Raw genomic sequence first — 112,337 nt, 5'->3', positions numbered from 1 at the left:
CTGTTCAACGCCACGCTCTCCTCGCTCGGTTTCGGCCTTGCCGCCGCGTTGCTGACCACGCTGCTCGTCGTGCCGCTCGCGTTCCTGCTGGTGCGCTATCCGACCCGTTTCGCGACGCTGTTCGAACGCACGGTGTTTCTCGCGCAAGGCGTGCCGGGTCTGGTGATCGCGCTGGCGATCGTGTCGCTCGCGGTACACGTGCTGCAACCGCTCTATCAGAGCGCAACGCTGCTGGTGATCGCCTACGCGATGCTGTTCATGCCGGTGGCGCTGGTCAGTGTGCGCGCCGCCTTCATGCAGGCGCAGCCGCGCCTCGAAGAGACCGCGCGCGCACTCGGCCTGAACTGGTCGCAAACGCTGTTTCGCGTGGTGTTGCCGCTGGCGGCGCCCGGACTCGGCGCGGCCGCGGCGATGGTGTTCATCTCGGTCGTCACCGAACTGAACGCGACGCTGCTGCTCTCTCCGCTCGACACGCAAACACTCGCCACCCAGGTCTGGGCCGACACCTCGACGATGGCGTTCGCCGCGGCCGCGCCGTATGCGGCGCTACTCACCGGCATTTCGCTGTTCGCCTCGGGGCTGCTGTTCGCGCTGCTCGGCAAATCGGCGCTACTCGGCGAACGCGGCTGACGCGCCGCGCTTTTACCATCGGATTTTCATGAGCGAACTTCGTATCCGCGGGCTGCAAAAATCATTCGACGGCCTGCCGGTGCTGCACGGCATCGACCTGTCCGTCGAGCGCGGCATGCTGCTCGCGCTGCTCGGTCCGTCGGGCAGCGGCAAGACCACCCTGCTGCGCCTCTTGTGCGGTTTCGAACGCGCGGATAACGGCAGTGTCGAGATCGACGGCCGCCGCGTGGCCGGCGACGGTCTGCATGTGCCGTCGGAACAGCGCCATATCGGCTACGTGCCGCAGGAAGGCGCGCTGTTTCCACATCTGTCCGTGGCGGACAACATCGTGTTCGGCCTGCCGCGCGCGCAACGCCGCGCACGGCATCGCGTGGCCGAGTTGCTGGAGCTGGTCGGCTTGCCGGCGAACTTCGGCGAACGCGCGCCGCAACAGCTATCGGGCGGCCAGCAGCAACGCGTCGCGCTGGCGCGCGCGCTCGCGCCGTCGCCTACGCTGGTGATGCTCGACGAGCCCTTCTCGTCGCTCGACGCCGCGTTGCGGCTCGAAACCCGGCAAGCCGTGGCCAGCGCGCTGGCCGCGACCGGTGCGACAGCCGTGCTGGTGACGCACGATCAATCCGAGGCGTTGTCGCTCGGGCATGAAGTGGCGGTCCTATGGAACGGCCGGCTGATCCAGACGGCGACGCCGGAAACGCTCTATCGCCGGCCGGTGACGCGCGAGCTGGCGTCGTTCGTCGGCGAAGCGGTGTTGTTGCCGGGCGTGGTGAGGCAGGACCGCGTGAGCTGTGAACTGGGCGAGTTGCCGTTATCCGGGCCGGTCGGCCAGGGCGCGGTCGATGTGATGGTGCGGCCCGAGCAGATCCGCCTGCTGCGCGCCGAAGAAACGATGCCCGACGGCGCGGGGATTCACGACGCCGTGGTCACCGAAGTGACCTTCCAGGGGCAGGACGCGGGCGTCGCGCTGCAGTTGCGTTCCGACACGCGGACGATGGTCCGCGCGCGCGTGCCCGGTTATCTTTGTCCGCGGCCGGGCGAGCAGGTGCGGCTCGCGGTGGACGGCGAGGTGACGGCTTACGCGCGAGCCTGAGGCCGCTGCGACAGATCCTGCATCATCTGCGCGGCCAGATAATCGCAGGTCGGCCGATCCGACTTGGCGCTGCGCGCCACCACGATTTCCAGCGGCGCGATCTTCGGCAGGCCTTGCGCCTCACCGAGAATCGTTAGCCGCGGCGGCACGCTGCAACGCGTGAGCGCAATCACCGACAAACCCGCATCCACGGTTGCCACCAGTCCCATCAGGCTTGCGCTGCTGAATGCCGCGCGATAGCGGATCCGCGCGCCGTCCAGCGCGGCCAGCGTATGCTGGCGCGCCACGCAGCCCGGCTCATAGAGTCCCACCGGCAGCGGCGACGCCGCCAGCACCGGCGTGTCCAGCGACGCGCCCACCCACACCATCGGCTCGCTGCGCACGAATTCGCCGCGCAACTTGCGGTCGCGCGTGACGAAAGCGAGATCGATCTTGTTATCGGCCAGCATCGGCGCGAGCGACGTGCTCTGCGCGCAGACGATCTCGATCTCCACGTGCGGATACAGATTCGAAAAACGCCGCAACACGGGCGACAGCAGCGAGGAGACGTAATCATCCGGTGCGCCGAGCACCACGCGGCCGGTGACTTCGGGCCGCACGATCGCCGACCACGCCTCCTCATGCAACGCCAGCACGCGCCGCGCGTATTCGAGCAACGTATTGCCCGGCCGCGTGAGCGACAGATTGCGCGTGTTGCGGGCGAACAGCGTTGTGCCGAGCATGGTTTCGAGCCGCTTGATCTGCATGCTGACGGCCGCCTGCGAGCGATGCACGGTCGCCGACGCCTTCGTGAAGCTGCCCGTTTCCACTACCGCGACGAAGGTGCGCAGCAGATCGACGTCGAATTCGGGGTGCATGATTCATCAATTCCGCTTATGGAATTGCTCAATTTAATTCGTTTGTCGGAGCCGTGCAAGCCGCGCAATACTCGCGACATCAGATCAAGGAGACCACGGCGCATGTCCCTCACCGAACGTCAACAAGGCGCCATCACGCTGGCCTGCGGCGGGCTTCTGATGGGCACGCTCGGCATCTTCGTCGAGGAAGCACAGCTCGGTGCGCTAGTGCTGGTGTTCTTTCGCTGCCTGTTCGGCTTTCTCTCGCTGGCCGCGTATTGCGCGTGGAAAGGCTTCTTCACGCACGCGCATTTCACGCGACGCACCGTCACGCTGGCACTGATCACGGGCGTGCTGATGGTCACGCAGTGGGTCGGTTTCTTCGACGCGATTCATCGCACCAGCATCGCGGTCGCCACCGTGGTGTTTCATGTGCAGCCGTTCTGGGTCGTGCTGATCGGCGCTGCGTTGTTCAACGAGCGGCTCGGCATGGACCGGCTCGGCTGGATCGCGGCCGCTTTCGCGGGACTCGTACTCGCGTCGGGCGTCGCGGCCACGCAGAATTTGCAGGACCATACGAGCTATCTGATCGGCGTCGGCGAAGCGCTGGTCGGTTCGGTGCTGTACGCGAGCGTCACGTTGATCGCCAAAGGGCTCGGCGGTTTGCGCCCGCATCTGCTGACGCTCACGCAGTGCGCGGTCGGTGTCGTGTGCCTGCCGTTCATCGCGCCGCTCACCGCCGCGCATATTAGCCCGATGCAGTGGTTCTGGCTGGTCGGCATGGGCGTGCTGCACACGGGGCTGTCGTATGTGCTGATTTACGGCGCGTTGCCCAAGCTGAGCACGCCGGTCATCGCCGTATTGCTGTTCGTGTATCCGCTGACCGCGATCGTGGTCGATGCCGTTGTGTACGGACGGGCGTTGTCCATCCCGCAACTTACGGGCATGGTGTTGATCGTGGTGGCGAGTCTGGGCGTGAATCTCGGATGGCCGCTGCTTTCGATGCTGCGGCCTGGCTGGCGGGCGCGGCGGCAGGTGGATTGAGATGCCGGTGCGCCCGGCCGGGTCGAAGCGCTGCATAAAAACCCGGGTGTTTTCACCCGGTTTCGCTCAGCTGTCGTAGTGGAAGCGACAGGCGATCACGTAGATCTTTCCGTCTCGCGGCAAGTAGACAAGGCGGTCGGCCAGCGTGATACGGCGCGACCACAATCCGTTCATACTGCCCATCAACGCCTCTGGCTTCCCCGTGCCGCAATAAGGATCGCGCCTGCACTCCTCCAGCAGCGTATTGATCTTGCGCACGACCTTCCGGTCGGTCTCTTGCCAATACAGGTAATCGTCCCACGCGTCGTCGGTGAACATAAAAATGCTGTCAGCCCTTGCGGCCTCCTCGTTGCGGCTTTTGTGTCTGTTCATCGGTCAGCAGTTCGCGCGCAGTCGCACCGCCGGCGTTCAGTTGAGCGATAGATCGGGCGAGCCGCTGGGCGTTCTTCGACGAACTCAGCAGATACAGGGTCTCCTGCATCGCATTGAAATCCTCGAGCGAAACCATGACCACGTTTTCGCCCGTCTGCCTCGTGATCAGCATGGGCATGTGATCGCGGCAGACGTCGTCCATCGCCTGCTTAAAGCCGGCACGCGCCTCGCTATAAGTAAGGACGTTCATTCGTTTTCCTGACTGGGAGGTTGCCCTCCAGTCGCTCCTGTCAAAAGTTAGGGACGATTCCACTGTCGACGGATGCCCGTACGAAGCGCGACCATATGCAAAGCCGGTGGCTCGAGGCAAAAAGGCACCTCGAGCCACCGGCAATCATTGTACCGGATCCTGTACAGATTGGGCCATTCGAAACTGTAGAAAAAACTACGTCTCTAACGGATGGAAAGGATGCCCGCTTGCAGTTCTGCCCGCCACTCGGCCAAACGGCCAACTTCACTGCGGCAACACCTCGCCCTTCGTCTCCGGCGCGAACGGAATCACGAACAGGCCGACGATAAACACGAGCGCCGTCAGCGCCACCGGCACGCCGAGCGTATGCATATGCAGCACCGCCGCGCCGAGCAGAAAGTTGACGCCCGCGCCGACGAACCGCCCGAACGAGGTGCAGAACGCAAACGCCGTCGCCCGCACGCGGGTTTCGAACTGCTCCGGCAACCACAGGCTGAACAGCGCGAAATTGCCGCCGAAGAACCCCAGCACGAAGAGCCACGCGATGAACGGCGCGAGTCCATTGGGCAAGTAGAACGCCCAGCCGAAACTGCCGACGATGGCTATCGCCATACCCAGAAAGTAAATCGCCAGCGTCTTCTTGCGGCCGATGCGCTCGGCGAGCGGCGGCAACGCAAGACAGCCGAGAATCGTCGCGATGGACAGGAGCCCCGTGGCCAGCGACGCCGTTCTGATCGCGTCGTTTTTGGCCATGCCGGCCTTGGTCGCCAGTTGGATCACGGCGGACGGTTCGTACACCGCGCCGGCCCACAGCCCGATGATGGCGATCGTCAGCAGGATGCATGCGACCCAGGTGCGGCGTCGATACACCGGCCCCATGATTTCGCGCAGCGGCTTGGTGCGTACGGGGCGCGCCTCGGCCTTCTGCCACTTCTCCGACTCCTTCACGCGCAGCAGGATCAGAATCGCGACCACCACCGGCACCGCGCCGGTCAGGAACATCGCGCGCCAGCCGTAATGCACGCCGACCGTGTAGTTCAGCGCCGCGGCGAGGAAGAAGCCGGCGTAGTAGCCCGTTTGCAGATAACCGGCACCCATCTTGCGGCGATCTTCCGGCCACGCTTCCGCTACATACGTGCCGGCCAGCGCCCACTCGCCGCCGATGCCGACACCCGCAATGAAGCGATAGATGCCGAGCTCCCATACGTTGTGCGAGGTCGCCGCGAGCCCCGTGAAAATCGCGAACGTGAAGATGGTGCCGGCCAGCACCTTGGTGCGGCCGAAGCGATCGGCGAGCGGCCCCCAGATGAACGACAGCCCCCACCCGACCAGAAACAGTGCGAACAGGATCGAGCCGGCGAGACCGACATTCGCCGGCGTGGCCGCATAACCCGAGCGCGGCAGCAGCTCGGTCAAAGCCGGCGTCAACACCAGCGCGTAGATGAACGAGTCCATCCCGTCGAGCGTCCAGCCTGCCCACGCGCCCCAGAAACCTGCGATCTGCGAACGATTCAGCGGCGTGCGGCGCCGCGTGACCGACGTGCGGTCGGTTAGTGAATTCATCATGCTCCTCCGGTCCAATGGTTGGCGTACGTAACGAAAAACAACGGATTAGCGCGTTTGTCGATGAACCGGGCGTCCTCGCAAGACCGTCGGTCAGAGGACGTCGCGGACAGAGCGGCGAAAAAAATTTCGGGTTTGCCCGCCTGTAAATCGCGTCTTTTCATATATAATATTTGATATCATGAACGATGTAATAGATGGTTTTCCCCTGGACGCCCCGGCGCGCAGCCCGCTCTTACCCGCGGCGCCGCCGCGTGAGAGCGCGTCCCGCGTCATCGCGGAGGCGCTGCGTGAGGCGATTGTCAACGGCACGCTGGCGCCTGGCGCGCCGCTGCGGCAGGACGCGATCGCGCGGCACTTTTCTGTCAGCGCAATTCCCGTGCGCGAGGCCTTGCGTCAGCTGGAGAGCGAGGGTTGGGCCAAAGCCGCGGTTCATAAGGGCGCCACGGTCGCGCCTTTGTCAGCGGAAGAAGCGCGCGAAATCTACGAGATCCGCTCGGCGCTGGAGAGCCTCGCCATCGGGCTCGCCATTCCCCGTCACACCGCCGCCACGCTGCGCGAAAGTGCCAGGCTGTGCCGAGCCGCCGAACGCGAGGCCGACCCATCGCTCTACGTCGAGCGCAATGTCGCGTTTCACATGAGCCTGTATGGGCCCGCCGCCCGTCCGCAACTCGAGGACATGATCGGCACGCTGCACCGGCGCGGTGAAAGATATCTGCGCCTGAAGTTCGGCTTGCCGTCCTACAAGGGCGAGTCCGACAATGAACATGCCGCCCTGCTCGATGCCGTGCAGCGCCGCGACATTCCCGCCGCGCAGCAGTTGGTCGTTGCGCATCTGCTGGGCACGGGCGACCTGCTTTACCGTTTCCTGACCGAGCGCGCACAGGCCGAAGCCGCGCACGCGAATCAACCCAGGCCGCGCGGCAGACCCCCGCGCGCCATCACCGGGAACTGAGAGAAGCCGATGAACCGACCCGCTGAAACCGCCCCCCCCGCGCGTTCGTGGACCACGCGCCGCGACGAAAAGAACCGTCGCCTCGCGGCCATCGCCCCCTGGCTCGAAGACGGCGTGCTGCCGCCGGGCCGCATCGTCGATGCGCTCGAAACGCTGATTCGACCGGGCGATCGCGTCGCGCTCGAAGGCGACAACCAGAAGCAGGCCGACTTCCTGTCCCGCTCGTTCGCCAGGGTCGATCCGCAAAAGATTCACGACGTGCATCTGCTGATTTCGAGCATTGGCCGTCCCGAGCACCTGACGCTATTCGAGCGCGGCATCGCGCACAAGGTCGATTTCTCGTTTGCCGGCCCGCAGAGTCTGCGGGTCGCGCAACTGCTCGAAGATGGCCAGCTGGAAATCGGCGCGATCTATACCTACGTCGAGTTGTACGCGCGCATGTTCGTGGATCTCACGCCGCACGTCGCGCTGCTGTGCGCGGAAAAGGCCGACCGTCACGGCAATCTGTACACCGGCGCGAATACCGAAGACACGCCCACCATCGCCGAGGCTGCCGCGTTCCGTCATGGCATCGTGATCGTGCAGGTCAACGAGATCGTCGACGAACTGCCGCGCGTCGACATTCCGGGTTCATGGGTCGACGTGGTCGTGCAGGCGGACCGGCCGTTCGCCGTCGAGCCGCTGTTCACGCGCGATCCGCGCCATATCGGCGACCTGCAGGTGCTCACGGCGATGATGGTGATTCGCGGCATCTACGAACCGTACGGCGTAACGTCGCTGAATCACGGCATCGGTTTCGATACGGCCGCGATCGAACTGCTGCTGCCCACCTACGGCGAATCGCTCGGCCTGAAGGGCAAGATCTGCCGCAACTGGACGCTCAATCCGCACCCCACCATGATTCCCGCGATCGAATCGGGCTGGGTCGACAGCATTCATTGCTTCGGCAGCGAGGTCGGCATGGAGGCGTATATCGAGGCGCGTCCCGACGTGTTCTTCACCGGCAACGACGGCAGCCTGCGCTCGAACCGCGTGCTGTGCCAGCTGGCCGGGCAATACGGCGTCGATCTGTTCATCGGCTCTACCCTGCAGATCGATGCGGACGCGAATTCGTCGACCGTCACGCGCGGGCGTCTGGCCGGGTTCGGCGGCGCGCCGAACATGGGCCACGATCCGCGCGGCCGGCGTCATTCGAGCGAAGCGTGGCTCAAGCTGCTGCGCGACGAGGGCCCGGTGTCGCGCGGCCACAAACTCGTCGTGCAGATGGCCGAGACCTACAAGAAAGGCGGCGAGCCGACCTTTGTCGATGAACTCGACGCCGTCGCGGTCGGCGCGAAAAGCGGCATGCCGATCGCACCCGTGATGATCTATGGCGACGACGTCAGCCACGTCGTCACCGAGGAAGGCATCGCGCATCTGCACAAGGCCGAAGGCATCGACGAGCGGCGCGCGGCGATCGCCGCCGTGGCCGGCGTAACGCCGATCGGACTGCGCGCCAAACCGGAGAAGACCTCGGAGTTGCGCCGGCGCGGCATCGTCGCGTATCCGGAGGATCTGGGCATTCGTCGCGGCGAGGCCAAGCGCTCGCTGCTGGCGGCGCGCAGCATCGACGATCTGGTGACGTGGTCGGGTGGCCTGTATGAGCCGCCGGCGCGCTTCAGGAGCTGGTGAGCATGGCGCCCGCTGTTTTGAGTGCGCGATTGTGCGCGCGAGACGAAGCGCCGGCGCCGCGCGCTAACGCTGCACGCGCGCCGGCAGTTGATTCGCCCTTCGAGTTTGGCGGAACCGTCGGGCTGGCCGGCGTCGCCGAGGTTGGCGAAGCTGCCGGGGTCGCGGAATGCGCCAATGGCGCCGACATTTCGCACGAGGCCGCTCGCGCCGCCCGCCTCGCGCCCACCCTTTCCGACACACAGTTGGCCCGCTACGCCATCACCGCGCTGATCGACGAGGCCCAACTGACCCCCAAACCTGCGCTGGTCGACCGGCGCGGCAGCGGCGCCCATCGCGACCTCGATCTCGACACCATGCTGCGCTCCGCGCACGCGCTCGAACCGACCTTCGCGACACTCGCGCGCGCGGCGCGCCGCCGCGGCGAACCGTCCGCGTTGTTGCGCACCGAGCTCGCACAGATCGGCCGCGCGGGGGAACTCGACATGCTGCATGCCACGGGTGGCACCAACGCGCATCGCGGCGCGATCTGGATCGTCGGGCTGCTGGTCGCGGGCGCGTCGTTGCCCGCCGGGGCCGTGCGTCCGAATGCGTCGCGGATCTGCACGGGTGCCGCGCAGATCGCCTGCTTTCCGGACCGCTTCGCCGCGCCCTCCGACAGTCACGGCGAACGCGCGCGTCAGCGCTATCACGTCGGCGGCGCGCGCCGCGAAGCGCAAGACGGCTTTCCGCACGTCATCGAGGTCGGCCTGCCTGCGTTGCTCGCGGCGCGCGAGCGAGGCATCGGCGAAAACGCCGCGCGCCTCGACACGCTGCTCTCGATCATGGCAAAGCTGGACGACACCTGCCTGCTGCATCGCGCGGGACTGCCCGGCTTGCACGCCGGACAACACGGCGCGCAGCGTGTGCTGGACGCGGGCGGCAGTTCGACGCCGGCGGGCCTCGAAGCGCTCGCCGCACTCGAACGCAACCTGCTGACGCTCAACGCATCGCCCGGCGGCGCAGCCGATCTGCTCGCCGCCACCCTCTTTCTCGACATGCTGGCCCATCACGACGCCAACGGGAGCCCGGACACATGGAACATCTGACCTTCGACTATCCGGCGCAACGCGCCGTCACGACCCGCGCGCATGTCGGCGTGGTGGGCTCGGGCGATCTGGAAGTGCTGCTCTCGCCCGCCGGCCAGGCTGGCGCGCTGGCGGCGCATGTGGTCGTACGCACCAGCGTCGACGGCTACAGCCACATCTGGAAAAGCGTGCTCGACCGCTTTTTCACCCGCTACGACGGCGCCGCGCAAATCGAAATCAACGACTTCGGCGCAACGCCCGGTGTGGTCGCGTTGCGGCTCGCGGAAGCCGTCGAAGCCGCCGAACAGGGAGACGACGCATGAATACGGTTGCGAGCACCCATCCCGCGCCGCTGCTGCGCGAAAGTTTCATCGAACTGCCGGCGCGCGAACGCGCCCGCTCGCTGCTGGATGCGGGCACCTTCCGCGAACTGCTCGGCCCGTTCGACCGGATCGAATCGCCGTGGCTGCCGTTGCAAGGCGTCGTCTGCCAGGCGGATGACGGCTGCGTGATCGCGCGCGGCACCATCGGCGGCGAGCCCGCCGTGGTCGCCGCGATCGAATCCGCGTTCCAGGGCGGCAGCATCGGCGAAGTGTCGGGCAGCAAGATCGCCGCCGCGCTCGAACTGGCGTTGCGCGACTGCGAACGCGGCAAGATCGTGCGGCCGGTCGTGCTGTTCGAAACGGGCGGCGTGCGGTTGCAGGAAGCCAACCTCGGCCTCGCGGTGATCGCGGAGATTCAGGCGGCCATCGTCGCGTTGCGCCGGCATGTGCTGGTGGTCGGCGTGATCGCGGGCATGGTCGGGTGCTTCGGCGGCATGTCGCTGGCCGCGGCGTTGTGCTCGTACCTGGTCGTCACGAAGCAGGGGCGGCTCGGCATGAACGGCCCCGAGGTGATCGAACAGGAGGCCGGCATCGAGGAACTCGACGCCAGCGATCGCCGCCGCGTGTGGCAACTGATCGGCGGCGAACAGCGCACGGCGACCGCGCTCGCCGATCAACTGGTCGACGACGACGCCGACGCGGTGCGCGCCGCCGTGCATGCCGCGTTCGCGCAGGGTGTGCCGGCCGCGCATCGCAGCGAACAGGTCGACATTTTCCTGAACCGGCTCGCGCAGATCGATCCCGCCACCGTCACGCCGGAAACCATGCGTGACGTATTCAACCGTCACGTGCAGAACGCGCGGAACACATTGCGCAAGGAGCAGGTATGAGCGACGTACAACCCAGCCGCGGTGCGCGCTGGTTCCGGGCGCTTGCCGGCGAATCGGTCAGCCACGCTCCCGTGTGGAGCGCCGACGCGCCACTCGGCGGCGAAACGGCCCACTTCTTCGCGGTCGTGCCCGATCCTTCCAACCGCTTTCCGCGCGCGACCGATAACGTCGTCGGCCTCGAACAGGGTTGGCGGCTCGCGCGCGCCGTGCGCGACGCGATGGCACGAGACGAAGCGAGTGGCACGCGCCGCCCGATCGTGGCGATCGTCGATGTGAAAAGCCAGGCGTACGGCTATCGCGAGGAGATGCTCGGCATTCACCTCGCGTGCGCGGCCGCCGTCGACGCCTACGCGAGCGCGCGCGACGCGGGTCATCCGGTGATCGCGCTGATCGTCGGGCCGGCGATGTCGGGCGCTTTCCTCGCGCACGGCTATCAGGCCAACCGCATCGTCGCGCTCGACGCGCCCGGTACGATGGTTCACGCAATGGGCAAGGAAGCCGCCGCGCGCGTCACGCGCCGCACGGTCGAAGCACTCGACGCGCTCGGCGAAACCATCGTGCCGATGTCGTACTCAATGGCGTCGTTCGCCAGGCTTGGACTGCTCGACCAGTTGATCGACGGCGTCGATGCCGACGCGCCGGACGCCGCGCAGATCGAGCGCGTGCGCCAGGTGTTGACCGCACAGATTCGCAGCGTGCGCGACGACGGCCGCCGCAACCTCGCGCATCGGCTGGAATCGGCTGAGGCGCAGAAGAATCGCGCGGCGTCGATCGAAGTGCACCGGCGTCTCGCCGAACAATGGGATGCCGTGTAATGCAGGCGTGCGCCGCGCCGCCGTTTGCCATCGACCACGCGTTGTCGTGCGACGCGCGATGGCGGCCGCACGACTTGCTGCGCCTGCAACGTCTGCAGCCATTCGATGCTGAACCGGCATGGGTGCGCGACGCTTTCGGGCGCGCACCGTATGCGGTGGTCAGACGCGCGCTGGCGGCAGACGGGTTCGTTGCGATCGGTGTGCGCGGTGCCGGGCGGTCGCAACGCTACGCTACGTGGGCGTTGTCGGCGGATGTGGTGACTGCGGTGTCGCCGGAAACGCTCGCGTCACGCGCTCCACTCGCCGCGCGCACCGCATTGCCCGCTTTCGCCGCACTCGCCGCGTTGCAGGACGATGTGGCCGGCCCGTTGGGCGCATTCGTCTGGGGACCGACCGGCAGCGCCGGTTTTGAACTGGCGACACAGACACCGACGGTGACGGCATCGAGCGATCTCGACCTGCTCATTCGAGCCTATGAAAAACCGCTCGCGCGAAACCTCGCGATTCAATTGCAGGACTATCTGCAAGCGCTGGCGCAACGCGCCGGCGTTCGCGTGGACGCGCAACTCGACACACCTGCGGGCGGCGTGGCCCTGGCCGAATGGGCAGCGGGCAAACCACGCGTGATGGCGCGCCACGCAAGCGGTCCGTGCCTGATTCCCGATCCGTGGGCCACCGCGGCGCACGGCGACAACGCCTGATGCTCGCCCTGCTTTTCCCCGGACAAGGCGCGCAGACCGATGGGTTCCTGCATCGTCTGCCGCAGCACGATGCAGTGCGCGACACGCTCGAGGAAGCTTCGCAGGTACTCGGCGTCGATGTGCGCACGCTGGACACGCCGGACGCTTTGCGCTCGACCGTCTCCGTGCAGATCGGCCTGACGGTCGCGGGCGTGGCGATCACGCGCGCACTGGCTGGCGAACAGCTCGTGCCGCAGATCAGCGCGGGTTTATCGGTCGGCGCATACGCGGCGGCAGTCAGTTGCGGCGCGATTCATTTCGCAGACGCGTTGAAGATGGTTCGCCGCCGCGCCGAACTGATGGAGACCGCGTACCCATCCGGCTACGGTCTCGCGGCAATCTCGGGATTGACCGAGTATCAGGTGGAAACGCTCGCCGCGCGGCATGCGGATGAAGACCGGCAGCAAGTCTATATCGGCAACGTGAACGCACCGCGCCAGATTGTCGTGGCGGGCGCAAACGACGCGCTCGACGCCTTCATCGCACGCGCGCTGGCCGCAGGCGCACGCAAGGCCACGCGCCTCGCGGTGAGCGTACCGTCGCATTGCGAATTGCTCGCGCAGGCCGCGGACGGCTTGCTGGCCTACGCACAGGAAATACCGTTTCACGCGCCGCACAGCACGTATGTCGGCAACCGCGGCGGCCGCCCTTTGTACACGGCGGACGCGATCCGCGACGATCTCGCAACCAATATGCGCTACACCGTGCGCTGGTTCGACGCGCTCACGGTCATGCAGGAAATGGGCGCGCGCGTGCTGATCGAAGCGCCGCCGGGCCAGATCTTGACCGACATTGCGCGCGAATATTTTCCGAATACCACGGCGCTCGCCGCCAGCACCTTCCCGTTCGGTCGACTCGCCGCCACTGCAAGACGACGTCTGGACGCCGACTAAGCGAAGCTGCCCGATTCAAGGCCAGGACAACACGGGCAAGCACCTGCAGCGACCTGTCGGAGATACGAACCGCGCCAGCCGCGAGCGGCCCCCGGCATCAGCGAGCACCCGCGCGCGGCGTCACCCAGCGAAACGTCAGATTGATCCGCTCCCCCGCTACGCGCGGCTCCTTCTGCACCCTATGCCGCCAGTCCGCCTGCGTGTTGCCTTTCATTACCAGCAAGCTGCCGCCCTTGAGCGAAAAAGACTGCACGACACCGCTCCTGTTGTGCCGCAAATCGAACGTGCGCGCGACGCCCAGGCTCACCGACGCGATCACAGGCTGAGCGCCGAGTTCGGGCTCGCGGTCCGCGTGCCAGCCCATGCTGTCGGCGCCGCTGCGATAGCGGTTGATCAGCACGCTATTGAAATGCGCGTCGCAAACCGACTCTGCGGCCGACTTCAGTTCGGCAACCGTCGGCGTCCACGGTTGCGGCACGTTGCGAATGCCCGAGTAGACATAAACCGCGTCGGGCTCGCCTTGCCAGGCGGTCAGCCGCGGCAACGGCACGCGGCCTGCGGGCGTGCCCATCATGTCCTGACGCCATTCGACTTCGTCGATGAGTTGCGTCAACGCCCGCACCGCCGTTGCGGGCGGCAGCCAATCGGGATACCAGTCGACGTCGGGCGCCGGCGGAGCATCGGAAAAATCCGCGAAGAAATCCGTCATGAGATTGCCTGAGTATGAGCGCGCGTTCAAAGCGTAACGGGATGAGGATGAGAACCCTGGTTATTATGGCGGCAACGACGACAGCGTTCACGCAGGCACGTTGCGGTTTCATCCGCAGCAGTCATATTCATTCCTCGCACGCCACCTTCAAGGGACACTCAACATGATTCTCTCCGACCAGGCGCTCGATCAGCTTTTTCGCGAAGCGCGCACGCATAACGGCTGGCAGCCGGAACCCGTCGACGACGCCGTGCTGCGGCAACTCGTCGAACTCGTCCTGCTCGGCCCGACCTCGGCCAATTCGAGCCCGGGCCGCTTCGTCTTCGTCAAAACGCAGGAAGGCAAGGAGAAGCTGCGCCCGGCATTGTCGGCAGGCAATCTCGAGAAGACGATGGCAGCGCCGGTCACGGCGATCGTCGGGATGGACATGGCGTTTTACGAGCATCTGCCTAAGCTGTTTCCGCACGCGGACGCGCGCAGTTGGTTTGCCGGCAACGACAAGACGATTGCCGACACGGCATTTCGCAATTCGACGCTGCAAGGCGGCTATTTGATTCTCGCCGCCCGCGCGCTAGGCCTGGATACGGGTGCGATGTCAGGTTTCGACGCCGCCAAAGTGGACGAAGCTTTCTTCGCCGGCACGACCGTGAAGTCGAACTTTCTGATCAATCTGGGCTACGGCGACCCGTCGAAGCTGTTTCCACGCAGCCCGCGCTTTGCTTTCGACGAAGCCGCGCGGATCGTCTGATCCGTAGCCTCCGACCCGCTGCCGAGTCCGGTCAACTGAAGAGCGCCACGTAAAACACCACCGCGCCGATCAGCGCACCAACGAAGCAGAAGCCCTCCTCGGCCTCGTCGCCGCCCGACCGAACCCACGCTCCGACGACGCCGAACAATCCCGCGATACCCAAGGCGACGCATAGCATCACCACGTAGAACAGCGCGGTCTTGCCCAATTCGGAAAAATCGATGTTGCGCACGCCGAAGTACAGGCCGATCGCCATCACCGATATGACCACGAGCGGCAGCATGACATGACTGCCTTCGTATCCGACATGATGCGTATGGTGCGCGTGACGGAACGGGTTGCCTGATCTGAGCAGTTTCATCTGTGCCTCCTGCCTTCGCCTCTGCAGGCGATAAACGAACCGCTAGCAGACCGCCAGGGCCTTCTCTGAGACCCTTGCCTTAGCTTTGCTGCAAGCCGGTTCTATTTCAGAATAGTCCACGCCCGAACACAATTCAAAGCCCATTTAATTCGAGCGCAACAGACGGCCGGATGAGCCAGATACGGCGGCCTGGATGCTGCAATGCAGTACCATGCAGGCGCCTTCCCACGGGCAGCGGCTCGCCACGTCAGCGGCAAATTTGACGCCGCCGGCAGGCGATTGCACATCTCGGTAGAATGGGTCGGCTCGTTCGCCCCGGCATTGCCGCAACGCACGAGTAGCGCCGCCCTTCCGCTCGTGCCGGCCCCTTCCCGCCCTGATCCTCTCTATGCGCCGCTCATCGTTTCTTGTTCGCATCATCCTGATTGGCATCCTGCTGCACATTTACGTCGGCTTTCGTCTGATTCCGGACATGCCGATCGATACCGCCGGCCGCTGGCTGTGCGGGTTGTGGCTCGTGCTGTCGATCTTTCTCATTCCACTCGGCATGCTGGCGCGCACGATCAAACAGCAGCCGCTCAGCGACCGGCTCGCGTGGGTCGGTCTGCTGGTGATGGGTTTCTTCTCCTCACTGCTGGTCCTGACTTTCGTGCGCGACCTCGTGCTCGCCTCGCTTCTGACCGTCGATGCGATCTGGCCGAACACCGTTGCCATCGCGCACTGGCGGACCGGCTCCGCAGCGGCGGTGCCGTTGCTCGCGCTGCTCTCTACGCTTGTCGGCCTGTTCAACGCTCGCCGTCGCGCGAAGGTGGTGACGATCGAAGTGCCGATCGACGATTTGCCGGCCGCGCTCGACGGCTTCACGATCGTGCAGATCAGCGACATTCACGTTGGACCGACCATCAAACGCCGCTATGTCGATGCGATCGTCGACGCGGTGAATCGCCTCAAGCCGGATCTGATCGCTGTCACCGGCGATATCGTGGACGGCAGCGTGCCGCAATTGACCAGACATACGCAGCCGCTGTCACGGTTGAGCGCGCGCCACGGCGCCTTTCTCGTGACGGGCAATCACGAGTATTACGCGGGCGCCGACGCCTGGATCGACGAATTCCGGCGCCTGGGACTGAACGTTCTGCTGAACGAGCACGTGGTCGTGGACCACGACGGCGCGCGTGCCGTGATCGCCGGCGTGACCGATTATTCAGCGGGCCATCACGACCCGGCGCACCGCAGCGATCCAGTCGCGGCGCTAGCGGGCGCGCCTGGCGACGTGCTGATCAAGGTACTGCTCGCCCATCAGCCGCGTTCAGCCGAAGCCGCCGCAGCAGCAGGCTTCACATTGCAGCTCTCTGGGCACACGCACGGCGGCCAGTTCTTTCCGTGGAATTTCTTCGTGCGGTTTCAGCAGCCGTTCACCGCGGGTCTTGCGCGGCTGAACGGACTCTGGGTGTACACGAGCCGAGGCACCGGTTACTGGGGACCGCCGAAGCGTCTGGGCGCGCCGTCCGAAATCACGCGCTTGCGCCTCGTGCCCGGCGAGCCCGACTAGCGAACCCGACGAAGGGGGACGTTACTGCGTGGGCGCCACGGCCACGCTGACTTGCGGCGCGAACGCCACCGCCACTTGCATACCCGGCGTCACGCCGGCGGTCCTGGCCGGATCGCGGCCCTGGATATGGAACACCGAACCGTCCGCGCCTTTGAGCGCCATGATTCCGGAAGCATGGTCAATGGCCTCGACGCGGGCGGTCACTGTCTGAACCGTGTTCGACTGCCCGGTTTGAGCCGCCGTGACTTGCCCGTCCGCACTGCGCGTGACGCTGATCACGGCGTTGCGCATCATGCGGATGTGAACCTTGCCGCCCTGCTTGATCTGCGCAAGATTTCGCGTGTCGGTAACGTTGAACGACGCTTCGCCGCCCTGCGCGTCGAGCACCGTAACCGAATGGTTGGCCTGATCGACCGCCTTCACGAGGCCGTCTGCCTGCAGCGTGCTGCTGCCTTCAAACGGCGCGGGCAAGCCGGACGCGAACGACACAAAGGGAGCGGCAGCGATCAATGCACCGGCGATGACTCCAAGAACTTTAACTTTCATACATTCCTCAATTCGAATGAGCGGCGGAAGCGGTGACGTTGCGCGGAACGCGACGCACGAGCGAAACCGCGTGTCCCGGGTTATACAGACAGTGTGTTTTCCGGGATGGCCGTCGTCAACCTTCGGAGTCCGTATTTGTGTGGGAATAGTTCCTCAATCAGCACGGAAACTTCCTCAAAGATGACGTGCAAATCATTCGTCGCCGCACCCAATGGCGGCTTGACTTATCTTTGCAGAGGCGCCTAAAATCCGCCCAATTCATTTACCCGGAATCACGATCTTGGACAGTAGCAGTAGTACCCGTCGAGCTTCGATTCGCCCGATCGCCTGATCGGCAAGATTTCCGCGCCAACCTTTTTCTGTCGCCGTCTTGCCTTCAGGCGGCGGTGCACGTCGTAGTACCCATACCCACTTGTTGCAGTAAAGTCGCAGTGAGTTCCGCATGGCTGAATGCCATGCCGACAGTCCTTGCCTTTCAGCGCCGCGAGGTTTTGCTCGCGCGCCCGGTTCACGCCTGTTCGCGCCCGTGCCCATCGGGACGGACGCGCCGGTGTCACGCGCAAGGTTCACACTGCGCGAACTCTCGCCTCACCCTTGTTGACCGATGACAGTTGAATTCCTCTTGCGGCTTCTCGCCGCCTTCGCCTGCGGCGTCGCGATCGGCCTTGAACGGCAGATGCGTCAGCGCAATGCAGGCCTGCGCACCATCACGCTGGTCGCGAGCGGCGCGTGCCTGTTCGTTACGCTCGGCGTGCTGACCGGCAACGGTACGAGCGGCATCACGCAGATCGCCGCGTACGTGGTCTCCGGCGTCGGCTTTCTCGGCGGCGGCGTGATCATGCGCGACAAGGGTTCCATTCAGGGAATCAACACCGCGGCGACCTTGTGGTGCTCCGCCGCGGTGGGCGTGCTGTGCGGCGCGGGTCATTACGGACCGGCGCTCGCGGGCACCGTGGTCGTGCTGCTGACCAATACCGTGCTGCGTGAAGTCAGCCGTATGATCAACGCGACGCCGGTCTCGAACGCCGACCTGGTCCGCGAATACGTGTTGACGATCGTCTGCCGGGAGGCCGACGAGATTCATATCCGTACCGCCGTCTCCAATTCGATGTATTCGACACCGCTGTCGTTTCAAAGCCTGACGAGCGAGGACGTCGAAGGTGAGCCAGGCCGCATTCGTGTAACGGCAACCCTGAAGATGCATCCCAAAGATCAGTCGAAGCTCGAACAGATGGCCAGCCGCATCAGCATGGAAAAGAGCGTCTCCAGCGTCAGCTGGACGGCCAGAGAAGCGGAGCCCACGCCCGAATAAGCGCAGCGCGTAAGTCCCCTATATTGGCGCCTATCGTCTACACTTAGTTTGCAATAGATTCAGACAATGTTAATTCCGCGTCCTGAATATGGACTGTCCCATAACCTTCGACTAAGCTCTGTCACCGTGAATTTTTCACACTTAACTAGGGAGTCTCGATTATGGAACACGGCATCATTGCATGGCTCATCATCGGCGCGATCGCTGGCTGGCTGGCAGGCGTGCTCGTCAAGGGCGGCGGCTTCGGCCTGATCGTCGACATCATCGTCGGGATTGTCGGCGCGTTCATCGGCGGCTGGCTCGCCGGCGTGCTGCATATTTCGCTGGGCGGCGGCTGGATCGGCTCGATCATCACCGCGGTCATCGGCGCGGTTATTCTATTGTTTCTTATCCGGCTCATCCGGCGAGGTACTTGAACGCCGCATCTGACGTTTTATGGCGTCAGGGGCGAAGGCCACCTGACGCCGGCTCGACTCAAAACCCTTCCGAACTTAAAGCCCCGCTTCCTGCGCCGGCAACATCGAGCCTGTGTCACGCAACCGCGTGTGCCACGCGAATGCCTGATCCAACTGGTGCGGCGTTTGCCCACCGTTCTTCAAAGCATCCCGGTAGTAGTCGCGCAGCAGATCGCGATACAGCGGATGCACGCAATTTTCGATGATCAACGTGGCGCGTTCGCGCGGCGCGAGGCCGCGCAAGTCGGCAAGCCCCTGCTCCGTCACTACCACGTCCACGTCGTGTTCGTTGTGATCGCAATGCGGCACCATCGGCACGATGCTCGAAATGCGGCCACCCTTTGCCATCGACTTGGTCGCGAAGATCGCACACGACGCGTTACGCGCGAAGTCGCCCGAACCGCCAATGCCGTTCATCATGTGCGTACCGCCCACGTGGGTCGAATTCACGTTGCCGTAAATGTCGAATTCCAGCGCGGTGTTCAACGCAATCAGACCAAGCCGGCGGATTACTTCCGGATGGTTGCTGACCTCTTGCGGACGCAAGACGAGACGATCGCGGTAGCGTTCGAGCTCGCTGAACACCTGCGCCTGGCGCGCGGCCGACAACGTGATCGACGCACCGGAGGCGAACGTCACCTTGCCGGCATCCATCAGGTCGAAGGTCGAGTCTTGCAGCACTTCTGAATAAATTTCGAAGGCCTCGAAAGGCGAATCGACGAAGCCGGCCAGCACCGCATTGGCGATCGTGCCGATGCCCGCCTGCAATGGCGGCAAGTTTCGCGGCATGCGCCCGTGCGACACTTCGTGCTGAAAGAACTCGATCAGATGACCGGCGATCAATTCGGTTTCGGCATCCGCCGGCAGCACCGTGGACGAACTGTCCGGCATATCGGTGATGACGATCGCCGCGATTTTCTCGGGCGGGATCTCGATCGCCTTCGTGCCGACGCGATCCTGCGGCCGCACGATCGGCAGCGGCTCGCGGTGCGGCCTGCGGCCCGGAATCCAGATGTCGTGCAGCCCTTCGAGCGCGAGCGACTGTGCAAGATTGATCTCGACAATGACCTTGTCGGCAAGAATCGCAAAGCTGGCCGAATTGCCGACCGAGGTGGTCGGCACAATGCCGCCGGTCTCCGTGATCGCGGCGGCTTCGATAATGGCGATGTCGAGTTTGCCAAGCTGGTTCGCACGCAGCATCTCGACGGTTTCAGACAGATGCTGATCGACGAACATCACTTCGCCGCGATTGATGGCATCGCGAAGCGTCTTGTCCACCTGGAACGGCAGGCGCCGAGCCAGCACGTGCGCCTCGGTCAGCATGCGGTCCACGTCGTGACCGAGCGAGGCGCCGGTCATCAGCGTAATGCGCAGCGGCTTGCCTTCCCGACGCGCGCGCTCGGCGAGCGCAACGGGGACGGCCTTGGCGTCGCCCGCGCGGGTAAAACCGCTGGCGCCGACGCGCATGCCATCCTGAATCAGTAGTGCCGCCTCGGCAGCCGAAGTGATTTTTCCGCGCAGCGCGGCGCAGCGAATCCGGTCTTGGTACATGAAACTCAGTCTCTCCATAATCACCAGTCCGGCCCGTTGATGCGCACGTCTGCGGTGTGCTTCACTCAGTGGCCGGATTGTCGCCCCCGCCGCGGCGTCACGACATGACGGCGTCGCGGCCGGGTGCTTCGTCGCGCGTCAATTGTCGCGACAGGTCTTGCACGTACTTCAGGGTGATGCGTGACGCGGCTTAACTGCCGAAGTAGATGTTGCAGAAGCTCACCGGTCCGACGCACTCTTCAGCTTTGGCGGCCGGTGCAGCGGCGCGGCCGCGCGTGTCCGCGTTGGCGTCGCGTTGCGCAGCCGCTTGGGCGGACTGCTGTTGCGGGGCGGCGGGAGCCGTTTGTGCCTGAGCGCCGATAGCAGACAAACAGCAGGCGATCAAGGCGATTTTCAACACATTCATTTCGTTCTCCAGGACTTACGATTACTGCGATGCAGTAATGAAACTATATGGTTACCACTCACGCAGATAAACGGGGCCGCCCGGAAGTGATCTTTCCATCCTGAAGAAGGATCGGCGCACGGGACAGATCGTGGCGCGCAGGGGGCAACGCCGATAAGTCAATCGCTCATGAGTCAATCGCTCATGAGTCAATCGAAAATGAGTCAGCGCACATTGAAAGGCGCGTCCTTGTCGAGCAACGCAGTGCGGATGAAGTGCAGGCAACTCAGAATGCGCTGCAGGTCGTGATGCTTGTCGCGATCGGCATGAACCGTTTGCAGCACGTCTTGCGCGATCCAGGTGGCCGAGCGCACGGATACCAGCGCGTGTTCGAGACTACGCGCGCCGGGGCACTCGAAAAGCCGCGCGAGGTCGTCGCGGGTTCGCTCGACGGTACTGTCCCATCGCGAATGGAGTGCGTGCGCGTAATCGGCGCGCACCGCCTCGTTGCGCAGATCGACTACGGCGTGTCCCACTTCAAGTGTCGCGCGCATCCAGCGCGAGGCATCACGGCGACGCCGGGAGCGTCGCGCCCACAGCACACGCAGTTGCGAAGTGAGATCGTGCGTGCTCGACTGAAAGCGTTGATTGAGTCCCGGCAACTCGTCCTTGCATGCGGATACCGCTTGCGCGCGCAGATCGCCGAGGATTTTCCCGATGAGCCAGGGCATATCGGCCGGGAAAACAATCGCGAAGACGAGCGCCGCCAACAGCAGCGACGCGGTGAGCGCGATGCCATTGTTGATCAGCAGATCCGGCACGTAAGTTACGACGTTGTCGGGTCCGGCGAGCAGGCAGAAGAACACCGAGAAGCCGATCCCATATCCCGCCGCAAGCTTGGGGGTGGCGACGAATGCACCGAGCGCAAGCACCGGCGCAGCGTCATGCGCAGCAGCGGAAAGCCGTCGATGTTGGGATACACGTAGCAGGTGAAGAGGTAACCGGTCATGGTCGCCAGCACCGCGCAGACGCCCATCTGTACGGCCATCTTCCAAGGGTTCGGCGCGGTCGACGTCAGCGCGCATACCAGCGCCGCGCCGATCACCGCAAGGCCGCCGCTGGGCCAATCTGTCGTGATCCAGAACCAGCCGGCGATCGCCATGACCACAGCCGCACGGATAAAAGTCGACGCGACGACAAAGCTGTTGGTTTTGCTCACGTAGCGACTGGTGGTCCGCGGCTGGCTCCCCGGCTTGCGCAGCGTCAGAGATGAGTAAGTCCTCGAGTAGCGGATCCATTCGTCGACGAACCGGTACAGCAGTTCCGCCGCCGTATCGAAGTCCGCAGCGATTCAGCGGGCGAGGCTTCCAGCGGCCGTCTCGTTTCGCGCACGAGCCGGGGCAAACTCGCCTGAAAGTGCTGCAAGCGGGCCGCCATTCGCGATGCATCGACTGCAGCATCGGGCTGTTGGACCATGAGCGCGGCGAGTTCGCTGAAATATGGTTTGATCGCCGTGGCGATCGGCGCCGAACCGTTGACGCGCAGACGCTTGAGCAGTTGATGCAGCGCGTGCAGCCGCGCGCAGGCATCCATGAACTCGCTGTTCAGACGGCCGAGATGCTCGCTGCGTGAATGCATGGCCGGATCTTCGAAGGCGGCAAAAGTGCGCGTCGCCTCGAAACCGACGATCTCATCGACGAGATCCGCAAAACGCCGCTCAAATTGGCCACGCTCGATGCCGCTATCCAACACATCGGCGGCGAACGCTGTAAAATTTGCGTATCGAATCTGCAGCGCGTGCCGCAGTGCGAGGCTGGATCGCTGTGGCACGATCAGCGCGCTCACCGCGCTCGAGGACACGATGCCGACCGCTACTTCCGCCGCGCGCGTAAGCGCCGCCAGAAACAGGTCGTGAGGCGCCGTGATATTCGGGATGCCGATCAGCGCAGCGGCATAACCCGCGAGCACGAAGCCATACCACCTGAAATGCCGAAACCGGACCGCTGCCGCAATACAGGCGCTGACCCAGCCGATCATGCCGAGCATGTACAACTCGGGCTGCTGGACGAACAATGCGCCCAGCACCAGTGCAGCGACTGTGCCCGCCGCAGTCCCGAGAATCCGGTAGAGACTCTTGGCGAGCACCATTCCGCTGAACGGCTGCATCAGCACGAACACAGTAGTCATCGCAATGCCCAGCGCCAGCAGACCGGCGGTCACCGTTTTCAACAGATGCAGCCAGATCAGGTCATCGCTATCTGCCCAGTCGAGAACAGCCCGACTGAGTGGCCGCAACATGAAGCTCCACTGCCGGACGGAATCGGCCGTCGGTTCGATCGCATGTTCGCGCTTTATCTGAAAGCAATGCAGCCGGGTTGGCCGCCGAAAGAAACACCGGCGAAGACTGCTCACTCCGGCAGACAAGGCGCCGATTGTAGGAGCATGCTATGCGTGCATTAAGAGGACAGGCGCGGAACGTTCCTTCCAAAACGAACAACAATGCGCATCCGAGACAGGCGGACAATACGGCCTCTGCCGTGAAATAGAAGGATTGATGGATACGTTACAAAATATGCGAGTGTTCGTGCGCGTGGTCGAAGCCGGGAGTTTCACCGGTGCCGCGCAGTCGCTCAATTCAACGACCGGCGCGATGTCCCGCGCGGTTTCGGAACTCGAAGCTCATCTGCGGACCCGGTTGCTGAACCGCTCCACGCGACGGCTTGCGCTGACCACTGCGGGCGAGCGCTACCTGAAGCGATGTCAGCAGATACTTGCAGATGTCAGCACGGCGGAAGAAGAAGCCAGTTGTGCGCACGAGCGCCCGAGCGGCGCTTTGCGAATGCATAGCTTTGCCAGCATCGGCCAGCACTACGTGTTGCCGGCCATCTCGCGCTATCGCGCGCTGTATCCGGAGGTGACAGTCGAGCTGACGTTGTCGCAGCGCATGCCTGATCTCTTTGAAGGCAGCGCGGACGTCGCGGTGATCGGCGCTTCCACTTTGCCTAATTCGGATCTCGTGTCGCTTCCGCTCGGAACGACCTTCAGCATCTTGTGCGCTTCGCCCGCGTATGTGCGCGCCCACGGCGCGCCGCAGAAACCGGCCGATCTGGCACACCACGAGTGTCTGATCCTGCACACCCCGGCGTTTCCGCCGCACGATTGGGTGCTCGAAGGGCCGAATGGCTGCGAAACGATGGAGGTGAATGGGCCTGTGCACGTGAACATCGCCGAGTCGCTGATCGTCGCGATTCGCGAAGGAATGGGCATTGGCATGCTGCCGCTATACGCGGCAATTTCCGGGTTGCGTGATGGAACGTTAGTGCGCGTATTGCCGCAATATACGGCGCAGAAGATGAATATTTACGCGCTGTATCCGTCGCGCAAGTTCATCGATGCGAAGACGCGGACCTGGGTCGAGTTCTTGCGTACACATCTGCCCAAAGTCATTGCACGCGACGAAGCATTGCTTGCAGAAGTCGACAAAGCGCAGATTAGCGATGGTGGGATACCCGCTGGTGCGAGCAGCGGCGCGGATATCTCGGCGCAGTAAGTCATGGGGCAGATCTGATGCTGGGCGCCGCTGGCTGTGCGTGAGTACGGCAGCGGCGCGGAGTGGGCGGAGAGCGGAATGCCGCGGGTGAATTGCGCCGTAGCGGTTGCTGGACGCGGGTAGCGGAGCAGGTCGGGTTGTTCGTGTCGGATTCGTGTCGGGTTTTCGCGCTGATCCGGTTCTGTAAGGGCGGTGTGGAGGGGTTGGTAAACGCAGAAACCCCACCTTTTTGGGGTGGGGTTTCTGTCTGCTGCGGGGGAGCCTGACGATGACCTACTTTCACACGGGTAATCCGCACTATCATCGGCGTGGCGTCGTTTCACGGTCCTGTTCGGGATGGGAAGGGGTGGGACCGACTCACTATGGTCATCAGGCATGACTTGTTGCCGTACTGCCCATGGGGCAATACCGCCAATCGGGAAGAAGTAGTTTCTGGTGATGCTCACCAGAGGGAGATTCGGGGGGTTGTGTTGTTTCTGGCACAACACTGATCTCAACCGTGCGTGGTGTCCTGCCCCCTTCGGGGGTGGGGTCCTGGTAAATGCTGAAGCATCCGCCATGACCGGCACAAAACACACCTGTTATAGGATCAAGCCTTACGGGCAATTAGTATCAGTTAGCTTAACGCATTACTGCGCTTCCACACCTGACCTATCAACGTCCTGGTCTTGAACGACCCTTCAAGGGGCTCGAAGCCCCGGGGATATCTCATCTTAAGGCGAGTTTCCCGCTTAGATGCTTTCAGCGGTTATCTCTTCCGAACATAGCTACCCGGCGATGCCACTGGCGTGACAACCGGTACACCAGAGGTTCGTCCACTCCGGTCCTCTCGTACTAGGAGCAGCCCCCTTCAAATATCCAGCGCCCACGGCAGATAGGGACCAAACTGTCTCACGACGTTTTAAACCCAGCTCACGTACCTCTTTAAATGGCGAACAGCCATACCCTTGGGACCGGCTACAGCCCCAGGATGAGATGAGCCGACATCGAGGTGCCAAACACCGCCGTCGATATGAACTCTTGGGCGGTATCAGCCTGTTATCCCCAGAGTACCTTTTATCCGTTGAGCGATGGCCCTTCCATACAGAACCACCGGATCACTATGACCTGCTTTCGCACCTGCTCGACTTGTCGGTCTCGCAGTTAAGCACGCTTATGCCATTGCACTATCAGCACGATTTCCGACCGTACCTAGCGTACCTTCGTACTCCTCCGTTACACTTTGGGAGGAGACCGCCCCAGTCAAACTGCCTACCATGCACTGTCCCCAGTCCGGATAACGGACCAAGGTTAGAACCTCAAACAAACCAGGGTGGTATTTCAAGGGCGGCTCCACGCAGACTGGCGTCCACGCTTCAAAGCCTCCCACCTATCCTACACAGACCGGTTCAAAGTCCAATGCAAAGCTACAGTAAAGGTTCATGGGGTCTTTCCGTCTAGCCGCGGGGAGATTGCATCATCACAAACACTTCAACTTCGCTGAGTCTCGGGAGGAGACAGTGTGGCCATCGTTACGCCATTCGTGCAGGTCGGAACTTACCCGACAAGGAATTTCGCTACCTTAGGACCGTTATAGTTACGGCCGCCGTTTACCGGGACTTCAATCAAGAGCTTGCACCCCATCATTTAATCTTCCGGCACCGGGCAGGCGTCACACCCTATACGTCCACTTTCGTGTTTGCAGAGTGCTGTGTTTTTATTAAACAGTCGCAGCCACCAGTTTATTGCAACCCCTTCACCCTTCTGGCGCAGGCCAGTCAGGCTACAGGGGCGTACCTTATCCCGAAGTTACGGTACCAATTTGCCGAGTTCCTTCTCCCGAGTTCTCTCAAGCGCCTTAGAATACTCATCTCGCCCACCTGTGTCGGTTTGCGGTACGGTCCTGTTAAACTGAAGCTTAGAGGCTTTTCTTGGAACCACTTCCGATTGCTTCTTCACCTAAGTGAATGGCCTCGCACCCTTGAATTCCGCGCCCGGATTTGCCAAAGCGCCTTCTCCAATGCAAGGACCGGGACTTCCAACACCCGGACAACCTTCCGCGATCCGTCCCCCCATCGCATTTAACAATGGTGCAGGAATATTAACCTGCTTCCCATCAGCTACGCATTTCTGCCTCGCCTTAGGGGCCGACTCACCCTACGCCGATGAACGTTGCGTAGGAAACCTTGGGCTTACGGCGAGGGGGCCTTTCACCCCCTTTATCGCTACTCATGTCAGCATTCGCACTTCCGATACCTCCAGCACACTTTTCAATGCACCTTCGCAGGCTTACGGAACGCTCTCCTACCATGCACATAAATGTGCATCCGCAGCTTCGGTATATTGCTTAGCCCCGTTACATCTTCCGCGCAGGACGACTCGATCAGTGAGCTATTACGCTTTCTTTAAAGGATGGCTGCTTCTAAGCCAACCTCCTGACTGTTTTAGCCTTCCCACTTCGTTTCCCACTTAGCAATATTTGGGGACCTTAGCTGGCGGTCTGGGTTGTTTCCCTCTTGACACCGGACGTTAGCACCCGATGTCTGTCTCCCGTGATTGCACTCTTCGGTATTCGGAGTTTGCTATGGCGTAGTAATCCGCAATGGACCCCACAACCATGACAGTGCTCTACCCCCGAAGGTGATACACGAGGCACTACCTAAATAGTTTTCGGAGAGAACCAGCTATTTCCAGGTTTGTTTAGCCTTTCACCCCTATCCACAGCTCATCCCCTAACTTTTCAACGTTAGTGGGTTCGGACCTCCAGTACGTGTTACCGCACCTTCATCCTGGCCATGGATAGATCACCTGGTTTCGGGTCTACACCCAGCGACTGAATCGCCCTGTTCGGACTCGCTTTCGCTACGCCTGCCCTAATCGGTTAAGCTTGCCACTGAATGTAAGTCGCTGACCCATTATACAAAAGGTACGCCGTCACCCCCTTGCGAAGGCTCCGACTGTTTGTATGCATGCGGTTTCAGGATCTGTTTCACTCCCCTCCCGGGGTTCTTTTCGCCTTTCCCTCACGGTACTGGTTCACTATCGGTCGATCACGAGTATTTAGCCTTGGAGGATGGTCCCCCCATCTTCAGACAGGATTTCACGTGTCCCGCCCTACTTCTCGTACACCCAGTTCTTCCTCGCTGTTTTCGTCTACAGGGCTATCACCTGCTATGGCGGCACTTTCCAGAGCCTTCGACTAACAATGAAGATAAAGAGTACAGGCTGGTCCCATTTCGCTCGCCACTACTCTGGGAATCTCGGTTGATTTCTTTTCCTGCGGTTACTTAGATGTTTCAGTTCACCGCGTTCGCTTCACGTAGCCTATGTATTCAGCTACGGATGACCCATACGGGCCGGGTTTCCCCATTCGGATATCGGTGGATCAAAGCTCGTTTGCCAGCTCCCCACCGCTTTTCGCAGGCTACCGCGTCCTTCATCGCCTGTGATCGCCAAGGCATCCACCACATGCACTTGTTCGCTTGACCCTATAACGGGTGTGTCTCTCTCGAGTCACATGCCGCTACAGGTTGAGTATTCGTGTTGCGCCGTATTCCAAAGCAATCTTTCGATCACCTTTAAAATACATTGATACAATCACAACCCTGATTCACCTACTCAATCACCCATCTCTAAGTGACCTTTCGTGAATCTCTTTACTACTTCTTCCTGATTGTTAAAGAACGACAGCCGATATCGCGATTGCCATAACCGCGTATCACTCTGACTGGCTCAATCGCCAATGCACAACGCTCTGCTTCTCTCGCAGAACGCTACGCATTGAGGATTGGTGGAGGATGACGGGATCGAACCGACGACCCCCTGCTTGCAAAGCAGGTGCTCTCCCAGCTGAGCTAATCCCCCAGTCATGCACAGATCAGATCTGCTTTCATCCCAAGGGGTTCACCGGTCAGCCACCGCAGAATCAGTGGTGGGTCTGGATGGATTCGAACCATCGACCCCCGCCTTATCAAGACGGTGCTCTAACCGACTGAGCTACAGACCCCTGAGTCCGTCTGCGTATCTGTCTTCAATTTCACAGCCGATAAGCGTGAGCGCTCAACGTTTGACACGTCAGCTCGGGAAAGGAGGTGATCCAGCCGCACCTTCCGATACGGCTACCTTGTTACGACTTCACCCCAGTCATGAATCCTACCGTGGTGACCGTCCTCCTTGCGGTTAGACTAGCCACTTCTGGTAAAACCCACTCCCATGGTGTGACGGGCGGTGTGTACAAGACCCGGGAACGTATTCACCGCGGCATGCTGATCCGCGATTACTAGCGATTCCAGCTTCACGCACTCGAGTTGCAGAGTGCGATCCGGACTACGATCGGTTTTCTGGGATTGGCTCCCCCTCGCGGGTTGGCGACCCTCTGTTCCGACCATTGTATGACGTGTGAAGCCCTACCCATAAGGGCCATGAGGACTTGACGTCATCCCCACCTTCCTCCGGTTTGTCACCGGCAGTCTCCCTGGAGTGCTCTTGCGTAGCAACTAGGGACAAGGGTTGCGCTCGTTGCGGGACTTAACCCAACATCTCACGACACGAGCTGACGACAGCCATGCAGCACCTGTGTTATGGCTCCCTTTCGGGCACATCCACCTCTCAGCGGACTTCCATACATGTCAAGGGTAGGTAAGGTTTTTCGCGTTGCATCGAATTAATCCACATCATCCACCGCTTGTGCGGGTCCCCGTCAATTCCTTTGAGTTTTAATCTTGCGACCGTACTCCCCAGGCGGTCAACTTCACGCGTTAGCTACGTTACCAAGTCAATGAAGACCCGACAACTAGTTGACATCGTTTAGGGCGTGGACTACCAGGGTATCTAATCCTGTTTGCTCCCCACGCTTTCGTGCATGAGCGTCAGTATTGGCCCAGGGGGCTGCCTTCGCCATCGGTATTCCTCCACATCTCTACGCATTTCACTGCTACACGTGGAATTCTACCCCCCTCTGCCATACTCTAGCCCGCCAGTCACAAATGCAGTTCCCAGGTTAAGCCCGGGGATTTCACATCTGTCTTAGCGAACCGCCTGCGCACGCTTTACGCCCAGTAATTCCGATTAACGCTTGCACCCTACGTATTACCGCGGCTGCTGGCACGTAGTTAGCCGGTGCTTATTCTTCCGGTACCGTCATCCCCCCGCCATATTAGGGCAGAGGATTTCTTTCCGGACAAAAGTGCTTTACAACCCGAAGGCCTTCTTCACACACGCGGCATTGCTGGATCAGGGTTGCCCCCATTGTCCAAAATTCCCCACTGCTGCCTCCCGTAGGAGTCTGGGCCGTGTCTCAGTCCCAGTGTGGCTGGTCGTCCTCTCAGACCAGCTACAGATCGTCGCCTTGGTAGGCCTTTACCCCACCAACTAGCTAATCTGCCATCGGCCGCCCCTGTAGCGCGAGGTCCTAAGATCCCCCGCTTTCCTCCGCAGAGCGTATGCGGTATTAATCCGGCTTTCGCCGGGCTATCCCCCACTACAGGACACGTTCCGATGTATTACTCACCCGTTCGCCACTCGCCACCAGGGTTGCCCCCGTGCTGCCGTTCGACTTGCATGTGTAAGGCATGCCGCCAGCGTTCAATCTGAGCCAGGATCAAACTCTTCAGTTCAAACCTGTTACTGTTTTTTCGGTCTCTTCCGAGACCGGTCGCTCACTCAACGTACTGACGAATGATCCAACCATCTTGCGACAGTCAAACCTTCCTTTCATTACTGTGTGAGACTTGATACTTTCGCTTCTCGGCAGACCCCGAAGGATCCGCCTCGCATCGCGCATCAAGCGCCCACACTTATCGGCTGTTAATTTTTAAAGATCGGTTACGCATTCACCACCGAACCGCCACCACCGCAATTGCCAACCTCGCAACCACCCGGCACCGCTTCGTTCTGCGTCGCTGCATCAGCAGCAGAGAAACGAGATTATGAAGAACTTTCGCTACGTCGTCAACAGGTTTTTCCAACTTGCCTAACCCGCCCACTTCGCTGAAAGCCTTGCCACTACTGGCTCTCCCGCCTCCCGCACTCCGTTGTCCGAAGCACGAAAGAGCGAGATTCTAGCGAGACAGACTCCGCCTTGCAAGCGTTATTTTGATCTGCATGGATTGCGCCAGAAACGGCAAGAGGATCGCGACAAAGTCAGAGAATCAGCAAGCGCGAAACAGACAGAAACAGCCTGATCCAAACATCTCTCCGAAGGCCAACCGACAGCCTATCAGGCAGCCGCGTGCTTAAGCATCACCCTCTCGACAACGCCCAGATAGTGCTCGATATCCGGCGTCGCGCGGTTCTCTTCTTTGGCGAGATCGTCCCACCTGCGCAGGCGCAATGCATCTTCCGCGTAGGGCTTCTGCAGAAACGCGTCCGCTTCCTCCTTGCGGAAAATGCCGCCCTGCAGTTCCAGACTCCTCACCGAATCGGCGGAAAGCCGGCCGAAATACGTGTCGTCGATCGCGCACAGGCAGCGCTTCGCGTCGACGTGCAGGCGTATCGGCTCCAGCACCGCGTCCGACAACACCGGCCGTAGAAACGGCAGCGCGAAATACTGATGCAGATCGTCGATACCCCGCTCCGTCGGCGTCTCACCCTGCAGATTGAGCAGGTGCCCGAGGTCGTGCAGAAACGCCGCGGCGACCAGGTCGTCGTCAGCGCCAGCCTCTTGCGCCAGTAAGCCGCTCTGCAGTGCATGTTCCAGTTGCGTGACCGGCTCGCCGCTATAAGCCATCTTGCCGTATTGCTCGAACAGGGAACGGATGTCCTTCACACTCAATGCCACGTTATCACTCCCACGGTAATGAAAAAGTCTTCAGATTGGTGAAGCTCTTCATGGCTTCCTGAACACCTTCCTTATAGCCAAGTCCGGAGTCCTTGATGCCGCCGAACGGCGTCAACTCGATCCGGTAGCCGGGCACTTCCCACACATTGACCGTCCCCACGCGCAATTCGTTGATGAAACGCGTGATCGCATCCTGCCGGTTCGTGCACACACCTGACGACAACCCGAACGCCGTGCCGTTGCTGATGCGGATGGCGTCGTCGAGCGTGTCGAAGGTGATGATCGGCGACACGGGGCCGAAGGTTTCCTCCCGCACCAGCGTCATCGACGGATCGACGCCGTCCAGCACCGTCGGCGCATACAACGCGCCGTTGCGCTGATTGCCGGTCAGGAGACGCGCCCCGCTCGCCACCGCCTCGTTCACGCGCGCTTCGAAAAGCTGCGCCGCGGCAACATCGATCACAGTGCCCATCTGACTGGATGCATCGAACGGGTCGCCGAAACTCCAGGCGCGCGTCTTCTCGACGACCAGATCGGTGAAATCCGCGGCCACGCTCTTTTGCACCAGCATCCGCTTGACCGCGGTGCAGCGCTGCCCGGAGTTCTTATAGGAGCCCTGCACGGCAAGCGTCGCCGCACGTTCGAGATCGGCGTCGTCGAGCACGATCAGCGGATCGTTGCCGCCCAACTCCAGCACCACACGCCGGTACGCCGCTCTCGCCGCAATGTATTTGCCGATCGCCACGCCGCCCGTGAACGTGACGAGTTCCGCCAACGGATGCGTGATCAGTTCATCGGCGATTTCTCGCGGATCGCCAGTCAGCACCTGCAGCATCGGCGCGGGCAAGCCGGCTTCGTACAGAATATCGGCGAGATAGAGCGCCGACAGCGGCACCTTTTCCGACGGCTTCAGCACCACCCGATTATTGGTCGCGATAGCCGGCGCGATCTTGTGCGCAACCTGGTTCATCGGATGGTTGAACGGCGTAATCGCCACGATCACACCCGCCAGCGGCTCGCGCTGCGAAAACACACGGCGTTTCTTGCCGTGCGGCGTCAGATCGCAGGAAAAGCTCTGCCCGTCGTCACGCACTGCCTCGATCGAAGCAAACTTCAACACGTCCGCCACGCGGCCGATCTCGTAACGTGAATCCTGCTTCGACAAGCCCGACTCGCGCGAAATCAGATCCGACGCCTCTTCAGTCCGCTCGCGTATCAGCGCCGCCGCCCGCTCCAGAATCTGCGAGCGTTCGTAACGCGTGAGCTGTGCCTGATAGGCTGCCGCGTACTCGAACGCAGCACGCACGTCGTCGACACTCGCCAACGGCACCGTGCCCACGCGCGTTCCCGTATACGGATCGAACACGTCGAGCGTGCGCGAGCGCGTCACGCGCTCGCCTTTGAGCCGCAGCGCTTCCGCCCGAAAAGCCGGATGGTCCCGCAGCGTGGCGTTCATGATGCCGACACGCGATTCAAGGCGATGTCGAAGATATCGAAGTTGCGCAGTCTCCTGCCGCCGCTGCCGCCGCTGGACGGCAACGCTTCGACACGCCGGTTGAACAGCAGCGGCACTTCCTGTTCGGAAACACCGCCATGCGAGCGCAACGGTACGGTCAACCCGGAAAGATCATGCTCATCGCGCCGTGTGCCGAGCACCACATGCTTCGTGCTGACCACGACGATATCGCCGACGCGATCGCTCGGCAGTTCGAAGCGTTCGCACGCCGCACTGTTATCGAGCACGGTTTCGATCCCCTGCAAGCCGCCGATCCGTTCGATCACCTGCGCGACGCTGACGTCGCGCGGCAGATAGATCGTCGCGAACGAGCCGAGCGCGCCGTGATGCACCACGTAAGGATCCGTGATCGGCAGAATGACGCGCGCACGGCCGGCACCGAGCCACTCGTCCAGCACGTCCTGCAGATAGATCACATTCGGCTCGCCGGTCTGCGGATCGTGCTTCGCGTTCATGCCGTGATCGGCGGTCAGGCCGATCACCCAGCCGAGCGCGTCGAGCTTCGCGAGGTAGCTGTCCACCATCGCGTAGAACGCGTTGGCGCCCTCGGTGCCCGGCGCGAATTTGTGCTGGATGTAATCGGTGGTCGACAGATACATCAGGTCGAGCTTGCGGGTTTGCGCGAGCCGCACGCCGGCGGCGAACACGAATTCGGACAACCCCGCGCTATACACATCGGGCACCGGCAAGCCGACCAGATCGAGTACTTCGCCAATGCCGTTTTCTTCGAGCTTCACCTTGTCGGCTTTTTCCGCCGAGAAGCAGATGCCCTTCAACTGCCAGCCGAGCAGCCGGCGCAGTTTGTCTTTCGCCGTGACCACGGCCACCGCGGCGCCCGCTTCGGCGGCGGCGGCCAGCAAGGTGCCCGCGCGCAAATAGGCGGGATCGTTCATCATCACTTCCGCGCCCTCGCCGCCGTTCGCGTGCGGATCCCAGAAGTAATTGCCGCAGATGCCGTGCACCGAAGGCGGCACGCCGCACACGATCGAGAGATTGTTCGGGTTGGTGAACGACGGAATCACGCAGTCGCCCTTGAAGGCGCTGCCGCCCTTGAGCATCTTGCCGATGAACGGCGCGACGCCCGCCGCGACCGCGGCTTCGAGATAGTCGAATTCGCAGCCGTCGACGCACACCACGACTGTCGGTTGCGAAGGTAGCCGGTAGCTGCGGCCGTTGACTTCGATCGTGCGTCCGCTCGTGCTCGTGCTCGTATTTGCCATCGTCGCCTTCCATGCGTGCCGGGCACGCGTGTTGTAGTCAGTCCGTTGCCACTACCTCAACCGTTCGATGCCGGCGGCATGCGCACCATGCCCAACGGCCCGGCCGGTTCGCACGCCGCATGAGCGCGCTGCAAGCCGCCGTTCACATGCGCATGCATCAGCGCCGCGGCACGCCCGGCGTCACGCGAAGCGAGCGCCGTGAGAATCGCGCGATGCTCGGCCAGCGAGCGCTCCATCGCATCGGCATGTACCACCAGCGCGGCACGTCGAAACAGGCTCAACTCGCACACCAGCCTGCGGTACGTCTCATACAGCTTCAGATTGCCCGACGCCGCCACGAGCGCGTCGTGAAACGCCACGTTGGCGCGCGCGTAGGCGTCGTGGTCCCGCGCGTCGCGCGCCGCGCGCATGGCGTCGAGCCAATCGCGCAATACCGCGAGCTTGCCGGCATCGATACTCGCCGCCAGCATCCTGCACGCCGCCTCTTCGAGCACCGCACGCACCGCGTAAATCTCGTCCGCTTCCGCCAGCGAGACCGTCCGCACGAATACGCCGCGATTCTTCTCGGTACGCACGAGGCCGGCCTGCTCCAGCGCGCGAAACGCCTCGCGCACCGGACCGCGCGACACTTGCAGACGCGTGGCCCAGTCGGCTTCGTTGAGCTTGTCGCCGGGCGCGAGCGCCCCCTCGATGATGTGCCGTTCGATTTCGTCGCGAACCAGCGTCGTCAGCGAATGCCTGCGCACAACCTCAATCGGATCGACAGAAGCAGTTTGCATATATTCGGTCATTTTGACAAATTTTGCCACATCGATATGTGTAGACGCGCCGTCATGGCACGCCTGCACATGCATCAGAAGTTGCTCGTCAGTCCGCCCGACGGCGCGGCACGCGCGCCGCGATCAGCAGCAGCGCAGCCAGCGAGACCAGCAGAAGAATCAGCGACAGCGCGGAAGCCGGCAGGTAATAGCCGCGTTCCACCTGACCGACGACCACGATCGGCACCGTCGCGAAGCCCGGCGGATACACGGTCAGCGTGGCGCCGAGTTCGCCGAGCGAGAGCGCGAACCCCAGCGCGAGACTCGCGCGGATCGCCGGCACCAGTTGCGGCAGCACGACGCGGCGCAACACCATCGAAGGCGGCGCGCCGAGACTCGCCGCCGCTTCGCGCAGAATCGTGAGCTCCGGGCGCAACGCGGCGGCGGCGCACCGGTAGCAGAACGGCAACACGAGCGCGAGCTGCACGAACACGACGATCGCCGCGGAGCTCGACAGATCGAGCGGACGCTTGTGATACGCGATCAGCACCGCGAGCCCGAGCACCACGCTCGGCACGCCGTTGGGCATCATCGCAATGGTGTCGACGAAGGCGCCGAGGCCGCGGCGGTCGCGCCCTTCGAGCGCCAGCGCGAGCCACAGGCCGAGAATCGTGCCGAGCACGGCGACGCCCATGCCGATTTCGAGGCTGGTGGTGAGCGCGTCGAAGTCGCTCGAGCCGAGGCGCTCGAACCAGCGCGTGCTGAAGCCGTCGGGCAGGATCGTGCCGGACCAGTGCGCGGCCACGCTCGAGAGCGCGACGACCAGCACCGGCAACACGAACAGCCAGAAGCACAACAGCGCGGCAAAACCGAGAAACAGGCCGCCGAGCATGCGTACCGGCAGACTGCGGCGCACCGGTCGCGCTTTCTTATGCATGACCGGCAAGACGGTCGGATCGAGTTCAACGGCCATGACCCGCTCCTTTTACCTTGCGACGGTTGACCTGGCGGTACAACGCATACAGCGACAAAGACATGATCAGCATCACGACCGCGCCGGCGGCGGCGGTCGGCAGATCGAGATCGACGGTGGCGGAGCTGTAGATCGCCACCGGCAGCGTGATCAGATGCGCGCTGCCGAGCACGAGCAGAATGCCGAACTCGTTGAGCGTCAGCAGAAAGCACAGGATGGTGCCGGCGGCGATGCCCGGCCACGCGAGCGGCAGGATCACCCTGGCCGCGACCATCCAGCCGCTCGCGCCGAGGCTGCGGGCGGCTTCGATCAGACGCATATCGAGCGTGGCGAACGAAGCCAGCGTGGGACGCACTACGAACGGCGCGTAGAACACCACCTCCGCGAGAATCACGCCGCCTACGCCGAACAGGAAATCGAGCGGCGGCGCCTGCAGATGAAAGAGCCGCTGCAAGCCGATGCTGACCGAACCCTGCGAGCCGTACAGAAAGATCAGCGTGAAGGCGACCAGAAACGACGGGAACGCGACGAACAGTTCGAGAAAGCGCGTGATCATGCGCGCGCCGGGGAACGGCTTGAAGAACAGCATCGACGCGAGCGCGACGCCGAGCAGCGACGCGAGCCCGGCACTGGCGAACAGGATCCACAGCGTGGTGCCGATCACGCCACTCGTTTCGGGATTGCTGAAGAACGCCGAATAAGCCTGCAGGCTCAAGCCATGCGGGCCGGTCAGACTGAGCAGCACCAGACGCACGAGCGGATAGATGACCAGCGGCCCGAGCACCACCACGGCGATGAACAGCAGGTGCCATTGCGCAGCGCGTTCGCGGCGCTTCACCGCGGCCGTATGTGAGGCGGCGCTGGCGCTGCGGCGCGCGTCGGCGGCGGCTGTGCCGAGCGGGTTCGGCGTATCAGGGGTTGATAAGGACGACATCGTCAGCCTCGTAACGCAGGGAAACACGCGCGCCCTTCTCCGGCATCATGCCGTGGCCGCGCTGCATGGTGACGAGCACCGGCTCGTTGGGCATCGCGTCCAGTACGACGGAAACCGACAACACCGCGCCATACCATTCGACCGAGGCGATCGCGCCGTGCAAGTGCCCTTCGCCGAGCGGCACGATACGCAGCGCCTCAGGACGCAGGCAGGCCACGCGTTCGCGCTCGTTGTGGCGTACGTCGCTCATGCTGAACGCCACCTGCGGCGGCAGCAGATTGGCCGCGCCCAGATAACGCGCGACAAAACCGTCGGCGGGCGTGTCGTACAACTGCTGCGGCGTGCCGAGTTGCGCGATGCGGCCTTCGCGCATCAGCAGCGTGCGGTCGGATAGCACCAGGGCGTCGTCCTGATCGTGCGTCACGCAGACAATCGTCAGATTCGGCAGACGCTCATGCAGCGCCTTCAGCTCGGAACGCACCGACGCGCGCAGATTGGCGTCGAGTGCGGAAAGCGGTTCGTCGAGCAGCAGTACGTCGGGCTCGATCACGAGCGCGCGAGCGAGCGCCACGCGCTGCTGCATGCCGCCCGACAGCTGCGCGGGCATCACGTGACCGGCCTCGCCCAGTTGCACCAGCTTCAATGCATCGGCCACACGCCGGGCGATATCTTTGGACGGCGTGCGGCGCGCGCGCAAGCCGAAGGCCACGTTCTCGAACACCGACAGATGCGGGAACAGCGCATAACTCTGGAACAGCAGGCCGAGATTGCGCTTGTGCGGCGGCACGTGGGTGAGATCGTGACCGGCCACGGTCAGCGTGCCGGACAGGCCGTCCGCCTCGATAAACCCGGCGATGAAGCGCAACAGGGTGGTCTTGCCGCAACCGCTGCGGCCGAGCACGGTAAGCAGTTCGCCGCGCTGGATGGTCAGCGACAGATCGTCGAGCACCGTGCGCGAACCGAAACGCACGGTCAGATGGTCGATCTGCACGCCGCCCGGCGTAGTCGAACTCGCGGCATCGAGCGCGTCCGGGGCGGCGCCGAGCGCGCCTGGTTGAGCAAGACTGGCGGTATTCACCGGGTTCATCCTCCAACTGGATTAATACAGATGCAGCGCCTCGGGATTCCCGCGAGCGCCGCCTGATTCTGTGACGTCACCCGGTTACGTGACCGGGTGACGCCGATGACGCTACGAACAACCGCTTACTTCGGCTTGACCACTTCGATCTGCTTGCCCGACGAACCGATCACGTCGTTCTTCCAGCGCGCGGTCCAGTCGGCCTTCTTCGCCATCACCTGATTCCAGTCCACCGGAATCAGCTTCACGCCGGCGATGGCCTGCTTGACGGCTTCACCGTTCTTGCCGGCGAGCGGCACGTCGGTACGGCCCGGAATACCGAAGATGTCCGGCACCTTGGCCTGCACTTCCGTCGACATCAGGTAGTCGATCAGCTTCTTGCCTTCCGCCTGGTTCGGACCGTTCTTGATCAGGCCGATCGCGTACGGCAACTGGAACGTGGTCGGCTGGCCGCCGGGCGCGGCCGCGAGGAACACCGGCTTGAGCGACAGGCCGCCGTTGGCGGCGTCGTCCAGATCCATTTGCAGATCGCCGTTGGCGACCGCGATTTCGTTACGCGAAAGCAGCACGTCGAGATAGCCCGTGCCCTTGGTGTGGAACTTGGCGCTGCTTTCGAGCTTCTTCAGATAGTCGAACGCCTTGTCTTCGCCCATCAGCGACGAGGTCAGGATGATCACCGCCATGCCGTCGCCCGCCGTGGCCGGGTTCGAGTAGGCGATCTTGCCGCTGAAGTCCGGATGCAGCAGATCCGCGAAGGTCTTCGGCTGGGTCTTGGTGACTTCCGGGTTGATCGCGAACGAGAAGTAGTTGTTCACGAAAGTCGCCCATGCCCCGTTCGACGCTTTGGCAATCGCCGGCACGTTCTTGTAGTTGGCGCTCTGATAAGCCTGCAGCAGGCCGCTCTGGTCGGCTTGCTGGATGAACGGCGGCAGCGTGACGAGCACGTCGGCCTTCGGCTGATCCTTTTCGATGGTGGCGCGGTTCACCACTTCGCCGCTACCCGCCGTGACGATGTTGACCTTCACGCCTTCCTTCTTTTCGAAGGCCGGCAGCACGTCCTTATAAAGGTTTTCGAGGCCGTCGGCGGTGTACAGCACCACGGCGTCGGCCGCGTGCGCCTGCATTGCCGTGGCGCCGAATGCCGCTGCGGCGACCAGCGCCGGCAGCAGCTTGCGTGCGAGACCCGCCTTGGCGTGAAGGGAATTCGTCTTTGTCATGTCGCTTTCTCCGAAAGGCAAAAAACCAGACGGTCGGGATATCCCGATACCTGTTGTGATTGAACGGCGGTAGCGCCGCGCCGCTTACGTGTTGCCCGCATCAAGCTGTGTGCAGATTCATGCGGATTGCAGATTGCCAACAACTTTGTTCCCACCTTTCCAGCCCGACTTACAGCCCATCTACGACACTCGCGCTGCCAGCCATGCCTGAAAGGGCACGGCAAGGATCACAGGTTTGCATGACAACGCCATGACGATTCTGCTGAATTCCAAAAAATGACACAATTCGCCAATAATATCCAAATGAATCTTTTCGTCGCCCGGTCCGGGCCGCGCCTGTTTCGGATGATGACGGAGGCTTGTGTGATCCTTGGAAACGACCCGATCCTGTTGACCCCAGGCCCGCTCACCACTTCCTCGCGGACGCGCGAAGCAATGCTGCGCGACTGGGGTTCGTGGGATGCCGCGTTCAACCGCATGACCCACAGCGTATGCGCCGACCTCCTGAAGATCGTACATGGGGAAAACGACTATGTATGCGTCCCGCTTCAAGGCAGCGGAACCTTCGCGGTCGAAGCGGCCCTCGGCACGCTGGTGCCGCGCCAGGGCTGCGTGCTGGTTCCGAACAACGGCGCGTATTGTGCCCGGCTGATCGGAATATTGCAGCGGATGGGCATCGCTTATATCGAATTGGCGCTGCGCGAGGACGAACCGGTCAGCGCCGCCGCCATTGAAGACGCCTTCAACCGCGACTCGCGCATCAGCCACGTCGCGCAAGTGCATCTGGAAACGAGCGCCGGCCTGCTCAATCCGCTCGACGATATCGCCGCGGTATGTCAGCGGCACGGCAAAAGCCTGATCGTGGATGCGATGAGTTCGTTCGGCGCGTTGCCTATCGACCTGCGGCGCGGCGGCATCGACGCGTTGATCTCGGCGAGCGGCAAGTGTCTCGAAGGCGTGCCGGGCATGGGATTCGTGATTGTGCGGCGCAGCGTGCTGGAGGACAGCGAAGGCCGTTCGCCTCCGCTCGTGCTGGATCTGCACGACCAATACGTCTACATGCAGAAGACGACGCAGTGGCGCTTCACGCCGCCAACTCACGTGGTGGCTGCGTTGCGCGAGGCGCTCAACCAGTTCGGCGCCGAGGGCGGCCAGCCGGCGCGCGGTGCGCGTTACGCGCGCAACTGCGCGGCGCTGGTCGGCGCCATGAAAGCGCTCGGTTTCGAGCCGTTTCTGAAGCCCGAAGTGCAGGCGCCCGTGATCGTCACCTTCCACGCGCCGCGCGACCCCGCGTGGCATTTCGCGGCCTTCTACGCGGCAGTCCGCGAGGCCGGTTACGTGCTGTATCCGGGCAAGCTCACTCAAGTGGAAACGTTCCGCGTGGGTTGCATCGGCGCGATCGACGCGAACGAACTGCTCAACGCGGTGGCCGCGATCGGCCGCGCGCTCGAACGGCTCGGCATCCGGGTGAAGTAGAGGGCACAGCCGCGGCGCTCAGGCGATCAGGATTTCCGGACCATGCGCCGTGATCGCCTTGCCGAGAGCGCGCTCCGGCGCCAGCTCGGTCACCAGATAACGCGCCGACTCGATACCGTTGATGCGCACCGGCGTCACGCGGCCGAACTTCGAATGATCGGCGACGACCACCACCATGTCGGCAGCGGCGATCATGCGGCTGCGCACCTCGGCGGCCATGCGGCTGTAGTCGGTCAGATAGCCGTCCGGCGAGATCCCGCCCGCGCCGATGAAGGCAAAATCCGCGTGGTACTGCGTCAGTTGATGGACGGTATCGAGCCCGAAGGTGGCGTCTTCGATATCCGACAGCTCGCCGCCCAGCAGCGTGACGCGGTTGTCGTTGCGGCGGCCTAGCAGCAGCGCGATCCGCCAGTCGTTCGTGTACACGGCCAAACGATGCCGGTCGAGCAACGCCCGCGCCACCGCTTGCGTGGTACTGCCCGAATCGATGATCAGCGACGCGCCGTCCGGCACGAACTCCGCCGCGCGCTCGCCGATGGCGCGCTTCGCACCGGCATTCGCGGCTTCACGGGTATCGAGGTCGGGCTCGCGCCGGTCGCTCGACAGCGCGCCGCCGTGAGTGGTGACCAGCAGGCCGCGCCCGGCCAGCGCGTTCAGGTCACGGCGAATGGTCTCGCGCGACACGTTCAGTTCGCGCACCAGCTCCGCGACCGAGAGCGCGCCGGTTTTGGCGACTTGCGCCAGGATGTATTGGTGACGTTGTTCTGCGAGCATCGATGAAAGGCCGGAAGCCGGCACGCTTGGGTTTCGCCACGGTTGGAGAAGGCCGGCGTATTGTATTACGCGTCGCGCGCCGATGCTCCTCCCGGCGCGCTTACCTGCTAACCTGAACGCCCAGGCCGCGCGCGAATGTCCCTCGATAGCTGTGGACGCCACGCGGCCGGCAAACCGAACTACCAATGCCGCCACTGTTTCGCCGTCTACTGCTGCTGTTCCACGCGCTGCGTTACGGGGCGCGCCTCATCTGGCTTGCCGCGCCGGCAGATCACAAACTGCACTGGATAATCGAGCTGGCCGGCCGCCTGCACGCGGCGGGGCGCAGCGGCCAGAGCCTGAGCCGCGTGCTGCCGGCACTCGGGCCGCTGGCGGGACGATTCGCGCAAACCCTGGCCGAACGGCCCGAACTCGCGAGCGGCACCCTGCACGACGCGATCGACGCAATCGATCACATGGAAGCGCCGCTGCCGCCGCACGAGTCCGAACAGGCGCTCGCGCGCGCGTTCGGCAGGCCGCTCGCCACGCTGTTCAGCGCCGTGGATCTGGTGCCGGTGCGTGGCGGCTTCGCCGAACAGACGCATCTTGCACGGCTGGTGGCGCCGGTGAACGGCCACTACGAAGTGGCGATCAAGCTGGTGCGCGCCGACCAGTTGCAGCAGATCGGCGACGAACTCGCGCTGCTGCGCTGGGTCGCGCGCTGGCTGGAGAACCTTTCCGGCACCGCGCGCCGCCTGCACCTGCGTGCGCAGGCGCAGAGCTTCACGGACGACATCCTGCGCCGCTTCGATCTGCGAGCCGAAGCGGCCAATCTGAGCCAGACCGGCCATCATTTCGACGGCGACGCGCGCATCGTCGTGCCGGACGTGATCTGGGATCTCTGCACCAGCCACACGCTGACGATGCAACGCGTCAGCACCTTGCCGGCGAGCGACCTGACCGGTCTGCATGCGCATCACATCAAACTCGCGCCGCTCGCCGCGCATATCGTCGAAGTGGTCGCCGAGCAGGCGTTCGAGCATGGCTTCTTTCACGCTACGCTCGACGCGCGCCGCGTGCGGGTGAGCGTCGAACCGGACACGCTGGGGCGGCTCGTCCTGGCGGAATTTTCGATCATGTCGAGCCTCTCGACGGACGAACGCGAGTTCTTCGTGCACGGCGCGAGCGCGCTGTTCGACCAGGACTACGCGCGGCTCGCCGACATGCATCGCGATGCCGGGCACGTGCCGCAGGATACGCGCGCCGAGATGCTCGAAGCCGAGTTGCGCACGCGCGCCGAAGCGCATTTCGCCACCGAGCCGGCAAACCGTTCGGCGGGTCCGCTGTTTCATCACCTGCTGCACGCGGTGCAGCCGTTCGAAGGCGCGGTGCCCGCGCGGCTCGCGACCGCGCAGCGCTCGTTTCAGCAAGCCGAAATGCTGGCGCGCGCGCTGCATCCCGGCGCCGATACGTGGAATATCACGCGCGGCGTGCTGGCGGATATCGCACGGCGCGACATCGATCACCGCGGCTGGATCAAGCGGATTACCCACGAGTTGCCGCACCTCGCGCATATGCTGCCGCGCATGCCGCAACTCGCGGTGCGCTATCTGCAGCATGAGCATGATCGCGCGCGCACGCCGCAGCAGAATGCGCGGCTCGTGGCGGAAATCGGCCGGGAGTACCGGCGCACGCGCGTGCTGCTGTGGGCGTGCGCGGTGTGCGGCGGCGCGCTCGGCGCAGGGACTGTGCTGCTGATATGGTGACGGCGGTATCGCGCCGTTCGAGCCACCCCGCACCGATCCGCCTCGCCGGTTGCAGCTTCGAACAAGACGCGCATGGCACCGTTCCGACAAGATGGCGGCTTTGCACACCGCTTTTCACACCTTTTCGCACCTTTTCGCACCAGCCATTTTTCCCGATGCTCGCTTCTTTCATCGCCGCCGTCTTCGTCGTGTCGTGGTCGACCGGTTTCGTGGTCGCCCGCGCGATCACGCCTTACGCTGATCCCAATCTCTTCCTGCTCGCGCGCTTCGGCGGCGCGGCGCTGATCTTCGCGCTGACCGCGCTGGCTGCACGCGCCGCCTGGCCGGGCGGCCGCGACATCGGCAAACATCTGCTGGCGGGCGCGCTGTTGCAAGGCGTGTATCTCGGCGCCGGCTACTGGGCCGTCGCCCAAGGCCAGAGCGCGGGCGTGATGGCGCTGCTCGGCGCGCTTCAACCGCTGGCGACGGCCGCCGTCGCGGCGCCGCTCTTCGGCGAAAGGCTGTCGCGGCGCGGCTGGACCGGCATGGCGCTCGGTCTCTCCGGCGTCGTGCTCGTGCTCGAACCGAAGCTGGCGTCGAGCGCGGCACCGACACCGCACGGCAACGCGCCCGGCTGGCTGGTCGTGCTGATCTCCATCGCCGCGGTCGGCGCGATTACAGCGGGCACGCTGTTTCAGAAAACTTCGCTTGCCAGGGCCGACATTCGCAGCGCGAGCGCGGTGCAGAACTTCGGCGCGGCGCTCGTCGCGGGCGTGTTCGTGCTGGCGCTCGGCGAGCACCGCTGGATTGCGTCGCCTACGTTGTGGGCGTCGCTCGCGTGGGGGATCGTGATGCTCTCCGGCATCAGCGTCACGTTGCTCGTGTGGATGGTCAGACGCGGCGACGCGGCGCGTGCGACCGCGTTGATGTTTCTCGCTCCGCCGCTCGCCGCGCTCGAAGGTTATGCGGGCTTCGGCGAGACGCTGCTGCCGGTGCAGATCGCCGGCTTTGCCGTAGCGCTGATCGGCGTATTGCTGACGCGCTCACGCTGAATCGCGCGGCCGCGAATCAGTCCGCCGGAATCAGTCCGCCGTGTCCGCGCCGGCCGGCACATTCGCGCGCGCCTTGCTGCCGGGCGCGGGCGCCCACGCGGGGCGGCTCTTGCGCTCCGAATCCACCACGACGATGTAACGCCCGGCCCACGGCGTCACCTGGCGATCGCTCTTCAACACCCACAGCGATTTACCGGATTCGACGAGCGCCGCATATTCGGCGTCGAGAATGCCGTAGTGATCGAGAAACGTATTGAGCGATGCGGGAATCCGCACGCAGCCCTTCGAATGACGGATGCCGAGCAGCGGTTCGAGCCGGTCGGGGTCGGTGGCATGCATCTGGAAGCGCATCTGCGACATACCGCCTTTGCCCCAGCCGCGCTCGCCCTGCGCCCAGCCGAGGTCGAAGATCCGCATGTCGCGCTTGCCGTAGCCGCGAATATGGTTTTCGTTCTGCGTGCCTTCCGAGCGGAAATCCATGTTGGCGGGGGTATGCTCGAACACACCGAGCGGCGTGACGAAGTGGTCGTACTCGCCCGGCCGTCCAGTCGAAACCGGCGACGCGCCGATCATCTGCCAGGTGTCGGCCGGCGTGGCGCGAAAGTAGATGAAGAGCGCCTGCACGTTGGCGTTGCGATCGACCAGCACCACATACTCGCCCGACAGGTCGCCCAGCATGTGCGCGCCGAGCGCAGCTTGCAACCGGTCGGCATAGGCTCGCTGATCCGCCGCCGGCACTTTCAGCTTGCGTGTGACGCTCTGCGCGAACACGTCCCGCAGCATGAACGCGCGACGCGGGTCGACCACGCCGGCGGCATCGGGCGCGGCGACAGCGGACGCATTAACGAGCGCCGACGGACGACTCGCCGCGCCCGGCGCCGAGGCTGCAACGGGTGCCGAGGCTGCGATCGCCACGCCGCAGGACAACGCACAAAAAACGGCGCCCAATGCAAACCGTAACGCCCCCGCCAGACGGCGGAAAGAAGGCAATGCGCGCGCGCTGCTCCGCACAGAAGGTCGATACGACATACACGAAACATCGCGCGCATGATCCACCGACGCGAAGCTCACACGGTCCAGTGCAGGCTGGCCAGGCCAGTTGGGGTAGTTCATCGCGTAGTTGAGCAAAACCTGATTATTATTGTCTGCTCGCCGGCTTATGCGGCGCTCTCGGAACGAGGATGTTACTAAGCACATTGCGATCTGTCGATAAAGATTCGACGACTCAGCCATATAGCCGTAATAATCGGGCATATTTGCCGGACAAAGCAGCGAATTAAAAGCGCCGCAAAGGCAAATTAAAGCCGATTAGCAGCGATAAACCGCGAAGAACGGATGTGTCACGGCGCATAAACAGGAACTGCCTCATCACAAGCAGCGCGCTGCTTCGCCTGATCCGGCTGTTGCGCGCGCAACGTTTAACCGTTCGACCTGTGCGCGAGCGCGCAAGGAGCAAAGAGAATCATGACGCCACACGATCCAGTCGCATGCCAGGCGCGCATCTCTGAAGAAATGCATATCGGCCCCACGTTCGACGCGGAATATGAAATCGAGCGCCGGCTTGCTTTTCTCGCGAATTACCTGCGCAGCAACGGCCTGAAAACGTATGTGCTCGGGATTAGCGGCGGCGTGGATTCGACCACTGCCGGCCGGCTTGCGCAACTCGCGGTCGAGCGGTTGCGTGCCGAACATTACGAAGCGCAATTCATCGCAATACGTCTGCCTTACGGTGAACAGAAAGACGAAGCCGACGCGCAACAGGCATTGCGCTTTATTCGCGCGGACCACAATCTCGCCATCGACATCAAACCCGCGGCCGATGCCATGCTCGCCGCGCTGGATAAGAGCGGCGTGCTATTCAACGACGAATCGCAACAGGATTTCGTGCACGGCAATATCAAGGCGCGCCAGCGCATGATCGCGCAATACGCGGTGGCCAGTGCGCGGGCCGGCGTGGTGATCGGCACGGATCACGCGGCCGAGTCGGTGATGGGCTTCTTCACGAAGTTCGGCGACGGCGGTGCCGATGTGCTGCCGCTCGCCGGACTCAACAAGCGTCGCGTGCGCGCGGTGGCCAAGGCGCTCGGCGCACCGGAAGAGCTGGCGCACAAGGTTCCGACAGCCGACCTCGAAATGTTGCGTCCGCAACGGCCCGACGAGGATGCTTACGGCATTCCGTACGATGCTATCGATGACTTTCTGGAGGGCAAACCCGTGAGCGATGCGGCGCGCGCGACTATCTTGCGCTATTACGACGTCACGCGTCACAAGCGGGCGTTGCCGTACACGCCGTTCGATTGGCCGGTGCAGGCAAGCGAAGATTGAAAAAAGCGATGGGGGTTGCAGGCGATACGCCAATATGCCGGCGACGTTGCCTTACGAGCGCGTTGGCGCGTCTGCAATGCGGCCGCCGAGGCGCGCTCGTCGCGCGCCACATTTGGGTACGCGCGACCGCGCCTCTTCAGTGAGACGCTGGCGGTTCGTCGGTGAACAGGTCGGCGCTGGCCTCCAGCGTCAGGCCGCCCAACTGCTTGCCGTGAATCTGCCGCGCGATCACTTCGCCCACGTAGGGCACTTCGGCGTCCAGTTCGACCGTGGCGTAGGCGCCCGGCTTGCCGGCGTCGACCACCTCGATGTTTTTCGCGTAATGCCCGAGTTCGTGCTTGAGGAACTCCCGCACTTCCTGCTCGCTGCACGACTCCGCGATGTTGCGAACGATCAGGTTCATGCAGCCTACCCTCGGCGCGCGCTGCGCCCTGTGCCGCGATCAGCGGCCTGCACCCGCACCGGGCGCAATGCGGCACGCTGTTTTGCCTGCGCGGCGGCGAGTTGGCGGATCAATGCGGTGCCGGCGGCACCCAAGGCGGCCAATGACAAATAGAAGGCAACCATTTAATTCTCCCCTGCGAATTTCGTCCTGTTTTCAGGATAGCCACAATCGGCAGCAAAAGCGATGTGAGACGGCGGCGTCAAACTCAGATCTAAAACCGCCATTAATGCACTGTACCTGAATAAGCGGCGTCAAAAATAGCAATACAGCTGTTCATTTTCCGGTACTGGCCCGGCAAACGCGCCGAACGTGGTAAACGCTGAGCGCAAAAACCGGGCCGCGCTCACGCTTTGCTGCGGCATCCTACGGGGAACGTGCGCAAAAGGCGGGCTGATCGTCGTGATCAGTCCGCCGCTTGCACATTGGCCGAACTCACCCACCACGCGTTCTTGCCCTGCGGCAACTGAACCAGCACCGCGGACGGATCGTCGACGCCGTCGTCGGCTACTTCGCATACTGCGAGACCGTCAGGCAGGCGTTTCACCTCGCCGGCCGACTGGAACAGCGCGATACGTTGCGCGCTCAACGGTCGCAGTTGACGATACACGTCAAAGCTGATTGCCGCCGGCACGTCGCCGCGAATGTGCAGCGTGTCGGCCTCGCCGCAGCGCACCGGCTCCGCGGCGAACACGGCGGTGCTGCCGAACAGACAGCCCAAAGAAAGCGCCATGACGGCAAGACGTGAATGGATCATGATGATTCTCCGAAAACGGAATGGGGCCACGGCTTGCAACCGCAAGCCGTGCGAATGAACGAAAGCGTGCGACCCGGGCGAACCGGCCGCCCTAACCGGCCGCGCCCATCCTCATGGCGGATTGTCGTGTCCGCCGCTGCGGCCATTGTCGCCGCCGGTGGCGACGTCGAGCCGGCTGATGTCGCAAGACGTCTGACTGAAACCCGAGTAAACCACCGACCAGTTGCCGACAATCGCGGCCTGCGCTTCGGCGAGGCTCAATTTGCCTTCGCAAACGCAGCGCTTGAGCATGACCGCCGCGCGCGCCTTGCGGCGCTCGCCCTGCTGGCCCGCCCACGGCAGGAGATCGAGATTCGAAGGTGCGTCCGGCGAGCCGCCGAGCACGATCGGCACACGCCGGTCGAGCGCAAAGGCCACGCCGTTGTCCGCGTCGATGCCGCGCGCGGCAAGCAGGCGGTCTTTGCGCGCCATCAGTTCGTCGAACGGCGGCGCAACCGTGTCGGCATAGCCGGGGCGGCAAATCGTCTCGCCCACCGATTGCTGTGTGACACGTTCGTCGAGCATCCCGGCATCTTGCGCGCGGGCTTCGCCCATGCACAGCGCAAGCAATGCCGCAGAGCCGAGTGCGAGTCCGAGCGCAATGCGCGCGCCGCGCAGAGGACGCGCCACGCCGCGCCGACGGATGGGCGCCGGCGGAGCCGTTTCATATGTACTGCCGGTCGGGTCGCGGAAGTGGTGAGTGCGACGCCTGTCTGCAATGCCTGCGTTCATTCGTCGGCGCACCGGGAGCGGCACGCAATAGTTCAATTCGCAGACCAATTAAAACACATTCAATATGAATAAGTAACAACAGCAGGCCATTTCCGCAACCTGCGGGCGAACATTGCGGATTTCAGAAGCGGTCGAAACCGGCGACGCCACCACCGTGCCAGCACGCCCGCACCCCCAATCCGGATGCGCCGCCGGGCCAGAGCCGCCTGCCAATACCGCTGCGTTCGTCGCCCCGGGCGTGATGCCCACGACACGTCGCGCCTACGTCAATATGCCGCTACCTCGGCACCCGCGCCTGCAGCGCGCGGATACGCGTCAGCGCCTGCGTGTCGGACACCGTCGTGTCGTACATCTTCGCGAGGTCTGCCTTGAGTGCGGTGCGCGACCCGCCGTCGAGATAAACCATATGCCCCGACGGATAAAAGCGCGCCGACAGATTCTGCCGGACCTGCTGGCTCAGCAGCGGCATTTGCTGCAGATCGAGCACGGTCTGATAAAACGGCGTGACGTAGTCGAAGAAGCCGTTTGCCGACAGCACCTTCAGATCGGGATTGAGCGCCATCACCGCCGCCAGGTCGCCTGCCGTGTACAGGATGATGTTGCCCTTCGCGTCGACGCCCTTCTGCGCGCCCGTCGGGTCGATGTGGCCAAAGTCCCAGTACTGGAAGGCCTGATCGTTCAGGTCGGTGAAAGACGAATTCGACGTGTACTTCAACTGCTCGTTCAGATACACGTTCCACATCGTCGTATAGACGCCGGTGACCGCCGTCATGGTCGGGTCGTTGCCGCCCGAATTCGGGTCGATCTTGCCGGCAATGCCCGTGCCGATCGCCGTCACCCGGCCGTCATACTCGCCGAGCGCGAGACCTTTGGACTTCAGCAGCGTAGTCAGGAAGAGCGAATTACCCCGGCTGTCATACGACGCGATATCCAGACTCCAGGCAAGCAGGGTCGTTTTATCGATGCCGGTGTATTCGCTGAGTTTTTCGACCGTTGCCGAGTCCGTGGCCGGAAATTTGCGCAGCGCGGCCAGATAGTCGGTGCGCGCGAACTGCGCCACTTCTTCGGCGAACGTGCCGAGATCGGTCGGCCGCGGCGCGATGCCGAGCTTCTTGTGATACCAGGCGTCCGCGGCCGCCGTGGGCAGTGCGCCGACCGGGTTGCCGGACTGCGTGTAATCGAGAATCGACGATTGCAGCGTAATGCCGTTCAGATCGACGCCGTCTTCGTGCAAGCGGTACGCCAGCACGCAACTGCGCGCCGTGCCGTACGACTCGCCGAACAGGTACTTGGGCGAATTCCAGCGGTTATTCTTTGTCAGAAAGCGCTTGATGAACTGCTTGATCGAGTCGGCGTCCTGATCGACGCCCCAGAAGTCGCGGTTCTTCTTCGGGGCGATCGCCGCCGAGTAGCCGGTGCCGACCGGGTTGATGAAGACGAGATCGCTCTTGTCCAGCAGGCTGTCCGGATTGTCTTCCATCGAATACGGTGCGGGCGGCGTGAAGCTCGGCATCGACGTCTTGATGCGGCGCGGCGCGAACGAGCCCAGCAGCACGAACACCGACGACGACCCCGGCCCGCCGTTGTAGAAGAACGTTACCGGGCGGGCCTCCTCCTTCTGGCTGTCCTGCGTGAACGCCACATAGAACATCCGGGCTTCCGGCTGCGAACTGCTCGGATCGACGATGACGAGATGACCCGCTGTCGCCGTGTAGTTGATCTTGTGGCCGCCGATGGTCACGGAATGATGCGTGATCGCGGCAGTTTCGGTTGTATCGGTGACGGAATCGTCCGGCCCATTGCCGTAGGCGACCGGATCGAAGAACGGCTGATCGCCGGCTTTGTGCGGCGTGCTGGCGGCAGCCGGTGCGGCCGAAGCATGAGAATTGTGCGACGACTGCGGACTAACGGAAGCTGACTCGGTATTCGTCATGATCGCTCCATGGGTTCGTTCACGTCTTGTACGTCGCCCCCAAAGCGGACCTGCAAGTGAACCCGCAGGCGGACCTGCTTCGGGGCGTGTGTTGCAGACTATAGTGCGGCCGCCACCTTCTGACCATTGGGACTGCCGAGGCCCGTGCAGGCATCCCAGCCCGCCGATGCCGCGAAGCTGCCGTTATTGCCTTGCGTGATGTCGTTGCATACGCCCGGCGTCTTGTACAGCTTGGGGTTGATAAAACCGGCCGGCTGCCCTTTCACCGCATTGATGCGCGCGATCAGCGCGGCCCACAGCGGCGCGACCGCACTGGTGCCGCCGACCACCGTCTGCGTACCGTCGATCAATACGCTGTAACCGGTCACCGGAGACGCGTCGCCCGCGACGTCCGGCACGCCGCGTCCGCTGAGCGCCTTCTTGCCGCCGCCAGACGCCGTGGCGGACAAGCCCTTCTGCCACGCCGGCACGGAGAAGGCATGGCTCACCCCGCCGCCGGTCGCCCCGCCATCCGCGCCGTCGTTCCACACTGCCTCATGCGAGATCGAGGTGCCCGACGCGGTGAGGTTCGTGCCGCCGCAGGCCAATACATACGGGCTCGACGCCGGGAAGTCCACCTGGTCGCCGCCGCTCGCGCCGTCGCTCGAACCGCTGTCGCCCGACGCCGCGCACACTGTGACGCCGAGCGCCGCCGCAGACTGCAGCACGCCGTTGAAGGCCTGCAACGACTGGCTGGTCCAGTTCGACTCCGGTGCGCCCCAACTGATGGATATCACCGACGGCTTGTTGGTCGCATCGTGTACCGCGCGGCTCACCGCGTCGATGAAACCGGCGTCGCTGTTCTGCGTGAAATACACCGCGATCTTCGCGCCGGGCGCGATCGCGCCGACGATCTCGATATCGAGCGTGACCTCGCCGTCCGGCCCGTTCGGATCGCCGCTCGGCTGATTGCTGCCCTGATCGACGCCGACCGACTTCACCGTGGGCGACGCAACGCCGAGACTCGCGAAGTAGGACTTGAGATCGGCGGTGTTATACCCGCCGCCCAGTTCGATGATGCCGACGCACTCGCCGCCGCCGTCGCCCTGCGGAAAATGGTAGAGCGACGCGAGTTGCGGCGGAGTGAAGGAAACCTGACGACCCCGCGCCGGCTGGAACGGCGGCCGGATGCGAAAGTGCGGGTGTGCCTGCGGGCGGTTGTCGAGGCCCATCACGGCTTCCACCACGCCGTGCAGATCGTCCGGCACGCTGATCGCTCCGGTGCGGCCACGGAACTGGCCGGCCGTGTGATGTTCGTAATGCTCCAGCTTGACGGCGAACGCGTTCTGGAACTGGGCGATCGTGCCGCCCAGCACGACCGAGCGCGCGGCCGGATCCTCGCGCACCACCGTCAAGCCGTGTTCGGTGGCAAAGGCCTTGACCTTGGCGATGTCGTCCGGCGCGGCGCCGTAGTCTTTTGCGAGTGCCTCGCGCGAGATCGGCTTGACGCCCGGATCGCCGGCTTCGATCCTGCTCATCAGCGCGTCGAACTGCGCCTGCTGCTGACGGCGCAACATGACGAACACCTCGATCCGCTCCGCCGGATCGCATTGCCCCACGACTTTCGAACCCTGTTCCACGGTTCGTTCACTGCCTGGCAGCGGGTGCTTGTTGACCATGATGTCGACTCTCCAGTTAGCGTGACGGTACGCTCCACACAGTGGACCCAGCACGCCACGCGCCTGCACAACCTCATTGCCTGAAGCCGGCGGCAAGTTACTGTTTCAGGGACTGCGTCAAACCGTCCGACCAATCCATTCGAACACAGTTCCGGCGTGCGCGGCAGTTGTCCGGATGGCTAACGGCGAGTCGCATCCATACGGGTACTTCGCCGCTCGCGCTATGATGCTGCAGCGGCAATCCAGCCGTTACATTGCCTCGCGCGCCAGCCGCGCGCACGATCAAAGAATCAGAGGAAGCCCCATGTCAATTTCGATGTATCAAGCATCATTGCCCGTGATGATCCGCGGCCTGACGAACCTGCAGGTCATTCTGGGCAAGGCCGAAGCGCACGCCGCCGCGAAACAGATCGAGCCCTCGGTGTTCACCACCGGCCGGCTCGCGCCGGATATGCTGCCGCTGACGCGCCAGGTCTATATCGCGAGCGACACCGCGAAGGGCTGCGCCGCGCGTCTGGCCGGCGTCGAAGCGCCGAAGTACGAAGACGTCGAACAGACTTTCGAAGAACTGCATGCCCGCCTTCAAAAGACGATCGATTATCTGAAGGAATTCAAGCCGGCACAGATCGACGGCTCGGAAGAGCGCGAGATCACGCTGAAAATGCGCACGGGCCCGATCGAGTTCACGGGCCTGTCGTATCTGCTCGGTTTCGTGCTGCCGAACTTCTTTTTTCACATCACGACGGCGTACGACATTCTGCGTCACAACGGTGTGGAACTCGGCAAGCTCGACTATCTCGGCGGTATCAAGTAGGTATCAAGTAAAGCACGCGTCTGCATGACCTCGCGGCTTGTGCATATGCGGTATGAGCGTTGACGAGCCGCGCTTGCGTGAGGCGGCAAAAAAGGCGTGGGCCACGCCCCGGCAATTTCACATACGCGGCTGGAACGCAATGATCGCCATGCCGGCCAGCGTAAAGACGACACCTGCCGCGTCCCACAGCGTGGGCCGCACTTTGTCGACGCACCATAGCCAGACAATCGCCACCGCCACATACACACCGCCGTAAGCCGCATACACGCGGCCTGCGGCGGTGCCATGCAAGGTCAGCAACCAGGCGAACAACGCGAGGCTGAGCGCGCCCGGTACAAGCAGCCAGATCGGACCGTCCTCTTTCAGCCACCGCCACGGCAAATAGCAGCCGACAATTTCAGCAACGGCGGTCACGGCATAAAGCAGAAAAGTCTTCATTGATGGGTGCAGTAAGTGATGGTGATGCCACAGAGAATGCGCGGCACTCTATCGGCTTTATTAACACAATCACTTTGCGCGCGGGCATGGCGCATGCGAGAGTCTGCGGGTTCTCTCTTTAATTGCCCTTCGCCATGAGTATTGCGTCACCCTGCATCGACATCTGCAAGTTCGACAGCAAAACCGGTTTCTGCGTCGGCTGCCTGCGCACCCGCGACGAATGCAAAAGCTGGAAGAAGATGAAAGACAAACATCGCAGGAAAATCATCGAGGACCGCTCGCGGCGCGAGCATAAGCTGAGCCGGTGAGCGGCCTCGGCCCTCCCCGTGCAGCGACGATCCGCGTCAGGCTCGTCGCGCCATATCGGTCCAGCGAAAGTCAGTCCAGCGAAAGCCGCACGGCAAACCCGATCAGCGCCGCCGAGAAGGTCCAGCGCTGCAGCGTTTGCGCCAGCGGATGAGCCCGCATCCAGGTGGCGATGCGGGCGGCGCCGATCGCATACATCGCGTCGAAACACGCGCCTATGGCGAGCAACACGAGGCCGAGTTCGACCATCTGCAAAGCCACCGGCCCCGCCTCCGGACGCACGAACTGCGGCAGCAGCACCGAACAGAACAACAGCGCTTTCGGATTCAGCAAATTGGTCAGCAGACCTTTGACAAAAGCAGCCCGCAGCGGGCGCGACTCGCCGCTTGCAGTGGCGGCATCAGGCAGCGCGAACACCGGCGAACGAAAAATCTGGATGCCCACCCACGCGAGATAAACCGCGCCGCCATAGCGCACCACGTCGTATAGCCACGGTGCGCTGCGCAACAGCGCGGCCACTCCGCATGCCGACAGCGTCACGTGGGTTGCGCGCGCGAGACCGAGTCCCCCGGCAGCCGCGAAACCGCTGCGCGCGCCGCGTCCGATGCCGGTTTGCAGCAGCAGCGCCATGTCCGGTCCAGGCACGGCGTAGACGACAAAAAGCGCTGCGATATAGACGGCGAGCAGGTGTGCGGAAATCATCGAAGCCTCCTGTTTTTCAGGCCTCTATCTTGCTATCGCCGACGGAGAGTTTGTTGGCGATTTACCGGCCGGTCCGCTTTGAGTTTGGGGGAATACGCTAACATTCTGACTTACGCCTATCTTTTCCTCCAATCCGCCATCAGCATTGCCAACGCCATGACAACCGACCTCGATAAAACCGACCGCGCAATCCTCGCCGCGTTGCAGACGGACGGCCGCATGTCGAATGCGCGGCTGGCCGAAACGGTCGGCCTGAGCGAAACGCCGTGCGCGCGCCGTCTCAAGCGCCTCGAAAACGACGGCTATATCGACCAGTACCGCGCGATGCTGTCGCGCTCCGCGCTCGGCTTCGGCGTGGTGGCCTTCGTTTATGTACGCTTTGCCGTGCACGACCGCGCGGTGGCGACGCGCTTCGAGCGCGAGGTGCAGGCCATCCCGCGGATTCTGGCGTGTCACAACGTGTCGGGCAGCGCCGACTACATCCTGCAGGTGGTGGCACGCGACCTCGACGACTACGGCACGTTCATGCGCGACGAGATGCGCAGTCTGCCCGGCGTGACATCGGTGGAATCGGCGCTGTCGTTGCGAGAGGTAAAGGCCAACGGCGGCCTGCCGCTATCCTGAGCGCGGACGTGGCATAGTCACGCCTTTGAAACGGCGCGAGCCGACCAGACGAATTCGGAGTTTTTCATGGATCACGAACAGGCGCGAGCCGAAGAAACCGCCGCGATGGCGCGTGTACTGACCGCGACGCAGCGGGTGCAGTCGGCCTTCGCGTCGCTGCAGTCGCAATTTCCGCCGGCCGGCAGCGGCAACCCTTCGCAGTTCGCGTTGCAAACGTTCGACGCCGCGCTGCAGGAACTCGAAGATGCGCAAGCCGCATTTGACGAACTGCTTGGCGATCTGCTCGACGGCAATCGTTGAAAAGCCATCCAAAACGACGCCGCCTATGTTTCACCGCTGCATAAGCGCGTGTTTCGAAAACACGCCGTGGCGTCGTGGCCGTTGAAACCGTTGCTCGTGCCCGCGCCAGTCTCGGCCTACCCGCCAATCAGCCGGACGCCGCGCGGTTTCATACTTCAGCGCATGCCCTATCCGGAAGATCAAAACGGACGCGCCCCGCTCAATGCCCGTCCGTTTCGATCACCGGTTCGCAGAGAATCGGAAAGTTGACCGAGTTCGCGATATAGCACTTCTCGTGCGCAACATGATGCAGGTGCGCGGCGAGTTCGACATCGCCGCCCGCGCGAATGACAACATGCGGGCGCAGAACGATCTGTGAAAAACGGCCCTGCTTCGGATCGTCGAGCAGGGTGCCTTCGGCGTTGTCGCGATATGCGGTCACGGCGATGCCGGCATCCGCGCACAGATGCAGATACCAGAGTTGATGGCAGGCGCTGGCCGAGGCGACCAGCAGATCCTCCGGATTCCAACGCTTCGCGTCGCCGAGAAAGACCGCGTCCGATGAACCGGCAAGCTCGGGTTTGCTGCCTGCGGCAATCACATGATCGCGCCCGTAGTCGCGGTATCCCGAAGTGCCGCTTCCGCGATTGCCGGTCCACTGCACCGATACCTTGTATTCGTGCTCGCCATACGCCATGCCAACCTCCCTGTTTCGAACCGGATCAGCTTGCCTGAGGCGTGCATTTTATACGCCGCCATCATGCGATGGACGCGCGCATTTTTGCTGACTAATTCTGCGGCAACGCCTTGCCGGCGAGATTCGGCGCACGCGGGTCCGGGTTCATGTTCAGGCTGGTGCCGTTTGCCCTCATGTTACTGAGTGCGGGGCCGGTTCCCGCGCCGCCTACTCTTCCCACGGCCGGTGCCGGACTCGTGCCGAGGCCCGTTGCCGGCGCCCCGCTCATGTTGCCGATCCCGCTGGATTGCAGGCCACTCATGCCGCCGGCTCCCGCATTGCCTGGTCGGGCGACCAACTGCGCGTGCGCCGCCGCGGCGAAGCCGAGCATCAGTGCCGTCGCTACGATACCGCCCTTTACTGTCGTCATATTCCACTCCGTTACACCGTCGAATTGCGCGGCCGCGATCTCAACATTGCGGGCCACTCGAACAGTATGACGACGCCCGCCCCGCTTCGTTCAGCACCGAAAATCAGGGCTCGACGACCGCGGCGCGATACCTCCGGCGATTCGCTGAGCGCTTCGCGAATCCGCGGCCGGTTTCACCACATGCCGGTTTCCAAAAAGGAATAAGACGGCTGCCGTGCGCGTTATGATCAATCGTTACGCCAGAAGCGGCCGATCGCGCACGATGGAGCACGTCTACGTTCACCTCCTGCATCTGCTGGCCGGCCACCCGGGCTGGACACTCACGGTCATTTTCCTTGCGGCCTTTCTGGAGGCCATCGCCGTTATCGGCACCTTCATTCCGGGCAGCACCGCGATGTTCCTTGCCGGCGCGCTGACCGGCACCGGCTCGCTCAGCCTCGGCTGGGTATTCGCGTGGGCAATCGCGGGGGCAATCGCCGGCGACGGCATGAGCTTCTGGCTCGGCAGCCGCTACAAGCACCGGATCATCCAGTTCTGGCCGTTCTGCAAACATCCCGAAGTGCTCGAAGCAGGCCACCGCTTCTTCCGCAAACATGGCGCCAAGAGCGTCGTTCTGGCGCGCTTCATCGGTCCGTTGCGGGCCATCGTGCCGGTGGTGGCGGGTATGCTCGGCATGCCGCCGCTGCGTTTCTACGGCATGAACGTGCTGTCGGCGCTGATCTGGGCGCCCGCCCATATCCTGCCGGGCATGATATTCGGCGCCTCGGTGTTGCTGGCGGGCGCGGTGTCGTTCCGGCTCGTCGTCATCATCGCGCTGCTGGTGGGCATTGTCTGGTTGAGTTTTCGCGCCGCGCGGGTTCTGCTCTCGCACGCCAATGCGTGGTCGAGCGCCGCCGGCCGCCAAGTGGGAAGCTGGGCCTGCCGCCACCCTGGGCCGTTCGGCCGTTTCGCGCGCAAGATGCTCGACCCGCAGACGCCGGACGCCAGCAGCATCCTGCTGACGTCGCTGGTCGTGCTCGTATCCGGCGCGCTGTTTTTCGGCGTACTCGACGACGTCATCAGCGGCGATCCGCTGACGCAAGTGGACCTCTCCGTCTATCACTTCCTGCGCTCGGTACGCACGCCCTGGAGCGATACGGTTCTCGCGGGTCTGTCGACGCTCGGCAGCAACATGACGCTCATGGCGCTGATCGTGACGGTCGTCGTGTGGATGCTGCTCGAACGGCGCTGGCGCACCATCGGTTACTGGCTCGCCGCGGTCGTGTTCTCCCAATTGCTGATCTTCGTGCTGCAATTCGCGATGCACCGCGCGCCGCCTAACGAGCTGATGGTCGGCGCCTATGTGTTTCCAAGCAATCACGTCGCCGCGACCGTCATCGTGTACGGCTTCCTCGCGTTCCTGCTGGCGCGCCGGGTCGGCATGCTCGAAGGTGTGCTGGTGGCGGCCGCGAGCACGATCGTGGTGATCGTGGTCGCGCTCGCGGGACTGTACTTCGGCAGGTACTGGGTGTCCGATGCGATCGGCGGCGCCGCGCTCGCGTACATCTGGGTGGCGATCGTTGCGTTGACAGCCATCTGGCGGCACCCGGAGGCGCCGCCCGAGCGCACGTTCATGCCCGTGGTGGTGCTGCTGGTCATGCTGGTCAGTGTGGGCGTGCAACTCGCCGTCGCCATGCCCGCGCCGCTGCCGGATACCGCGCTGCGCCCACCGCCCGTGCTGGTCACGCAGGCGCAATGGACGCTCTCCACGTGGAAGCGTCTGCCCTGCTACCGCTCGGATATGGGCGGCGACCGCAAGGAGCCGCTCACGCTGCAGTGGGCGTCGAACCTCGATTCGATCCGCGGCCAGTTGCGCGCTCAGGGCTGGGTCGAGGGAACGGACGTATCGGCGCACAGCCTGCTCTCGCTCGCCTCGCCCAACGTCGCGGCGGTGTCGCTGCCGGTGTTGCCGAAGCTGAACAACGGCGTGCCGTCGTCGCTGGTCTTCATGCGTCCGGGCAGCACACGCGATGAGCGCGACGTGCTGCGCTTCTGGCCCAGCGGTTACGCGGTGGAGACAGGCACCTCCACCCAACCGCTGTGGGTGGGCGCTTTCGCGCGCGAACGGCTGTCCCGGGCATCGTGGCCGATCAACATTCTGCGGGTCGACCGGGAGATGACCTCGTTCGATGCACACGCCAGATCCAGTGCCGGCCTCGACGCGGCGATCGTCGCCCGGGTGAGTTGCCACGGTGTGCCGGTGTCGCTGCTTGCCTCGCCGGTGGAGTGAGCGCATTCGCTGTTACGACGAAGAAATCGCTCTGCGCTCAATCAGTTAGCCCGCTTGGCCAGGACTTGTCCACAAGGATATGAACAATTTCTGTGGATAAGCCGAGCCGGCGCGGCGGGCATTTATCAATCCGGACCGGGCCGCTGCGTGGATCACCGTATGCGCCGCCACGCCGACCCACTTCGATATTTCCGCTTGACTCGCGCCCAAAATTTAAGCACAATCTTTCCACTGTAAACATATTGACGTTTTCACCTCACATGAACGCCTCCGTCTCCGCCTTTCGCGAAGCGCGCGCTCAGCATCCAACCCGAGGCGAAGATCTCACCACTCTGGAGTTCACAATGAATTTCTTGCTGACATTTGCCCCGTTCATCGCCTTTGCAGTGATTGAACGCGTTGCCGGTTCGCCGGCAGGACTGATTGCCGGTGCGCTCGTCGCCGCCGTACTGCTGCTGCGCGACTTCGTGAGCCCGACTCGCCACGTCAAGCTGCTGGAAGTCGGCACCGTTCTGCTATTCGGCGCGTTGGCCGTCTATGCGCTGACGAGCGACGTGCAATGGTCCATCGCCGCGGTGCGCCTGCGTGTCGACACGGGGCTCACGCTGATCGTTCTCGCCACGATCGCATTGCGCCAGCCATTCACGCTGCAATACGCACGCGAAACCGTCGATCGCGAGCATTGGAACAGCGCGCATTTCCTCCATGTCAACTACGTGATCAGTGCGGCATGGGCTGGCGCATTCGCCATCCTGGTACTGGCCGATATCGCAATGGCCTATGCGCCGGCGCCGCTCCATTCAACGGGCGTCATTGCATCAGTGATCGCGCTGATCGCCGCGATCAAATTCACATCGTGGTATCCGGCGCAATACACCGCCGGGCAGGCATAACGCCGGCATCGAATTCCCGCACAGAGGGCGGGAATTCCACCATCAAATGATTCCACTGGAAAGATTTTAATCTGCTAACACGCCTGGTTAAAAAACGTCATTCCAGGCAATGCGAACCAACAGACGGGCACACAGCACCAGTTTTCTCTAGAGTTGAAGGGTTGGCCATCAATCGTGTCGGTCGACTGTCGCGCTGATTCTCCGGCGCGAGCTCAACCTAAGGGAAATCAAATGAGAACTTCTATTCACGCCGAAGTATTGACCTATGCCGACGAGCAAATCAGCGTTGGCCACCTTCAAAATAGTGCCCCTTTGGCACTCAAACACACCATCAGCCCGGAAGAGATCCGGGATAATCTGCCCGCCGGTCAAGGCGGAGTCGGGTTTTTATTTCACGCTACCGACTGGGATACGCTTTCGTTTTCATTTCATAATGTGAAGCATAGAAACGCGTCATTTGAAGAAGAGCTTTGGAGAACGAAGCCTTTCATTGCATCGCCGATCTATTCGGGATCCCAGATCATCGGGGCCAATATTGCCTGTCCGGTTCCTCTCGAGTTGTGGCTTGGAAGCCCGCGCGGCATCAAGCGATTCCGCGAAACGCAATTCTTCCCGGCCCTGGAGCTGGCAAGGCAGGCGGGTTTGAACATGGTGGCAATGGGCGCCTCCACGCCTTATGCGTGCAACTACGGGGCGCTGCCGCGCGACACCAGGCCGCCGCATATCACCACGGGCCATGCCGCCACCGCCGCCATGCTGAAAGACTGGGCCATGCACTGCTGCAATGAACTCGACCTCGAATTCGGCAAGACAAAACTGGCGTTATTCGGCGCCGCCGGCCGGCTCGGCACGACGGTGGCCAAATACGCGCTCTACAAGGACGCACCGCGCGAGCTCGTTCTGATCGATCTGCCGGACAAGGTGAACCTGCTCACGGAGCAAGCCAAAGAGTTGATGGCGTCGGATCTGCTCGGCAAAACCCGGGTTTCGGTACACACGTTCAGTCCGAACACCCCATTGCCGGACTTCGATGGCGCCATTCTGGCGAGCAGCACCAGCGTGCCCTACCTCACGGCGGCCGACCTCAGGCGCGCGCAGTTCTGGATCGACGACTCGCATCCCCGGGCCGCGAGCGTCGAGGCTGAACTCGCGTCGCGCGGTCATACGCTATATATTGAGTGCTTCGCCCGTGGCCCTGCCGGACTCAACACCACCTTCCCGTTCCGGCTGCCGACCACACGCGATTGCTACACCTGTTTCGCCGAAGGTTACTCCGCCTGGCAGGAAGGCATTGCGTCCGACTTCATCATCGGCAGTCCGCCCGTGTGGTCCGTCTCCTACACGCACAGTTTGCTGAAAAAGTACGGTTTTGCGGTCGGCCCATTTCATGGGAAAAACGGCTCGCCGATCACGCTGGATGCGCAACTTCGCGGCAAGCAGGAATTGATGAGTTCGTAGATTTCACTGGAGGCCCGATGGGAATGCCGCGCGAGAGCATGCGGGACGTGCTGGAACGAAGCCGGTTTGCAATACGTTGGGGCGGCGCACTGGGCCTCCTGTGCCACCCCATCTACTATGTAGTGTGGACCTATGTCCTGCCACAGCCTTACGACAACCTCGCCCTTCGATTGAGTGCGGCGCTCGTCTGCATTCCATTGATTTTCCAAGCGCATTGGCCAAAGCGGTTCAACCATTACCTGCTGATTTACTGGCATTGCTGCCTGATCTACGTATTGCCATTCGTTTGCACTTTCCTCGCGATCAGAAATTCATTCTCCACCATGTGGATGATGACCGAGGTCATGATGATTTTCATTCTGGCGCTGTGCATCGACAATCCGCTTTTACTGATGGGCTGCATCGGCATTGGCGTGTTTTCCGGCGCCCTGGCCGCGGTGCTCAGCTCCCCGGTTCCGATTGTCGTGACTGCGGCCGATCAGTCGAATCTGGCCTTGCTGCCGGTCGTCGTTCTGTGCAGCATGGCCTTCAGCCATGCGATCAGCAAAGGACGCATCTTCGTGGAAAAGAACCGCGCGTTGCAGGCGCTCGCGGGTTCGATCGCCCATGAAATGCGCAATCCGCTCAGCCAGTTGCGGTATGTGCTGGACCGCGTGGAAGAAGTACTGCCTTCGACAGGGGAGTCCAACCAGTCGCCGGCGTTGCCGCGCGAAGACGCCGCGGCGCTCTATCGACATCTCGCGCATGGGCAATTGTCGATCGAGCGCGGCCTGCGCATCATTGCCATGACGCTGGACGAGGTCAGTGCGAAACCCATTCGCCCGGATTGCCTGAGCTATCTGAGCGCGGCGGGCACCACGCGCAAGGCGCTGGAAGAATACGGCTTCGGCGACGAAAAAGAACGCGACAAGGTCAGGCTTGTGGTACGGGAAGACTTCACCTTCAAGGTGGATGAAACCGTCTATCTGTTCACCCTGTTCAACCTGATCAAGAACGCGCTGCATCACATCGCCACGCACCCGGCGGCCACGCTCACGCTGACGATCGAACAACAGTCGGTCGTGGTTCGCGACACCGGTCCCGGCATCGCGCCCGACATGCTACCGCACCTGTTCGAGCCCTTCCGGACGACGGGCAATTCGGCTGGGACAGGGCTGGGACTCGCCTACTGCCAGCGTGCGATGCACGCCTTCGGCGGCAGCATCACCTGCCGCTCGGAACTCGCGACATTCACGGAATTCACGCTGCAATTTCCCGTGGTTCCGAAGAGCGAAATCGCGGACTACGAGCGTCGTATCCTGGAACACGCCGCGCCCTTCTTCAAGGGCAAACGCATTCTCATCGTGGACGACGACGCCGGTCAGCGCGCGCGAGCCTCCCGTGCATTGGCGCAAGTGGGCGCACACGTGAGCGAGGCGGAAAACGGCGCGATCGCGTTGACCGTGCTGCGCGAGTCGGTTCCCTACGACCTCGTGTTGATGGACATCAACATGCCGGTTCTGGACGGCTACAGGACCACCGAGAGAATTCGCGCCGGTCACGGCGATCCGAGCTGGAACGTGCTGATTGCCGCTTACACCGCGGAGCCCGGCACGGTGGTGCGGTTGCTCGCCCGGCGAGCCGGCATGGATGAAATCATCAGCAAATCCTGCAGCGTGCTCGAATTGATCACGTCTTTGCAGACGCTGTTCGAAAGCGGCAACCGGCACCATCTGAACCAGACATCCGACGCGTTCTCCGGCAAATCGATCCTGGTCGCGGACGACGACACGTACAGCCGACTGGTCGCCAAAGGCTATCTGGAGCGATGCGGCGCGAGCGTGGTCGAAGCCGAGCATGGGCAGGCTGTTCTTGCGCACCTGCAGGGCGACGGCGTGATCGACGCCATCATCATGGATATGAATATGCCGGGCATGGGCGGCGTGGAAACGACCGCGCTGATTCGTGCCCGCGCCGACTCGTATGCCACCGTGCCGATCATTGCCTTGACCAGCCAGTCGGACATCAAGGCAGTCCAGACGTGTCTCGCCGCGGGCATGAACGAAGTCATGATAAAACCCCTGCAAGGCGGCTCGCTCTATGCGTGCCTCGCGCGGCAGTTCGCACGGCAACGCGGCGGCATTGTTCCGGCGGAGACCGGTTCATTACCAGTGCCGGCGGCCACGCTGGCCGGCAAGCCTCCCGTCATGACGGAAAGCACGCTGCTCGACGAGAAGCACCTCGAAGAACTGGTGTCGCTCGATCTGCTCGACGAATCGTTCCTCAAAGGCATCGAGCAGATTCGCCTGCTGGTGACGCGGCTCGGCGCCAGTGTCGCGGCCGTCGACCTCGAATCGACGCAAGGCGCGCTGCACCTTCTGCTCGGCGTCAGCGGCAACATCGGCGCAAGAGCGCTGCATCAGTTCGTGCGGCAGATTTATGCGCGGCTGGTGGAAGACGAATGGCCCGCGGAAGCCGACTGGCTCACGCGCATCGGCACCTTGAGCGAGCGTTCGACCGACGCGCTGCAGGCGTATTTCGCTTCAGCCAGCGCACGCCGCGAACATCGCGATCTCCTGAGCGATGAATGGCCATGACGGCCATTCGATCTTATCGCGAGGCCAGTTGAGTGTCGGACGGCTCTTCGTCGCCCGCAGTGTGCACGCGGCCGTTGGAACCGGGAAAGCCCATCGTCACCGTGGTGCCCGCGCCGACCGTCGATTCGATCCGCAGGCATCCGCCGAAAGATTGCATGATGCGGTTGCAAAAGATCATGCCCATGCCGTGGCCGCCGGCGCCGGAGTAAGTGGTAACCGGATCCTGCAGCAGGCGCGCTCTTATCTCCGGCGCGATCCCCGGCCCATTGTCGCGAATGCGGATCTCGTGCTCGGGGAAAGCCGCGACCTCGAGGCGCAACGAAGGCGCGCTTCTGCCGTCGAGCGCGCGCAGTGCGTTGGACAGCAGCGAAGACAGCACGAGCGCCACGCAGTTGGGCATGGCATGCACGACGAAATCTCCTTCCACCTCGACCTTGATCCAGTCGCGCTGCAACGCGACGAACGGATATGTGTCGAGCAGCGTGGCGATCAAACGGGTGGCTCTGACCGCGCGCGTGGCGCCGCCCGACGCGGACTGCTGGCCGCCGCTCTTGTGCACCGTTGCCCAGAAAGACGAGATCAGCGTCAGGCAATACTGCGCGTTGTTCAGCATCGAGGTTGCCGCGAGGCCGATCTCCCGCTGGCGCTCCGGATCGTATTGCGCGGCCACGTCGTTCTCGACGGAGCGCGCGAACAGCGAGATGGTTGCGAGCGGCGTATTCAGTTCGTGGGCGAGGAAAGCCAGCGTTTCGTCCATTGCCAGCAGCCTCTGCTGACGCGTTTCCCGCTCCGTGTAGCGCGCGCTCGCCAGTTGCAGGGCCTCGCGCACCATGTCCGTTCGCAGCGGCTTTTCGAGGATGCGGAACACGTCGCCCGTATTGACCGTTTGCAGCAGCATGTCCTTGTCGGCGTAGGCGGTCACGAGAATGCGCACGATCTGCGGATATTCCAGCGCCACCTGGCGCAGCAGTTCGTCGCCATCGCCGCCCGGCATGCGAAAGTCCGTAACCAGTACCGCAATCTCCGCGCCGTGTTTGCCCAGCACGGTCATGGCCTCGTCCGCGCACTGGGCGACGTGCACGTTGTAATCGGCGTTCATGGCCCGCGCGAAGTGGTTGCGCGACATCTCGTCGTCGTCGACGAAGAGAATGGAAAACGGCGCCTGCATGGTGTCACTCATCGCATTCCCAGCGTGTCGAAAGTGATTGGAGCCCACTTCGCAGAAGATAAGAAACGGCTTGCCGAGGCAACCGCCGGACCGGTTGGAATCTGGAAGTATATGGTATCGCGCTAGCGGAAAAAGGGGGAAGCACCACCCGGCCTCAGCCACTTATCCAATATGAATCAACGCCGGCCAGGCATTCAGGCCCGCGATTGTGTTGCGCGAGATTACGCCGTTACACCTCGGCACGGCGCGGCGGCCGGACCGGTCGGCCGTAACAAACCGAAACCCCCCTCCAGCCGATCTCGCGAGAATAAGCGCCAGAGTCGGATAGACTCTGCTACTGATTGTCTGGATTCCTGTCGCCGGCAACGGCGATGCCCCTCCTGGGAGTTCGCATGGCGCTCTTCAATAGCAATTGGCCCAGCCGTTCATGGACGACGCTCGCCGGACGCAACCGGGCTGGCGGGAGACCCTCATGAGCGAAGCGCCGTCAATCCCGGTCAAGCGTGGGCGGCGAGGCCGCGTCGTGCTGGCGGTCGTGGTGCTGGCGCTGATCGCGCTGGTGGCCTTCCGGCTGCTGCGCTCGAAGTCGCCCAAGCCCGGCGTGGCGCCCCAGGTCGTGACGGTCGCCGCCGCGACCACCGGACCCATGCCGGAAACGCTGAGCGAGTTGGGCACGGTGACGCCCGTCGCCACGGTGACGGTATTGCCGCAGTTGAGCGGCTATCTGACCGCCGTCGGCTACCGCGAAGGGCAGGACGTCCAGAAAGGGCAATTTCTCGCGCAAATCGACCCGCGCCAGTTTGAAATCAGCAAGCGCCAGGCCGAGGCGCAACTCGCCAGGGACAAGGCGGCGCTCGCCCAGGCCCGCGCCGATCTCGCGCGCTTTACGCAACTCAACGAACGCAAGTCGATCGCCGAGCAGACCTATGCGGATCAGCAGTTTCTCGTCCAGCAGGACGAAGCGGCGGTCAAGGCCGACGAAGCCAACGTCGCGCAATTCGAGCTCGATCTGATCTATTGCCACATCACCGCGCCGGTGTCGGGACGGGTCGGGCTGCGCCTCGTCGATCCGGGCAACTACGTCACCGCGTCGAGTCAGCCGGGCATTGCGGTCATCACGACGATGAAACCGACCACGGTCGAATTCACGGTGCCGCAAACCGCTCTCGGCAAAGTGCTTAGGCGCACCAACTCCGGCGCGCAACTGCCCGTCACGGTGTTCAGCAGCGACAATTCCCGGCAACTCGCGACCGGCACGCTGTACGCGATCAACAACCAGATGGCGACCGCGACCGGCACGGTCACGTTGCGCGCCACTTTCGCCAATGAGGACGAGGCGCTCTTCCCCAACGAGTTCGTCAATGTCAAGCTGCTGGTCGACACGCTGCAGAACGCGGTGCTGGTGCCGACTCCCGCGGTGCAGAGCGGCGCGCCCGGCGACTACGTCTATCTGGTCAACGCCGACAATACGGTGTCGGTGCGCAAGGTCACGCTGGGACCGGGCGACGGCCAGCATACGGTGATCACGTCGGGGCTCGCCGCCGGCAACGTGGTCGTCACCGACGGCATGGACCGCCTGAGCGACGGCGTGAAGATCAAGGCATCCGCGACCCGGCCGGCTGCGGGAGCGGCGGGCGCTTCTTCGGCTGCCGCGCCGCTGGCGCCGCCGCCCGAGCCCGCTGCCAGCCCCACGCGGGCGGCGTCCGCGCCCGGCGCGGCTTCCGTGGCTTCGTAGTCCGCCGGCCCGTCGATGAACTTCTCCCGTCTGTTCATCCTCAGACCCGTGGCGACGTCGCTGCTGATGGTCGCGCTCGTGCTCGTCGGGCTGGTCGCGGTGCGCTTCCTGCCGGTATCTTCGCTGCCCGACGTCGACTACCCGACCATCCAGGTCCAGACCTTCTACCCCGGTGCCAGCCCGAACGTGATGGCGACCACCGTCACCGCGCCGCTCGAGGTCCAGCTCGGCGAGATTCCGGGCTTGCAGCAGATGGTCTCGTACAGTTCGGAAGGCGCGTCGGTAATCACGCTGCAATTCGATCTCTCGCTGAATCTGGACATTGCCGAACAGAACGTGCAGCAGGCGATCAACGCCGCCAACAGCTTTCTGCCGACCGGCCTGCCCGCGCCGCCGACTTACGCGAAGGTCAACCCGGCCGATCAGCCGATCCTCACGCTCGCGGTCACGTCGAAGTCCATGTCGCTGACGCAGTTGCAGGACGCCGCCAACAATCGTCTCGCCACCAAGATCTCGGAAGTGCCGGGCGTCGGTCTCGTCACGACGGCCGGCGGCAACGTGCCGGCCGTGCGCGTCGAAGCCGATCCGCAGAAGCTCGCAGCCTACGGCCTGAATCTCGACGATCTGCGCACCCTGCTCGCCAACGTCAACGTCAGCCAGCCGAAAGGCAATTTCGACGGTCCGGAGCTCGACTACACGATCAACGCCAACGACCAGATCGTAGACCCGCAAGACTATCTGGCCACCGTGATCGCCTATCAGAACGGCGCGCCGGTCTATCTGCGCGACGTCGCGCGCGTGAGCCAGGCGGCGCAGGATGTAGAGCGCGGCGCGTGGTACAACCGCACGCCGGCTATCGTGCTGAACGTGCAGCGTCAGCCGGGTGCGAACGTGATCGCCACTGTCGATCAGATCATGAAGCAGTTGCCGGCGCTCGAATCGACGCTGCCTGCCGGCCTGCAGGTGACGGTCGTGGCGAACACCACCGGCGTGATCCGCTCGTCGGTCTCGGACGCCGCATTCGAACTGGTGCTCTCGGTCGTGCTGGTCGTGCTGGTAATTTTCGTGTTCCTGCGCAACGTGCCCGCCACCATCATTCCGAGCATCTCCGTGCCGGTGTCGCTGATCGGCACGCTCGCCGTGATGTACCAGCTCAACTATTCGATCGACAACCTCTCGCTGATGGCGCTGATCATCGCAACGGGTTTCGTCGTCGACGATTCGATCGTGATGATCGAGAACATCGTGCGCTATCTGGAGGAAGGCAAGACGCCTCTCGAAGCCGCGCTCGAAGGCGCCGGGCAGATCGGCTTCACGATCCTCTCGCTGACGGTCTCGCTGATCGCGGTGCTGATCCCGCTGCTGTTCATGGGCGGCGTGATCGGCCGGCTTTTCAGCGAATTCGCGATCACGCTCGCGGTGACGATCGTGATTTCGGCGGTGGTCTCGCTGACCGTGGTGCCGATGCTGTGCGCGCGTCTGTTGCGCGCGCAGGCGCAACGCCATCCGAGCCGTTTCGAGCGCTTCAGCGAAGGCCTGTTCGACAGGACGCTCGCGGCTTACGAGCGTGGTCTGAACTGGGTGCTCGATCACCAGATGCTGACGCTGGCGGTCGCGCTCATCACCGTCGCGCTCACGGCGATCCTGTACATCGTGATTCCGAAGGGCCTGTTCCCGGTGCAGGACGTGGGCGTGATCCAGGGTATCAGCGTGGCCGACAACTCGGTTTCGTACACGGCGATGGTCCGGCGTCAAAGCGCCCTCGCCGACGCGATTCTGAAGGATCCCGACGTGGTGTCGCTCACTTCCTATGTCGGCATCGACGGGACCAATCCGACGCTGAACAACGGCCGCTTCCTGATCAATCTGCGCCCGCGCGACGACCGCTCGGTCACCGCCGAGGAAATCGGCCGTAGGATCCAGCAGGAAGTCGCCGAGGTGCCCGGCATTCGCCTGTATCTGCAACCCGAGCAGGATCTGACGCTCGACACCTCGGTTTCGCGCAACCAGTACAACTTCGTGCTGCGCGGGCCGAACCAGCAGGCCTTCAACCAGTACGTGCCGGCATTGATCGCGCGCATGAAGCAGATTTCGTCGATCACGGACGTCACGAGCGACCTGAACACCAACGGCCTGAGCGTGAACGTCGAAGTCAACCGCCAGCTTGCCGCGCGCTACGGCATCACCGCGGCCACGATCGACAACGCGCTGTACGACGCGCTCGGCCAGCGCATCGTCTCGACCATCTTCCAGCAGTCCGACCAGTACCGCGTGATTCTGGTGGCGAAGCCCGAAACGCTGCCTACGGTGCAGTCGATCGGCAATCTGTATCTGCCGAGCCAGACCAGCAGCAGCGGCCAGGTGCCGCTGTCGGGCATCGCGAAGATCAGCATCACGCAGTCGCCGCTGATGATCAGCCATCTCGCGCAGTTCCCGTCGGTGACAATCTCGTTCAACCTCGCGCAGGACGCGTCGCTCAGCGCCGCCGTCGCGCAGATCCGCGACGCCGAGCGCGCGGTGGAACTGCCGCCGTCGATCACGACCTCGTTCCAGGGCGCGGCACAGGCGTTCGAAGACTCGCTCTCGAGCGAGGTGTATCTGCTGATCGCCGCGCTGGTCGCCGTGTATATCGTGCTCGGCGTGCTGTACGAAAGCTACATTCACCCGGTGACGATCCTCTCGACGCTGCCCTCGGCCGGCATCGGCGCCCTGCTCGCGTTGATGATCGCGGGCAGCGACCTCGACGTGATCGGCATTATCGGCATCGTGCTGCTGATCGGCATCGTCAAGAAGAACGCGATCATGATGGTCGACTTCGCGCTCGAAGCGGAGCGCGTGCACGGCAAGCCGGCGCGCGAAGCGATCTTCGAAGCGTCGCTGCTGCGCTTCCGGCCGATCCTGATGACCACGCTCGCGGCCATGCTCGGCGCGCTGCCCATGCTGCTCGGCACCGGCACCGGCTCTGAACTGCGCCGGCCGCTCGGTCTCGCGATCATCGGCGGGCTGATGGTGAGCCAGGTGCTGACGCTGTTCACGACGCCGGTGATCTATCTGTTCTTCGACCGCCTCGCGCAGCGCGTGAACAGCCGGCGCCGCGCCGCGAGTGAGGGCGCCGCCGCGCCGCCGGAGAACACGCCGTGAACATCTCGGCGCTGTTCATCCGACGCCCGGTGGCGACCGCGCTGCTGGCGATCGCGATCCTGATTTCCGGCGCGCTCGCGTATTTCCGGCTGCCGGTTGCGCCGCTGCCTAACATCGCGTTTCCGGTAATCGCGCTGCAGGCGAACATGGCGGGCGCGAGCCCGGAAACCATGGCCGCGACCGTCTCCGAGCCGCTGGAGCGGCGCCTCGCCACCATCGCCGACGTGAACCAGCTGACCTCGATCAGTTACGTTGGCTCGTCGATGATCATCGTCGTGTTCGGTCTGAACCGCGATATCAACGGCGCGGCGCGCGACGTACAGGCCGCCATCCAGGCCGCGCGCGCCGATCTGCCGACCACGCTGCGCAGCAACCCGACGTATCGCCAGTACAACCCGGCCGGCGCACCGATCATGGTGCTCGCGCTGACCTCCGACACGCTGACCAAAGCGCAGCTCTACGACTCCGCCGATTCGGTGATCCAGCAGCAGTTGTCGCAGGTCGACGGCGTCGGGCAGATCACGCTGGGCGGCGGCGCGTTGCCGTCGGTGCGCGTCGAGTTGGAACCGGGCAAGCTGAACAGCTACGGCATCGGCCTGGAAGACGTGCGCGCCGCGATCGGCGCGGCGAACGCGAATAGCGCGAAAGGCCACATCGACCAGGGCGAGCAGCGCTATGTGGTCACGTCGAACGATCAGATCAGCAAGGCCGCGCCGTATCGCGACGTGGTGATCGCCTATCGCGACGGCGCACCCGTCCTGCTGCGCGATGTCGCTCAGGTGCGCGATTCGAACGAGAACATCCGCAACGCCGGACTCTACAACGGCAAGTCGGCGGTGCTCGTGATCGTCTATCCGACGCCGGGCAGCAACGTGGTGCAGACGGTCGAGCAGATCCGCTCGCGCCTGCCGATCATCGAAGCCGCGTTGCCGAGCGCGATCCACGTGAACGTTGCCATCGACCGCTCAGAGTCGGTGCGCGCTTCGGTGGCCGACACCGAGCGCACACTGTTCATCGCGGTGCTGCTGGTGGTGGGCGTGGTGTTCGTGTTCCTGCTGTCGCCGCGCGCCACGCTGATTCCGGCGGTCGCGCTGCCGCTCTCGATCGTCGGCTCGTTCGGACCGATGTATCTGCTCGGCTATAGCATCGACAATCTCTCGCTGATGGCGCTGACGATCGGCACCGGCTTCGTGGTCGACGACGCCGTGGTGGTGCTGGAGAACATCGTGCGGCATCTCGAAGCCGGTCTCGATCCGAAGGAAGCCGCGCTGCGCGGCAGCGCCGAGGTCGGCTTCACGGTGATCTCGATGAGCCTCTCGCTGATCGCGGTGTTTCTGCCAATCCTGCTGATGCCGGGCATTGTCGGGCTGCTGTTTCACGAGTTCGCTGTCACGCTCTCGATTGCGATCCTGCTGTCTCTGCTCATTTCGCTGACCATCACGCCGGTCATGTGCGCCTACCTGCTCAGCCGCGAGCGCACGATGCATCTGCAGTCGCGCTGGGCGTATTGGGTCGAGGCTCAGTTCGAGCGCTTCAAACAGGCCTATGCGCGCTCGCTGGCGGCGGCGCTCGACCATGCGCTCGCGGTCGTCCTGCTGCTGATCGGCCTGCTCGTGCTCAACGTGTTCCTGGTCCGGCTGCTGCCCGGGACGTTCTTTCCGGAGCAGGACACCGGCATCCTGATCGGCCAGATCATCGCCGACCAGAGCGTCTCGTTCAACGCCATGGAAAAGAAGCTCGCGCAATTGCAGGCAATCGTGAAGCAGGATCCGGCGGTGGCGTCGGTGGCGGGTTTCACCGGGGGGCGCGCACTGAACACGGCCAATGTGTTCATCGAACTGAAACCGCTCGCGCAACGCCATCTGTCGGCCACCGAGGTGGTCAACCGGCTACGCCCCAAACTCAATGCCGTCTCGGGCGCCCGGCTCTTCCTGCAGGCGCAGCAGGATCTGCAGATCGGCGGGCGCCAGGCCGCGGCCGAATACCAGTACACCCTCTCCAGCGACGATGCGAACGCGCTCTTCACCTGGGTGCCGAAACTCGTCACCGAACTCGGCAAATACCGTGCAAAACTGGAGGACGTGAATTCGGATCTGCAGCAGAACGGCTTGCAGACCTATGTGAACTTCAACCGCGCGACCGCCACGCGCTACGGCTTCCAGCCGAACCAGATCGACAACGTGCTGTACGACGCGTTCGGACAGCGCACCGTGTCGACCATCTACAACCCGCTCAATCAGTACTTTGTCGTGATGGAGGTTGCACCCGCCTACTGGCAATATCCGCAGGCGCTCAACCAGATTTTCCTCAGCACGTCCGCCGGCAACCCGAGCGGCACGCAGCAGACGCAGATGTCCAGCGCCACCGTCAAAGCCGTGCAGCAGGCGATGGCCGTGAGCAGCGCGTCGAGCACCAGCGCGAATACGAACTCCCTGAACGCCGACGCCGAAGCGAACCAGCAGACCAACAGCATCTCGAACAGCAAGGGCGGCAATTCCAGCGGCAGCGCGGATAGCACCGCAGCCGAAACGATGGTGCCGCTTGCCGCGATGATGACCTTCTCGAACAGCCACACCGCGACCCAGGTGAACCATCAGAGCGGGCTCGTGGCCGGCACCATCTCGTTCAATCTGCCGGCCGGCGGATCGCTGAGCGAGGCCGGCCAGCTCATTGCGCAGGCCGAGCGCGACATCGGCATGCCCGCTTCGGTGCATGGCGCGTTCGCGGGCGCCGCGCAAGCCTATGCGCAGTCGATGGGCGCCGTGCCGCTGCTGATTCTCGCCGCGCTGGTCGTCGTCTATATCGTGCTCGGCGTGCTGTACGAGAATACGGTGCACCCGCTCACGATCCTGTCCACGCTGCCGTCGGCGGGCATCGGCGCGACGCTCGCGTTGCTGATCTTCGGCACGCCCTTTTCGGTGATCGCGATGATCGGCATCATTCTGCTGATCGGTATCGTCAAGAAAAACGGCATCATGATGGTCGACGTCGCGATCCAGCTGCAACGCGAGGAAGGCCTGAATGCGCGCGATGCGATTCACCAGGCCGCGGTGGTGCGGCTGCGCCCGATCATGATGACGACCGCAGCCGCCGTGCTGGGCGCGGTGCCGCTTGCGATCGGCATCGGCCAGGGCGCGTCGCTGCGCCAGCCGCTCGGCGTAACGGTCATGGGCGGCCTGCTCGTGAGCCAGGTTTTCACGTTGTACACGACGCCGGTGATCTACCTGTACCTCGACCGGCTGCGCGCGCGGCTCGCGAGATGGTCAGCGCGCCTGCCGTGGAATCGCCGCGACGACGCACCGGACACGAGCGCATGATGAAGACGATCTTCCCCACCAGACTGGCCGGCGCATTGCTGGCGTTATCGGCTGTGTTGACGGGCGGCTGCATGGTCGGCCCCGACTACCATCGCCCGCCCGTCGCCACGCCCGCCGCGTGGAAGGAACTGCCTGGCTGGATCGAGGCGCAGCCCGCCGCCGAGCGCCCGAAAGGAGACTGGTGGACGGCCTTCAACGACCCGCTCCTCGATGAGCTCGAGCCGCTCGTCTCGGTGTCGAACCAGACCGTGCGCCAGGACTATGCGAACTACCAGCAGGCACTGGCCGAAGTGCGGCTCGCGCGCAGCGCGCTGTTCCCGACCATTGGCATAAACGGATCGGCCACCCGTGAACGTTCGGCTACAGGCAATCTGAGCAGCAGCCTGCTGGCCGGCGGAGGGGGCGCGAGCAGCTTCCAGCGCATCAACAACGCCGGCTCGCTCGAAGCCAACGCGAGCTGGGCGCCCGACTTGTGGGGTCTCGTGCGCCGCGACATCGAGCAAAGCGCAGCCACGGCGCAGGCGAGCCAGGCGACGCTCGCCAACGCCACGCTCTCCGAGCAGATCGCGCTGGCGAACGCGGTGATCGATCTGCGCGTAACGGATGCGAATATCGACCTGCTCACTCATACCGTGGATGCGTTCGAGCAATCGTTGCGTGTGGTCGCCGAGCAGGACAAGGCCGGCACCGTGCCGCCTTCCGATCTGGTGAGCGCGCAGACGCAACTGGAGTCGGCCCAATCGAGTCTGATTGCACTGGGCGTCGCGCGTGCTCAATACGTTCATGCGATCGCCGTGCTGGTCGGCAGGAATCCGGAAGCACTGGACGTACCCACGAATACCACGCTGCCCACGTTGCCGTCCGTTCCGGTCAGCCTACCGTCCACGCTATTGCAGCGCCGGCCCGATATTGCCGCCGCCGAGCGCCAGATGGCCGCGCAGAATGCCGCGATCGGCGTGGCCGTCGCAGCGTATTACCCGACGATTTCTCTATCGGCGCTGGATGGCTTCACGCAGTCGCCGTTGGCGGGCCTGCTGCACATCGCCAATTATGTCTGGTCGTTGGGCGGCCAGGCGAGCGAGACGCTTTTCGACGGCGGGCAGCGCAGCGCGCAGGTCGACGCGGCAAAAGCCTCTTACGACGCGGCCCTCGCCAATTATCGCGGCACGGTTCTGACGGCATTCCAGGGCGTGGAGAACGACCTCGCCGGCTTGCGTATTCTCGCGCAGCAAGCCGAGGTTCTGGAGCGCGCGGTGCGCGACGCGACGCGCGGCACCGAAATCGCGCGCAATGAATATCAGGCGGGCACGGTCGACTTCACGACCGTTGCGACGGCGCAAGCCACTCAGTTGAATCTTCAGCAGACGGCCTTGAACGTGCAGCAAACGCGGCTGCTCGATGCCGCGTCGCTGATCGGCGATCTGGGCGGCGGCTGGTCCGACAGCGAGCTTGGCGACCCTCGGAAGATGGGCCAACGGCAGGTGTCGCCTTAAGTCGGCATGCCTGAAGTAGGCTCGGCGTCAGGCTTCGTGGACAGCCGCAGGTAAGCCGCCGCCAGCCTGCGCAGTTCTTCTTCCGACGCGTCTTCAATGCCGATGAGATGATTGTCCGCGGCCCGATGCGAGGAAAGCAGCTCATTGAGTTTCAGGTGCAACGCAACGCTATCCTTGTTCTGACTCTGCTGAATCAGGAACACCATCAGAAAAGTGACGATCGTGGTGCCGGTGTTGATGACCAGTTGCCATCCGTCGGAATAATGAAAAATGGGCCCCGTGACGATCCATGCAATGACCGTCAACACGGCAAGACAGAACGCCGCGGGCGAACCGGCCCACCGCGTAACGAGGCTCGCGAATCTGTCGAATAGCTGCGTTACCGGATGACGACCTGCATAGGCGGGGCTCGATGTGTCCGGAACGGTGTCGAGTTCGTCGGTTGTCGAGGGTGCAACAGACTTGGTAGGCATAACCGGCTCCAGAAGGTTGGCCCGTTCCCTTCTGCAAAATCCATGCCCCACGGGTTGGTCTCCCGCTCCGCAAGGACAACACACGGTTCCAATACCGATTGCGCCGCCACGACGAGGCCCGCGTAGCGTAGATACCGGCAACGGATACCGGGTTTGCATTTTTTGCCAGTAAGAATGAATCTTTGCCGCTTATGCGCCCGCTACCGCGATGAGTTGAATACGGACCCACGCGCACTCCTCGCTAAAGCCTCGTACAATCTTCAAGGCGTCGATCACGCAAACCATCAGACCGTACACGGCGAGGTTCTGTTATAGCGAGATCTCTTCCGGCATGCCAACGGACTTTCTACAGCCGCTCTCATTGCAGCAATTCACCCTCACTCTTTCTCAGCGCGACTCGATGTCATGGAAAGCAATAGCAAACCCGCCCACACGGACGAACTCGGCTTGCGTCCGGCGAGGCCTGCGGATCATGCCGCTGAAAACGGCATTCTGCTGAGGCTCGCGCGGGCACAATCGGGATCGCGCGAACGGCTTTTGCAGGAAATCGCAGACGCCGCGCTGTCGCTTTGCAATGCGGGCAGTTCCGGCATCAGTCTCGTCGAAGGCGCGGATCCGGACAGGCAGTTTCGCTGGCTGGCGGTGGCAGGCTCGTGCGTCGGCTTGCAAGGTAAAACAACCGCATGGAACGAATGTCCGTGCCGGCTGGCACTGGAATCTGCAGCACCGCAATTATTCGTTCGGCCGCAAGACCACTTTCCCGGCTTGCGGTTTCCCGGTGTGGAGATTGCCGAAGGTCTGGTCGTGCCGATCCCGACCGACAACGGCTTCGTGGGCGCGATATGGGTAATGTCGCACACCTCGGCGCGCCGCTTCGATCTCGAAGACGTGCGTCTACTCTCGAACCTCGCCGTCTCCGCGGGTGCTGCGCTGACCACCGTCAATACCCGGGACACGGGCGAGGAAAGCGAGCGCCGGCATAGCGAGTTCATCGCCATGCTCGGGCACGAACTGCGAAACCCGATGGCTCCGATCGACAGCGCGGTCGGCGCCGCCAAGCAATTGTGCGCGGACAACGCGAGGGCGGTCGAGGTTCTGACCATCGCGCAGCGGCAGATGCGGCATCTGCGAACCCTGGTCGACGACCTGCTCGACGCCGCGCGGTTGAAGCACGGCAAGCTCGCCATCAAGCACAGCGATACTTCGCTCAACGAGATCGCGTTCGATGCCGTCACCGCCGTGAAGCATCACATACAGTCGCGGCGGCATTCGCTCACGCTGACCGGCCTCGAGACGCCGGTGCCGGTGCGGGCGGATCACGTCAGACTGAGCCAGGTGCTTGGCAACCTTCTTTCCAATGCCGCGAAGTACACGCCAATCGGCGGCACGATCGAACTCGCCGTCAGAGTCGCCGGGGACGGGCAGGAACCGGAGCGCAAGGAGGTAGTCGTCATCGAGGTGAAGGACAACGGGATTGGCATCGACAGTTCCATCCAGCCACGCGTCTTCGACCTCTTCGCCCAGTCGGCACGCGGTAATGCCCGGGCCGAGGGCGGCTTGGGAATCGGTCTCGCCGTCGCCAAGCGAATGGTCGAACTGCACGACGGCACGATTTCCCTGCGCAGCGAAGGAACCGGCAAAGGCACGTCGGTTACGTTGAAGTTGCCGATCTTGCGCTCGGGCGACGAGTTGCAGCCAAAGGCCGAGACTCCGCCGTCTGCCGGTCTCGGGCCTGTACGTCTGCTGCTCGTGGACGACAATGCGGACGCGTTGCAGTCCCTGGGTATCCTGATGGAACTCGAAGGACATCAGGTCACGATGTGCGACAGCGGGCGCGAAGCGGTCCGGCTGATCAGGGAGAATTTGCCCGAAGTCGCCATTATCGACGTGGGCATGCCGGATATGGACGGCTTCGACGTCGCCCATGCGGTGAGAGCCGACAGCGGGCTCGACGACGTCATGCTCGTGGCGCTGACCGGCTATGCGGCGGAATCCGACAAGTCGCGGGCCCTGGCCGCGGGTTTCGACTATCACCTCACCAAGCCGTTATCGCTCGACAAACTGCAGTACATACTCGCGAATCGGGCGGGCGGAAAACTCGGCGGTATCGTCTGATTCAGTGCGTTCGCCGGATCATCCGACTCAGTGAACCATCGTCACCGGCGTGACCGTTTGCCTTGCCAGCGACGCCAGCATGGCCAGCCTGCGAAAGAAACCCATATGGCTGGCGTCGATCACCATCACGTCGGGCCGGGTCGTGGCCGCGTACTCGGCAATCGCTTTCGTGCGGTGGCCGAAAACCCGTTTCCAGCGGTAGGGCACGCCGGCTTCTTCGAGAATCGTGCGGGCGTCGATCAACGCCTTCAGCATGACCTGCTTCTCGTGGCGCACGAGGAAACCACGCGAGTGGAAGGCTGCCGCCCGCCCTTCGCCAACCGGTTCGAGGACTTCCAGTAGTTCGACCTCCGTTACGCCGCGCTCGAGAAACATGAACGCGGCGTAGCGCGCGGCCTCGACGGCACCGCTATGGTCGAGGACAGGGATCAGCATTCGTATCATCGGGAAATCCTGGGTATCGGTCAGTTTGTACCTTGAGCTTAGCTAATGCCGTATTAACGCCGTGTAAAAAGTACGAGACCTTTTCGTTGACCACGGCGATGCGCTCAGGCCCCTATCGCAGCAGGATTCAGTTCGATATGCAGGATCACGAGCCAGCGCCTGGGGCAGTCCCCGGCGATCTGCAAATCCTGCTTGCCCTCGCCGCCCGTTGTCACAAAGCCCTTCTCGCGCGCGAAGCCGAATGCGCGCCGCGCGTCGGACTGCAGCCATAGCGTGATCAACCCGCACGTCAAACAGCTGAAGATCCAGATAGCTTCGGGTGGCAGCGCGGAGTCGAGTTGCTGGGCGGCGTAAGTGAAGAGCGTCGTGAGCACCTGATTGGTGACGAAAACGATGGCGACGACCTTGCACAGTCCCCTGAATATCAGGGCGGATCTTGTCGGTGTCATGGCATGTCAGTAAAAAAGCAGCCCCCCACTATACGGATCACGTCGTAAAGAGCGCGAAACGATTGCAGCAGCCCGCATAAATATTCCGTGAAATTCAACGCACGCCGACCAGCCGGTAGCCAACGCCAGACTCGGTAACGATGTGCTCCGGGCGCGCCGGATCGCGTTCGAGCTTGTGGCGCAGATGCCCCATGTAGATCCGCAGATAGTGGTGGTTATTGATTTGCAACGGGCCCCATACTTCGCCGAGCAGTTGCTCGTGCGTCAATACGTGCCCCGGGCGACGCACCAGCGCCGCGAGGAGCCGGTATTCGGTAGGACTGAGATGAACGACACGGCTGTCGCGCAGCACTCGCCGCTCAGCGAGATCGACCGTCACCAGCCCGAAACGGACCTCCGGCGAACCGACCCGCCCGCCAGCAATCTGCCTGCGCAAATGGGCTCGAATCCGTGCTCCGAGCTCCGGCAATCCAAACGGTTTGGTCAGGTAGTCGTCGGCGCCGGCGTCGAGCGCGGCGACCTTGTCTTCCTCGCGGCTACGCGCCGACAGTACGATCACCGGCATCGCAGACCAGCCGCGCAACTCCCGGATCACGTCGATGCCCTCTCTATCCGTCAAGGCAGGATCGATGATGACGAGATCCGCGAGCCGTGTTGCGGCTTGCGCGAGGCCTTGCGCACCGGTTTGCGCATCGAAGACGCTCATCCCGTCCGCTTCGAGGTGCGTGCGAATGAAACGGCGTATGGTTTTGTCATCGTCGATCACAACGACTGTTATGGTGGGATCGCTCATAAAGACCGCGAGCGCGAGACGTCAATGCATGGGCTTGAGATCGTCCAGCGCGAGGTTGAGCTTCAGCACGTTCACGCGCGCCTCGCCAAAAATACCGAACTGCCGCCCCGACGTATTGGCGGCTATCAGATTGGCCACCTGATCGAACGGCAAGCTGCGGGCTTTCGCCACGCGCGCCGCCTGATAGGCTGCGGCGGCCGGGCTGATCTGCGGGTCGAGTCCGCTGCCCGAGGACGTCACCAGATCCACCGGCACCGGTTGCGACATGTCGTTGCCCGCGGCTTTCAATGCATCGAGACGGCCTTTGATTTCGTCGGCGAGCGCGGGGTTGGTCGGACCGAGGTTCGAACCACCCGAACTCTGTGCGTTGTACGGCATCGGGCTGGTGGCCGACAGGCGTCCCCAGAAATAATACGGCGCGTCGAACTGCTGGCCGATCAGTTCGGAGCCGACCGGCTTGCCATTCTTCTCGATCAGACTGCCGTTGGCCTGCGCCGCGAAGGCGGCGCGACCCAGGCCCGTCACGACGACGGGATAGACCACCCCGGTAATCACGGTCATCAGGATGAAAAGGACGAATACCGGGCGAATCAGCGTTTTCATGATGTGCTCTGTTTAGTGTCAAACCCAGCCGAACACGTTCAGCACCAGATCGATCAGCTTGATGAACGGAAACGGCAGCAGAATTCCGCCGAGTCCGTAAATCAGCAGATTGCGGCGCAGCAGCGACGCAGCGCCGAGCGGCCGGTACTTCACGCCCTTGAGGGCCAGCGGAATCAGCGCCACGATAATCAGCGCGTTGAAAATCACCGCCGACAGAATCGCCGACGAAGGCGAACTCAGATGCATCACGTCGAGCACGCGCAGTTGCGGATAGGTGGTCGCAAATGCCGCCGGGATGATGGCGAAATATTTGGCGACGTCGTTGGCAATCGAGAACGTGGTGAGCGAGCCACGCGTCATCAGCATCTGCTTGCCGATCTCGACGATCTCGATCAGCTTGGTCGGATTCGAATCGAGGTCGACCATGTTGCCCGCTTCTTTCGCGGCCTGCGTGCCGGTGTTCATCGCCACCGCGACGTCGGCCTGGGCGAGCGCCGGGGCGTCGTTGGTGCCGTCGCCGGTCATCGCCACGAGGCGCCCTTCGGCCTGGTGCGTGCGAATCGTCGACAGCTTCGCCTCGGGCGTCACTTCCGCGAGGAAATCGTCCACCCCCGCTTCGGCGGCAATCGCCGCGGCGGTCAGCCGGTTGTCGCCCGTCACCATGATGGTCTTGATGCCCATCTTGCGCAGTTCGGCGAAACGTTCCTTGATGCCGCCCTTCACGATGTCCTTCAACTCGATCACGCCCATGCAGCGCGCCCCGCTCTCGGCCGAGCTTTGCTGCGCGACCACGAGCGGCGTGCTGCCGCGCCGCGCGATGTCCGTCACCGCCGCGGTCAACTCAGGCGGAAAGCGGCCGCCGTGCGCTTCGACGTAATTCCTGATCGCATCCGCCGCGCCTTTGCGGATCTGACGGTCGGGCAAATCCACACCGCTCATGCGCGACTGCGCGCTGAACGCAAGAAAGGTGGCCTGCAGCGCGTGCATATCGCGTTCGCGGATATTGAAGCGTTGCTTTGCCAGCACGACGATGCTGCGGCCTTCCGGCGTTTCGTCGGCGAGCGACGAGAGCTGCGCGGCATCGGCGAGCATTTCCTCGCTAATGCCGGGTGCCGGCGTGAAAGCCGACGCCTGACGGTTGCCGAGCGTGATAGTGCCGGTCTTGTCGAGCAGCAGCACGTCGACGTCGCCGGCCGCTTCCACCGCGCGGCCTGACGTGGCGATCACATTGGCCTGCATCATGCGGCTCATGCCGGCCACGCCGATCGCCGACAGCAAGCCGCCGATGGTGGTCGGGATCAGGCACACCAGCAGCGCGACCAGCGCGGTAATCGTCACCACGTGGCCCGCTTTCGCGGCTTCGACCGAGAACATCGAGAACGGCAGCAACGTCGCCGTGGCGAACAGCAGCACGAGCGTCAGCGCGACCAGCAAAATGGTCAGGGCGATTTCATTCGGCGTCTTCTGACGCTTCGCGCCTTCCACCATCGCGATCATCCGGTCGAGAAACGCCTCGCCGGGATTCACGCTGACCCGCACCACGATCCAGTCCGACAGCACGCGCGTGCCGCCCGTCACCGACGAAAAGTCGCCGCCCGACTCGCGGATCACGGGCGCGGATTCGCCCGTGATCGCCGATTCGTCGACCGATGCCACGCCTTCGATCACTTCGCCGTCCGCCGGGATCACGTCGCCGCTTTCCACCAGCACGATGTCGCCTTTACGCAGATCGGTCGCCGTCGTGACGCGGATCGGCGACTTGGGGTGGGTGTCCTGCAGCTTCTTCGCCATCACGTCGCGCTTCGCGCCGCGCAGCGACGCCGCCTGCGCTTTCGAGCGCCCCTCGGCCAGCGCTTCCGCGAAGTTGGCGAACAGCACCGTGAACCACAGCCACAACGCGATGGCGAGAATGAACCCGGCGGCCGCCTCGGCCTGGCCGCCGAGCGCGGCGATCCAGAGCACGGTCGTCAGAATGCTGCCGACGTAGACGCAAAACATCACCGGGTTGCGCAACTGGTGCCGCGGTGCGAGCTTCCTGAACGAATCGACGAGAGCCGGCCGGGCAATCGCGGGGTCGAACATCGAGCGTGCGGCATTGCGTGCCTGACCGATGTTGCCGGGCTGATGAACCGGCGGTTGAAGTCCGTTGCTCATGCTGTCCTCTCAGTCAATGTCCCGCGACCATGATCAGATGCTCGACGACCGGGCCGAGCGCGAGCGCCGGCACGTAGGTCAGCGCGCCGACCAGTACGACCGTGCCGAGCAGCAGCACGACGAACAGCGGCCCGTGCGTTGGCAAGGTGCCGGCGGTCGCGGAGATACGCTTCTTGGCGGCAAGCGATCCGGCGATCGCCAGCACCGGCACGATCGAGCCGAAACGGCCGAACCACATGGCGATCGCCAGCGTGGAGTTGTAGAACGGCGTATTCACGGACAGCCCGGCAAACGCGCTGCCGTTGTTGTTGGCCGCCGAACTGTAGGCATACAGAATCTCGGAGAAACCGTGCGGCCCCGGATTGGCGATACCCGCTGTGCCGGCAGCGCTCAGCACGCCGACCGACGCGCCGACCAGCACGAGCAGCGGTGTCAGCAGCACAGCGATCGACACCATCTTCATCTCGTACGACTCGATCTTCTTGCCGATGTATTCCGGCGTTCGCCCGATCATCAGGCCGGCCACGAACACCGCCAGCAAGGCGAACACGAGCATGCCGTAGAGACCCGAGCCGACGCCGCCAAAAATCACTTCACCGAGCTCGATCAGCAGCAGCGGAACGAAGCCGCCCATCGGCGTGAGCGAATCATGCGTATTGAGCACGGCGCCGCACGAAGCCGCCGTGGTCGCGACCGTGAAGATGCCCGATTGCGCGATGCCGAAGCGGGTTTCCTTGCCTTCCATGTTGCCGCCGGTTTGCGTGGCCGACGCGCTTTGATCGACGTGCAGCGTCGCATACAGCGGGTTGCCGCTCTGCTCCGACGAAATCTCGCCCCAACACGCCACCGCGAACGCAATCGTCATCGCGGCGAGTACCGCATAGCCCTGACGCTGGTCGCCCACCATCCGGCCAAACACCAGGCACAGCGCAGCCGGAATCACCAGCATCGCAATCATCTGCACGAAATTGGCGAACGGTGTCGGGTTCTCATAGGGATGCGCCGAATTGGCGTTGAAGAAACCGCCGCCGTTCGTGCCGAGCATCTTGATCGCTTCCTGCGACGCCACCGGGCCCATTGCGATGGTCTGTTTGTCGGCCTTGTTGTCCACCATGACCGGATTGCCCTTGGCATCCTTGACGGGATTACCCTGGGCGTCGGTGTTCGGCGTCTGATAGGTCGTGACCTGCAGCGTCGGCACGTCTTCGTATGATTTGAAGTTCTGGATCACGCCCTGGCTGATGAACACCAGCGCGATCACCGTCGCGAGCGGCGCGAGGATATACAGCGTGATGCGCGTCAGATCGACATAGAAGTTGCCGATCGTCGCCGTGGTATGGCGGGCAAAGCCGCGGATCAAGGCGACGACGACAGCGATGCCGGTTGCCGCCGACAGGAAGTTTTGCACCGTCAGCGCGGCCATCTGCGTCAGATAGCTGACGGTGGATTCCGGCGTGTAGTCCTGCCAGTTCGTGTTGGTCACGAAACTGATCGCCGTGTTGAATGCGGCGTCCGGCGTCATCGGGCCGAAGCCCTGCGGATTGGCGGGCAGCCATTGCTGTACGCGCAGGAAGCCATACACCGCGAGCACGCCGAGCGTGTTGAACATCAGCACGGCCAGCGCATAGTGCTTCCACGACATCTCCGCCTCGGAATTCACACCGGCGAGCTTGTAGACCACCGCTTCGAGCGGGCGTCCAATGCGGCGCACCACGATCGACGAGCCGTCGAGTACCGCCGTCATGTAACGGCCGAGCGGAATCGCGAGCGCGATCAGCACGACGATATAAACGCCGGGCTGAAACAGGTTATTGAAGTTCATTCGAGTGCCTCCGCGCGCAATAACGCATACACGAGGTAGACGAACAGAATCAGCGTCGAGGCGGCCGCGAGCCACGTCATCCAGGTAGTCATGGACGGCCTCCGGGCGCGCGGCGAAGCTTGTCGCAGCCTGCTACGAAAGCGGCGGCCAGGGCGCTGAACGCAACGATTGCGATGATGTAAACCAGATCCATGACGGTGCCTCCCGCAACGGACTTCCGCGCCCTGGATCGTAGGAGAAGCCGCGTAAACGCAGCGTAAATAGTGCGAGGTTCTCGTAAAAGATGCGGCGTGATGCGCGCAGCGGCGGCAGAGAAAGCGACTCATTACCCGCCCCGGAACAGACACGAAAAAAAAGTTGCCGATATTTTTGTATACCGCATACTTTGTTCCGCATCAAACATCTCTCTCCCCAACTCGTGCCGCGCCCGCAGCCGGCCCTTACATAATTGACTACGATGAAGAAATCGCTCTCTACAGCCGCCACGCTCGGCTGCCTCGCCTGGGCCGGTGCAGTCCATGCCCAAGGCAGCGTCACACTGTACGGCCTGATCGACACGTCCCTCGGCTATGTCAACAATCAAGGCGGCGGCAGCACCGTCGCCGCTTCCAGCGGTACGACGCGCGGCAGCCGGGTCGGCTTTCTCGGCTCGGAAGACCTGGGCGGCGGCACCAAGGCCATCTTCCGGCTCGAGAACGGTTTCGACGTGACCGACGGCTCGCTCGGTCAGGGTGGCCTGCTGTTCGGCCGCCAGGCGTACGTGGGGCTTGCCAACGACCGCTGGGGTCAGTTGACGATGGGCCGCCAGTACGAGTCGATGGTCGACTACGTGGCGCAACTCACCGCCGCCGACTGGTCCGTGTACATGGAACACCCCGGCGACATGGATCTGACCAACCGCGGCGTGCGCGTCAACAACGCGGTGCGCTACCAGAACAGCTACGGCGGTTTCACCGGCAGCGCGATGTACAGCTTTGGCGGCGTGGCCGGCAGCTTCGGCGAGAACAGCATGTGGAGCGTGGGCGGCAGCTACGCGCAAGGACCGCTCTACGTCGGCTTCGGCGCCACCTATGCGCGGCAGCCGGGCAATCTGTCGCCGGGCACGTTCTGGAAAGACACCAATTCCGCCGACGGCGCCTACGCGCTTGCCGCGCACTCTTTCCTGACGGTCGGCGGCGGCGCGTCGTACCGGTTCGGCGGACTGAAGGCCAGCGCGGACATTACCAGCACGACCTACAAGCAGGGCTTCGAAGGGCAGAACGTGCACTTCATGAACTACGAAGTGAACGGCCTGTACTCGTTCGGTCCAGCGCTCTCCGCCGGCCTTGGCGTGACCTACACGGACGGCACGGTCGACGCCACCAGCAGCGATCCCCGCTACATCCAGTACAACGCGATCGCGCAATACGCGCTGTCCAAGCGCACGCAGGTCTACGCGTTCGCCACTTATCAGCACGCAATGACCGCCGGCCTGGTCGCCCAGGTCACGCAGTTCATCTCGGCGTCGAACACGCAGAATCAGGCTGCGGCCGGCATCGGCCTGCGCCACGCGTTCTAGCCGCGAACCGTTTGCAAAGGGTTGGCGTCGCGATATAAACAGTATACAGTGTACCGAAATGCGCGCCACGCGCATTTGGACCAATGTCCCATCTTCACGAACAAGGAGTTTTTCATGGCCGAACTGATGAGCCGCGACGCGTTCCGCGGCGCACTGGAACAAGCGATCAAAGGCAAAAGCGCCAATCAGGCGCCGTTCAGCATCGCCTGGGCGAGTGGCAAGCTGAGCCGCGCGCATCTGGCGCGCTGGGCCGAGAACCATTACCACTACGTCGGTCCGTTCGCGGACTACCTGGGTTATCTGTACGCCCGCATGCCGGAGCACATGACCGAGGCGAAAGACTTCGTGCTCGCCAACATGTACGAAGAAGAGATCGGCGGCGACCGTCACACGGACCTGCTGATCCGCTTCGCGGAAGCATGCGGCACAACGCGCGCCCGCGTCACCGATCCGGACAACATGTCGCCCACCACGCGCGGCCTGCAAGGCTGGTGCTATTCGGTGGCAATGCGTGAAGACCCGGTCGTCGCGGTTGCCGCGCTGGTGGTGGGTCTCGAATCGCAGGTGCCGTCGATCTACCGCAAGCAGACGCCGACGCTGCGCGAGAAGTACAAATTCACGGACGAGGAAGTGGAGTTCTTCGACCTGCACATCGTGTCCGACGAGATCCACGGCGAGCGCGGCTACCAGATCGTGCTCGAACACGCGACGACGCCGGAACTGCAGCAGCGTTGCCTGAAGATCTGCGAAGTGGGAGCGCAGATGCGTCTGCTCTACACCACCGCGCTCTATTACGACTACGTGGAAAAGGAAATCCCGCTGCCGGAACTGGGCCTCGCAGCCTGACGGGTTCGATCGTCCGGGCGCGGGCCGCGTCCGGACGATTCTCATGGGCCACGGGCCGTGGGCAACCGGCGGATGAATCCATCCGCCGGACCGCAACGGCCGCATCGCTTCAGATGAGCTGGTTTTCCCAATTGCAGGACGCAACAGTCATGACGAACGCTCCCATCTATTCCAATCATATCGACGGCGAATGGTGCGCCAGCCTGTCCGGCCTCACCTTCGACAACCTCAATCCCGCCGATACGCGCGACCTCGTCGGCCGCTTTCAGGCGTCGAACGCAGCGGACGCGACAGCCGCCGTCAACGCGGCATCGACCGCTTTCGCGGGCTGGAAAAAGCTGTCGGTGACGGCCCGCGCGCAATATCTGCTGAAAGCGGCCGACTACCTCGAACAGCACGCCGGGCGTTTCGGCGACGAACTCACCCGCGAGGAAGGCAAGCCGCGCACGCTCGCACGCGACGAATTCATGCGCGCGGCGCAGACGCTGCGCTACTACGCGATCGAAGCGCAATCGTTCGGCGGCGAGACCTTCCCGAACGACGACCCGAAGATGAGCGTCTACACCTTGCGCGAACCGCTCGGCGTCGTCACCGTGATCAGTCCGTGGAATTTCCCGGTCTCGATTCCCGCGCGCAAGATCGCGCCCGCGCTCGTGTGCGGCAATACGGTCGTATTCAAGCCGTCGTCGGACGCGCCGCTTGCCGGGTTGCGCCTCACTGAAGCATTGGTCGAAGCCGGCCTGCCGCGAGGCGTCCTGAACTTCGTCACCGGCAAGGCCGGCGAGGTCGGCCCGGCGATCATCGAATCGCCGGCAATCCGCGCCATTTCGTTCACCGGCTCGACCGCCGCGGGCGAGCAGATCCATCGCGCCGCTTCGCTGTCCACGCGCACGCAGATGGAGCTCGGCGGTAAGAATCCGCTGATCGTGCTGGAAGAAAGCGACGTGCCTCTCGCGGTCGATCTGACCATCAAAGGCGGCTTTTCGCTGAGCGGCCAGGCATGCACCGGCACGAGCCGCGTGCTCGTCACACCGCAGGCCAAGGCGGCGTTCGTCGCGCAACTGGTCGAGAAGACTCTCACGCTGAAAATCGGCAACGGCATGTCGGCGGACGCGCAGATTGGCCCGCTTGCCACGGCCGGCCAGTTGCGCACGGTGCTCGCGTACATCGAGACCGGCAAAGGCGAAGCGAAGCTCGCGGCCGGCGGCGGGCAGTTGACCGACGGCGAATTCGCGCACGGCTATTACGTTCAGCCCACCGTGTTCGTCGACGTACCGCGCCATGCGCGGATCGCACGCGAGGAAATTTTCGGCCCCGTGATCGCGGTGATCGACGTAGCCGATTACGCCGATGCGATCGCCGTGGCCAACGACACCGAATACGGCCTCTCGGCCGCGCTCGTCACGCGCGACGCCGCGCTGATGGAACGCTTCGCCGGCGACATCGAAGCCGGCACGGTGAAGATCAACCGCACCACTACCGGCAATCTCGTGAACGCGCCGTTCGGCGGACTGAAGCGTTCGAGCACGGCCACGTTCCGCGAGTCGGGGCGGGACGGCCTCGAGTTCTATCTGCAAACCAAGACCGTCTATCGCGGCGTCTGACGCCACCGGATCCACTCATTCGTCTTTGCCTCTCATGAAACCTTTCTTCAAACTCGAACTGGCCGAAGCGCGTCACATGATCGCCGCGGCCATTGCCCGGTCGCAGGAAATCGGTGTGCTCGAAACCATCTGCATCACGGACGAAGGCGGTTTTCCGCTCGCCATGGAACGCATGGACGGCGGCCGCGTCACCGGTCCGCAAATCGCATGGAACAAGGCGTTCACCGCGGCGGGCCACAAGCGCTCGACACATCTGTTCAACACGGCGCCGAACGGCCCCGCGCTGCCCGGCAACGAAGCCTTCGGCATTCAATGGAGCTTTGACGGCAAGTTCGCCGTGTTCGTCGGCGGCTTTCCGATCGTGGTCGACAACGAGGTGGTAGGCGGCATCGGTCTGAGCGGCGGCAACGGCGAGCAGGACACCGCCGCGGGCCTCGCCGGTCTCGCCGCGCTGCGCGACCTGCTGCGCGAGTCGGGCCGCGAGGTTCTCGTTCAAAGCGATATCAAGCTGTAACTGGCGCGGAGGTGCAGCCGTGAATCATCAGGTAACCTGGCTCGAGGAAGGATGCACGTTCGACGCCGCCGACGGCGAGACCGTGCTCGACGCCGCCGTGCGCGCCGGTGTGATGTTGCCTTCCGAATGCTGTTTCGGCGCGTGCGGCACCTGCCGCGTCAAGCTGCTGAGCGGCGCCGTGCGCTACGACGAGATGCCGCCGGGACTCTCCGAACAGGAGACGGCAGAAGGCTATGCGTTGGCGTGCCAGGCACGCGCCGCCTCGGCGCTCGTCGTCAGCACGGACCGGCCGCTCGCCTCGCCGGTGCCGGCGGCGAGGCACAGCGCGTCGGTCGTTGCGCTCGAACACGCCGCCGACCGCGTGGTCAAGCTCACGCTTGCCATCGACGGACAGGAGCGCATCGCTTTCCGGCCGGGGCAATACATGCATGTGCATCTCGGCGAAGCTGGAGTGCGCAGCTTTTCGATGGCCTCGTCTCCGAACGAGGCGACGGTCGCGTTCCACATTCGCAGGATCGAAGGCGGCTATTTCACCGACGGGCGCCTCGCAACGCTCGCGGTAGGCGACACGCTCGACGTGGAATTGCCGCTCGGCGGCTTCGGCTATCACGAAGAGGACTACCGCCCGATCGTGATGATCGCGACCGGCACCGGCATCGCACCGCTCTACGCGATGCTGGGCGAACTGCTCGCGGATGCGGACCGTCCGCCGATTGCACTGTTCTGGGGCGGACGCACGCCACAAGACCTGTATCTGCATGACACGCTCGCGGCGCTCGCCGCGCAGCACGACGATTTCGACTACACGCCGGTGTTGTCGCGAGCGGGTGCTTCGTGGACCGGCGCGAGAGGGTACGTACAACAGGCGGTCAGTGCGCAGTTTCCCGACCTGTCCGAGCACGCGGTCTATGCGTGCGGTTCGCCCGACATGATCGCCTCGGCCAAGCGCGCGTTCGCCGAACTCGGCGTCAGCGCCCGTTATTTCTACGCCGACGGCTTCACGTTCCAGCAGGCCACGTCGGACGTGCAGGCCTGAACGGCACCGGCCGCCGGGCATGGCGGCCGGTGCCGGGTTGTCGTAGCGCGCCGGCATAACAACACGAAAAACACGAAAACGGCAGCAAGCAGGGACAGATTCATTTAGTCATCCAAATCGATTACCGGCCGATTCCGGATGATTTTCCGTTCCGCACCACGAAAAAAGACGTCCTGCTTTTTTGACACGCATCAAGCTGCACATAGTATACCGAAACAACCACTCTTATCCCTCTTACACACTGAGGTTCCCCCCCATGCACCTCCTTTCGTCACTTACGCCGGCCCATTACTGTTATTTGATAGGTGTGGTTGCCATCATCGCGACAATGATTTTCCGGGCCAATGTCGTCGTCCCCGCGATTCTTGCTACCTTCGCGGTGGCCGTCGCCTCGTCGGGCAAACTGCTGACGGGCCTGCAGGCCATTTTCATGGGCAGCCTGACGGCCGCGCACGAACTGTTCAACATTTTTCTCGTGATCGCGCTGATGACCGCGCTGCTCAACGGCCTGCGCGAAATCGGCGCCGACGTGCGCATGGTCCGTCCGTTCAAGCGGATCATGGTCAATGGTCACGTGGCGTTCTTTATCCTCGCGTTGATCACCTACCTGATCTCGCTGTTCTTCTGGCCGACGCCGGCCGTGCCGCTGGTCGGCGCCATCCTGATTCCCGCCGCGATCTACGCGGGCCTCTCGCCGCTCGGCGCGGCGGCCGCCATCGCGATTGCCGGCCAGGGCATGGCGCTTTCGTCGGATTACGTGATCAAGGTCGCGCCCGGCATCAGCGCGAAGGCCGCCGGCACCGATATGCTGGCTGTCGCCAACATGGCCTTTCTGCTTTCGGTCGTGGCGGGCGTGGTGGCGCTCGGCATGACGTGGTTCCTGACCGTGCGGCGCAGCGTGCGCAAGCCCGGCACGGCCAATCTGATCGCATGGGAAGCGCAAGGCGAACCGGGCGCGGCAGAGACCGAGGCGCAACTGCACCAGGGCAGCTTCGCCAAGGCCGAACTGGCTCGCAGCACGAGCGGCGGACTCCTGAACGAGCCGCAACCGGCGCTCGCATCGGCAGGCGGTGGCGCGGCGCTGGCCATGCCCGGCATGATGAGCGGCGCTGCGATGTCGCGCCAGGAAATGTGGTCCAAAATCTTCTCGATCGTCACGCCGCTCGCGTTTCTCGCCGTGGTGGTCGTCATGACCCGTCCGCAGATCATCGGCGCGGACGCGATCCGCGGCGGCGACGCAGCCGCGCTGATCGGCGGCATGGCCGCGATCCTGATGATGCTGACCACGCTGTCGAACGGACGCCGCGGCTTTCTCGACCGCACGGCGGAACACATCATCGACGGCCTCGTGTTCGCCTTCAAGGCGATGGGCGCAGTGCTGCCGATCGCGGGCTTCTTTTTCGTGGGCGACAGCAGCACGGCGGGCACGATTCTCGGCATTGCGCCGGGCCAGCATGTGCCCTCGCTGCTGTTCGAACTGGTCCAGGCATGCAGCCAGTTCATTCCGCAAAGCCCGGTGTTCGTGTCGTTCGGGGTATTGCTGACCGGCATGGTGACCGGCATCGACGGTTCGGGTTTCGCGGGACTGCCGCTCACGGGTTCGCTCGCAGGCGCGCTCGCGCCGATGGCGCACATGCCCGCGGCCACGCTCGCGGCGATCGGCCAGATGGGCGCGGTGTGGACGGGTGGCGGCACGCTCATCGCGTGGTCCTCGCTGATCGCGGTGACCGGTTTCGCCCGGGTTCCCGTGCTCGAAGCCGTGCGCGCGCTTTTCCTGCCGGTCGTTTGCGGCCTGATCGCGGCCACTGTCGTCGCGATTGCGATCAGTTGAAGGAACACTTTTCCGATGACGTTCCCCGGCTTGCCGGCCCCGCTCGCTCACGACGGCTGGGCCGTTCTGCAAATCGTGTTCTTCAATGTGCTGCTAGGCGGCGACAACGCAATCGCCATCGCAATGGCCTGCCGCTCGCTGGCGCCGCGCCAGCGGCGCATCGGCATCATGCTCGGCACGGTCCTCGGCATCGTGCTGCGGCTGCTGCTGATCGGCGTGATCGGCGCGGTGCTCGCCGTGCCGTACATGCACGTGATCGCCGCCGCGCTGCTGGTATGGATCGGCGTGCAGATGCTCCGGCATCAGGACGACGAGGAGACCACGCACGCCGCCTCGGCGCTGTGGCGCGCGGTTCTCACGATCGTCTGCGCCGACTTCGCGATGAGTCTCGACAACGCGCTCGCCACGGCAGCCATCGCGCAAACGCTGCCGGAAGCATCGCGGCTGTTCTATGTGTTCGTGGGTCTCGCGGTCGGCGCACCTGTCATCGCTTTCGGCAGCAACGCGATGATCGTGCTTCTGCAGCGTGTGCCTGCGCTGACCTACGTGGGCGCGGCGCTGCTCGGCTGGGTCGCGGGCGACATGGTGCAGGCCGATCGCCACGTCGATAACGCGTTGCAGCAGATTGGCGGCGGCACGGCGGTCGCGCAGTTCGGCATCGATGCGGGATTTCTGGTCAGCGTGGCGGTCGCCGTGCTGGTGCCGCTTCTTGGCCACCTGCTCATGCGGCGGCAGGCGCAACAAGGTTGACGGGCGGCGGCGCGCGCCGGTTTCAGCGGAGCGCGCCGCACCGGCAATTCATCCGCCTTGACCGGCACGTCCGTTGCCGGCGCCCTTCTCTCCTCTGGCAACCAGTTCGATCAGCGGCAAGCGCGCGACAACCACGCACGCCACGACCATCAATCCCGCAATCACGATGAATGCATGTTCGACCGATGCAGCGAGCGCATGGCGTGCGGCAAGCATGAGCGGCCCGGCGGCGACGCCGGCCGCGTGTGCATGCGCGACGATGGCCGCGCCCTGTGCCGGATCGAGCAGCGACTGCGGATCGAGCAGCGCCGCGCCCCATGCTTCGCGCGCGCCCGGCGACGCAGCATCGAGCAGCGGCGCCGCGTCAGCGCGATACAGCGCGCGCACGACGCTGCCCGCGATCGCCGTGCCAAGCATGCCGCCCACCATGCGCGCCGACTGGATCATCGCCGTGGCAATGCCCAGATGCGTCTTGCCCGCTACCTGCTGCGCGAACACAGTGAGATTCGGCATCACGAAGCCGATACCGAGGCCGGCCGCCAGCATCGATACGATGAAGCCGGCGCCGTGGCGGTCGCCGGTGGCGTAAAGCCCCGCACATGCCGCGCCGAGCAGCGCAAAGCCGGCATACAGCATGACGTTCGGCCGCTTGAGCCGGGTGACGATCCGCGTATTGGCGATCGTACCCACGGTGATGAACGTGACGAACGGCGTGATCGAGACACCCGCCGCGCTGGCCGACATCCCGAGGCCGCCTTGCAGCAGCAACGGCACGTAGAACAGCAGTGCGAACATGGCGACGCCCAGCAACGCGGACAGACCGAGCAAGGTGCCGATCGCGCGCCCGCGCAGCAGGGGCAGAGGCAAAACCGGATCCGCGGCGCGCGCTTCCTCGCGCAGAAGCAGCACGACCGCGCCCGCCGCGACTGCCGCGAGTAACGCGATGCGCCACAGCGATGCACCGTCCGATAACGACTCGACCAGCATCTGCGAGGCGCCCAGCGAAATCGCGATCAGCAGCGCACCGCGCCAGTCGGGTCGGAGCGCCGCGCCGCGCGGCGGCACGATGCGCGGCAGATAGCGGCTCACCAGCAGCAGGCTCGCCAGTCCCACCGGCAGATTGACGAGAAACGCCGAGCGCCAGCCATAGTGCTGACTCAGAAAACCGCCGAGCGACGGCCCGAGCGCATTGGCCACCCCGAATGCGCTCGAGAACAGAACCTGCCAGCGCAGGCGCACCACCGGATCGGGAAACAGATCGGGAATCGACGCAAAGCAGGTGCCGACCAGCATGCCGCCGCCAATGCCTTGCAACGCGCGAAACACCACGAGCTGCGTCATGCTGCCGGCCACGCCGCACAGCACGGAGGCCAGCGTGAACAGCACGATCGCCGTGACGACCAGCGGCTTGCGGCCAAGCCGATCGCCCAGCCGTCCGAAGATCGGCACGGTGATGACCGAAGTCAGCAGATAGGCTGTCGCAACCCACGCGTACAGATCAAAACCATCCAGTTCGGCGACGATGGTCGGCAGCGCGGTGCCGACCACGGTCTGGTCGATGGCGACCATCATCACGACCGTGGACAGCCCGAGCATGGCGAGCAGCGACTGCCGGAACGTGCGCGGCGCGCCGGAAACGGCCGGGACGGCCAGCTCACGGGAGACGTTCATAGGTGTCACGCCAACGTTGAAGCAACGCCCGGTGCGGCGCTCCGGGCGGTCGCGCGCGCGTAGGCCAGCGCGGCCAGCGCGACGTCCTGCAAGCCGATGCCGACCGCCTTGTACAGCACGATGTCGCTGTCGTCGCGGCGGCCCACGGCGAAGCCTTCGAGCACCGCGCCCAGTTCCAGCACATCGTCCCAGGCGAACGTGCCCGCCGCGCTCTGCACCAGATCGCCCGCTTCCTCGCGCGCCTGCTCGCGCAACTCCACCACGATCCGCGACGCGCGTGACACCGTCGTATCGTCGAGCTCGCGCGCGTGCGGCAGACTCGATCCGATCGCCGCGATCGTCGCGCCGGGCGACAGCAGATGGCCGTCGAACAGCGCGCCGGTCGCACGGGTTGCCGTGACGACGACGTCCGCGCCGTCAAGGGCATCCTCCGCGCTGGCGGGACGCGCTTCGACGCCGCGCTGCGCATAAGTGCGATTCAGTTCGGCGGCAAGTTCAGCCGTTCCCTCCAGTCCGACGATCCGGAAGTCTCCGAGCGACGTGAACGCCGCAAGCGCATGGGCGTGGGCGCGCCCTTGCACGCCGGTGCCGAACAACGCAACGGAGCGCGCGCCAGGTTTAGCCAGCGCCCGCAGCGCCAGCACTGTCGTCGCCGCCGTGCGCAAACGGGTGATCGCGTTCGCTTCGAGCGTAGCGAGCGGCCGGCCGTCGTCGGTGGAAAAAAGGATGATCGAAAAGTTGAAGCGCCCCGCAATGGTCGAATACACCTTGGCGCCCGCCACGCCTAGTTCCGGCACGACGGCGCCGAGCGTGGACAGCTTCACGCCGCCGGCCTCGGTGCGCACGCGCCGCTGCACCGCGGCGTCGCCGCGCGCGAACGCGCGGAACGCGGTGTCGAGCGCGGGGATCGCTTCGTCAAAGCCGATCAGTGCGTCGATCTGCTGGTCGGTGAGATGAATCATCGGAAACCACTCCTGAAAGAATGAAAGGGACGCCGGCCGCCGCGACCGTTGGACAACGCCCGTGGAAACTGGCAACTTGACGCCTGAGTTAAAGTATACGGTATACTATTTTGGATAGTTCGCCGATGGTAGGTCACTTCCTTGAGCAGTTTGACCGTCCTTCCAGCGGGCCGAACCGCGGCGACCTGTCGATCCGAAGGCATCGATTGCCGGTTTAATTGTATACGATGTACTTTTTATGTGTAAGCCTCGCCTATCGCCTTACAGCGGTAGCGCGGGCAAGGAGAAAGCAATGCCCAACGTGGTCTTTCACAAGAACGGCGAGACGTACCGCGACTCGGTCAAGGACAACACCAATCTGGTGGTGCGCGCCGGCATCCGGCAGTTTCCCTATCCGCACCTGCGTTACGAGTGCGGCATGGGCAAATGCTCGCAGTGCGCGTGCGTCGTTATCAGCGGCGGCGAGTATCTGCCGGAACCGAACTGGAAGGAGCGCAAGCAACTGGGCGAACGTTTGACGCAAGGCTATCGCCTCGCCTGCCAGTTGTGGATCGATCACGACATCGAACTCGCCCAGAACGACACGCCGCCTGACGGCACGTCACCCGCCTGACTTCAACGATCGCCCATGTACATCATTCTCACCAGCAAGCCCGGCCAGTACCGCAGCGAAGCCACTGACGGTCTGCAACCGCTGGAGTCGTACGTTTATCGCTACGACGGTCGCCACGTCGCCACTTTCACGATCGCCGCGCTGCAATGCGAGACGCGCGTGAAGATCGTCGACGAAGGCACGCCCGCCAACGTCAATCTCGTGCCGACCAAATTCTTCGACCACTTCGACACGCGCGAAGCGGCTTTCCAATCCATGTCCGATCTCGCGGGCGCGAGCCACGCCGACGCGCAGATCGTGCCGCTCGACGCGCCGGCCAGCGCCTCTTGAAACAGGTTTACCTCATGATTCAGGTCACTTTCATCACGAACGGCGGCAAAACCGTGCAAGCGCCGCCCGACAGCAACCTGCTGCGCGTGTCGTTGCGCGAGCACGGCGGCATTCCGTTCAAATGCGGCGGCGGACTCTGCGGCACCTGCAAATGCAAGGTCGAGCAGGGACGCGAAAATACGGACGCCGTAAAAGCCAAAGAAAAACGCCATCTCAGCGCGGAAGAACTTGAGGCGGGCTATCGCATGGCGTGCCAGACGTTCGTCAAGGGCGACGTGAGCGTGTCATGGTGAAGGCCGGTTCCGCCGTGGAGCCGTCCGGCGCACCGCCCGAAGCGATGGACGCGTGAATGGCAAAATCTACGACCACGTGTGCCACTGGGTCGCCGATCAGGGCATCGTCGCCGTCAATGTCGGATACCGGTTGGCCGACGAGGCGCCGTACTTCGGCGGCCCACACAGGCATCGATCCGCCGCGGACTTTCGCCGCGGATCGTCCGGCGGATGGCGCGAGGCGTCATCCAGCCTGACAGTGGTATGACGTGTACTGTCTACAACGTTCCGTCCCTGGGTTAAAATGCCTTATCCGCTGGCGCCGCCGGCGACGCCCAGTGCATGGAGAAACAATGAGTAGCCAACCGGATTCGCCGGCCCTCGCAGGCAAGCAGGCGCGATCTGCTCCGATTCAGCACCAGCAACTGTCTGAACTCGTGCTCGTCCGCATCCGTGAATCCATCACGTCGGGCGCTTACGCACCGGGCGACCGGCTCGTGGAAGGACGCATTGCCGAAGACCTGAACGTGTCCCGCGTGCCGGTGCGCGAAGCGCTGCGGGCGCTGGCGGCGGAAGGCCTGGTCGAAGTGCGGCCGCGTCATGGCGCGGTGGTCGCGTCGCTCGAACCGTCTTCCGCGCGCGAAATGGTGCAGATCCGCGCCACGCTGGAAGGCCTGAACGCCCGCCTCGCCGCGGAGCACTGCACGCCGGAGCTGGCCGCAAAAATCGAGCAGGTGCTCGACGAGGGCAAAGCCAGGGTGAACAAGGGCGAAACCGCCGGGCTGCTCGACCTCAATGCGCGCTTCCACGATCTGCTCTACGCGGCCGGCGCCAACTCCATGCTCACCGATCTGATGCGTTCGCTGCGCGATCGCACGCGCATGCTGTTCGTCAACTCGAATGACGAGGAAATACGCATGACGTGGGAAGAACACGCGGCCATTCTGCGCGCAGTGCAGTCGGGCGACGCGGCGCTGGCTGCCATGCTCGCGGAACGGCACGTCCTGCGGGCGGCGCAACTCTACCTGAGCAAGCTCGGCAGATAACCCCTGTTACGGCGGTGCAGTGGAACGCGGCCCGCGCGATTGCACGTGGGCGGTGGACGGGGCTTCGAATCGCGCGTCTGCATCTATCACCCTCATAGACCGTAGTGCCTTCGCGCATATCGTAAAAATACGATATATAATTCGCCCTGTAACGATGCAGGCTTGAGCGCGCGGACCGGCGCCACGCCTGCCTGTTGTTGAAGACCTTGAAACCAACCCCATGACGCTCGATATCGACGCGATTCACAAAGCGCTTGCCAACCCGGTTCGCCGGGAGATTCTCGGCTGGCTGCGCGAGCCGTACGCGCATTTCGCCGACCAGGAGCTGCCGCTCGATCACGGTGTGTGCGCGGGCCGGATCGATGCGCACTGCGGCCTGTCGCAGTCAACCGTGTCGGCGCACCTTGCGGCTTTGCAGCGCGCGGGGCTCGTCACGTCGAAGCGGGTCGGTCAATGGGTGTTTTTCAAACGCAATGAGCCGGTCATCCAGGCGTTCCTCGAGCACATGAATACCAGGCTCTAGGCGCTTGATCCGCATCGCCGCGCTTCTTTCATCATGCAGTCTTTTTTCAGGCTCGGGCCGCGCGCCCGCCGTCAAAGGTGAACTCTTATGCCGACTCTTTTCGATCCGCTGCAAATTGGTGACATCACGCTGCCGAACCGCATCGTCATGGCGCCGCTCACACGCCAGCGCGCCGGAGAAATCCGTGTGCCGAACGCGCTGATGGCGAAGTACTACGCTGAACGCGCAACGGCCGGGCTGATCATCAGCGAGGCGACCTCGGTGACGCCGCAAGGCGTGGGCTATGCCGACACGCCGGGCATCTGGTCGCAGGAGCAGGTTGAAGGCTGGAAGCTCGTGACGAGCGCCGTGCATGCGGCCGGCGGCAGGATTTTTCTGCAACTGTGGCACGTGGGCCGTATTTCCGACCCGCTGTTCCTGAACGGCGAACTGCCGGTCGCGCCGAGCGCGATCGCCGCACAAGGCCACGTGAGCCTGGTGCGTCCGGAGCGTGCCTATGTGACGCCGCGCGCACTGGAACTCGATGAAATCGCCGGCGTGGTCGAAGCATTCCGCAAAGGCGCGGAAAACGCCAAGGCAGCAGGCTTCGACGGCGTCGAAGTGCACGGCGCCAACGGCTATCTGCTCGACCAGTTCCTGCAGGACAGCACCAACAAACGTACCGACGCCTACGGCGGCCCGATCGAAAACCGCGCCCGTCTGCTGCTCGAAGTCACCGACGCCTGCATCGACGTGTGGGGCGCGAACCGTGTCGGCGTACACCTCGCGCCGCGCCGCGACGCGCACACCATGGGCGATTCCGATCCGGCCGGCACCTTCAGTTATGTGGCTCGCGAGCTCGGCAAGCGCAAGATCGCATTCATTGCCGCACGTGAAGCGCTCGGCGACGACCGTCTCGGCCCGCAACTGAAGAAAGCATTCGGCGGCCCGTACATCGCCAACGAAAAGTTCACCACGGAAACCGCGCAACAGGTGCTCGACGCGGGTGACGCAGATGCGGTGGCCTGGGGTCAGCTGTTCATTGCGAATCCGGATCTGGTACGCCGCTTCGCCACGAATGCGCCGTTGAACAAGCCGAACCCGGCAACCTATTACGCACGCGGTGAAACCGGCTATGTGGATTATCCGACGCTGGAAACTGTGGAATAAGCGCGTGGAGTAAGCGTCGAAACAGGCTGAAAAAAGCCAAGCCATGCGGAGAGCCGGCGGAGGTTAGGCTGCGGGATAAAGCGGCCAATGCATGGCAGTGCGCTGAAAAAAACCGCGCGGCAGATGTGACAGGAATGATTCGTTCCGATCACACCTGCCGCGTTTTTTTACGCCTGGACATAGTGTGGACACCTCACATCTCACCCATCATGCCAGATCGCGCCGCATGAAAACGCGCTTCGATTCATCGAGTCCTCGCGCAATATGCGCATCGCGCCGCGCCAGCAACGTCGCGTCGAGTTCGGCTTCTTCGATATCGCGAAACCCGATCCGCCGATAGTACGGCGCATTCCAGGGCACCTCGCGAAACGTCGACAGGATGAGTTGCGTGAGTCGTCGCGCGCGGGCAAGGTGTGCGACCTGCTCGATGAGCGCCGCGCCGATACGCCGCCCGGCGTGCGACGTGAGCACATCGAGCTCCTGCACGTAGAGGCGCGCGGGTTGCTGCTCGAACATCACGAAGCCAGCGCACTTTCCGTCAGTATCTACGGCAACGATGATCTCCCGCGCCGTTATCTTGCGGCCGACGAGTTCCGGTTCCATCGGCGGCGCATCAGCAATTCCCGCCATGCCGACGCTGACAAAACGCTGGCCCGCTTCGAATTCGATCGTGCGGATCGCGTTCGCGTCGTGCGGCTCGGCAAACCGGAAAGTGATGGCTGGAGCGTATTGCATGGGGCGTTTCGTCAGTTTGTGCTGATGGTTGTTCTCAACGACGCGCCCCGCTATTGACACCGTCAGAGCGCCGTCGTGCATTCCGGAAACCTTCGTTTGATCCGGGAAACGGCCCGAACCCGCCTCCTCGATACTGGTAATACACGGTCGGCAGCAAAGCAATGCAGTGCGCCGTGCAGCTATGGGCGCACTTGGCATCGCCGCCTCGCGGTCGAGCCGTATCCATTGCCCGTCAAGTCATTACACTCAATCGAAGGAGTATCAATCATGAAGAAGGTTCTCGTTTGTCTCGCCCTTGCCGCCGGTACGTTGGCCGCTCCGGCTATCAGCTTCGCACAATCGAATGGTCCCGTGACGCGCGCAGAAGTTCGTGCCGATCTCGTCAAGGTCGAAAAGGCCGGCTACGATCCATCGCAAGCCAACGACATCGACTACCCGGCCGATATTCAGGCTGCCGAAGCAAAAATCGCTGCCCAGGACAACCAGCAACAGGCTACGCAAGCGTACGGCGGCGTGGCGCAGCACGGCACCTCGTCGTCAGGCGCACCGGCGAGAACGGCGATGCATTCGACCTGCGTCGGTCCCGTCAGCTTCTGCAACCTCTACTTCGGTAGCTAAGCGAAGCATTTCGGGTTCCGTGCCGTCACTGTCCTGCACGGAACCCCGCTTCATTCCGAAGTCCTTCTCGCAACCTCATTCCACCAACATCTTCTCTCTCTTTACCGAATACCGGAGTTTCACATGAGATTTATGCCTTTCGTCGTGTCGGCCTTGTCAATGTCAGCTTGTCTTCTTGCGTCGACCGGCGCGCTGGCGCAGGATGCCCAGCCCCAAAGCACCCCCGTCAAAAATATTGTACTGGTGCATGGTGCATGGGTGGACGGGTCCGGTTGGAAACCGGTCTATGACATCCTGACCAAAGACGGCTACCACGTCAGCCTCGTGCAGGAGCCGCTGACCTCACTCGAAGACGACGTGGCCGCGACCAAACGTGTTCTCGACCTGCAAAACGGTCCGACGATCCTGGTGGCGCACAGCTATGGCGGTTCGATCATCACGGAAGCCGGTGTGCATCCGAATGTCGTAGGGCTGGTGTACGTCGCGGCGCATGCTCCGGCCGTCGGAGAAGATGAAGGCACGCTGGGCAAAGGCATGCCCAGTTACACGTCGAAGCAGCCGGGCGCAATCAGGAAGACCGACGACGGCTACACATATCTGAACCCGGTGGATTTCCCGAAAGACTTCGCTGCTGATCTGCCGCTCAAGCAAGCCCAATTCGAGTCGCATTCGCAGATCCTGACGGCCGCGAAAGTCTTTTCGACGCCGATGACCGTTGCCGCATGGACCACGAAGCCAAGCTGGGGCATCGTCGCCGCTAATGACAAAATCATCAACCCGGACCTGGAGCGCTGGTACTACGCGCGCGCGCATAGCCACACCACCGTGATTCCCGGCGCGAGCCATTCGGTTTACGAATCCCGTCCGAAAGAAGTTGCGGCTGTCATCGAAGATGCCGCGACGCATGCGCAGCAGTAGCGTGCTCGCGTGCGGTCGCGGCTGGAAAGAAGCGTAAGCTGAATGAGCGCCGCGCGAACCGCGGTCGAATGATGGAACAACGCGGCGCTAAAGCGCCGCGTTTTCATGAGAGTTCATGATAGGACGAGCGCCCGATACGCTATCGGAGGCCGGTGTGTGAAATCCCCTGCCCCCTCAATTCGCCCCACCCTTCCGACCGATGGCAAGCACTATCGAATCGAGCAGCACATCTTCCGCAAACGGTTTGCGTAAAAACGCGACTGCCCCGTGCTGGATTCCCCACCGAACCGTGTCTTCGTCGCCATGCGCCGACATGAGCACAATGGGAATGCTCCTGTGTTCCGCATTGAGCTGGCGTTGCACATCGAGGCCTTGCATGCCTTGCATCTTGAGGTCGAGCAAAACACACAATGCCTCGTCGACTGCCGACGAGGCGAGGAATTCCTCTCCCGATGAAAATGCCACGGTCGTGTAACCCACTGCGTTGAGAAGGTCACCGACACCGTTTCGTACAGAGGCGTCATCGTCGACGATACAAACAAAGCTCATAGCTGCCAATACTCCAGATGCGCCGACGTAGTAACAGAAAAGAATATCCGGCGCGATATTTACTGCCTTATGAAGCTCATCGCGCCTGACGCATCCACCGGAACAGAAATGGATCCGTAGCAGGCAAGAACCATACTAGCCGGGAATTTGCCGCGAAACCATCATCTATAGGGATGCAGTGCCCGCCGCCGCGCTCGCCCCGCTGACATTCTCGCGGTTGAAGACCACCTTTGGCGGACTTCGGAAGGCCCGCAATACGGGCCTTCATTCGGGTATCACACTTAGGTATGACTTCCCCATACGACCGGATGGCCAAGCGTATGTCAGGCAGCCGCGCCAGCGTGAATACAGTAACGTGAGTGCCGCAAGCCAACTACCGGTCAGGCGTAAAAGCATCATCGAGCACGACGCCAAGAATCATCGCACCCAGGTTTAGCGGCGCTGGCCGGCACGGGCGCGGCTTGTATATCGCATCCCCCGGCCGTATTGCACGGCCGCTCATTGCACAGACACCTGCCACACGTGCGCGGCTCGCGTGCCAAACCTGATCGCCATAGCAACAGTGCGTCGAATCACGCCATTCAATGGTCGCGGTCGAAGGCGTCGGGCGGTCGATCACGCGCACCTGTGCGCCAAAGCGTTGCGTCCTGAGCAGCAAGCGGCAACCCTCGCGTGCGTTGCGTGCGTCCGCCAAAGCCGCTTCCTTGATCCTGGAGGCTTTGTCTCCGGACAACTCGGCGAGCAAATCAAGGGTCTGTATCCACGGATCGGTAAAATTCGTTTCCGCCAACATGGTCGCACTCCTCTTTCAGATAGTCCGGTTGATCAGCGAGAAGCTCTCACTGCACGTTGCGGATACAACCACCGTGCGCCGCCTTCGGCCGCCGCAGGCATATTCCGCTCACTTTCAGAGACGCATGAATCTGCTTACCGATCGACGTTCGCCTTCATTCGCCAGCAATGAGGCGTCTCTCCAACCAGGCGCTTGAAGACCGTCGTAAAGTGAGCCTGGGTTAGGAAACCGCAGCTCAGGGCAACGTCGAGCACGTTATGTTTCGACGTAAGCAGAAGGTGCTGCGCGTGTTCGATTCGCCGGCGCAACAGGTATTCGTGCGGGCGCATGCCGGTGGCCCGGCGGAACTGCGACGCGAAATGCATGCGGGTCAAACCCGTGCTGTTGGCAATGTCCTCGAGCCCGATCGGTTCGGACAGATGCGCGTCCACGTATTCGATCGCGCGCGTGAGGCGCCAGGACGGTAGTGCATTCGCTTCACGGCTCTGCCGTTGCCCAGCCGTAAAGTGCCGCGCGATCACGCGCGAAACGATCGCGAGACTGACGCTGTCGGTAAAGACCTTGCCGAGCGCGGCGTCGTCCGATTGCGACACGGCAAGTGCCTGGCCAAGACGTTCGAGCGCGGGATCGTGCGCGAGCCTGGGATTGTCGATACGAATGTCGCCCGCATGCGGGCGGCCGAACATGTCTTCGAAGCATTCGCCCAGCACCGGCTGCGCAACGAACAGGTGCAGCACGTCGCCGGGCGATTCGAACACGGCGCTGCACGGCACCTCCGGTGCCGTGATCTGTACGGCTCCCGCGGTCACCCGTCCGTGAACGAGCATCCTGCCGGCATGAGCAAAGGAGAGCGACGTGCACTTGAGGTTCATCGCGATGCAGTGGTGCGCGGCGCTACCCGGGTTGCTGACCTCCAGCGACCGAATATCGGTGCGGGTCCAGCGCGACACGAGAATAGGGCTCCGCTGGCGTCCACCCGCGGGTTCCTCGTGCGGAGCGCGCCATTGAGGCTCCATGCCGATCGGGTTGATCCGCCTCGTCTGCTGGATGACATCCGGGATAACATCCGCAGCGGGTTCGGGATGCAAAGTCGACGAGCTGATCATGATCGGGGTCATCCAGCGGAGTGGTGAGGCAGTGCCCGGTTACAGGGCGCCGCGATGACTCCAAGGTATCGCACGGAAAATCGTCGAACCAGCCCTACATACGGTTGCCCGTAGTGACCAATGGTTGGATCAACCCATCTCCAGGTTTAGTTCTTCGCCGCGAGCCGAAGAGGCACGGCCAGGGGGATCGGCGCGATGCGCACGGCGTGCGCGGGCGGTTTGCGGTCGCGACCGGCGGCGCCGGCCGCCAGAGCTTGCCGGAACGAATCGGTGGAATGGAATGCGCTAGCAGCGCTTTCTTGAGCAGAAGCGGCGGACCACTCATACGCAGGTATAGGCCCGATAACCATCGGGACTGCGGAAACGATGCGCCAGCAGCGTTTCGTCACGCACCCTGGGTTCAGGTACGCGATCCGCGCGCCGGCGCGGCGGCGCTTTGTGGCAACTTGACGCCCAGCGCTTCCGCCTTCAGCACGAAGTCGGCGAGCGAACGCGCGGCCATTTTCCGCATTGCCTGGCCGCGGTGAATCTTCACGGTGATCTCGCTCAGGCCCATTTCGCCGGCAATCTGTTTGTTCATCAGCCCGGACGCGACAAACGCCATGACTTCGCGCTCGCGCGGTGTCAGCGATTCGTAGCAACGGCGCAGATCCTCCACGGACCGGAGGGCATCGCGCCGCTCTGCGTCGCCTGCCAGCGCATGTGCGACAGCGTCCAGCATGTCCTGGTCACGAAACGGCTTGGCAAGAAAATCCTTGGCACCGGCCTTCATTGCTTTAACCGACATCGCGATGTCGCCGTGCGCGGTCATGAAGACGATGGGCAGCCCCAGTTGGCTCGCGGCGATCTGTTCCTGCACCGCGAACCCGCTTTGTCCTTTGAGACGAACATCGAGGATCAGGCAGCTCGGCACGTCCGGCATCTCATAGGAGAGAAATTCGTGCGCGGAAGCAAAGGTGACGACGCCCAGTCCGACCGATTGCAGCAGCAGACCAAGGGCATCGCGCATCGACTCGTCGTCGTCCACGACATAGACCATCGTGCGTTCCTCGTCGTCACCGGCGTTGTCATGCGTATGACTGTTCATGAGATCTCCCTTCATCAACCGGCAGGATGAACTGCACTACCGCGCCGCCCGCTTCCGGCGATTCAGCCCAGATACGACCGCCGTGCGCCTCGACGATCGACCGGCAGATCGACAAGCCCATGCCGATGCCCCCTGCCTTAGTCGTAAAGAACGTGTCGAACAGACGGCTGGCGTTTTCCTCGCTGATACCCGTGCCCGAATCCTGCACGATCAGATGCGCCTGTTCTGCGTCGAACCGGCGTGTGGCAATCCGCAGCCTTCGCGGCTGGGGCACCTCTGTCATGGCCTGCGCGCCGTTCATAATAAGGTTGATGATGACCTGCTGCAATTGGACGCGATCGCAGTACGCAGTGGGCGACGGTGTCGCAAGGTCGATCTGCACGTCAACGCGGTAGCGATCGAGTTCGTACCGCAACAGCTCGACCGTCTCGCCCACAATCCCGTTCAGATCGACTTTAACCGGAATACGGTCGCATTTTTTTGCCATTGAACGGATCCGCTGGATCACGGCGTCCGCGCGCTGCGCGTCCCTGACGATCTGAGTGACCGACTTCGCCGCTGCGTTCAGGTCCGGCGGGGCACGGTCCATCCAGCGCAACGCGGCGCCGCCGCAAGTCATGATCGCCGCGATCGGCTGCGTCACCTCGTGTGCAATCGACGCGGCCAGTTCGCCGAGCATCGTAACCCGCGTCACGTGGGCGAGTTCGGCGGTGGAGCGCGCAAGCGCGTCCTGCGCGAGCCGGGTATCCGTGATATCCATCAGCGCGCCGACATACTCGCCGGCGGCAGACTTCGACGCTGCCGCGTGGGCAACGCAGTGCAGATATTTCACGCCGCCGTCCGGCATCACGAGCCGGTGTTCGACATCGATCTGCGGCTCGCCGGCGGCGGCCCGTTCATAGACCCGACGAACGAGTGCGAGATCGTCGGGATGAGTGCGCGCCAGGATAGCCTTGACCGACGGCTCGACCTCCCGCGTGTATCCGAAAATGCGGTAGGACTCGTCGGACCACCACATCATGCCTTCGGGAAAACGTACGGCCATGCTGCCGGTCCGGCTCAAACGCTGGGCATCGAGCAGGAACGCCTCGCTGCGCTCGAGCGCCTGCTCCGCCTGCTTGCGCTCCTCGATGTCGGTATTCACGCCGTACCAGCGGCGAATCGCGCCCCCGGCGTCGCGCAACGGTTCGGCCCCGATGTGCATCCAGCGGTACACGCCGGCACTGGTGCGGAGTCGCGATACGTTTTCGAACGCGACACCCGCCGCGATCGCGGCCTGCCAGTCGCGCTGCATCCGCGGCAGATCGGACGGGTGCACGACCGTCGACCAGACGTCCACGTCATCTCCGAGCGTCACGCCCATGTCGTTCCAGCGGCGGTTGATAAACGTGAGGCGCCCGTCGCTCGACGAATGCCAGACCATGCCGGGAATCGCGTCGATGGTTGCGCGCAACTCCTGCTGCTGACGCTCGAGTTCGGCTTCCATCTCCTTGCGCGCGGTAATGTCGTTGTTGGTCACGAGAACAGCCCGAGGGTCGCCCTTTGCATCGCGCCACAAGGCCGCGCGGCTCGAAATCACGACGGCGCTGCCGTCGTGCCGTACGCGCCGCAACTCTCCGTGCCAGTAATTCGTGCGCAGCAGTTCGCCGCGAACTTCATCGTACGGGACAGGAAACGATGTCTGCGTCAGGTCGTCGATCGACTGGCCGAGCGCCTGTTGCGCACTCCAGCCGTACAGCGCCTGCGCCCCGTGATTCCAGAACGTGATCCGGTCGTTCATGTCATGGACGATGATCGCGTCGTGCGTGAGATTGAGCAGTTCGACCTGCTCCTGCAACATCGTCGTCGCGGCCTGGTTTCTCAATGCCAGAACCGACGTGGTGGCGATCGCCAGCAGGCTCACCACACAGCGCGCAACCGCGCCGCCCGGCCAGGACTCGGCGTGGGAAATCAGAAACCCGAGCAACGTCAGCGCCACACATCCCCACGCGGCGGCGATCGTGAACGAGCGGTTGCCGCTTGAAGCAACCAGCAGCACCACTATTACGTAAAACACGGCGACTGCGACGTCGAGCGGTGTCAGCGCATCGATCAGAAACACGGCAAGCGCGATCAAGGCGGCGAGCACCGGCAAGAAGCCGGCGTCGCGGGGCGCTGTAGCGGAAGCGCGTTGGCTATTTTCCATGTCGGGCGGATCGGCAGGTCGCCAGAGGCCAGGAAGGCCAGGCGGAATGGAACTGCGGGGCCATAAGCGTGCGAAACGGCTGTTCGTGAGCGAGTATGGCAAGCCTGTCCCTCAGGATAGCAGCCACGCTGATTGTGGGGAACGCATCACGCTTAGACCTGCCGCTAACCGATGGCTGCCGGTCTAATGTGATCATGCGCGAACCCGGCCTTAAATCGTCAAAGATCGGCTGGGCCGCATTCTACTGACATTTGATTACGGATGACGCCATACCCGCGATCTTCCGGGAAAACCCTGACCATGGTGCCGCTTACATGCTCGATTGATACGGCGGCGACGGTACGTTTCGCCTCGTCCCGAACCGTTGGCATCACGCCTTCCCCAACTTGACGTCAACCTGATACGAAGGTAGCCTTCGTAGGTAGCCTTCATAGTTATCCAGACATGACCAAGCAAGATGCACCGGTGGATCCTGACGCCTTGCATATCGTGGCGGAAGACTTGCGCGTGCTGGTCGGCAAACTGCGCCGCCGTTTGCGCGAGGAGTCGCACGTAGGCGATTTCACGCCTTCGCAGGTGCAGGTTCTCGGCTTGCTGGAGCGTGAAGGTCCGGCAACGGTCACTGCGCTCGCGCGTGCTCATGGCATGCGTCCGCAGTCCATGGGCGAGACGCTTTCGGCGCTGAGAGCCGCCGGGCTGGTGAGCGGCACTCCCGATCCGAACGACGGCCGGCAAACGGTTCTCTCCCTCACGCCCGCCTTTCGCAAGAAGGTGAAGGCAAGCCGCGCGGCACGCGAAGACTGGCTGTTTCGCACCATTCAGACGCGCTTCTCGGCGGCCGAGCAAAAACAGCTCGTTATCGGCGTCGAACTGCTCAAACGCCTCATCGACTCGTAACTCCAGGAGTACTTCATGGCACTCACCACACTCGACGCAAAGACCGCACTCATCGTCGTCGATTTGCAGCAAGGCATTGTCGCGCTGCCCACCGCGCATTCCACCGGCGAAGTCGTCGAGCGCTCGGCCGTTCTCGCGGAGGCGTTTCGCCGCCACGGCCTGCCCGTGGTGCTCGTCAACGTGACCGGCGGCGCACCGGGCCGCACGCAGGAGGTGCGCAACACGGGCGACTTCCCCGCCGGATTCGCGGATCTGGTGCCCGAACTGAACGCGCAACCGTCCGATCATCGGGTCACCAAGCGCACCTGGGGCGCGTTCACGAATACCGATCTCGAAGCGTACCTGCGCGAGCAAGGCGTCACGCAAGTGGTGCTCGTGGGCGTGGCGACCAGCATCGGCGTCGAATCCACCGCGCGCTATGCACACGAACTCGGCCTGAACGTGACGCTCGTCGTCGACGCCATGACCGATCGCAATGCGGACGCTCACATCAACAGCATCACGCGCATCTTCCCGCGCCTCGGCGAAACCGGCACCACCCAGGAAGTCCTCGATCTGCTCGAACGCTCGCACGCATGAGCCTGAGTTTGCACATGCGCCGCAGCTTGCGCGCCGCGCGAATCCTCCAGGTGGGAACAGTCCGGTGATCGGCACTTTCCGTTCGCTGAGCAATTTCAACTACCGGGTCTGGGCGAGCGGCGCGATCGTCTCCAACGTCGGTACGTGGATGCAACGCACGGCGCAGGATTGGCTCGTGCTCACCGAGCTCACGCATCACAATGCGACCTCGGTGGGTATCGTCATGTCGTTGCAGTTCGGCCCGCAAATGCTGCTGTTGCCGCTGACCGGTTATGCCGCCGATCACTTCAACCGTCGCAAGCTGCTGTTCGCGACCCAGGCGGGCATGGGTTCTCTCGCGCTGTGCCTGGGCATTCTCACCGTCACCGGGCTCGTGCAGTTGTGGCACGTCTATGTATTCGCGGGACTGCTCGGCTGCGTCACCGCCTTTGATTCGCCGGCGCGTCAGACTTTCGTGTCGGACCTGGTCGGCGAGCATGACCTGTCAAACGCGGTCGCGCTGAATTCCACCTCGTTCAACGCGGCGCGCATGATCGGGCCTGCGGTCGCGGGGTTGCTGATCGCCTCGGTGGGCACCGGCTGGGTGTTTCTCATCAACGCGCTTTCGTTCGTCGCGGTACTCGGTTCGCTGCGCATGCTGCGTGTGAGCGAACTGCATCTGAAGCCTCGGGCGGTGCGCACGCGCGGCAGTTTCGTCGAAGGTTTCAAGTACGTGTGGACGCGTCCCGATCTGAAGGCCGCATTGCTGATGCTGTTCCTGATCGGCACGTTCGGCCTGAATTTCCCGATCTTCATCTCGACGATGTCGGTTACCGCGTTTCACGCGGGCGCGGGCGAATACGGTGTATTGAGCTCGACCATGGCGATCGGCTCCGTCACTGGCGCGCTGCTCGCCGCGCGTCGGGCGAAACCGCGCATGGCGCTGCTGCTCATTGCGGCGGCCGTGTTCGGCGTAGGCTGCACCGCGGCCTCGCTGATGCCGAACTCCGTGCTGTTCGGCATTGCGCTGATGGTGATCGGCGTGGCAACGCAGACCTTCAATACCTCGACCAACAGTCTCGTGCAGCTTTCCACCGAGCCCGTCATGCGCGGGCGGGTGATCGCGATTCTGCTGGCCATCGCATTGGGCGGTACGCCGCTCGGCGCGCCGGTGGTGGGTTGGGTCGCAGACCGTTTCGGTCCGCGTTGGGCGCTGGGTGTGGGCGCGGCATCGGGGTTCGCGGCGGCGGTTGTCGGCTTGCTCTACCTCGTGAAATACCGGCGGTTGCGCGTGTATATCGAGGCGGGGCGTTTGCGCTACAGCATCGACGAGCCACGCCAGGCGCCTGCTTATGTCAGTCCCGCTGTCGCAGTGCAGAACGCCGTTCTCAGCGAAGTGGAAGAAGATTCCTCTTCGAGTGTTTAGAGAGCCGTTGCCGGGGGGAATGTGAAAAAGCCGCGCCTGGTTCAGGCGCGGCTTTTCTGATTACAACTGACTTGCCTGCCGGCCTACTTCGCCACCGGCATTGTAAATTCAGCGCCTTTGGCGATGCTATCCGGCCAGCGCTGCATGATGCTCTTGTAGCGCGTATAGAAGCGCACGCCCTCTTCGCCGTAAGCGTGATGGTCGCCGAACAGCGAACGTTTCCAGCCGCCGAACGAATGCCATGCCATCGGCACCGGAATCGGCACGTTGATGCCGACCATACCCACCTGAATCTGCCGGCCGAACGCCCGCGCCACCCCGCCATCCGACGTGAACAGCGACACGCCGTTACCGAACTCGTGCGCGTTGATCAACTCCACGGCGCTCGCGAAATCGGGCACCCGCACTACTGCCAGCACCGGGCCGAAGATCTCTTCCTTGTAGATCTTCATTTCCGTGCCGACATTGTCGAACAGCGTACCGCCGATAAAGAAGCCTTCTTCGTCTGCCACCGGATGCACGCGGCCGTCGACAATCAGCTTCGCGCCTTCCGCCTCGCCCGACGCGATATAACCGGCCACCTTGGCCTTATGTTCGGCGGTAACCAGCGGCCCCATTTCGGCGTCGAGATTTTCGCCGTTCTTGATCACGAGCGATTTGACGCGCGGCGCCAGTTTCTCGATCAGTTTGTCGGCCACGTTGCCGACCGCCACCGCGACCGAGATCGCCATGCAGCGCTCGCCCGCCGAACCGTAGGCTGCGCCGATCAGCGCGTCGACCGCCTGGTCCAGATCGGCGTCCGGCATCACCACCAGGTGATTTTTCGCGCCGCCGAGCGCCTGCACGCGTTTGCCGCGCTTCGACGCCTCCGTGTGAATGTATTCGGCGATCGGCGTGGACCCCACGAACGACAGCGCCGCGACGTCCGGGTGATCGATCAGCGCATCGACGGCCACCTTGTCGCCGTTGACGACATTGAACACGCCGTCGGGCAGACCGGCTTCCTTCAGCAATTCGGCAATCCGCAGCGACGCCGACGGATCACGCTCCGACGGTTTCAGCACGAACGTGTTCCCGCAGGCGAGCGCAACCGGGAACATCCACATCGGCACCATGACCGGGAAGTTGAACGGCGTAATGCCCGCGACCACACCGAGCGCCTGACGCAGATTCCAGTTGTCGATGCCGCCGCCGATCTGGTCGGTGAAATCGGTCTTGAGCAGGTTCGGAATGCCGCACGCGAATTCGACCACTTCGATGCCGCGCACCACTTCGCCTTGTGCGTCCGTAAACACCTTGCCATGTTCACGCGTGATCAGCATCGCCAGTTCGTCGTGATGCTGGTTGAGCAATTCCTTGAACCTGAACAGAATGCGTGCGCGCTTGAGCGGCGCGGTTTCGCTCCAGGCAGAAAAGGCGGCCTTGGCGACCTGCACTGCCGCGTCCACTTCCTCGACCGAAGCGAGGGCGACCGAGCCGGTGACTTTGCCGGTGGCGGGATTGAACACGTCCTTGAAGCGGCCGCTGGTCGGCGCGGCCGGCGCGCCGCCGATATAGTGGCCCAACTGCTGCACCGACAGCTTTGCTTGTTCGTTCACTACATTCATGTCCTTACCTCGTGTTCGGGATCAAGCGCGGCGTGTCACCACCGGGCCATAGGCAAAAATCAGGCTACGTCGCACCGCGCCGGAGCGGCGAACCGCTCGTCGACAGGCTCCGTCGAGACTTGCCAACTGTATCGACGGCGCCGGTCATACTCCCGATACAGCCAAATAAAACCGCGCCTCACTGTATTGTTTTTTGTGCGGCAACTGTATTGGCGCGTGGGTCTCGTCCGACCTGCGGAGGCATCGATCCCGGACCAGGCCCTGAACGCGGTGGCCGGCCCATCGACGTCATGCCGCCTGCGCCGCCGGCTCCGCCACTGCAGGGCCGTGCCATGAAAACATCCGCGAGGCTTCACCGCATCAATCTCGCGACGAATGCTCAACGCCATGTGTCGGTCAATTCGTTGGCGAGCACCATCTTCTGCCGGATCACTTCCACAAAGGCAGCGTCGGCACCACCGTGCGCCTTGAGGAATTTGAGCGCGGCGGAATGTACCGTGCGCATGGCCCGTCCGTCGATTCCGCTCATGCGTGCCGCGCTGCCACGCGTTTCTTCGACCAGATCGCGCGCGCTGCTGAAGTCGGGCGACAAACCGCTTTGCGTTTCGAATGCGGTGCTTAACGCCTGCGCGTAATCGCGCGACGCTCCGAGCCGGTCGATGTCGATCAACAGATCGACGCCATCCGCCATACGCAACGCGCAAAGAATCCACAACGCGATGAATGCCCGATACGCGTTATTGCCTTCCGCCGTGCGCGCATAGTGCTCGCACGCCATTGCATATGCGTCCTCCGAAGCAGGCGCGGCGGGCGGCAAGCGCGCGCCGCATGTGTCGATAGCCTGCCTGACCAGCGGATCCGCCTGATTCAGCCCCAGCACGCGAAACGGAGCCGCCACGAAAAACGGATTGCTCCATTGCCGGCTGAGCAGCCACCCCGAAGCAAACTGCGACGCCGGATTGCGCAACACGCCCACATGCATCGCCTGCGGAAAAGCCGCCCGCAGCCACGGCAGCCGGCCCGATGAACGGCAAAACTTGAAGACCGGCACGCTGCCTTGTGCGGCGGTGCGCTCGCACAGATTGCGTAAATAGGCCTGTAATTGCGGGAATTCCGCGTCCGGCACCTTAGCAAAGCGATCGAGACTGAAACGCCTTTGATAGCCGGCCACACCGCGCACACCTTCCTGCAGGAACGGTCTATATTCCTCGAAATACGGCGCGGCGAGCGGCGGGTGTCCAGAAGTAAGCGTGGGACGCGACGCGGAAACGTCGGCAAGACTCAACTCCGCGAGCACATTGCTGAGCGGCTCATAGAAAGCGGTCACGGTATCGAGTTCGCGCAAACGCGACCAGACCCACGTTCCCGCACTACGCCAGCCCGTATGCAGAAACACTGCCTGTTTCAAGGCGCGGTGCTGCGCGGCATCGTTCGACAGACCATTCGACGGCCCATTAGACAACGGCATGTGGACTTCTCTTTCAAATGAAAAACAACGGGAATTCAGCGCAAGCGCACGCTTTGGCGGACCGCGCTGACGGTCGAGTAACAGAAGCATCACTTTACCTTGCCAACCAGGCTGCGTTGGCCGCCACGCGCGCCGGACCGGACTGGAACCGCACATGCAAACACTTTAAGCTGCCAGACTTCCGCACTCAAACGTTGCTGCCATGAACGATTCGGCCGATATCCGCTTCCTGTTGACGCTGCGCGAAAGCGGGAGCCTGATCGCCGCCGCGCGAAAGCTGGGGTTGTCGCCCTCCGCGGTCACGCAGCGTCTTCAACAACTGGAAAAGAAACTGGGCGCGCAACTGGTGAACCGCACCGCGCGCCGCCTGCAATTCACCGAAGAAGGCACGCTGCTGTGCGAACGGGGGGCAAAGCTCGTCCAGCAGTTCGACGCGCTGTTCGAGGATTTGCAGATGCGCCGCGGCGGACTCGTCGGTACGCTAAAAATCAACGCGCCGCTGGGGTTCGGACGGCGACATCTCGCTCCAGCGATTGCCGCGTTCCAGCAGCAGAATCCGGATATCGATATCGCGCTCACGCTATCCGACCGGCCTTTGACCGAGACCACGGACCGTTTCGATATCGTCGTGCATATCGGCGAACTGCCGGTGTCGAACCTGGTCGGCTACACGATTGCACCGAACGCGCGGTTCGTCTGCGCAGCGCCTGCATTGATCAAGCGAACCGGCGCGCCGGAGTCTCCGGATGAGTTGAGCAAATTACCCTGCATCGTGCTGCGCGAGAATAACGAAGATGTTTCGCTGTGGCAGTTCAGCAAAGGACGTACGCGCCGCAGCGTGCGTGT

At 63.3% G+C, this 112,337-nt stretch carries 100 protein-coding genes, 2 tRNA genes, 3 rRNA genes and 1 pseudogene (2 of these 106 running past the window's edge); 53 read left to right on the top strand and 53 right to left on the bottom strand.

Translation table 11 applies throughout. The features are described from left to right. Together PDMSB3_RS25845 and PDMSB3_RS25840 are read left to right on the top strand one after the other, a co-directional pair. A protein-coding gene (locus PDMSB3_RS25845) for an ABC transporter permease (RefSeq protein ID WP_007176865.1) crosses the window boundary here: on the top strand, positions 1-630 show its 3' portion. Its footprint begins 975 nt before the window's first position; the window shows 630 of its 1,605 coding nt (coding positions 976-1,605); its start codon lies beyond the left edge, outside the window; its stop codon occupies positions 628-630. Positions 631-658: 28 nt separating this feature from the next. Continuing rightward, positions 659-1,717, top strand: coding sequence for an ABC transporter ATP-binding protein (locus PDMSB3_RS25840; protein ID WP_007176864.1), 1,059 nt, complete (start codon positions 659-661; stop codon positions 1,715-1,717). On the opposite strand, the gene PDMSB3_RS25835 is transcribed toward PDMSB3_RS25840, so the two are convergent. Further along, complete coding sequence (locus tag PDMSB3_RS25835) at positions 1,702-2,574, bottom strand: LysR family transcriptional regulator (RefSeq protein WP_007176863.1); 873 nt, start codon at positions 2,572-2,574, stop codon at positions 1,702-1,704. The genes PDMSB3_RS25840 and PDMSB3_RS25835 overlap by 16 nt on opposite strands. Before the next feature lie 102 nt (positions 2,575-2,676). On the opposite strand from PDMSB3_RS25835, the gene PDMSB3_RS25830 reads away from it, so the two are divergent. Further along, positions 2,677-3,597, top strand: a complete 921-nt coding sequence (locus tag PDMSB3_RS25830; protein WP_007176862.1) for a DMT family transporter — start codon at positions 2,677-2,679, stop codon at positions 3,595-3,597. A gap of 66 nt (positions 3,598-3,663) precedes the next feature. Here PDMSB3_RS25830 and PDMSB3_RS25825 read toward each other — a convergent pair whose 3' ends face one another. From PDMSB3_RS25825 to PDMSB3_RS25815, 3 genes are all read right to left on the bottom strand, one after another. Continuing rightward, positions 3,664-3,915: a Txe/YoeB family addiction module toxin gene (locus PDMSB3_RS25825; protein ID WP_007176861.1), complete on the bottom strand. Its 252-nt coding sequence runs from the start codon at positions 3,913-3,915 to the stop codon at positions 3,664-3,666. 10 nt (positions 3,916-3,925) lie between these two features. Continuing rightward, positions 3,926-4,219 carry a type II toxin-antitoxin system Phd/YefM family antitoxin gene (locus PDMSB3_RS25820; protein WP_007176860.1) on the bottom strand — a complete coding sequence of 98 codons (294 nt, stop codon included), beginning with the start codon at positions 4,217-4,219 and terminating at the stop codon, positions 3,926-3,928. A 264-nt stretch (positions 4,220-4,483) separates the two neighbouring features. Continuing rightward, a complete protein-coding gene (locus PDMSB3_RS25815) occupies positions 4,484-5,782 on the bottom strand; it encodes an MFS transporter (RefSeq protein WP_007176859.1) in 1,299 nt (432 codons plus the stop codon). Between the two features lie 181 nt (positions 5,783-5,963). Between PDMSB3_RS25815 and PDMSB3_RS25810 the strand changes: the two genes are divergently transcribed. Genes PDMSB3_RS25810 through mdcH form a run of 8 tightly spaced genes read left to right on the top strand, consistent with a single transcriptional unit; the run spans position 5,964 to position 13,133 of the window. Beyond that, positions 5,964-6,737, top strand: a complete 774-nt coding sequence (locus tag PDMSB3_RS25810) for a GntR family transcriptional regulator (protein WP_007176858.1) — start codon at positions 5,964-5,966, stop codon at positions 6,735-6,737. Between the two features lie 9 nt (positions 6,738-6,746). After that, positions 6,747-8,408: a malonate decarboxylase subunit alpha gene (mdcA, locus tag PDMSB3_RS25805; protein ID WP_007176857.1), complete on the top strand. Its 1,662-nt coding sequence runs from the start codon at positions 6,747-6,749 to the stop codon at positions 8,406-8,408. Positions 8,409-8,410: 2 nt separating this feature from the next. Then, positions 8,411-9,493 (top strand): triphosphoribosyl-dephospho-CoA synthase, encoded by a 1,083-nt coding sequence (locus PDMSB3_RS25800; protein ID WP_232064329.1) that lies wholly within the window; start codon positions 8,411-8,413, stop codon positions 9,491-9,493. Beyond that, positions 9,481-9,795 (top strand): malonate decarboxylase subunit delta, encoded by a 315-nt coding sequence (locus tag PDMSB3_RS25795; protein WP_165188151.1) that lies wholly within the window; start codon positions 9,481-9,483, stop codon positions 9,793-9,795. Before PDMSB3_RS25800 ends, PDMSB3_RS25795 begins: the two co-directional genes overlap by 13 nt. Continuing rightward, positions 9,792-10,685: a biotin-independent malonate decarboxylase subunit beta gene (locus tag PDMSB3_RS25790; RefSeq protein WP_165188149.1), complete on the top strand. Its 894-nt coding sequence runs from the start codon at positions 9,792-9,794 to the stop codon at positions 10,683-10,685. The genes PDMSB3_RS25795 and PDMSB3_RS25790 overlap by 4 nt, the downstream gene beginning before the upstream one ends. Further along, entirely contained in the window at positions 10,682-11,500 is an 819-nt protein-coding gene (gene mdcE / locus PDMSB3_RS25785; protein WP_007176853.1) for a biotin-independent malonate decarboxylase subunit gamma, read from the top strand. Before PDMSB3_RS25790 ends, mdcE begins: the two co-directional genes overlap by 4 nt. Beyond that, complete coding sequence (locus tag PDMSB3_RS25780; RefSeq protein ID WP_007176852.1) at positions 11,500-12,201, top strand: malonate decarboxylase holo-ACP synthase; 702 nt, start codon at positions 11,500-11,502, stop codon at positions 12,199-12,201. The genes mdcE and PDMSB3_RS25780 overlap by 1 nt, the downstream gene beginning before the upstream one ends. Beyond that, positions 12,201-13,133 (top strand): malonate decarboxylase subunit epsilon, encoded by a 933-nt coding sequence (gene mdcH / locus PDMSB3_RS25775; RefSeq protein WP_165188147.1) that lies wholly within the window; start codon positions 12,201-12,203, stop codon positions 13,131-13,133. The genes PDMSB3_RS25780 and mdcH overlap by 1 nt, the downstream gene beginning before the upstream one ends. A 97-nt stretch (positions 13,134-13,230) precedes the next feature. Here mdcH and PDMSB3_RS25770 read toward each other — a convergent pair whose 3' ends face one another. Then, positions 13,231-13,842 (bottom strand): alpha-ketoglutarate-dependent dioxygenase AlkB family protein, encoded by a 612-nt coding sequence (locus tag PDMSB3_RS25770; RefSeq protein WP_165188145.1) that lies wholly within the window; start codon positions 13,840-13,842, stop codon positions 13,231-13,233. A 163-nt stretch (positions 13,843-14,005) separates the two neighbouring features. Here PDMSB3_RS25770 and PDMSB3_RS25765 point away from each other — a divergent pair, with 163 nt between their 5' ends. Then, positions 14,006-14,590, top strand: a complete 585-nt coding sequence (locus tag PDMSB3_RS25765) for a malonic semialdehyde reductase (RefSeq protein WP_007176849.1) — start codon at positions 14,006-14,008, stop codon at positions 14,588-14,590. Positions 14,591-14,621: 31 nt separating this feature from the next. Here the strand turns inward: PDMSB3_RS25765 and PDMSB3_RS25760 are convergent, their stop codons facing one another. Beyond that, positions 14,622-14,951, bottom strand: a complete 330-nt coding sequence (locus PDMSB3_RS25760; RefSeq protein ID WP_007176848.1) for a hypothetical protein — start codon at positions 14,949-14,951, stop codon at positions 14,622-14,624. A gap of 388 nt (positions 14,952-15,339) precedes the next feature. Here PDMSB3_RS25760 and PDMSB3_RS25755 point away from each other — a divergent pair, with 388 nt between their 5' ends. After that, entirely contained in the window at positions 15,340-16,503 is a 1,164-nt protein-coding gene (locus PDMSB3_RS25755) for a metallophosphoesterase (RefSeq protein ID WP_007176847.1), read from the top strand. Between the two features lie 21 nt (positions 16,504-16,524). On the opposite strand, the gene PDMSB3_RS25750 is transcribed toward PDMSB3_RS25755, so the two are convergent. Beyond that, positions 16,525-17,049, bottom strand: a complete 525-nt coding sequence (locus PDMSB3_RS25750) for a hypothetical protein (RefSeq protein WP_165188143.1) — start codon at positions 17,047-17,049, stop codon at positions 16,525-16,527. Positions 17,050-17,653: 604 nt separating this feature from the next. Here PDMSB3_RS25750 and PDMSB3_RS25745 point away from each other — a divergent pair. Both PDMSB3_RS25745 and PDMSB3_RS25740 read left to right on the top strand, forming a co-directional pair. Further along, positions 17,654-18,361: an MgtC/SapB family protein gene (locus PDMSB3_RS25745; protein ID WP_007176845.1), complete on the top strand. Its 708-nt coding sequence runs from the start codon at positions 17,654-17,656 to the stop codon at positions 18,359-18,361. 161 nt (positions 18,362-18,522) lie between these two features. Next, complete coding sequence (locus PDMSB3_RS25740; protein ID WP_007176844.1) at positions 18,523-18,777, top strand: GlsB/YeaQ/YmgE family stress response membrane protein; 255 nt, start codon at positions 18,523-18,525, stop codon at positions 18,775-18,777. Between the two features lie 75 nt (positions 18,778-18,852). Here the strand turns inward: PDMSB3_RS25740 and PDMSB3_RS25735 are convergent, their stop codons facing one another. From PDMSB3_RS25735 to PDMSB3_RS25725, 3 genes and pseudogenes are all read right to left on the bottom strand, one after another. After that, the gene (locus PDMSB3_RS25735) at positions 18,853-20,367 is read right to left on the bottom strand and encodes an acetyl-CoA hydrolase/transferase family protein (RefSeq protein ID WP_035516553.1); all 1,515 of its coding nucleotides are present in this window, start codon (positions 20,365-20,367) and stop codon (positions 18,853-18,855) included. 190 nt (positions 20,368-20,557) lie between these two features. After that, complete coding sequence (locus tag PDMSB3_RS25730; protein WP_007176842.1) at positions 20,558-20,773, bottom strand: hypothetical protein; 216 nt, start codon at positions 20,771-20,773, stop codon at positions 20,558-20,560. A gap of 203 nt (positions 20,774-20,976) precedes the next feature. Continuing rightward, positions 20,977-23,107: pseudogene (locus PDMSB3_RS25725) on the bottom strand (FUSC family protein). A gap of 199 nt (positions 23,108-23,306) precedes the next feature. On the opposite strand from PDMSB3_RS25725, the gene PDMSB3_RS25720 reads away from it, so the two are divergent. Then, entirely contained in the window at positions 23,307-24,302 is a 996-nt protein-coding gene (locus PDMSB3_RS25720; RefSeq protein ID WP_165188141.1) for a LysR family transcriptional regulator, read from the top strand. A gap of 260 nt (positions 24,303-24,562) precedes the next feature. Here the strand turns inward: PDMSB3_RS25720 and rrf are convergent. From rrf to phnS, 13 genes are all read right to left on the bottom strand, one after another. Beyond that, positions 24,563-24,676 (bottom strand): 5S ribosomal RNA (gene rrf, locus PDMSB3_RS25715). Positions 24,677-24,887: 211 nt separating this feature from the next. Beyond that, positions 24,888-27,769: ribosomal RNA gene (locus tag PDMSB3_RS25710) — 23S ribosomal RNA — on the bottom strand. 300 nt (positions 27,770-28,069) lie between these two features. Further along, positions 28,070-28,145: transfer RNA gene (locus PDMSB3_RS25705), tRNA-Ala, on the bottom strand. A 65-nt stretch (positions 28,146-28,210) separates the two neighbouring features. Further along, positions 28,211-28,287 (bottom strand) — tRNA-Ile (locus tag PDMSB3_RS25700). A gap of 78 nt (positions 28,288-28,365) precedes the next feature. Next, positions 28,366-29,896 (bottom strand): 16S ribosomal RNA (locus PDMSB3_RS25695). The 16S, 23S and 5S rRNA genes sit together here with 2 tRNA genes alongside, the layout of an rRNA operon. A gap of 602 nt (positions 29,897-30,498) precedes the next feature. Beyond that, a complete protein-coding gene (locus PDMSB3_RS25690; RefSeq protein ID WP_007176840.1) occupies positions 30,499-31,059 on the bottom strand; it encodes a phosphonate degradation HD-domain oxygenase in 561 nt (186 codons plus the stop codon). Positions 31,060-31,063: 4 nt separating this feature from the next. Continuing rightward, positions 31,064-32,515, bottom strand: coding sequence for a phosphonoacetaldehyde dehydrogenase (phnY, locus tag PDMSB3_RS25685; protein WP_165188139.1), 1,452 nt, complete (start codon positions 32,513-32,515; stop codon positions 31,064-31,066). After that, positions 32,512-33,795 carry a phosphonoacetate hydrolase gene (gene phnA, locus PDMSB3_RS25680; protein WP_165188137.1) on the bottom strand — a complete coding sequence of 428 codons (1,284 nt, stop codon included), beginning with the start codon at positions 33,793-33,795 and terminating at the stop codon, positions 32,512-32,514. The genes phnY and phnA overlap by 4 nt, the downstream gene beginning before the upstream one ends. A gap of 56 nt (positions 33,796-33,851) precedes the next feature. Beyond that, positions 33,852-34,586, bottom strand: a complete 735-nt coding sequence (locus tag PDMSB3_RS25675) for a phosphonate utilization associated transcriptional regulator (RefSeq protein WP_035517128.1) — start codon at positions 34,584-34,586, stop codon at positions 33,852-33,854. 76 nt (positions 34,587-34,662) lie between these two features. After that, positions 34,663-35,526, bottom strand: coding sequence for a 2-aminoethylphosphonate ABC transport system, membrane component PhnV (gene phnV / locus PDMSB3_RS25670; RefSeq protein ID WP_007176836.1), 864 nt, complete (start codon positions 35,524-35,526; stop codon positions 34,663-34,665). Then, on the bottom strand, positions 35,516-36,460 hold the full coding sequence (locus tag PDMSB3_RS25665) for a 2-aminoethylphosphonate ABC transporter permease subunit (RefSeq protein WP_007176835.1): 945 nt from the start codon (positions 36,458-36,460) through the stop codon (positions 35,516-35,518). Before PDMSB3_RS25665 ends, phnV begins: the two co-directional genes overlap by 11 nt. After that, the gene (gene phnT, locus PDMSB3_RS25660; protein ID WP_007176834.1) at positions 36,438-37,538 is read right to left on the bottom strand and encodes a 2-aminoethylphosphonate ABC transport system ATP-binding subunit PhnT; all 1,101 of its coding nucleotides are present in this window, start codon (positions 37,536-37,538) and stop codon (positions 36,438-36,440) included. The genes PDMSB3_RS25665 and phnT overlap by 23 nt, the downstream gene beginning before the upstream one ends. Before the next feature lie 125 nt (positions 37,539-37,663). Then, positions 37,664-38,755 (bottom strand): 2-aminoethylphosphonate ABC transporter substrate-binding protein, encoded by a 1,092-nt coding sequence (phnS, locus tag PDMSB3_RS25655; RefSeq protein WP_007176833.1) that lies wholly within the window; start codon positions 38,753-38,755, stop codon positions 37,664-37,666. 345 nt (positions 38,756-39,100) lie between these two features. Between phnS and PDMSB3_RS25650 the strand changes: the two genes are divergently transcribed. After that, positions 39,101-40,231, top strand: coding sequence for a 2-aminoethylphosphonate--pyruvate transaminase (locus PDMSB3_RS25650; RefSeq protein ID WP_407670651.1), 1,131 nt, complete (start codon positions 39,101-39,103; stop codon positions 40,229-40,231). Positions 40,232-40,249: 18 nt separating this feature from the next. Here the strand turns inward: PDMSB3_RS25650 and PDMSB3_RS25645 are convergent, their stop codons facing one another. Next, on the bottom strand, positions 40,250-41,005 hold the full coding sequence (locus PDMSB3_RS25645) for a DeoR/GlpR family DNA-binding transcription regulator (RefSeq protein WP_007176831.1): 756 nt from the start codon (positions 41,003-41,005) through the stop codon (positions 40,250-40,252). A 185-nt stretch (positions 41,006-41,190) separates the two neighbouring features. On the opposite strand from PDMSB3_RS25645, the gene PDMSB3_RS25640 reads away from it, so the two are divergent. After that, positions 41,191-42,750, top strand: coding sequence for an ABC1 kinase family protein (locus tag PDMSB3_RS25640; protein ID WP_165188135.1), 1,560 nt, complete (start codon positions 41,191-41,193; stop codon positions 42,748-42,750). Positions 42,751-42,905: 155 nt separating this feature from the next. Next, positions 42,906-43,781, top strand: a complete 876-nt coding sequence (locus tag PDMSB3_RS25635; RefSeq protein ID WP_165188133.1) for a DMT family transporter — start codon at positions 42,906-42,908, stop codon at positions 43,779-43,781. 30 nt (positions 43,782-43,811) lie between these two features. On the opposite strand, the gene PDMSB3_RS25630 is transcribed toward PDMSB3_RS25635, so the two are convergent. After that, positions 43,812-44,810 carry a L,D-transpeptidase gene (locus PDMSB3_RS25630; RefSeq protein WP_084747721.1) on the bottom strand — a complete coding sequence of 333 codons (999 nt, stop codon included), beginning with the start codon at positions 44,808-44,810 and terminating at the stop codon, positions 43,812-43,814. 435 nt (positions 44,811-45,245) lie between these two features. Here PDMSB3_RS25630 and nadE point away from each other — a divergent pair, with 435 nt between their 5' ends. After that, positions 45,246-46,106 carry an ammonia-dependent NAD(+) synthetase gene (gene nadE, locus PDMSB3_RS25625; RefSeq protein WP_007176827.1) on the top strand — a complete coding sequence of 287 codons (861 nt, stop codon included), beginning with the start codon at positions 45,246-45,248 and terminating at the stop codon, positions 46,104-46,106. Positions 46,107-46,242: 136 nt separating this feature from the next. Here the strand turns inward: nadE and PDMSB3_RS25620 are convergent, their stop codons facing one another. The 5 genes from PDMSB3_RS25620 to PDMSB3_RS25600 all read right to left on the bottom strand — a co-directional run bounded on the left by PDMSB3_RS25620 (position 46,243) and on the right by PDMSB3_RS25600 (position 51,667). Further along, on the bottom strand, positions 46,243-46,509 hold the full coding sequence (locus PDMSB3_RS25620) for an RNA-binding protein (protein ID WP_007176826.1): 267 nt from the start codon (positions 46,507-46,509) through the stop codon (positions 46,243-46,245). Between the two features lie 445 nt (positions 46,510-46,954). After that, positions 46,955-47,305: a hypothetical protein gene (locus tag PDMSB3_RS25615; protein WP_007176824.1), complete on the bottom strand. Its 351-nt coding sequence runs from the start codon at positions 47,303-47,305 to the stop codon at positions 46,955-46,957. Between the two features lie 111 nt (positions 47,306-47,416). Next, positions 47,417-48,076 carry a hypothetical protein gene (locus tag PDMSB3_RS25610; protein WP_007176823.1) on the bottom strand — a complete coding sequence of 220 codons (660 nt, stop codon included), beginning with the start codon at positions 48,074-48,076 and terminating at the stop codon, positions 47,417-47,419. A 277-nt stretch (positions 48,077-48,353) separates the two neighbouring features. Beyond that, a complete protein-coding gene (locus PDMSB3_RS25605) occupies positions 48,354-50,009 on the bottom strand; it encodes a S10 family peptidase (protein WP_007176822.1) in 1,656 nt (551 codons plus the stop codon). Between the two features lie 98 nt (positions 50,010-50,107). Beyond that, positions 50,108-51,667, bottom strand: a complete 1,560-nt coding sequence (locus tag PDMSB3_RS25600) for a S53 family peptidase (protein ID WP_007176821.1) — start codon at positions 51,665-51,667, stop codon at positions 50,108-50,110. A gap of 304 nt (positions 51,668-51,971) precedes the next feature. Between PDMSB3_RS25600 and PDMSB3_RS25595 the strand changes: the two genes are divergently transcribed. After that, positions 51,972-52,481 carry a DUF1993 domain-containing protein gene (locus PDMSB3_RS25595; protein WP_007176820.1) on the top strand — a complete coding sequence of 170 codons (510 nt, stop codon included), beginning with the start codon at positions 51,972-51,974 and terminating at the stop codon, positions 52,479-52,481. Between the two features lie 117 nt (positions 52,482-52,598). Here the strand turns inward: PDMSB3_RS25595 and PDMSB3_RS25590 are convergent, their stop codons facing one another. Next, positions 52,599-52,919 carry a YnfA family protein gene (locus PDMSB3_RS25590; RefSeq protein WP_007176819.1) on the bottom strand — a complete coding sequence of 107 codons (321 nt, stop codon included), beginning with the start codon at positions 52,917-52,919 and terminating at the stop codon, positions 52,599-52,601. Positions 52,920-53,053: 134 nt separating this feature from the next. Between PDMSB3_RS25590 and PDMSB3_RS25585 the strand changes: the two genes are divergently transcribed. Next, complete coding sequence (locus tag PDMSB3_RS25585; protein WP_035516551.1) at positions 53,054-53,227, top strand: DUF1289 domain-containing protein; 174 nt, start codon at positions 53,054-53,056, stop codon at positions 53,225-53,227. Between the two features lie 70 nt (positions 53,228-53,297). On the opposite strand, the gene PDMSB3_RS25580 is transcribed toward PDMSB3_RS25585, so the two are convergent. Beyond that, positions 53,298-53,927 carry a LysE family translocator gene (locus tag PDMSB3_RS25580; protein ID WP_007176817.1) on the bottom strand — a complete coding sequence of 210 codons (630 nt, stop codon included), beginning with the start codon at positions 53,925-53,927 and terminating at the stop codon, positions 53,298-53,300. Between the two features lie 156 nt (positions 53,928-54,083). Here PDMSB3_RS25580 and PDMSB3_RS25575 point away from each other — a divergent pair, with 156 nt between their 5' ends. Both PDMSB3_RS25575 and PDMSB3_RS25570 read left to right on the top strand, forming a co-directional pair. Beyond that, on the top strand, positions 54,084-54,551 hold the full coding sequence (locus tag PDMSB3_RS25575; protein ID WP_035517123.1) for an Lrp/AsnC family transcriptional regulator: 468 nt from the start codon (positions 54,084-54,086) through the stop codon (positions 54,549-54,551). A gap of 66 nt (positions 54,552-54,617) precedes the next feature. Then, positions 54,618-54,851, top strand: a complete 234-nt coding sequence (locus PDMSB3_RS25570) for a hypothetical protein (RefSeq protein WP_007176815.1) — start codon at positions 54,618-54,620, stop codon at positions 54,849-54,851. A gap of 199 nt (positions 54,852-55,050) precedes the next feature. Here the strand turns inward: PDMSB3_RS25570 and PDMSB3_RS25565 are convergent, their stop codons facing one another. Continuing rightward, entirely contained in the window at positions 55,051-55,527 is a 477-nt protein-coding gene (locus PDMSB3_RS25565; RefSeq protein ID WP_007176814.1) for an OsmC family protein, read from the bottom strand. Positions 55,528-55,618: 91 nt separating this feature from the next. Beyond that, entirely contained in the window at positions 55,619-55,936 is a 318-nt protein-coding gene (locus PDMSB3_RS25560; RefSeq protein WP_007176813.1) for a hypothetical protein, read from the bottom strand. Positions 55,937-56,198: 262 nt separating this feature from the next. Here PDMSB3_RS25560 and PDMSB3_RS25555 point away from each other — a divergent pair, with 262 nt between their 5' ends. The 4 genes from PDMSB3_RS25555 (at position 56,199) to PDMSB3_RS25540 (ending at position 63,132) form a co-directional block, all read left to right on the top strand. After that, positions 56,199-58,205: a bifunctional DedA family/phosphatase PAP2 family protein gene (locus PDMSB3_RS25555; protein ID WP_165188131.1), complete on the top strand. Its 2,007-nt coding sequence runs from the start codon at positions 56,199-56,201 to the stop codon at positions 58,203-58,205. A gap of 344 nt (positions 58,206-58,549) precedes the next feature. After that, complete coding sequence (locus tag PDMSB3_RS25550; protein WP_007176811.1) at positions 58,550-59,098, top strand: hypothetical protein; 549 nt, start codon at positions 58,550-58,552, stop codon at positions 59,096-59,098. Between the two features lie 231 nt (positions 59,099-59,329). After that, a complete protein-coding gene (locus PDMSB3_RS25545; RefSeq protein ID WP_007176810.1) occupies positions 59,330-60,556 on the top strand; it encodes a hypothetical protein in 1,227 nt (408 codons plus the stop codon). A 17-nt stretch (positions 60,557-60,573) separates the two neighbouring features. Beyond that, positions 60,574-63,132 carry an ATP-binding response regulator gene (locus tag PDMSB3_RS25540; protein ID WP_007176809.1) on the top strand — a complete coding sequence of 853 codons (2,559 nt, stop codon included), beginning with the start codon at positions 60,574-60,576 and terminating at the stop codon, positions 63,130-63,132. 13 nt (positions 63,133-63,145) lie between these two features. Here the strand turns inward: PDMSB3_RS25540 and PDMSB3_RS25535 are convergent, their stop codons facing one another. Next, positions 63,146-64,312, bottom strand: a complete 1,167-nt coding sequence (locus PDMSB3_RS25535; protein WP_165188129.1) for a hybrid sensor histidine kinase/response regulator — start codon at positions 64,310-64,312, stop codon at positions 63,146-63,148. 460 nt (positions 64,313-64,772) lie between these two features. Between PDMSB3_RS25535 and PDMSB3_RS25530 the strand changes: the two genes are divergently transcribed. The 4 genes from PDMSB3_RS25530 to PDMSB3_RS25515 are packed head-to-tail and all read left to right on the top strand — an operon-like array spanning position 64,773 to position 73,986. Beyond that, positions 64,773-66,035: an efflux RND transporter periplasmic adaptor subunit gene (locus PDMSB3_RS25530; RefSeq protein WP_007176807.1), complete on the top strand. Its 1,263-nt coding sequence runs from the start codon at positions 64,773-64,775 to the stop codon at positions 66,033-66,035. A 15-nt stretch (positions 66,036-66,050) separates the two neighbouring features. After that, positions 66,051-69,176, top strand: coding sequence for an efflux RND transporter permease subunit (locus PDMSB3_RS25525; RefSeq protein ID WP_007176806.1), 3,126 nt, complete (start codon positions 66,051-66,053; stop codon positions 69,174-69,176). Continuing rightward, on the top strand, positions 69,173-72,493 hold the full coding sequence (locus tag PDMSB3_RS25520; RefSeq protein ID WP_007176805.1) for an efflux RND transporter permease subunit: 3,321 nt from the start codon (positions 69,173-69,175) through the stop codon (positions 72,491-72,493). Before PDMSB3_RS25525 ends, PDMSB3_RS25520 begins: the two co-directional genes overlap by 4 nt. After that, entirely contained in the window at positions 72,490-73,986 is a 1,497-nt protein-coding gene (locus tag PDMSB3_RS25515; RefSeq protein ID WP_007176804.1) for an efflux transporter outer membrane subunit, read from the top strand. Before PDMSB3_RS25520 ends, PDMSB3_RS25515 begins: the two co-directional genes overlap by 4 nt. On the opposite strand, the gene PDMSB3_RS25510 is transcribed toward PDMSB3_RS25515, so the two are convergent. Beyond that, positions 73,983-74,459 (bottom strand): low affinity iron permease family protein, encoded by a 477-nt coding sequence (locus PDMSB3_RS25510; protein ID WP_007176803.1) that lies wholly within the window; start codon positions 74,457-74,459, stop codon positions 73,983-73,985. The genes PDMSB3_RS25515 and PDMSB3_RS25510 overlap by 4 nt on opposite strands. Positions 74,460-74,864: 405 nt before the next feature. Between PDMSB3_RS25510 and PDMSB3_RS25505 the strand changes: the two genes are divergently transcribed. Beyond that, positions 74,865-76,574 (top strand): hybrid sensor histidine kinase/response regulator, encoded by a 1,710-nt coding sequence (locus PDMSB3_RS25505; RefSeq protein ID WP_007176802.1) that lies wholly within the window; start codon positions 74,865-74,867, stop codon positions 76,572-76,574. 27 nt (positions 76,575-76,601) lie between these two features. Here PDMSB3_RS25505 and PDMSB3_RS25500 read toward each other — a convergent pair whose 3' ends face one another. The 7 genes from PDMSB3_RS25500 to kdpF all read right to left on the bottom strand — a co-directional run bounded on the left by PDMSB3_RS25500 (position 76,602) and on the right by kdpF (position 82,931). After that, complete coding sequence (locus PDMSB3_RS25500) at positions 76,602-77,009, bottom strand: universal stress protein (protein WP_407670581.1); 408 nt, start codon at positions 77,007-77,009, stop codon at positions 76,602-76,604. Between the two features lie 113 nt (positions 77,010-77,122). Continuing rightward, the gene (locus PDMSB3_RS25495; protein WP_007176800.1) at positions 77,123-77,467 is read right to left on the bottom strand and encodes a hypothetical protein; all 345 of its coding nucleotides are present in this window, start codon (positions 77,465-77,467) and stop codon (positions 77,123-77,125) included. 94 nt (positions 77,468-77,561) lie between these two features. Then, positions 77,562-78,260 (bottom strand): response regulator, encoded by a 699-nt coding sequence (locus tag PDMSB3_RS25490; RefSeq protein ID WP_007176799.1) that lies wholly within the window; start codon positions 78,258-78,260, stop codon positions 77,562-77,564. Positions 78,261-78,281: 21 nt separating this feature from the next. Then, the gene (gene kdpC, locus PDMSB3_RS25485) at positions 78,282-78,863 is read right to left on the bottom strand and encodes a potassium-transporting ATPase subunit KdpC (RefSeq protein ID WP_007176798.1); all 582 of its coding nucleotides are present in this window, start codon (positions 78,861-78,863) and stop codon (positions 78,282-78,284) included. Between the two features lie 18 nt (positions 78,864-78,881). Further along, positions 78,882-80,945: a potassium-transporting ATPase subunit KdpB gene (gene kdpB, locus PDMSB3_RS25480; protein WP_165189622.1), complete on the bottom strand. Its 2,064-nt coding sequence runs from the start codon at positions 80,943-80,945 to the stop codon at positions 78,882-78,884. Positions 80,946-81,030: 85 nt separating this feature from the next. Then, the gene (kdpA, locus tag PDMSB3_RS25475; protein ID WP_007176796.1) at positions 81,031-82,839 is read right to left on the bottom strand and encodes a potassium-transporting ATPase subunit KdpA; all 1,809 of its coding nucleotides are present in this window, start codon (positions 82,837-82,839) and stop codon (positions 81,031-81,033) included. After that, complete coding sequence (gene kdpF, locus PDMSB3_RS25470; RefSeq protein ID WP_007176795.1) at positions 82,836-82,931, bottom strand: K(+)-transporting ATPase subunit F; 96 nt, start codon at positions 82,929-82,931, stop codon at positions 82,836-82,838. Before kdpF ends, kdpA begins: the two co-directional genes overlap by 4 nt. Before the next feature lie 365 nt (positions 82,932-83,296). On the opposite strand from kdpF, the gene PDMSB3_RS25465 reads away from it, so the two are divergent. The 7 genes from PDMSB3_RS25465 (at position 83,297) to PDMSB3_RS25435 (ending at position 90,978) form a co-directional block, all read left to right on the top strand. Further along, on the top strand, positions 83,297-84,397 hold the full coding sequence (locus PDMSB3_RS25465) for a porin (RefSeq protein WP_007176793.1): 1,101 nt from the start codon (positions 83,297-83,299) through the stop codon (positions 84,395-84,397). Positions 84,398-84,511: 114 nt separating this feature from the next. Next, positions 84,512-85,243, top strand: coding sequence for a TenA family transcriptional regulator (locus PDMSB3_RS25460; RefSeq protein WP_007176792.1), 732 nt, complete (start codon positions 84,512-84,514; stop codon positions 85,241-85,243). A gap of 149 nt (positions 85,244-85,392) precedes the next feature. Next, positions 85,393-86,847, top strand: a complete 1,455-nt coding sequence (locus PDMSB3_RS25455; protein ID WP_007176791.1) for an aldehyde dehydrogenase family protein — start codon at positions 85,393-85,395, stop codon at positions 86,845-86,847. 34 nt (positions 86,848-86,881) lie between these two features. Beyond that, positions 86,882-87,361, top strand: a complete 480-nt coding sequence (locus PDMSB3_RS25450; RefSeq protein WP_165188125.1) for a GlcG/HbpS family heme-binding protein — start codon at positions 86,882-86,884, stop codon at positions 87,359-87,361. 19 nt (positions 87,362-87,380) lie between these two features. Further along, positions 87,381-88,397: a 2Fe-2S iron-sulfur cluster-binding protein gene (locus PDMSB3_RS25445; RefSeq protein ID WP_007176789.1), complete on the top strand. Its 1,017-nt coding sequence runs from the start codon at positions 87,381-87,383 to the stop codon at positions 88,395-88,397. A 256-nt stretch (positions 88,398-88,653) separates the two neighbouring features. After that, positions 88,654-90,228, top strand: coding sequence for a hypothetical protein (locus PDMSB3_RS25440; protein WP_007176788.1), 1,575 nt, complete (start codon positions 88,654-88,656; stop codon positions 90,226-90,228). A gap of 15 nt (positions 90,229-90,243) precedes the next feature. Continuing rightward, a complete protein-coding gene (locus PDMSB3_RS25435; protein WP_007176787.1) occupies positions 90,244-90,978 on the top strand; it encodes a YjbE family putative metal transport protein in 735 nt (244 codons plus the stop codon). A gap of 48 nt (positions 90,979-91,026) precedes the next feature. Here PDMSB3_RS25435 and PDMSB3_RS25430 read toward each other — a convergent pair whose 3' ends face one another. Together PDMSB3_RS25430 and PDMSB3_RS25425 are read right to left on the bottom strand one after the other, a co-directional pair. Then, positions 91,027-92,649 (bottom strand): MFS transporter, encoded by a 1,623-nt coding sequence (locus tag PDMSB3_RS25430; protein WP_165188123.1) that lies wholly within the window; start codon positions 92,647-92,649, stop codon positions 91,027-91,029. Positions 92,650-92,654: 5 nt separating this feature from the next. After that, positions 92,655-93,611 carry an ornithine cyclodeaminase family protein gene (locus PDMSB3_RS25425; RefSeq protein WP_007176785.1) on the bottom strand — a complete coding sequence of 319 codons (957 nt, stop codon included), beginning with the start codon at positions 93,609-93,611 and terminating at the stop codon, positions 92,655-92,657. A gap of 292 nt (positions 93,612-93,903) precedes the next feature. On the opposite strand from PDMSB3_RS25425, the gene PDMSB3_RS25420 reads away from it, so the two are divergent. The 7 genes from PDMSB3_RS25420 to PDMSB3_RS25390 all read left to right on the top strand — a co-directional run bounded on the left by PDMSB3_RS25420 (position 93,904) and on the right by PDMSB3_RS25390 (position 97,544). Then, complete coding sequence (locus PDMSB3_RS25420; protein ID WP_007176784.1) at positions 93,904-94,224, top strand: 2Fe-2S iron-sulfur cluster-binding protein; 321 nt, start codon at positions 93,904-93,906, stop codon at positions 94,222-94,224. Between the two features lie 15 nt (positions 94,225-94,239). Continuing rightward, the gene (locus PDMSB3_RS25415) at positions 94,240-94,554 is read left to right on the top strand and encodes a hypothetical protein (RefSeq protein WP_007176783.1); all 315 of its coding nucleotides are present in this window, start codon (positions 94,240-94,242) and stop codon (positions 94,552-94,554) included. A gap of 14 nt (positions 94,555-94,568) precedes the next feature. Beyond that, positions 94,569-94,847: a 2Fe-2S iron-sulfur cluster-binding protein gene (locus PDMSB3_RS25410; RefSeq protein ID WP_007176782.1), complete on the top strand. Its 279-nt coding sequence runs from the start codon at positions 94,569-94,571 to the stop codon at positions 94,845-94,847. Between the two features lie 52 nt (positions 94,848-94,899). Further along, the gene (locus tag PDMSB3_RS37690; protein WP_197740276.1) at positions 94,900-95,094 is read left to right on the top strand and encodes a hypothetical protein; all 195 of its coding nucleotides are present in this window, start codon (positions 94,900-94,902) and stop codon (positions 95,092-95,094) included. A gap of 85 nt (positions 95,095-95,179) precedes the next feature. After that, entirely contained in the window at positions 95,180-95,872 is a 693-nt protein-coding gene (locus PDMSB3_RS25400; protein WP_007176780.1) for a GntR family transcriptional regulator, read from the top strand. A gap of 220 nt (positions 95,873-96,092) precedes the next feature. Next, entirely contained in the window at positions 96,093-96,395 is a 303-nt protein-coding gene (locus PDMSB3_RS25395) for an ArsR/SmtB family transcription factor (protein WP_007176779.1), read from the top strand. 87 nt (positions 96,396-96,482) lie between these two features. Next, positions 96,483-97,544, top strand: a complete 1,062-nt coding sequence (locus PDMSB3_RS25390; RefSeq protein ID WP_007176778.1) for an alkene reductase — start codon at positions 96,483-96,485, stop codon at positions 97,542-97,544. Positions 97,545-97,751: 207 nt separating this feature from the next. On the opposite strand, the gene PDMSB3_RS25385 is transcribed toward PDMSB3_RS25390, so the two are convergent. Next, positions 97,752-98,279 carry a GNAT family N-acetyltransferase gene (locus PDMSB3_RS25385; RefSeq protein ID WP_165188121.1) on the bottom strand — a complete coding sequence of 176 codons (528 nt, stop codon included), beginning with the start codon at positions 98,277-98,279 and terminating at the stop codon, positions 97,752-97,754. A gap of 267 nt (positions 98,280-98,546) precedes the next feature. On the opposite strand from PDMSB3_RS25385, the gene PDMSB3_RS25380 reads away from it, so the two are divergent. Both PDMSB3_RS25380 and PDMSB3_RS25375 read left to right on the top strand, forming a co-directional pair. Beyond that, positions 98,547-98,897: a DUF4148 domain-containing protein gene (locus tag PDMSB3_RS25380; RefSeq protein WP_007176776.1), complete on the top strand. Its 351-nt coding sequence runs from the start codon at positions 98,547-98,549 to the stop codon at positions 98,895-98,897. A 123-nt stretch (positions 98,898-99,020) separates the two neighbouring features. Then, positions 99,021-99,815: an alpha/beta hydrolase gene (locus tag PDMSB3_RS25375; protein ID WP_007176775.1), complete on the top strand. Its 795-nt coding sequence runs from the start codon at positions 99,021-99,023 to the stop codon at positions 99,813-99,815. A 174-nt stretch (positions 99,816-99,989) separates the two neighbouring features. On the opposite strand, the gene PDMSB3_RS25370 is transcribed toward PDMSB3_RS25375, so the two are convergent. The 5 genes from PDMSB3_RS25370 to PDMSB3_RS25350 all read right to left on the bottom strand — a co-directional run bounded on the left by PDMSB3_RS25370 (position 99,990) and on the right by PDMSB3_RS25350 (position 105,535). After that, entirely contained in the window at positions 99,990-100,364 is a 375-nt protein-coding gene (locus PDMSB3_RS25370) for a response regulator transcription factor (protein ID WP_007176774.1), read from the bottom strand. Between the two features lie 373 nt (positions 100,365-100,737). Then, the gene (locus PDMSB3_RS25365) at positions 100,738-101,157 is read right to left on the bottom strand and encodes a DUF3331 domain-containing protein (protein WP_007176773.1); all 420 of its coding nucleotides are present in this window, start codon (positions 101,155-101,157) and stop codon (positions 100,738-100,740) included. 134 nt (positions 101,158-101,291) lie between these two features. Continuing rightward, the gene (locus tag PDMSB3_RS25360) at positions 101,292-102,263 is read right to left on the bottom strand and encodes a helix-turn-helix domain-containing protein (protein WP_165188119.1); all 972 of its coding nucleotides are present in this window, start codon (positions 102,261-102,263) and stop codon (positions 101,292-101,294) included. Between the two features lie 400 nt (positions 102,264-102,663). After that, positions 102,664-103,365, bottom strand: a complete 702-nt coding sequence (locus tag PDMSB3_RS25355; protein WP_407670580.1) for a response regulator transcription factor — start codon at positions 103,363-103,365, stop codon at positions 102,664-102,666. Continuing rightward, positions 103,331-105,535, bottom strand: coding sequence for a PAS domain-containing sensor histidine kinase (locus PDMSB3_RS25350; protein WP_007176770.1), 2,205 nt, complete (start codon positions 105,533-105,535; stop codon positions 103,331-103,333). Before PDMSB3_RS25350 ends, PDMSB3_RS25355 begins: the two co-directional genes overlap by 35 nt. A 444-nt stretch (positions 105,536-105,979) precedes the next feature. Between PDMSB3_RS25350 and PDMSB3_RS25345 the strand changes: the two genes are divergently transcribed. From PDMSB3_RS25345 to PDMSB3_RS25335, 3 genes are all read left to right on the top strand, one after another. Further along, a complete protein-coding gene (locus PDMSB3_RS25345; RefSeq protein WP_007176769.1) occupies positions 105,980-106,432 on the top strand; it encodes a MarR family winged helix-turn-helix transcriptional regulator in 453 nt (150 codons plus the stop codon). Positions 106,433-106,447: 15 nt separating this feature from the next. After that, positions 106,448-107,011, top strand: coding sequence for an isochorismatase family protein (locus tag PDMSB3_RS25340; RefSeq protein WP_007176768.1), 564 nt, complete (start codon positions 106,448-106,450; stop codon positions 107,009-107,011). A 64-nt stretch (positions 107,012-107,075) separates the two neighbouring features. Continuing rightward, positions 107,076-108,416: an MFS transporter gene (locus PDMSB3_RS25335; RefSeq protein WP_165188116.1), complete on the top strand. Its 1,341-nt coding sequence runs from the start codon at positions 107,076-107,078 to the stop codon at positions 108,414-108,416. 83 nt (positions 108,417-108,499) lie between these two features. On the opposite strand, the gene PDMSB3_RS25330 is transcribed toward PDMSB3_RS25335, so the two are convergent. Further along, entirely contained in the window at positions 108,500-110,023 is a 1,524-nt protein-coding gene (locus tag PDMSB3_RS25330) for a CoA-acylating methylmalonate-semialdehyde dehydrogenase (RefSeq protein ID WP_007176766.1), read from the bottom strand. A 379-nt stretch (positions 110,024-110,402) separates the two neighbouring features. Next, on the bottom strand, positions 110,403-111,491 hold the full coding sequence (locus PDMSB3_RS25325) for a hypothetical protein (protein WP_007176765.1): 1,089 nt from the start codon (positions 111,489-111,491) through the stop codon (positions 110,403-110,405). Between the two features lie 202 nt (positions 111,492-111,693). Here PDMSB3_RS25325 and PDMSB3_RS25320 point away from each other — a divergent pair, with 202 nt between their 5' ends. Continuing rightward, positions 111,694-112,337: the 5' portion of a LysR family transcriptional regulator gene (locus PDMSB3_RS25320; protein ID WP_007176764.1), read on the top strand. Its footprint extends 262 nt past the window's final position; the window shows 644 of its 906 coding nt (coding positions 1-644); its start codon is at positions 111,694-111,696; the stop codon falls past the right edge of the window.

The sequence above is a fragment of the Paraburkholderia dioscoreae genome, from assembly GCF_902459535.1.
Lineage (GTDB): Bacteria > Pseudomonadota > Gammaproteobacteria > Burkholderiales > Burkholderiaceae > Paraburkholderia > Paraburkholderia dioscoreae.
The sequence above is the reverse complement of the archived record's forward strand: the minus strand, read 5'-3'. Positions and strand labels throughout refer to the sequence as shown.

What these genes read in the sequence shown, in the direction of transcription:
- mdcA (WP_007176857.1), top strand. Translation starts at nt 6,747, where the DNA reads ATGAACCGACCCGCTGAAACCGCCCCCCCCGCGCGTTCGTGGACCACG.
- mdcH (WP_165188147.1), top strand. Translation starts at nt 12,201, where the DNA reads ATGCTCGCCCTGCTTTTCCCCGGACAAGGCGCGCAGACCGATGGGTTC.
- PDMSB3_RS25640 (WP_165188135.1), top strand. Translation starts at nt 41,191, where the DNA reads ATGCCGCCACTGTTTCGCCGTCTACTGCTGCTGTTCCACGCGCTGCGT.
- PDMSB3_RS25565 (WP_007176814.1), bottom strand. Translation starts at nt 55,527, where the DNA reads ATGGCGTATGGCGAGCACGAATACAAGGTATCGGTGCAGTGGACCGGC.
- kdpC (WP_007176798.1), bottom strand. Translation starts at nt 78,863, where the DNA reads ATGAAAACGCTGATTCGCCCGGTATTCGTCCTTTTCATCCTGATGACC.
- PDMSB3_RS25815 (WP_007176859.1), bottom strand. Translation starts at nt 5,782, where the DNA reads ATGAATTCACTAACCGACCGCACGTCGGTCACGCGGCGCCGCACGCCG.
- PDMSB3_RS25505 (WP_007176802.1), top strand. Translation starts at nt 74,865, where the DNA reads ATGGAAAGCAATAGCAAACCCGCCCACACGGACGAACTCGGCTTGCGT.
- kdpB (WP_165189622.1), bottom strand. Translation starts at nt 80,945, where the DNA reads ATGTTCGACCCCGCGATTGCCCGGCCGGCTCTCGTCGATTCGTTCAGG.
- PDMSB3_RS25790 (WP_165188149.1), top strand. Translation starts at nt 9,792, where the DNA reads ATGAATACGGTTGCGAGCACCCATCCCGCGCCGCTGCTGCGCGAAAGT.
- PDMSB3_RS25535 (WP_165188129.1), bottom strand. Translation starts at nt 64,312, where the DNA reads ATGAGTGACACCATGCAGGCGCCGTTTTCCATTCTCTTCGTCGACGAC.
- PDMSB3_RS25755 (WP_007176847.1), top strand. Translation starts at nt 15,340, where the DNA reads ATGCGCCGCTCATCGTTTCTTGTTCGCATCATCCTGATTGGCATCCTG.
- PDMSB3_RS25595 (WP_007176820.1), top strand. Translation starts at nt 51,972, where the DNA reads ATGTCAATTTCGATGTATCAAGCATCATTGCCCGTGATGATCCGCGGC.
- PDMSB3_RS25365 (WP_007176773.1), bottom strand. Translation starts at nt 101,157, where the DNA reads ATGTTGGCGGAAACGAATTTTACCGATCCGTGGATACAGACCCTTGAT.
- PDMSB3_RS25620 (WP_007176826.1), bottom strand. Translation starts at nt 46,509, where the DNA reads ATGAACCTGATCGTTCGCAACATCGCGGAGTCGTGCAGCGAGCAGGAA.
- PDMSB3_RS25835 (WP_007176863.1), bottom strand. Translation starts at nt 2,574, where the DNA reads ATGCACCCCGAATTCGACGTCGATCTGCTGCGCACCTTCGTCGCGGTA.
- PDMSB3_RS25765 (WP_007176849.1), top strand. Translation starts at nt 14,006, where the DNA reads ATGATTCTCTCCGACCAGGCGCTCGATCAGCTTTTTCGCGAAGCGCGC.
- PDMSB3_RS25730 (WP_007176842.1), bottom strand. Translation starts at nt 20,773, where the DNA reads ATGAATGTGTTGAAAATCGCCTTGATCGCCTGCTGTTTGTCTGCTATC.
- PDMSB3_RS25395 (WP_007176779.1), top strand. Translation starts at nt 96,093, where the DNA reads ATGACGCTCGATATCGACGCGATTCACAAAGCGCTTGCCAACCCGGTT.
- PDMSB3_RS25390 (WP_007176778.1), top strand. Translation starts at nt 96,483, where the DNA reads ATGCCGACTCTTTTCGATCCGCTGCAAATTGGTGACATCACGCTGCCG.
- PDMSB3_RS25675 (WP_035517128.1), bottom strand. Translation starts at nt 34,586, where the DNA reads ATGACCGAATATATGCAAACTGCTTCTGTCGATCCGATTGAGGTTGTG.
- PDMSB3_RS25435 (WP_007176787.1), top strand. Translation starts at nt 90,244, where the DNA reads ATGACGTTCCCCGGCTTGCCGGCCCCGCTCGCTCACGACGGCTGGGCC.
- PDMSB3_RS25425 (WP_007176785.1), bottom strand. Translation starts at nt 93,611, where the DNA reads ATGATTCATCTCACCGACCAGCAGATCGACGCACTGATCGGCTTTGAC.
- PDMSB3_RS25345 (WP_007176769.1), top strand. Translation starts at nt 105,980, where the DNA reads ATGACCAAGCAAGATGCACCGGTGGATCCTGACGCCTTGCATATCGTG.
- PDMSB3_RS25585 (WP_035516551.1), top strand. Translation starts at nt 53,054, where the DNA reads ATGAGTATTGCGTCACCCTGCATCGACATCTGCAAGTTCGACAGCAAA.
- PDMSB3_RS25610 (WP_007176823.1), bottom strand. Translation starts at nt 48,076, where the DNA reads ATGAACGCAGGCATTGCAGACAGGCGTCGCACTCACCACTTCCGCGAC.
- PDMSB3_RS25810 (WP_007176858.1), top strand. Translation starts at nt 5,964, where the DNA reads ATGAACGATGTAATAGATGGTTTTCCCCTGGACGCCCCGGCGCGCAGC.
- PDMSB3_RS25500 (WP_407670581.1), bottom strand. Translation starts at nt 77,009, where the DNA reads ATGCTGATCCCTGTCCTCGACCATAGCGGTGCCGTCGAGGCCGCGCGC.
- PDMSB3_RS25540 (WP_007176809.1), top strand. Translation starts at nt 60,574, where the DNA reads ATGGGAATGCCGCGCGAGAGCATGCGGGACGTGCTGGAACGAAGCCGG.
- PDMSB3_RS25525 (WP_007176806.1), top strand. Translation starts at nt 66,051, where the DNA reads ATGAACTTCTCCCGTCTGTTCATCCTCAGACCCGTGGCGACGTCGCTG.
- PDMSB3_RS25580 (WP_007176817.1), bottom strand. Translation starts at nt 53,927, where the DNA reads ATGATTTCCGCACACCTGCTCGCCGTCTATATCGCAGCGCTTTTTGTC.
- PDMSB3_RS25330 (WP_007176766.1), bottom strand. Translation starts at nt 110,023, where the DNA reads ATGAATGTAGTGAACGAACAAGCAAAGCTGTCGGTGCAGCAGTTGGGC.
- PDMSB3_RS25420 (WP_007176784.1), top strand. Translation starts at nt 93,904, where the DNA reads ATGCCCAACGTGGTCTTTCACAAGAACGGCGAGACGTACCGCGACTCG.
- PDMSB3_RS25430 (WP_165188123.1), bottom strand. Translation starts at nt 92,649, where the DNA reads ATGAACGTCTCCCGTGAGCTGGCCGTCCCGGCCGTTTCCGGCGCGCCG.
- PDMSB3_RS25770 (WP_165188145.1), bottom strand. Translation starts at nt 13,842, where the DNA reads ATGACGGATTTCTTCGCGGATTTTTCCGATGCTCCGCCGGCGCCCGAC.
- PDMSB3_RS25515 (WP_007176804.1), top strand. Translation starts at nt 72,490, where the DNA reads ATGATGAAGACGATCTTCCCCACCAGACTGGCCGGCGCATTGCTGGCG.
- mdcE (WP_007176853.1), top strand. Translation starts at nt 10,682, where the DNA reads ATGAGCGACGTACAACCCAGCCGCGGTGCGCGCTGGTTCCGGGCGCTT.
- PDMSB3_RS25550 (WP_007176811.1), top strand. Translation starts at nt 58,550, where the DNA reads ATGAATTTCTTGCTGACATTTGCCCCGTTCATCGCCTTTGCAGTGATT.
- PDMSB3_RS25795 (WP_165188151.1), top strand. Translation starts at nt 9,481, where the DNA reads ATGGAACATCTGACCTTCGACTATCCGGCGCAACGCGCCGTCACGACC.
- PDMSB3_RS25510 (WP_007176803.1), bottom strand. Translation starts at nt 74,459, where the DNA reads ATGCCTACCAAGTCTGTTGCACCCTCGACAACCGACGAACTCGACACC.
- PDMSB3_RS25360 (WP_165188119.1), bottom strand. Translation starts at nt 102,263, where the DNA reads ATGATCAGCTCGTCGACTTTGCATCCCGAACCCGCTGCGGATGTTATC.
- PDMSB3_RS25325 (WP_007176765.1), bottom strand. Translation starts at nt 111,491, where the DNA reads ATGCCGTTGTCTAATGGGCCGTCGAATGGTCTGTCGAACGATGCCGCG.
- PDMSB3_RS25720 (WP_165188141.1), top strand. Translation starts at nt 23,307, where the DNA reads ATGGATACGTTACAAAATATGCGAGTGTTCGTGCGCGTGGTCGAAGCC.
- PDMSB3_RS25600 (WP_007176821.1), bottom strand. Translation starts at nt 51,667, where the DNA reads ATGGTCAACAAGCACCCGCTGCCAGGCAGTGAACGAACCGTGGAACAG.
- PDMSB3_RS25440 (WP_007176788.1), top strand. Translation starts at nt 88,654, where the DNA reads ATGCACCTCCTTTCGTCACTTACGCCGGCCCATTACTGTTATTTGATA.
- PDMSB3_RS25465 (WP_007176793.1), top strand. Translation starts at nt 83,297, where the DNA reads ATGAAGAAATCGCTCTCTACAGCCGCCACGCTCGGCTGCCTCGCCTGG.
- PDMSB3_RS25605 (WP_007176822.1), bottom strand. Translation starts at nt 50,009, where the DNA reads ATGACGAATACCGAGTCAGCTTCCGTTAGTCCGCAGTCGTCGCACAAT.
- PDMSB3_RS25800 (WP_232064329.1), top strand. Translation starts at nt 8,411, where the DNA reads ATGGCGCCCGCTGTTTTGAGTGCGCGATTGTGCGCGCGAGACGAAGCG.
- PDMSB3_RS25555 (WP_165188131.1), top strand. Translation starts at nt 56,199, where the DNA reads ATGGAGCACGTCTACGTTCACCTCCTGCATCTGCTGGCCGGCCACCCG.
- PDMSB3_RS25630 (WP_084747721.1), bottom strand. Translation starts at nt 44,810, where the DNA reads ATGTCGTATCGACCTTCTGTGCGGAGCAGCGCGCGCGCATTGCCTTCT.
- PDMSB3_RS25400 (WP_007176780.1), top strand. Translation starts at nt 95,180, where the DNA reads ATGAGTAGCCAACCGGATTCGCCGGCCCTCGCAGGCAAGCAGGCGCGA.
- PDMSB3_RS25410 (WP_007176782.1), top strand. Translation starts at nt 94,569, where the DNA reads ATGATTCAGGTCACTTTCATCACGAACGGCGGCAAAACCGTGCAAGCG.
- PDMSB3_RS25490 (WP_007176799.1), bottom strand. Translation starts at nt 78,260, where the DNA reads ATGAGCGATCCCACCATAACAGTCGTTGTGATCGACGATGACAAAACC.
- PDMSB3_RS25560 (WP_007176813.1), bottom strand. Translation starts at nt 55,936, where the DNA reads ATGACGACAGTAAAGGGCGGTATCGTAGCGACGGCACTGATGCTCGGC.
- PDMSB3_RS25450 (WP_165188125.1), top strand. Translation starts at nt 86,882, where the DNA reads ATGAAACCTTTCTTCAAACTCGAACTGGCCGAAGCGCGTCACATGATC.
- PDMSB3_RS25760 (WP_007176848.1), bottom strand. Translation starts at nt 14,951, where the DNA reads ATGAAACTGCTCAGATCAGGCAACCCGTTCCGTCACGCGCACCATACG.
- PDMSB3_RS25355 (WP_407670580.1), bottom strand. Translation starts at nt 103,365, where the DNA reads ATGAAGGGAGATCTCATGAACAGTCATACGCATGACAACGCCGGTGAC.
- PDMSB3_RS25460 (WP_007176792.1), top strand. Translation starts at nt 84,512, where the DNA reads ATGGCCGAACTGATGAGCCGCGACGCGTTCCGCGGCGCACTGGAACAA.
- PDMSB3_RS25495 (WP_007176800.1), bottom strand. Translation starts at nt 77,467, where the DNA reads ATGACACCGACAAGATCCGCCCTGATATTCAGGGGACTGTGCAAGGTC.
- PDMSB3_RS25380 (WP_007176776.1), top strand. Translation starts at nt 98,547, where the DNA reads ATGAAGAAGGTTCTCGTTTGTCTCGCCCTTGCCGCCGGTACGTTGGCC.
- PDMSB3_RS25530 (WP_007176807.1), top strand. Translation starts at nt 64,773, where the DNA reads ATGAGCGAAGCGCCGTCAATCCCGGTCAAGCGTGGGCGGCGAGGCCGC.
- phnV (WP_007176836.1), bottom strand. Translation starts at nt 35,526, where the DNA reads ATGGCCGTTGAACTCGATCCGACCGTCTTGCCGGTCATGCATAAGAAA.
- PDMSB3_RS25820 (WP_007176860.1), bottom strand. Translation starts at nt 4,219, where the DNA reads ATGAACGTCCTTACTTATAGCGAGGCGCGTGCCGGCTTTAAGCAGGCG.
- PDMSB3_RS25740 (WP_007176844.1), top strand. Translation starts at nt 18,523, where the DNA reads ATGGAACACGGCATCATTGCATGGCTCATCATCGGCGCGATCGCTGGC.
- PDMSB3_RS25415 (WP_007176783.1), top strand. Translation starts at nt 94,240, where the DNA reads ATGTACATCATTCTCACCAGCAAGCCCGGCCAGTACCGCAGCGAAGCC.
- PDMSB3_RS25575 (WP_035517123.1), top strand. Translation starts at nt 54,084, where the DNA reads ATGACAACCGACCTCGATAAAACCGACCGCGCAATCCTCGCCGCGTTG.
- PDMSB3_RS25750 (WP_165188143.1), bottom strand. Translation starts at nt 17,049, where the DNA reads ATGAAAGTTAAAGTTCTTGGAGTCATCGCCGGTGCATTGATCGCTGCC.
- PDMSB3_RS25650 (WP_407670651.1), top strand. Translation starts at nt 39,101, where the DNA reads ATGATGACGGAGGCTTGTGTGATCCTTGGAAACGACCCGATCCTGTTG.
- PDMSB3_RS25370 (WP_007176774.1), bottom strand. Translation starts at nt 100,364, where the DNA reads ATGAGCTTTGTTTGTATCGTCGACGATGACGCCTCTGTACGAAACGGT.
- PDMSB3_RS25545 (WP_007176810.1), top strand. Translation starts at nt 59,330, where the DNA reads ATGAGAACTTCTATTCACGCCGAAGTATTGACCTATGCCGACGAGCAA.
- PDMSB3_RS25830 (WP_007176862.1), top strand. Translation starts at nt 2,677, where the DNA reads ATGTCCCTCACCGAACGTCAACAAGGCGCCATCACGCTGGCCTGCGGC.
- PDMSB3_RS25840 (WP_007176864.1), top strand. Translation starts at nt 659, where the DNA reads ATGAGCGAACTTCGTATCCGCGGGCTGCAAAAATCATTCGACGGCCTG.
- PDMSB3_RS25455 (WP_007176791.1), top strand. Translation starts at nt 85,393, where the DNA reads ATGACGAACGCTCCCATCTATTCCAATCATATCGACGGCGAATGGTGC.
- nadE (WP_007176827.1), top strand. Translation starts at nt 45,246, where the DNA reads ATGACGCCACACGATCCAGTCGCATGCCAGGCGCGCATCTCTGAAGAA.
- phnY (WP_165188139.1), bottom strand. Translation starts at nt 32,515, where the DNA reads ATGAACGCCACGCTGCGGGACCATCCGGCTTTTCGGGCGGAAGCGCTG.
- PDMSB3_RS25375 (WP_007176775.1), top strand. Translation starts at nt 99,021, where the DNA reads ATGAGATTTATGCCTTTCGTCGTGTCGGCCTTGTCAATGTCAGCTTGT.
- PDMSB3_RS25615 (WP_007176824.1), bottom strand. Translation starts at nt 47,305, where the DNA reads ATGATCCATTCACGTCTTGCCGTCATGGCGCTTTCTTTGGGCTGTCTG.
- PDMSB3_RS25735 (WP_035516553.1), bottom strand. Translation starts at nt 20,367, where the DNA reads ATGTACCAAGACCGGATTCGCTGCGCCGCGCTGCGCGGAAAAATCACT.
- PDMSB3_RS25385 (WP_165188121.1), bottom strand. Translation starts at nt 98,279, where the DNA reads ATGCAATACGCTCCAGCCATCACTTTCCGGTTTGCCGAGCCGCACGAC.
- PDMSB3_RS25570 (WP_007176815.1), top strand. Translation starts at nt 54,618, where the DNA reads ATGGATCACGAACAGGCGCGAGCCGAAGAAACCGCCGCGATGGCGCGT.
- PDMSB3_RS25665 (WP_007176835.1), bottom strand. Translation starts at nt 36,460, where the DNA reads ATGTCGTCCTTATCAACCCCTGATACGCCGAACCCGCTCGGCACAGCC.
- PDMSB3_RS25590 (WP_007176819.1), bottom strand. Translation starts at nt 52,919, where the DNA reads ATGAAGACTTTTCTGCTTTATGCCGTGACCGCCGTTGCTGAAATTGTC.
- kdpA (WP_007176796.1), bottom strand. Translation starts at nt 82,839, where the DNA reads ATGAACTTCAATAACCTGTTTCAGCCCGGCGTTTATATCGTCGTGCTG.
- phnS (WP_007176833.1), bottom strand. Translation starts at nt 38,755, where the DNA reads ATGACAAAGACGAATTCCCTTCACGCCAAGGCGGGTCTCGCACGCAAG.
- PDMSB3_RS25350 (WP_007176770.1), bottom strand. Translation starts at nt 105,535, where the DNA reads ATGGAAAATAGCCAACGCGCTTCCGCTACAGCGCCCCGCGACGCCGGC.
- PDMSB3_RS25645 (WP_007176831.1), bottom strand. Translation starts at nt 41,005, where the DNA reads ATGCTCGCAGAACAACGTCACCAATACATCCTGGCGCAAGTCGCCAAA.
- PDMSB3_RS25825 (WP_007176861.1), bottom strand. Translation starts at nt 3,915, where the DNA reads ATGTTCACCGACGACGCGTGGGACGATTACCTGTATTGGCAAGAGACC.
- kdpF (WP_007176795.1), bottom strand. Translation starts at nt 82,931, where the DNA reads ATGACTACCTGGATGACGTGGCTCGCGGCCGCCTCGACGCTGATTCTG.
- PDMSB3_RS25780 (WP_007176852.1), top strand. Translation starts at nt 11,500, where the DNA reads ATGCAGGCGTGCGCCGCGCCGCCGTTTGCCATCGACCACGCGTTGTCG.
- phnA (WP_165188137.1), bottom strand. Translation starts at nt 33,795, where the DNA reads ATGGCAAATACGAGCACGAGCACGAGCGGACGCACGATCGAAGTCAAC.
- PDMSB3_RS25745 (WP_007176845.1), top strand. Translation starts at nt 17,654, where the DNA reads ATGACAGTTGAATTCCTCTTGCGGCTTCTCGCCGCCTTCGCCTGCGGC.
- PDMSB3_RS25635 (WP_165188133.1), top strand. Translation starts at nt 42,906, where the DNA reads ATGCTCGCTTCTTTCATCGCCGCCGTCTTCGTCGTGTCGTGGTCGACC.
- PDMSB3_RS25340 (WP_007176768.1), top strand. Translation starts at nt 106,448, where the DNA reads ATGGCACTCACCACACTCGACGCAAAGACCGCACTCATCGTCGTCGAT.